Annotated in this window: 103 protein-coding genes and 1 tRNA gene (1 of these 104 cut by a window edge); 72 read left to right on the forward strand and 32 right to left on the reverse strand. The window is 71.1% G+C overall.

Annotated features, from left to right (window positions below):
• A partial coding sequence (locus tag ACYU7L_RS09630) for an HNH endonuclease (RefSeq protein WP_460795505.1) occupies positions 1-591 on the forward strand: 591 nt, incomplete at its 5' end.
• A 9-nt stretch (positions 592-600) separates the two neighbouring features.
• On the opposite strand, the gene ACYU7L_RS09635 is transcribed toward ACYU7L_RS09630, so the two are convergent.
• From ACYU7L_RS09635 to ACYU7L_RS09645, 3 genes are all read right to left on the reverse strand, one after another.
• Positions 601-1389 (reverse strand): hypothetical protein, encoded by a 789-nt coding sequence (locus ACYU7L_RS09635; protein ID WP_460795507.1) that lies wholly within the window; start codon positions 1387-1389, stop codon positions 601-603.
• Positions 1390-1456: 67 nt separating this feature from the next.
• Positions 1457-2533: a homoserine O-acetyltransferase MetX gene (gene metX, locus ACYU7L_RS09640; RefSeq protein WP_460795510.1), complete on the reverse strand. Its 1077-nt coding sequence runs from the start codon at positions 2531-2533 to the stop codon at positions 1457-1459.
• A gap of 1 nt (position 2534) precedes the next feature.
• Positions 2535-3821: an O-acetylhomoserine aminocarboxypropyltransferase/cysteine synthase family protein gene (locus ACYU7L_RS09645; RefSeq protein WP_460795513.1), complete on the reverse strand. Its 1287-nt coding sequence runs from the start codon at positions 3819-3821 to the stop codon at positions 2535-2537.
• A 112-nt stretch (positions 3822-3933) separates the two neighbouring features.
• Here ACYU7L_RS09645 and ACYU7L_RS09650 point away from each other — a divergent pair, with 112 nt between their 5' ends.
• Positions 3934-5145 (forward strand): site-specific DNA-methyltransferase, encoded by a 1212-nt coding sequence (locus ACYU7L_RS09650; protein ID WP_460795515.1) that lies wholly within the window; start codon positions 3934-3936, stop codon positions 5143-5145.
• On the opposite strand, the gene ACYU7L_RS09655 is transcribed toward ACYU7L_RS09650, so the two are convergent.
• A complete protein-coding gene (locus tag ACYU7L_RS09655; RefSeq protein WP_460795518.1) occupies positions 5142-6485 on the reverse strand; it encodes a WS/DGAT/MGAT family O-acyltransferase in 1344 nt (447 codons plus the stop codon). The genes ACYU7L_RS09650 and ACYU7L_RS09655 overlap by 4 nt on opposite strands.
• 150 nt (positions 6486-6635) lie before the next feature.
• Between ACYU7L_RS09655 and ACYU7L_RS09660 the strand changes: the two genes are divergently transcribed.
• The 9 genes from ACYU7L_RS09660 (at position 6636) to ACYU7L_RS09700 (ending at position 14327) form a co-directional block, all read left to right on the forward strand.
• Positions 6636-7292: an HNH endonuclease family protein gene (locus tag ACYU7L_RS09660; protein ID WP_460795520.1), complete on the forward strand. Its 657-nt coding sequence runs from the start codon at positions 6636-6638 to the stop codon at positions 7290-7292.
• Between the two features lie 129 nt (positions 7293-7421).
• Complete coding sequence (locus tag ACYU7L_RS09665) at positions 7422-7748, forward strand: hypothetical protein (RefSeq protein ID WP_460795522.1); 327 nt, start codon at positions 7422-7424, stop codon at positions 7746-7748.
• Positions 7749-7794: 46 nt separating this feature from the next.
• Positions 7795-8895, forward strand: a complete 1101-nt coding sequence (locus ACYU7L_RS09670) for an FUSC family protein (protein WP_460795524.1) — start codon at positions 7795-7797, stop codon at positions 8893-8895.
• 10 nt (positions 8896-8905) lie between these two features.
• Complete coding sequence (locus tag ACYU7L_RS09675; protein ID WP_460795527.1) at positions 8906-9964, forward strand: DNA polymerase IV; 1059 nt, start codon at positions 8906-8908, stop codon at positions 9962-9964.
• 161 nt (positions 9965-10125) lie between these two features.
• Positions 10126-11220, forward strand: a complete 1095-nt coding sequence (locus ACYU7L_RS09680) for an ABC transporter permease (protein ID WP_460795529.1) — start codon at positions 10126-10128, stop codon at positions 11218-11220.
• A complete protein-coding gene (locus ACYU7L_RS09685) occupies positions 11217-11915 on the forward strand; it encodes an ABC transporter ATP-binding protein (protein WP_460795531.1) in 699 nt (232 codons plus the stop codon). Before ACYU7L_RS09680 ends, ACYU7L_RS09685 begins: the two co-directional genes overlap by 4 nt.
• Positions 11916-11972: 57 nt before the next feature.
• Positions 11973-12578 (forward strand): TetR/AcrR family transcriptional regulator, encoded by a 606-nt coding sequence (locus ACYU7L_RS09690; protein ID WP_460795534.1) that lies wholly within the window; start codon positions 11973-11975, stop codon positions 12576-12578.
• A gap of 121 nt (positions 12579-12699) precedes the next feature.
• Positions 12700-13218 (forward strand): SigE family RNA polymerase sigma factor, encoded by a 519-nt coding sequence (locus ACYU7L_RS09695; protein WP_460795537.1) that lies wholly within the window; start codon positions 12700-12702, stop codon positions 13216-13218.
• The gene (locus ACYU7L_RS09700) at positions 13215-14327 is read left to right on the forward strand and encodes a hypothetical protein (protein ID WP_460795539.1); all 1113 of its coding nucleotides are present in this window, start codon (positions 13215-13217) and stop codon (positions 14325-14327) included. Before ACYU7L_RS09695 ends, ACYU7L_RS09700 begins: the two co-directional genes overlap by 4 nt.
• A 36-nt stretch (positions 14328-14363) precedes the next feature.
• Here the strand turns inward: ACYU7L_RS09700 and ACYU7L_RS09705 are convergent, their stop codons facing one another.
• Positions 14364-15491 (reverse strand): glutamate--cysteine ligase, encoded by a 1128-nt coding sequence (locus ACYU7L_RS09705; RefSeq protein WP_460795541.1) that lies wholly within the window; start codon positions 15489-15491, stop codon positions 14364-14366.
• A 71-nt stretch (positions 15492-15562) separates the two neighbouring features.
• Between ACYU7L_RS09705 and ACYU7L_RS09710 the strand changes: the two genes are divergently transcribed.
• Complete coding sequence (locus ACYU7L_RS09710; protein ID WP_460795543.1) at positions 15563-16909, forward strand: threonine/serine exporter family protein; 1347 nt, start codon at positions 15563-15565, stop codon at positions 16907-16909.
• Here ACYU7L_RS09710 and ACYU7L_RS09715 read toward each other — a convergent pair.
• Genes ACYU7L_RS09715 through ACYU7L_RS09725 form a run of 3 tightly spaced genes read right to left on the reverse strand, consistent with a single transcriptional unit; the run spans position 16906 to position 19777 of the window.
• A complete protein-coding gene (locus tag ACYU7L_RS09715) occupies positions 16906-17415 on the reverse strand; it encodes a DUF402 domain-containing protein (protein WP_460795545.1) in 510 nt (169 codons plus the stop codon). The two genes, ACYU7L_RS09710 and ACYU7L_RS09715, sit on opposite strands and share 4 nt — an antisense overlap.
• 29 nt (positions 17416-17444) lie before the next feature.
• Positions 17445-18281: an SDR family NAD(P)-dependent oxidoreductase gene (locus ACYU7L_RS09720; RefSeq protein ID WP_460795548.1), complete on the reverse strand. Its 837-nt coding sequence runs from the start codon at positions 18279-18281 to the stop codon at positions 17445-17447.
• Entirely contained in the window at positions 18278-19777 is a 1500-nt protein-coding gene (locus tag ACYU7L_RS09725; protein ID WP_460795551.1) for a flavin-containing monooxygenase, read from the reverse strand. The genes ACYU7L_RS09720 and ACYU7L_RS09725 overlap by 4 nt, the downstream gene beginning before the upstream one ends.
• 51 nt (positions 19778-19828) lie before the next feature.
• On the opposite strand from ACYU7L_RS09725, the gene ACYU7L_RS09730 reads away from it, so the two are divergent.
• Entirely contained in the window at positions 19829-20437 is a 609-nt protein-coding gene (locus ACYU7L_RS09730) for a TetR/AcrR family transcriptional regulator (protein ID WP_460795553.1), read from the forward strand.
• A gap of 225 nt (positions 20438-20662) precedes the next feature.
• Here the strand turns inward: ACYU7L_RS09730 and rocD are convergent, their stop codons facing one another.
• Together rocD and ACYU7L_RS09740 are read right to left on the reverse strand one after the other, a co-directional pair.
• A complete protein-coding gene (rocD, locus tag ACYU7L_RS09735; protein WP_460795555.1) occupies positions 20663-21913 on the reverse strand; it encodes an ornithine--oxo-acid transaminase in 1251 nt (416 codons plus the stop codon).
• Between the two features lie 49 nt (positions 21914-21962).
• The gene (locus ACYU7L_RS09740; protein ID WP_460795558.1) at positions 21963-23267 is read right to left on the reverse strand and encodes a hemolysin family protein; all 1305 of its coding nucleotides are present in this window, start codon (positions 23265-23267) and stop codon (positions 21963-21965) included.
• Positions 23268-23344: 77 nt separating this feature from the next.
• Between ACYU7L_RS09740 and hrpA the strand changes: the two genes are divergently transcribed.
• Positions 23345-27163, forward strand: a complete 3819-nt coding sequence (hrpA, locus tag ACYU7L_RS09745) for an ATP-dependent RNA helicase HrpA (protein ID WP_460795560.1) — start codon at positions 23345-23347, stop codon at positions 27161-27163.
• 66 nt (positions 27164-27229) lie between these two features.
• Here hrpA and ACYU7L_RS09750 read toward each other — a convergent pair whose 3' ends face one another.
• On the reverse strand, positions 27230-27691 hold the full coding sequence (locus ACYU7L_RS09750) for an Hsp20/alpha crystallin family protein (RefSeq protein ID WP_460795566.1): 462 nt from the start codon (positions 27689-27691) through the stop codon (positions 27230-27232).
• Between the two features lie 132 nt (positions 27692-27823).
• On the opposite strand from ACYU7L_RS09750, the gene ACYU7L_RS09755 reads away from it, so the two are divergent.
• The 5 genes from ACYU7L_RS09755 (at position 27824) to ACYU7L_RS09775 (ending at position 31762) form a co-directional block, all read left to right on the forward strand.
• Positions 27824-28102: a MerR family transcriptional regulator gene (locus ACYU7L_RS09755; RefSeq protein ID WP_460795569.1), complete on the forward strand. Its 279-nt coding sequence runs from the start codon at positions 27824-27826 to the stop codon at positions 28100-28102.
• A 9-nt stretch (positions 28103-28111) separates the two neighbouring features.
• The gene (locus ACYU7L_RS09760; protein ID WP_460795572.1) at positions 28112-28705 is read left to right on the forward strand and encodes a hypothetical protein; all 594 of its coding nucleotides are present in this window, start codon (positions 28112-28114) and stop codon (positions 28703-28705) included.
• Between the two features lie 219 nt (positions 28706-28924).
• Positions 28925-29383, forward strand: coding sequence for a type II toxin-antitoxin system PemK/MazF family toxin (locus ACYU7L_RS09765; protein WP_460795574.1), 459 nt, complete (start codon positions 28925-28927; stop codon positions 29381-29383).
• A gap of 38 nt (positions 29384-29421) precedes the next feature.
• Positions 29422-30267, forward strand: coding sequence for an aldo/keto reductase (locus tag ACYU7L_RS09770; RefSeq protein WP_460795576.1), 846 nt, complete (start codon positions 29422-29424; stop codon positions 30265-30267).
• A gap of 19 nt (positions 30268-30286) precedes the next feature.
• Positions 30287-31762: an ABC transporter substrate-binding protein gene (locus ACYU7L_RS09775; protein ID WP_460795578.1), complete on the forward strand. Its 1476-nt coding sequence runs from the start codon at positions 30287-30289 to the stop codon at positions 31760-31762.
• A 21-nt stretch (positions 31763-31783) separates the two neighbouring features.
• Here the strand turns inward: ACYU7L_RS09775 and ACYU7L_RS09780 are convergent, their stop codons facing one another.
• The 3 genes from ACYU7L_RS09780 to ACYU7L_RS09790 are packed head-to-tail and all read right to left on the reverse strand — an operon-like array spanning position 31784 to position 34148.
• Positions 31784-32146, reverse strand: a complete 363-nt coding sequence (locus ACYU7L_RS09780) for a DUF4440 domain-containing protein (RefSeq protein WP_460795581.1) — start codon at positions 32144-32146, stop codon at positions 31784-31786.
• Positions 32143-33492, reverse strand: a complete 1350-nt coding sequence (locus ACYU7L_RS09785; protein ID WP_460795583.1) for an HRDC domain-containing protein — start codon at positions 33490-33492, stop codon at positions 32143-32145. The genes ACYU7L_RS09780 and ACYU7L_RS09785 overlap by 4 nt, the downstream gene beginning before the upstream one ends.
• Before the next feature lie 5 nt (positions 33493-33497).
• The gene (locus ACYU7L_RS09790) at positions 33498-34148 is read right to left on the reverse strand and encodes a DUF3000 domain-containing protein (RefSeq protein WP_460795586.1); all 651 of its coding nucleotides are present in this window, start codon (positions 34146-34148) and stop codon (positions 33498-33500) included.
• Between the two features lie 70 nt (positions 34149-34218).
• Between ACYU7L_RS09790 and hemE the strand changes: the two genes are divergently transcribed.
• Positions 34219-35283, forward strand: coding sequence for a uroporphyrinogen decarboxylase (gene hemE, locus ACYU7L_RS09795; protein ID WP_460795590.1), 1065 nt, complete (start codon positions 34219-34221; stop codon positions 35281-35283).
• On the opposite strand, the gene ACYU7L_RS09800 is transcribed toward hemE, so the two are convergent.
• A complete protein-coding gene (locus ACYU7L_RS09800; RefSeq protein WP_460795593.1) occupies positions 35243-36220 on the reverse strand; it encodes a DUF4349 domain-containing protein in 978 nt (325 codons plus the stop codon). The genes hemE and ACYU7L_RS09800 overlap by 41 nt on opposite strands.
• Before the next feature lie 59 nt (positions 36221-36279).
• Here ACYU7L_RS09800 and ACYU7L_RS09805 point away from each other — a divergent pair, with 59 nt between their 5' ends.
• The 3 genes from ACYU7L_RS09805 to hemQ are packed head-to-tail and all read left to right on the forward strand — an operon-like array spanning position 36280 to position 38923.
• Complete coding sequence (locus ACYU7L_RS09805) at positions 36280-36795, forward strand: SRPBCC family protein (protein WP_460795596.1); 516 nt, start codon at positions 36280-36282, stop codon at positions 36793-36795.
• Positions 36792-38177 carry a protoporphyrinogen oxidase gene (gene hemG, locus ACYU7L_RS09810; RefSeq protein WP_460795598.1) on the forward strand — a complete coding sequence of 462 codons (1386 nt, stop codon included), beginning with the start codon at positions 36792-36794 and terminating at the stop codon, positions 38175-38177. Before ACYU7L_RS09805 ends, hemG begins: the two co-directional genes overlap by 4 nt.
• Positions 38178-38224: 47 nt before the next feature.
• On the forward strand, positions 38225-38923 hold the full coding sequence (hemQ, locus tag ACYU7L_RS09815) for a hydrogen peroxide-dependent heme synthase (RefSeq protein ID WP_460795602.1): 699 nt from the start codon (positions 38225-38227) through the stop codon (positions 38921-38923).
• A 118-nt stretch (positions 38924-39041) separates the two neighbouring features.
• Here the strand turns inward: hemQ and ACYU7L_RS09820 are convergent, their stop codons facing one another.
• On the reverse strand, positions 39042-40430 hold the full coding sequence (locus tag ACYU7L_RS09820; RefSeq protein WP_460795605.1) for an FAD-binding oxidoreductase: 1389 nt from the start codon (positions 40428-40430) through the stop codon (positions 39042-39044).
• Positions 40431-40596: 166 nt separating this feature from the next.
• Between ACYU7L_RS09820 and ACYU7L_RS09825 the strand changes: the two genes are divergently transcribed.
• Entirely contained in the window at positions 40597-41739 is a 1143-nt protein-coding gene (locus ACYU7L_RS09825; RefSeq protein WP_460795608.1) for a response regulator transcription factor, read from the forward strand.
• Here the strand turns inward: ACYU7L_RS09825 and msrB are convergent.
• A complete protein-coding gene (gene msrB, locus ACYU7L_RS09830; RefSeq protein WP_460795610.1) occupies positions 41717-42115 on the reverse strand; it encodes a peptide-methionine (R)-S-oxide reductase MsrB in 399 nt (132 codons plus the stop codon). The genes ACYU7L_RS09825 and msrB overlap by 23 nt on opposite strands.
• Positions 42116-42214: 99 nt before the next feature.
• Here msrB and ACYU7L_RS09835 point away from each other — a divergent pair, with 99 nt between their 5' ends.
• From ACYU7L_RS09835 to ACYU7L_RS09850, 4 genes are all read left to right on the forward strand, one after another.
• Positions 42215-43309: a ferredoxin reductase gene (locus ACYU7L_RS09835; protein ID WP_460795613.1), complete on the forward strand. Its 1095-nt coding sequence runs from the start codon at positions 42215-42217 to the stop codon at positions 43307-43309.
• A gap of 92 nt (positions 43310-43401) precedes the next feature.
• Positions 43402-44661 (forward strand): fatty acid desaturase family protein, encoded by a 1260-nt coding sequence (locus ACYU7L_RS09840; RefSeq protein ID WP_460795616.1) that lies wholly within the window; start codon positions 43402-43404, stop codon positions 44659-44661.
• A complete protein-coding gene (locus tag ACYU7L_RS09845; protein WP_460795618.1) occupies positions 44661-45107 on the forward strand; it encodes a hypothetical protein in 447 nt (148 codons plus the stop codon). The genes ACYU7L_RS09840 and ACYU7L_RS09845 overlap by 1 nt, the downstream gene beginning before the upstream one ends.
• A 20-nt stretch (positions 45108-45127) precedes the next feature.
• Positions 45128-46210 (forward strand): DNA polymerase domain-containing protein, encoded by a 1083-nt coding sequence (locus ACYU7L_RS09850; protein WP_460795620.1) that lies wholly within the window; start codon positions 45128-45130, stop codon positions 46208-46210.
• Between the two features lie 121 nt (positions 46211-46331).
• Here ACYU7L_RS09850 and ACYU7L_RS09855 read toward each other — a convergent pair whose 3' ends face one another.
• Together ACYU7L_RS09855 and ACYU7L_RS09860 are read right to left on the reverse strand one after the other, a co-directional pair.
• Complete coding sequence (locus ACYU7L_RS09855) at positions 46332-46880, reverse strand: hypothetical protein (protein ID WP_460795623.1); 549 nt, start codon at positions 46878-46880, stop codon at positions 46332-46334.
• Between the two features lie 24 nt (positions 46881-46904).
• Positions 46905-48050, reverse strand: a complete 1146-nt coding sequence (locus ACYU7L_RS09860) for an ATP-dependent DNA ligase (RefSeq protein ID WP_460795625.1) — start codon at positions 48048-48050, stop codon at positions 46905-46907.
• Positions 48051-48114: 64 nt separating this feature from the next.
• On the opposite strand from ACYU7L_RS09860, the gene ACYU7L_RS09865 reads away from it, so the two are divergent.
• The 5 genes from ACYU7L_RS09865 to pth all read left to right on the forward strand — a co-directional run bounded on the left by ACYU7L_RS09865 (position 48115) and on the right by pth (position 52286).
• Positions 48115-48193 (forward strand) — tRNA-Gln (locus ACYU7L_RS09865).
• Between the two features lies 1 nt (position 48194).
• Positions 48195-49634 carry a bifunctional UDP-N-acetylglucosamine diphosphorylase/glucosamine-1-phosphate N-acetyltransferase GlmU gene (gene glmU, locus ACYU7L_RS09870; RefSeq protein ID WP_460795629.1) on the forward strand — a complete coding sequence of 480 codons (1440 nt, stop codon included), beginning with the start codon at positions 48195-48197 and terminating at the stop codon, positions 49632-49634.
• Between the two features lie 135 nt (positions 49635-49769).
• Entirely contained in the window at positions 49770-50741 is a 972-nt protein-coding gene (locus tag ACYU7L_RS09875) for a ribose-phosphate diphosphokinase (protein WP_460795632.1), read from the forward strand.
• A gap of 266 nt (positions 50742-51007) precedes the next feature.
• The gene (locus tag ACYU7L_RS09880; protein ID WP_460795635.1) at positions 51008-51655 is read left to right on the forward strand and encodes a 50S ribosomal protein L25/general stress protein Ctc; all 648 of its coding nucleotides are present in this window, start codon (positions 51008-51010) and stop codon (positions 51653-51655) included.
• A 31-nt stretch (positions 51656-51686) separates the two neighbouring features.
• On the forward strand, positions 51687-52286 hold the full coding sequence (pth, locus tag ACYU7L_RS09885; RefSeq protein ID WP_460795637.1) for an aminoacyl-tRNA hydrolase: 600 nt from the start codon (positions 51687-51689) through the stop codon (positions 52284-52286).
• Between the two features lie 284 nt (positions 52287-52570).
• Here the strand turns inward: pth and ACYU7L_RS09890 are convergent, their stop codons facing one another.
• Positions 52571-53353 (reverse strand): TetR/AcrR family transcriptional regulator, encoded by a 783-nt coding sequence (locus ACYU7L_RS09890; RefSeq protein WP_460795639.1) that lies wholly within the window; start codon positions 53351-53353, stop codon positions 52571-52573.
• 394 nt (positions 53354-53747) lie between these two features.
• Here ACYU7L_RS09890 and ACYU7L_RS09895 point away from each other — a divergent pair, with 394 nt between their 5' ends.
• From ACYU7L_RS09895 to ACYU7L_RS09940, 10 genes are read left to right on the forward strand one after another with little or no spacing between them, the layout of a single operon-like run.
• Entirely contained in the window at positions 53748-54971 is a 1224-nt protein-coding gene (locus ACYU7L_RS09895) for a sugar transferase (RefSeq protein ID WP_460795641.1), read from the forward strand.
• Positions 54971-55453, forward strand: a complete 483-nt coding sequence (locus ACYU7L_RS09900; protein WP_460795643.1) for a UDP-N-acetylglucosamine--LPS N-acetylglucosamine transferase — start codon at positions 54971-54973, stop codon at positions 55451-55453. Before ACYU7L_RS09895 ends, ACYU7L_RS09900 begins: the two co-directional genes overlap by 1 nt.
• The gene (locus tag ACYU7L_RS09905) at positions 55450-56016 is read left to right on the forward strand and encodes a glycosyltransferase (protein ID WP_460795646.1); all 567 of its coding nucleotides are present in this window, start codon (positions 55450-55452) and stop codon (positions 56014-56016) included. The genes ACYU7L_RS09900 and ACYU7L_RS09905 overlap by 4 nt, the downstream gene beginning before the upstream one ends.
• A complete protein-coding gene (locus tag ACYU7L_RS09910) occupies positions 56013-56546 on the forward strand; it encodes an acyltransferase (RefSeq protein WP_460795649.1) in 534 nt (177 codons plus the stop codon). The genes ACYU7L_RS09905 and ACYU7L_RS09910 overlap by 4 nt, the downstream gene beginning before the upstream one ends.
• On the forward strand, positions 56546-57853 hold the full coding sequence (locus ACYU7L_RS09915; protein ID WP_460795651.1) for an O-antigen ligase family protein: 1308 nt from the start codon (positions 56546-56548) through the stop codon (positions 57851-57853). Before ACYU7L_RS09910 ends, ACYU7L_RS09915 begins: the two co-directional genes overlap by 1 nt.
• Complete coding sequence (locus ACYU7L_RS09920; RefSeq protein WP_460795655.1) at positions 57834-58985, forward strand: hypothetical protein; 1152 nt, start codon at positions 57834-57836, stop codon at positions 58983-58985. The genes ACYU7L_RS09915 and ACYU7L_RS09920 overlap by 20 nt, the downstream gene beginning before the upstream one ends.
• Positions 58982-59917 carry a glycosyltransferase family 2 protein gene (locus ACYU7L_RS09925; protein WP_460795658.1) on the forward strand — a complete coding sequence of 312 codons (936 nt, stop codon included), beginning with the start codon at positions 58982-58984 and terminating at the stop codon, positions 59915-59917. Before ACYU7L_RS09920 ends, ACYU7L_RS09925 begins: the two co-directional genes overlap by 4 nt.
• A complete protein-coding gene (locus ACYU7L_RS09930) occupies positions 59907-61469 on the forward strand; it encodes an MATE family efflux transporter (protein ID WP_460795660.1) in 1563 nt (520 codons plus the stop codon). Before ACYU7L_RS09925 ends, ACYU7L_RS09930 begins: the two co-directional genes overlap by 11 nt.
• On the forward strand, positions 61466-62431 hold the full coding sequence (locus ACYU7L_RS09935; protein ID WP_460795662.1) for a sulfotransferase: 966 nt from the start codon (positions 61466-61468) through the stop codon (positions 62429-62431). The genes ACYU7L_RS09930 and ACYU7L_RS09935 overlap by 4 nt, the downstream gene beginning before the upstream one ends.
• 47 nt (positions 62432-62478) lie before the next feature.
• On the forward strand, positions 62479-64092 hold the full coding sequence (locus ACYU7L_RS09940; protein ID WP_460795665.1) for a YncE family protein: 1614 nt from the start codon (positions 62479-62481) through the stop codon (positions 64090-64092).
• Here ACYU7L_RS09940 and ACYU7L_RS09945 read toward each other — a convergent pair.
• Positions 64047-65237 (reverse strand): phosphotransferase, encoded by a 1191-nt coding sequence (locus ACYU7L_RS09945; protein WP_460795667.1) that lies wholly within the window; start codon positions 65235-65237, stop codon positions 64047-64049. The two genes, ACYU7L_RS09940 and ACYU7L_RS09945, sit on opposite strands and share 46 nt — an antisense overlap.
• A gap of 97 nt (positions 65238-65334) precedes the next feature.
• Between ACYU7L_RS09945 and ACYU7L_RS09950 the strand changes: the two genes are divergently transcribed.
• From ACYU7L_RS09950 to ACYU7L_RS09970, 5 genes are all read left to right on the forward strand, one after another.
• Positions 65335-66108: a glycoside hydrolase family 16 protein gene (locus ACYU7L_RS09950; RefSeq protein ID WP_460795670.1), complete on the forward strand. Its 774-nt coding sequence runs from the start codon at positions 65335-65337 to the stop codon at positions 66106-66108.
• A 4-nt stretch (positions 66109-66112) separates the two neighbouring features.
• Complete coding sequence (locus ACYU7L_RS09955) at positions 66113-66904, forward strand: 3'(2'),5'-bisphosphate nucleotidase CysQ (RefSeq protein ID WP_460795673.1); 792 nt, start codon at positions 66113-66115, stop codon at positions 66902-66904.
• 56 nt (positions 66905-66960) lie between these two features.
• The gene (locus ACYU7L_RS09960; RefSeq protein WP_460795676.1) at positions 66961-67425 is read left to right on the forward strand and encodes a Zn-ribbon domain-containing OB-fold protein; all 465 of its coding nucleotides are present in this window, start codon (positions 66961-66963) and stop codon (positions 67423-67425) included.
• Entirely contained in the window at positions 67422-68612 is a 1191-nt protein-coding gene (locus ACYU7L_RS09965) for a lipid-transfer protein (protein ID WP_460795680.1), read from the forward strand. Before ACYU7L_RS09960 ends, ACYU7L_RS09965 begins: the two co-directional genes overlap by 4 nt.
• Before the next feature lie 162 nt (positions 68613-68774).
• Positions 68775-69455: a helix-turn-helix transcriptional regulator gene (locus ACYU7L_RS09970; RefSeq protein ID WP_460795683.1), complete on the forward strand. Its 681-nt coding sequence runs from the start codon at positions 68775-68777 to the stop codon at positions 69453-69455.
• A 15-nt stretch (positions 69456-69470) separates the two neighbouring features.
• On the opposite strand, the gene ACYU7L_RS09975 is transcribed toward ACYU7L_RS09970, so the two are convergent.
• Complete coding sequence (locus ACYU7L_RS09975; RefSeq protein ID WP_460795687.1) at positions 69471-70382, reverse strand: LCP family protein; 912 nt, start codon at positions 70380-70382, stop codon at positions 69471-69473.
• A gap of 224 nt (positions 70383-70606) precedes the next feature.
• On the opposite strand from ACYU7L_RS09975, the gene ACYU7L_RS09980 reads away from it, so the two are divergent.
• From ACYU7L_RS09980 to ACYU7L_RS09990, 3 genes are all read left to right on the forward strand, one after another.
• Complete coding sequence (locus ACYU7L_RS09980) at positions 70607-71110, forward strand: thiolase C-terminal domain-containing protein (RefSeq protein ID WP_460795691.1); 504 nt, start codon at positions 70607-70609, stop codon at positions 71108-71110.
• A 315-nt stretch (positions 71111-71425) separates the two neighbouring features.
• A complete protein-coding gene (locus ACYU7L_RS09985; protein ID WP_460795693.1) occupies positions 71426-72154 on the forward strand; it encodes a helix-turn-helix transcriptional regulator in 729 nt (242 codons plus the stop codon).
• Positions 72155-72223: 69 nt separating this feature from the next.
• Positions 72224-73183, forward strand: coding sequence for a glycosyltransferase family 2 protein (locus tag ACYU7L_RS09990; protein ID WP_460795696.1), 960 nt, complete (start codon positions 72224-72226; stop codon positions 73181-73183).
• On the opposite strand, the gene ACYU7L_RS09995 is transcribed toward ACYU7L_RS09990, so the two are convergent.
• Both ACYU7L_RS09995 and ACYU7L_RS10000 read right to left on the reverse strand, forming a co-directional pair.
• On the reverse strand, positions 73159-74109 hold the full coding sequence (locus ACYU7L_RS09995) for a glycosyltransferase (protein WP_460795698.1): 951 nt from the start codon (positions 74107-74109) through the stop codon (positions 73159-73161). The two genes, ACYU7L_RS09990 and ACYU7L_RS09995, sit on opposite strands and share 25 nt — an antisense overlap.
• Positions 74106-75317 (reverse strand): O-antigen ligase family protein, encoded by a 1212-nt coding sequence (locus ACYU7L_RS10000; protein ID WP_460795702.1) that lies wholly within the window; start codon positions 75315-75317, stop codon positions 74106-74108. Before ACYU7L_RS10000 ends, ACYU7L_RS09995 begins: the two co-directional genes overlap by 4 nt.
• 246 nt (positions 75318-75563) lie before the next feature.
• On the opposite strand from ACYU7L_RS10000, the gene ACYU7L_RS10005 reads away from it, so the two are divergent.
• The 9 genes from ACYU7L_RS10005 (at position 75564) to ACYU7L_RS10045 (ending at position 89313) form a co-directional block, all read left to right on the forward strand.
• Complete coding sequence (locus tag ACYU7L_RS10005) at positions 75564-77039, forward strand: Wzz/FepE/Etk N-terminal domain-containing protein (protein ID WP_460795704.1); 1476 nt, start codon at positions 75564-75566, stop codon at positions 77037-77039.
• Positions 77029-78579 carry a flippase gene (locus ACYU7L_RS10010; protein ID WP_460795707.1) on the forward strand — a complete coding sequence of 517 codons (1551 nt, stop codon included), beginning with the start codon at positions 77029-77031 and terminating at the stop codon, positions 78577-78579. Before ACYU7L_RS10005 ends, ACYU7L_RS10010 begins: the two co-directional genes overlap by 11 nt.
• A 52-nt stretch (positions 78580-78631) precedes the next feature.
• On the forward strand, positions 78632-79870 hold the full coding sequence (locus tag ACYU7L_RS10015) for a Gfo/Idh/MocA family protein (RefSeq protein ID WP_460795709.1): 1239 nt from the start codon (positions 78632-78634) through the stop codon (positions 79868-79870).
• Positions 79867-80784 (forward strand): hypothetical protein, encoded by a 918-nt coding sequence (locus ACYU7L_RS10020; RefSeq protein ID WP_460795713.1) that lies wholly within the window; start codon positions 79867-79869, stop codon positions 80782-80784. Before ACYU7L_RS10015 ends, ACYU7L_RS10020 begins: the two co-directional genes overlap by 4 nt.
• A 35-nt stretch (positions 80785-80819) precedes the next feature.
• On the forward strand, positions 80820-81968 hold the full coding sequence (locus ACYU7L_RS10025) for a hypothetical protein (protein ID WP_460795717.1): 1149 nt from the start codon (positions 80820-80822) through the stop codon (positions 81966-81968).
• A 36-nt stretch (positions 81969-82004) separates the two neighbouring features.
• Positions 82005-82865, forward strand: coding sequence for a sulfotransferase domain-containing protein (locus ACYU7L_RS10030; RefSeq protein WP_460795722.1), 861 nt, complete (start codon positions 82005-82007; stop codon positions 82863-82865).
• Positions 82862-84169: a hypothetical protein gene (locus ACYU7L_RS10035; RefSeq protein ID WP_460795724.1), complete on the forward strand. Its 1308-nt coding sequence runs from the start codon at positions 82862-82864 to the stop codon at positions 84167-84169. The genes ACYU7L_RS10030 and ACYU7L_RS10035 overlap by 4 nt, the downstream gene beginning before the upstream one ends.
• Positions 84166-85122, forward strand: a complete 957-nt coding sequence (locus ACYU7L_RS10040; RefSeq protein ID WP_460795727.1) for a sulfotransferase domain-containing protein — start codon at positions 84166-84168, stop codon at positions 85120-85122. Before ACYU7L_RS10035 ends, ACYU7L_RS10040 begins: the two co-directional genes overlap by 4 nt.
• A 132-nt stretch (positions 85123-85254) precedes the next feature.
• The gene (locus tag ACYU7L_RS10045) at positions 85255-89313 is read left to right on the forward strand and encodes a PKD domain-containing protein (RefSeq protein ID WP_460795730.1); all 4059 of its coding nucleotides are present in this window, start codon (positions 85255-85257) and stop codon (positions 89311-89313) included.
• Positions 89314-89322: 9 nt separating this feature from the next.
• Here the strand turns inward: ACYU7L_RS10045 and ACYU7L_RS10050 are convergent, their stop codons facing one another.
• Positions 89323-90177 (reverse strand): hypothetical protein, encoded by an 855-nt coding sequence (locus tag ACYU7L_RS10050; RefSeq protein ID WP_460795732.1) that lies wholly within the window; start codon positions 90175-90177, stop codon positions 89323-89325.
• A 203-nt stretch (positions 90178-90380) separates the two neighbouring features.
• On the opposite strand from ACYU7L_RS10050, the gene ACYU7L_RS10055 reads away from it, so the two are divergent.
• Positions 90381-93578, forward strand: coding sequence for a LamG-like jellyroll fold domain-containing protein (locus tag ACYU7L_RS10055; protein WP_460795735.1), 3198 nt, complete (start codon positions 90381-90383; stop codon positions 93576-93578).
• 63 nt (positions 93579-93641) lie between these two features.
• On the opposite strand, the gene ACYU7L_RS10060 is transcribed toward ACYU7L_RS10055, so the two are convergent.
• Positions 93642-95426 carry a hypothetical protein gene (locus ACYU7L_RS10060; protein ID WP_460795737.1) on the reverse strand — a complete coding sequence of 595 codons (1785 nt, stop codon included), beginning with the start codon at positions 95424-95426 and terminating at the stop codon, positions 93642-93644.
• 472 nt (positions 95427-95898) lie between these two features.
• Between ACYU7L_RS10060 and ACYU7L_RS10065 the strand changes: the two genes are divergently transcribed.
• Positions 95899-96324, forward strand: a complete 426-nt coding sequence (locus tag ACYU7L_RS10065; RefSeq protein ID WP_460795739.1) for a VOC family protein — start codon at positions 95899-95901, stop codon at positions 96322-96324.
• Between the two features lie 260 nt (positions 96325-96584).
• On the opposite strand, the gene ACYU7L_RS10070 is transcribed toward ACYU7L_RS10065, so the two are convergent.
• Positions 96585-97304 (reverse strand): hypothetical protein, encoded by a 720-nt coding sequence (locus ACYU7L_RS10070; protein WP_460795741.1) that lies wholly within the window; start codon positions 97302-97304, stop codon positions 96585-96587.
• Positions 97305-97636: 332 nt separating this feature from the next.
• Between ACYU7L_RS10070 and mfd the strand changes: the two genes are divergently transcribed.
• From mfd to ACYU7L_RS10085, 3 genes are read left to right on the forward strand one after another with little or no spacing between them, the layout of a single operon-like run.
• Positions 97637-101188 (forward strand): transcription-repair coupling factor, encoded by a 3552-nt coding sequence (gene mfd, locus ACYU7L_RS10075; protein ID WP_460795743.1) that lies wholly within the window; start codon positions 97637-97639, stop codon positions 101186-101188.
• 10 nt (positions 101189-101198) lie between these two features.
• A complete protein-coding gene (locus tag ACYU7L_RS10080; protein ID WP_460795745.1) occupies positions 101199-101882 on the forward strand; it encodes a hypothetical protein in 684 nt (227 codons plus the stop codon).
• 10 nt (positions 101883-101892) lie between these two features.
• On the forward strand, positions 101893-102498 hold the full coding sequence (locus tag ACYU7L_RS10085) for a nucleoside triphosphate pyrophosphohydrolase (RefSeq protein WP_460795747.1): 606 nt from the start codon (positions 101893-101895) through the stop codon (positions 102496-102498).
• A 21-nt stretch (positions 102499-102519) separates the two neighbouring features.
• Here ACYU7L_RS10085 and ACYU7L_RS10090 read toward each other — a convergent pair whose 3' ends face one another.
• From ACYU7L_RS10090 to ACYU7L_RS10110, 5 genes are all read right to left on the reverse strand, one after another.
• Complete coding sequence (locus tag ACYU7L_RS10090) at positions 102520-103374, reverse strand: class I SAM-dependent methyltransferase (protein ID WP_460795749.1); 855 nt, start codon at positions 103372-103374, stop codon at positions 102520-102522.
• Between the two features lie 113 nt (positions 103375-103487).
• Positions 103488-106109, reverse strand: a complete 2622-nt coding sequence (locus ACYU7L_RS10095; RefSeq protein ID WP_460795751.1) for an esterase-like activity of phytase family protein — start codon at positions 106107-106109, stop codon at positions 103488-103490.
• 136 nt (positions 106110-106245) lie between these two features.
• On the reverse strand, positions 106246-106905 hold the full coding sequence (locus ACYU7L_RS10100) for a methionine ABC transporter permease (RefSeq protein ID WP_460795753.1): 660 nt from the start codon (positions 106903-106905) through the stop codon (positions 106246-106248).
• A complete protein-coding gene (locus ACYU7L_RS10105) occupies positions 106905-107951 on the reverse strand; it encodes a methionine ABC transporter ATP-binding protein (RefSeq protein ID WP_460795756.1) in 1047 nt (348 codons plus the stop codon). The genes ACYU7L_RS10100 and ACYU7L_RS10105 overlap by 1 nt, the downstream gene beginning before the upstream one ends.
• 4 nt (positions 107952-107955) lie before the next feature.
• Entirely contained in the window at positions 107956-108930 is a 975-nt protein-coding gene (locus ACYU7L_RS10110; protein WP_460795758.1) for a MetQ/NlpA family ABC transporter substrate-binding protein, read from the reverse strand.
• A 348-nt stretch (positions 108931-109278) separates the two neighbouring features.
• Here ACYU7L_RS10110 and eno point away from each other — a divergent pair, with 348 nt between their 5' ends.
• The 7 genes from eno to ACYU7L_RS10145 all read left to right on the forward strand — a co-directional run.
• Positions 109279-110556, forward strand: a complete 1278-nt coding sequence (gene eno / locus ACYU7L_RS10115; protein WP_460795760.1) for a phosphopyruvate hydratase — start codon at positions 109279-109281, stop codon at positions 110554-110556.
• A 38-nt stretch (positions 110557-110594) separates the two neighbouring features.
• A complete protein-coding gene (locus tag ACYU7L_RS10120) occupies positions 110595-111185 on the forward strand; it encodes an FtsB family cell division protein (RefSeq protein ID WP_460795764.1) in 591 nt (196 codons plus the stop codon).
• Positions 111182-111742: a DUF501 domain-containing protein gene (locus ACYU7L_RS10125; protein ID WP_460795766.1), complete on the forward strand. Its 561-nt coding sequence runs from the start codon at positions 111182-111184 to the stop codon at positions 111740-111742. The genes ACYU7L_RS10120 and ACYU7L_RS10125 overlap by 4 nt, the downstream gene beginning before the upstream one ends.
• Positions 111739-112650, forward strand: a complete 912-nt coding sequence (locus tag ACYU7L_RS10130) for a Ppx/GppA phosphatase family protein (RefSeq protein WP_460795768.1) — start codon at positions 111739-111741, stop codon at positions 112648-112650. Before ACYU7L_RS10125 ends, ACYU7L_RS10130 begins: the two co-directional genes overlap by 4 nt.
• A gap of 70 nt (positions 112651-112720) precedes the next feature.
• On the forward strand, positions 112721-113116 hold the full coding sequence (locus ACYU7L_RS10135; protein ID WP_460795770.1) for a phage holin family protein: 396 nt from the start codon (positions 112721-112723) through the stop codon (positions 113114-113116).
• Positions 113113-113391 carry a DUF3618 domain-containing protein gene (locus ACYU7L_RS10140; RefSeq protein WP_460795773.1) on the forward strand — a complete coding sequence of 93 codons (279 nt, stop codon included), beginning with the start codon at positions 113113-113115 and terminating at the stop codon, positions 113389-113391. The genes ACYU7L_RS10135 and ACYU7L_RS10140 overlap by 4 nt, the downstream gene beginning before the upstream one ends.
• A 51-nt stretch (positions 113392-113442) precedes the next feature.
• Positions 113443-113464: the beginning of a hypothetical protein gene (locus ACYU7L_RS10145; protein ID WP_460795775.1), read on the forward strand. It continues 296 nt past the right edge of the window; only the first 22 of its 318 coding nucleotides appear in the window; it begins with the start codon at positions 113443-113445; its stop codon lies off the right edge, out of view.

Raw genomic sequence — 113464 nt, forward strand, 5'->3', positions numbered from 1 at the left:
GGGGCGCGGCGCATCGAGGTCCAGCTGGTGATGAGTGCCGAGATGCTGCTGGGCGCGGACCGACACACTCCGGCGCATCTGGTGGGCTATGGCCCGATCCCGGCCCGGGTCGTGGCCGACCTGCTGGCGGACCCCGAGGGCGAGGTCACGATCCGGCGGTTGTTCGCGAACCCGGCTGACAACGCGCTGGTCGCGATGGACTCGGCCGCCGAGCTGTTCTCCGGGCGGTTGCGGCGGATGGTGTTCGCCCGCGACGGCGAGACCTGCCGTACGCCCTATTGCGACGCGCCCGTGCGTCACGCCGACCACATCACCCCACGACATCAGGGCGGGGCGACGACTCTGGAGCAGGGGCAAGGGCTGTGCGCGGCGTGCAACTACGCCAAGGAGTCACCGGGCTGGCGACATCGCACGACCAGCCGACGACATCAACGCCACACCGTGGAGGTCACCACCCCCACCGGACACAGCCACATCTCCCAGGCACCACCGATCCCGGTGCCCGTGCCCGCAGCACCACCACCCAGCAGCACCCTCGAGCTCCACTTCGTCTCAGTGATCTACAAGCTCGACGTCGACCTCGGCGCCTAGCGGGTGCCCTCAGCGGCAGGGCACAGAGCCCAGCCGCGCCAGCCCCTCACGATCACCGGGACCGAAGCTGGTGACGCCGACGTTGTCGCGGTTCATCAGCTCGCGGGCGTCGCTGACGTGGTCGAGACCGACCAGGTGGCCGAACTCGTGGTCGACGATGGCCTGCGCCTCGGCGTACTGGCCCCCCGACTGGCTGAGCAGTCTGGCGAAGGCGTCGCGGTCCAGCGCGACCATGCCGGTGACGTAGCGCATCGTCCCCGGGGTGTCCCCCAGAGCGGTGCTGCCGCCCACGCCCACCACGTTGCCGGCCAGTTGCGGCACCTCCTCCTCGGTGGCCCAGCCGACGAGGACCGGGTCGGAGCGCGAGCTCGAGAGAACAGCCTCACGGTCCTCGAAGTTGCGGTCCTCGGTGGTCCCCTCCAACTCGAAGCGGAAGCCGGTCGCCGCCGAGATGTGGTCGATGGCGGTGGCGATCAGCGCACTGCCCCCGGGCGGGGCGCCTTCGGGGTTGACGACGACGCGGATCGGACGGCACGGGTCATAGCTGACCGGGTCGTCGCTCCCGCGTTGGGTGAGGCTGAACTTGTAGACGCCCTCGCCGGTCGGGACATCGGGCGCGGTGCCCAGCCGCTCACTCTCGAAGCCCGCCAGCGAGCGCACCGTCCGGGCGGCGTTGCTGGGGTGGACCATCAGGACGACGCCCACGAGCAGCAGCGAGATGACCAGGCTCCCGGCCGCCCCGGCCGACATTCCACCTCGGCCCGGCCCGGCGTGCCGCCCCCCGTCGTTGATGTCCACCCGACCATGGTGCGGCATCGGTCGTCGTGGCGCGAGCCTCAGCCTGCCCAGACTCAGCTGCCCGAACTCAGCTGCCCAGGAAGGCCGTGACCAGGTCCTGGTAGCCCGCTGCCTCCATCAGGAACGAGTCATGGCCCCACGAGGCGCTCAGCTCGTGCCGCTCGACCTCGACGCCGCCGGCGCGCAGCTCGTCGGCCAGCCGGACGGAGTGCTCGGTGCCAAAGCGCCAGTCGGAGTCGAAGGAGACCACCAGGAACCGTGTGCCTCCGGCCGCGACGCGAGCGGCGGCCTCAGGGTCCGCGAAGGGGTCGAAGTAGTCCATCACCCGCGTGAAGTAGAGGTAGGAAAGCGCGTCGAAGCGCTCGAGGAACACCGACCCCTGGTGATCGAGGTAGGACTCGATCGCGAAGTCCACGCCGAACCCGGCGTTGCCCAGGGCCTCGCCCTGGGGTCGCCGACCGAAACGGTCCTCGAGGCCCTGCTCCGACATGTAGGTCAGGTGCGCCATCATCCGCGCCACCGCCATGCCCAGACGCGGCCCCGCCCCCTCGTCGTACCGGCCCTGCGCGAAGTCGGGGTCGCCGGTGATCGCGGCGCGCGCGACCGCGGAGAAGCCGATGTTCATCGCGGTCAGCCGGCTGCTCGCGGCGACGACGACGGCGCGCTCGATCTCCTCGGGAGCGTCGATCGCCCACTGCAGCACCTGCATCCCGCCGAGCGAACCGCCGATCGCCGCGTGCAGGCGGCGTACGCCGAGGTGGGCGGCGAGCCGGCGGTGCACGGCGACCAGGTCGCCCATCGTGAGCTGGGGGAAGTCCAGGCCGTAGCGCTCCCCGGTGCTCGGGTCGATCGAGCGTGGCCCGGTGGTGCCGCTGCAGCCGCCGAGCAGGTTGGGGGAGATCACGAAGAACCGGTCGGTGTCGACGGGCCGGCCAGGACCGATCATCGTCGCCCACCAGTCGGCGGCGTGGGCGTCCCCGGTGAGGGCATGGCAGACGAAGACGGCGTTGGAGCCGTCGGCGTTCAATGTCCCGTAGGTCTCGAAGGCGACCTCGACCTCCGGCAGGGACGAGCCGTCGGCGAGCACCAACGGGTCCTCCTGCGTGAACAGGAGGACCCGCTGGCTGGCAGGGCGAACCGGCACTTCAGCTGCTCTTGGCCAGCGCCTGCTCGAGGTCGGCGATGATGTCGTCGACGTGCTCGATGCCGATGGAGAGGCGCACCATGTCTTCTGGGACGCCGGCCGCCACCAGCTCGTCGGGCGTGAGCTGGGAGTGGGTGGTGGTGGCGTTGTGGATCGCCAGCGACTTGGCGTCACCGATGTTGGCCAGGTGGCTGAAGAGGCCCAGGGACTCGACGAAGTTCTTGCCGCCGTCGCGTCCGGACTTCAGGCCGAAGCTGACCAGACCCCCGTAGCCGCGCCCGGTGAACGAGCGGTCGGCGACCTCCTTGTAGGGGCTGTCGTCGAGCCCCGGGTAGCTGACCCAGGAGACGGCGTCGTGGGCCTGGAGGTACTTCGCGACCGCCAGCGCGTTCTCGCTGTGACGCTCCATCCGCAGGTGCAGCGTCTCGAGGCCCTGCAGGAACAGCCAGGCGTTCATCGGCGTGGTCGCCGCGCCGGTGTTGCGCAGCAGCACCGTGCGGGCGCGGATGATGTAGGCCAGGTTGCCGACGGCCTCGGTCCAGACGACTCCGTGGTAGGCGTCGTCCGGCGCGGTGAGGCCGGGGAAGCGCTCGGCGTGGGCCGCCCAGTCGAAGTTGCCGGAGTCGACGATGATGCCGCCGATCGACGTGCCGTGGCCGCCGATGTACTTGGTCGCCGCGTGCACCGCGACGTCCGCGCCGAGGTCGAAGACCTTGCACAGGTACGGCGTGGGCGCGGTGTTGTCGACGATCAGGGGGAGGCCCTGGGCGTGCGCGGCATCGGCCCAGGCGCGGATGTCGACGACGTTGATCTTGGGGTTGCCGACGGTCTCGGCGAAGACCAGCTTGGTCTTCTCGTCGACGGCGGCGGCCAGCTCCTCGGGCTTCTCGGGGTCGACGAAGCGCACCTCGATGCCGAACTGCGGGAGCGTGTGGGCGAACAGCGCGTAGGTGCCGCCGTACAGCGTGGAGAGCGCGACGATGTTGTCGCCGGTGTAGGTCAGGTTCAGCACGGCGTACGTCGTGGCGGCCGAGCCGGAGGCCGTCGCCAGCGCGCCCACGCCGCCCTCGAGCTGGGTCATCCGCTCCTCGAACACCGACTGCGTCGGGTTCATGATGCGGGTGTAGATGTTGCCGGGCTCGGCCAGCGAGAACAGGTTCGCGGCGTGCTCGGTGTCGTTGAAGACGTAGGACGTGGTCTGGTAGATCGGCACGGCGCGGGCGTTGGTGGCGGGGTCCGCCTCCTCCTGGCCGGCGTGGACCGCGATGGTCTCCGGGCGATGGGTCACAAGAACTCCTTCGGTCTCGTCGAGGGTGCCCGTGAAGCGTGCTCCGTAATCCGAACGGCGAGACCGCGGTCTCACCACGTGGTCATCGCGTCGGGCGGCTAGGGTGCTGGGCGTGCGAGACAGCGCGGGGCGAGGAGTCTGGAACACGTTCATCGAGGGCGACAACCTCGACGTCCTGCCCAGGCTCGTGGCACACGTGCAGGAGCTGCCGGAGACGGCCTTCGACCTGGTCTACATCGACCCGCCCTACAACACCGGCAACGACTTCGCCTACCACGACGACTTCCGCGGCGAGCGCGCCGACGGGACCCGTCGTACGACGCGGCACGCGGCCTGGACGGCGATGATGCGCCCGCGCCTGGAGCTGGCCCGGGAGGTGATGGCGCCGTCGGGGGCGATCTTCGTGAGCATCGATGACAACGAGGTGGCCCACCTGCGGCTGCTCCTCGATGAGGTCTTCGGGGAGCACAACCTCGTCGCCCAGGTGGTGGTGAGCCTCAACCCCAAGGGCCGCCAGCTCGGACCCTTCTTCGCGACCAGCCACGAGTACCTCCTCGTCTATGCCCGCGACGTGCGGCTGTGCGCGCTCGACCCCACCTCCGCGGAGACGGTGGTGGCCGCGGACTTCCCGCTCACCGACACCGACGGCCGGCGCTATCGACGGCTGCCGCTGCGCAACACCAACAAGCGGTTCAACCCGGTCACCGCGCGGACGCTGCACTACCCGCTGTGGGGGGACCCCGCCACCGGCAAGGTCGCGACCGCGTCGTTCGCGGACGCCGTCGAGATCACGCCGGTCTTCGGCGACGGTACGCCGGCGGTCTGGCGCTGGTCGCGGCCCCGCGTCGACGAGCGGCCCGACGACCTCGTCTGCCGGGTGGTGAAGGGGCGCGGGGGAGAGCGGGTGGACATCTTCCAGAAGGACTGGCTGCACCCCGACCGCCGCAAGAAGCTGCCCACGATCTGGCTGCCTGACGAGATCGGCTCCACCGACAGCGCCGTCGCGGAGCTCAAGGAGATCGTGGGGCACGTCTTCGAGTCGCCCAAGCCGACCGGGCTGCTGCGGCGGGTGGTGGCCACGATGCCGCCCGACGCGCGGGTCCTGGACTTCTTCGCCGGCAGCGGTACGACGGGGCACGCCGTCGCCCTGCTCAACGCCGAGGACGGCGGCAGCCGGCACTGCACGAGCGTCAACTCCGCCGAGCCGACACGGGAGGGCTCCAACGCCCGCGCGGCCGGGTTCGCCACCGTCGCCCAGATCACCCGGGCCCGGCTGGCCGCCGTGGCCGAGCGGGTCGGGGGCGGGCTCGAGATCGGGAGCTAGACCCCCGTCGCCTTCTCGAGCGCGGCCAGCTCGTCGTCGAGGTGGCTGAGCAGCCGCTGCAGGCTGGGGACCGTGCGTCGGCAGCCGGTCAGCCCGAAGCCCATCTTCCCGTCGTACGACGTGCAGGTGATGTTGAGCGCCATGCCGTGGATCGGGATCGACAGCGGATAGACGCCGTCGAGCCGGGCGCCGTTGAGGTAGTGGGTCTCCTTCGGTCCGGGCACGTTGCTGATGATCAGGTTGAACGGCGGCCGCACCAGGCCCTGCATCCGCAGCATCGGCGTGAGGATCGAGGGCGCCACCCCCAGGGCGCTCATCGCGAGGATCTGCATCGGGGTCATCGACGACAGCGCCTGCTTGCCGGTCAGCATCGAGGAGTGGATCGCCTGCAGCCGGTCCGCGGGGTCGGGGAGGTCGCTGCCGAGCGAGACCATCACCGCGCCGACCGCGTTGCCACCCTCGGCGGACGCGCTCTGGGAGTCCTTGGCGTTGAGCCCGACGGGCACCATAGCCACCAGCGAGCTGTCGGGCAGTGCGCCCTGCTCGAGGAGGTAGCCGCGCAGGGCGCCGCTGCACATCGCCAGCACCACGTCGTTGATGGTGGTCCCGGTCGCTGAGCCGATCGCCTTCATCCGCTCGATCGGCCAGTCCTGCGCGGCGAAGCGGCGCGACCCGGTGATCGACTGGTTGAAGATCGTGCGCGGCGCATAGAGGGAGAGCGCGGAGGTCTCGTTGCGGATCCCGTGGTTGAGCGTGCGCAGCAGGGCGCCGGGGAGTCCTGCGGCCTCCGCGCTGATCGCCACTGCCGAGCGGAGGGCGTTGATCGGGACCTCGGCGAGCATGGCCTCGGGCGTGCGCCTGTCGACCTGCTTGCCGCGGGGGCGCGCGCCCCACGGCGGCGGAAGGTCCCGCTCATCGGGGTCGGTGGTCATCACGCTCTGCAGCAGCCGCATCGCTGCGACGCCGTCGACGCAGGCGTGGTGCATCTTCGTGTACATCGCGAAGCGACCGTCCTCGAGACCCTCGATCAGGTAGGCCTCCCACAGCGGACGCTCCATCGCCAGCCGGATGCCGTGCACGCGGGAGCAGAGCTCGAGCAGCTCACGGATCCGGCCCGGGGCGGGGAGCGCGGCGTGGCGCACGTGGTAGTCGATGTCGAACATCTCGTCCTGCGTCCACACCCACTGACCACCCGTCTTCAGCGAGCGGTGCGGTCGCTTGCTGAAGAGGGGGCTGATCTCGGCGACGTCGCGCATCTTCTCGTAGACGCCGGAGACGTAGTCGGGCCCCGCGCCCTCGGGCGTGGTGAACAGCTGCAGGCCCCCCACGTGCATGGGCATGCTGCGGTTCTCTGCGAACAGGAACCCCAACGAGGTCGGGTCGAGCGGTGTGGCCACAGAGTCTTCCCCCCAGTTGATCGAGGTCTGATACTGACGCGAGGTGACCGCGTTCACAAGGGTGCGGAGCCGTCGTCCTTCTCGGGAGACCCCATGCTGATCCGCTCCGTCCGTGTCCTGCTCCTCGTGTGCCTCGCGCTGGTGGGGGGCGTCCTGGTGGCCCCCACACCGGCCTTCGCCGCGTCGTACTCCGCGCCGCTGATGACCGCCATCGCCGATCTGCCGGGTGCCTCCGAGGTGCGCACCGGCTACTCGCGCGACCTCTTCCCGCACTGGATCGACGCCGACGGCGACGGGTGCAGCACCCGCAACGAGGTGCTGATCAGCGAGGCCGACGACCCGGTCACGCGGACGGGCACCTGCACGATCACGGGTGGTCGCTGGTTCTCCTACTACGACCGGGTCTCGTGGACGGCTCCCAGCGACGTCGACATCGACCACATGGTCCCGCTCGCCGAGGCCTGGGACTCCGGGGCCCGCGGCTGGACGACGGCGGTGCGCCGCTCCTTCGCCAACGACCTCGGCGACGGCCGCTCGCTCGTCGGGGTGACCGACAACGTCAACCAGGCCAAGGGGGACCAGGACCCGGCCACCTGGATGCCGACCTACGACAGGTGCCGCTACCTGCGCGAGTGGGTGGCGGTGAAGCACCGCTGGCGGCTCAGCGTCGACAGCGCCGAGCGCAGCGCGCTCACCGCCCACGCCTCGTCGTGCACGAACAGCACGATCACAGTGGCATTGGCCCGCTGAGCGTCCACAGGGTCTCGCCCGTGGGGTCCTCTCCACAGCCGGCGTCGGCCCGCCGCTGCGGGGCCCGGATTCTTCCTAGCGTGGCGCTGCGCCGGATCGACCGGTGCGATGACATGCAGGAGTTGAGCCATGAAGAGACTGATCGGGACCGGTACGGCGATCGTGGTGCTGGCGCTGGCGGGCGCCGGCGCCGCGCTGGCGGACGCCGGGGCGGGCTGGACGCCGCCTGACAAGACGATCGTCGAGATCACCGGCGACAAGGCGAACGGCTTCGAGATCCGGCACTACGACGGCACGGAGCTCTTCCCACCGACGGACTCGGAGGCGTTCGCCGAGTGCGGGGAGTACGACAAGCGCGTCCAGCGCGTGCGCTGCAGGACCGAGGTGCGCGTCTGGTACCGCGAGCTCGGCCGGATGAAGACCGCGCTCACCTGGGCCAAGATGTCGCAACAGTGACAGCGGGCCCGGTCGGGTGGGGGAGCCCTCTGGCAGGATCAGGACCATGGAACCGACCCCGCTCGACCGGGCGTGGAGCCGCGGTCGCACGTCCCTGCGGGCGCGCCTGAAACGGTGGCGCATCAAGTCATGGGCCATCGCGCAGTGCGCCGTCGCGGCCGGGGTCGCCTGGTTCATCGCCGCGGACCTGCTCAATCATCCGACGCCGTTCTTCGCGCCGGTGGCGGCGGTGCTCAGCCTCGGCACCTCCTACGGCCAGCGCCTGCGTCGCGTGGTCGAGGTGACGATCGGGGTGGCCGTGGGAGTCCTTGCGGGCGACCTCCTCGTCGCCCAGGTGGGAGCGGGGTGGTGGCAGCTCACGCTCATCGTCGCGCTCGCCATGTCGGCCGCCTTCCTGCTCGACGGCGGGCAGCTCTTCGTGACCCAGGCCGCGGTGCAGTCGATCGTGGTGACCACGCTGGTGCCGGACCCGGGGGCAGGGCTCATCCGTTGGACGGATGCGCTGATCGGCGGTGCGGTGGCGCTGGTCGCGGCGACCGTGGTGCCGGCGGCGCCCTTGCGGAGACCACGTGAGGAGGCGGCGGTGGTGGTGCGCAAGGTCGCCGACCTGCTGCGTGCCGCGGGCGAGGTCATGGTGAACGGCGAGGTCGAGCCCGCCCTCGAGCTGCTTGCGGACGCCCGGTCCACCGACTACCTCATCCGCGAGCTGCAGGCGGCGGCCGACGAGGGGCTCTCGGTGGTGGCGTCCTCGCCGTTCCGGGTGCGCCACAAGGGCGACTTGAGACGGATGGCCGACCTGGTCGAGCCACTGGACCGGGCCTTGCGCAGCACTCGGGTGCTCGTGCGCCGGACGGCGGTCGTGGCCTATCGGCGCCGGCCGGTGCCTCAGTCGTACGCCCTGCTGTGTGCCGAGCTCGCCGACGCGGCGGAGTCGGTGGCGGTCGAGCTCGATGCGAACCGGATGCCGGAGGCGGCTCAGGGCGAGCTGCTGCAGGTGGCGGCCGCGACCGGGCAGGTCGAGCGCACCGACGAGCTGATCGTGGAGGTGGTGCTCGCCCAGATCCGTTCGGTCATCGCCGACCTGCTGCTGCTGACCGGGATGACGCAGATCGAGTCCACCGAGGCGCTGCCGCCCCCGCGCAGGTGAGGAGGGCCCGATGAGTGCGTGGGTCCTGCACGTCGACCTCGACCAGTTCATCGCAGCGGTCGAGGTGCTGCGGCACCCCGAGCTCGACGGGCTTCCGCTCGTCGTCGGCGGCAACGGCGATCCGTCCGAGCGGGGCGTCGTGGCCACCGCGTCGTACGCCGCGCGCGAGTTCGGGGTCGGATCGGGGATGCCGCTGCGGGTGGCGGCGCGCAAGTGTCCGGAGGCGGTCTTCCTGCCGGTGGACAAGGATGCCTACGAGGTTGCCTCGGCCGAGGTGATGGCCACCCTGCGGGGCCTGGAGTGGGGCGGGGTCCCGGTGGTGCTGGAGGTGCTGGGCTGGGACGAGGCGTTCCTCGCCGCGGGGCCCGGCCACGGTGAGCTCGGGTCGCCCGAGGGGTTCGCCCTGCGGGTGCGCGAGGCGGTCCTGACAGCCACCCGGCTGCACTGCTCGGTCGGGATCGGCGACAACAAGCTGCGCGCCAAGATCGCCACCGACTTCGGGAAGCCGCGCGGAACCTGGCGGCTCACGCAGGAGAACTGGTTCCCGGTGATGGGGGAACGCGCCCCCGACGCGCTGTGGGGCATCGGCCGCAAGACGGCCGCCCGGCTGGCGACGCTCGGGATCACCACCGTGGCTCAGCTGGCGCAGGCCGATCCTGCGGAGCTTGCCGACCGGCTCGGCCCCACGATGGGGCCGTGGTACCGGCGGCTGGGGCGTGGCGTGGACACCAGTCCCGTCGACGCCACGCCGTACGTCGCGAAGGCGCACGGCCGCGAGCAGACCTTCCAACGTGACCTCGAGGACTGGGTCGTCGTCGAGCGGGAGGTGGCGGCGCTGGCGCGCAGGGTCGTCGCGGACATCGACCGGGAGGGGCGTCCGGCGGCACGGGTCGGGATCAAGGTGCGCTACCGCCCGTTCCTCACCGCGACCCGGAGCCTGACCCTGCCCACACCCAGCAACGACCCGGACACCCTGGCCGCGGCAGCGGTCTCGTTGCTCGAGCGGGTCGAGCACGACCGGCCGGTCCGCCTGCTCGGTGTCCGGCTGGAGATGGTCGACCCCGACTGACCCGGGACTGAGTTGTCGACACCGCGTCGCTATAGTTGTCGACGCACTGTCGCTAACTGACTGCAGCGCCGCCAGCCGGCGCCGTCGTCCCCGATGAAAGGTCACGTCCGGTGTTCCTCGCCCTACGAGAGATCGGCTTCGCACGAGGTCGATTCATCCTGATGGGCTCCGTGGTCGCGCTGATCGCGGTGCTGATGGTCCTGCTCAGCGGGCTGTCGTCCGGTCTGGTCAACGACGGCGTCTCGGGGCTGCAGAGAGTCCCGGCCACGTCGTTCGCCTTCCAGGAGGACGTCGCCAAGGACTCGGCGTTCTCGCGCAGCATCGTGACCACCCAGGCGGCGGACGAGTGGGCGGCGCAGCCCGGCGTCGAGGAGGCGACACCCTTCGGCAACACGCTCGTCAACGGGCGCACCGACCGCGACGTCGAGATCGACCTCGCGCTGTTCGGGATCGAGGTCGGCAGCTTCATGACCCCCGAGGTCGCCGAGGGCAGAGCGCTCGGTGAGGCCCCCCGTGAGGCCCCCCGTGAGGCACTGGGCGAGGTCGTCATCAGCGCCACCGCCGCCGAGGAGGGCGTGGAGATCGGTGACGTGGTGACGGTCGAGTCGACCGGCGCCACGCTCGAGGTCGTCGGTGTCCTCGGCGAGCAGCACACGTTCGGCCACGTCGACATCGGCTACGTGCCGCTGCGCACCTGGCAGGAGATCCGGGCCGGGGTGCGTGAGGGGGACGAGTTCTCGGACCGCATCTACGACGAGTTCACCGCGGTCGCCGTGCGCGGCGACGCCGACCTCGCAGCGGGGGACAAGGCGGCCGGCACGAGCTCGCTGACCGTCGAGGAGTCCTACGGCGCGTCTCCCGGCTACACGGCGGAGACGTCCACCCTGCAGCTCATCCAGGTCTTCCTCTACGCGATCTCGGCTCTCGTGGTGGGCGCCTTCTTCACCGTCCTCACCATCCAGCGCAAGCAGGAGATCTCGGTGATGCGCGCGATGGGCGCCAGCACGGGCTATCTGCTGCGCGACAGCCTGCTGCAGTCGGCGGTCCTGCTGGTCGTCTCGGCGGCCGTCGGGGTGGGTGTCGGAGTGGCTGCCGGAGCCGGCCTGTCCTCGACGCCGATGCCGTTCGCGCTGGAGTCCGGCCCCATCGCGACCGCGACCTTCGCGCTGCTGGTCCTCGGCATGACCGGAGCCGCCATCGCCGTCGTCCGGATCGTCCGCGTCGACCCCCTGACCGCCCTGGGAGCGAACCGATGAGCAACCCCACCACTGGCCACACCCTGGTGCTCGACGACGTCAGCCTCGTCTACGGCGACGGCGACGAGACCCTCACGGCCCTCGACCGGGTCACCCTGCGCGTCGAGCCCGGCGAGCTGGTCGCCGTCGTCGGTCCCTCGGGGGCCGGGAAGTCCAGCCTGCTGGCGGTCGCTGGAGCACTGGTCGCTCCCACCTCCGGGCGCGTGAGCATCGGGGGGACCGAGCTCGCGGGGCTCTCCCGTCGGCAGCTGACCACGGTGCGTCGCGAGCGGATCGGGTTCGTCTTCCAGACGAGCAACCTGGTCCCGGCGCTGCGGGCGATCGACCAGGTCCGGCTCCCGTTGACGTTCGGCAAGGTCGCCGACCCCTACGACCCTGCCGCGCTCCTCGACGAGGTCGGCATGGGGACCAAGGCCCGCCGTCGTCCCCACCAGCTCTCCGGAGGAGAGCGTCAGCGCGTCGGCATCGCCCGTGCCCTCGTCACCCGGCCGCAGCTGCTGCTCGTCGACGAGCCGACGGCCGCCCTCGACCGGCAGCGCAGCCAGGAGGTCGTCTCGCTGCTGGCCCGGGAGACGCGGGCGCTGGGCGTGGCGACGATCATGGTGACCCACGACCACGACATCCTGACCCACTGCGACCGGGTGTACGAGATGATCGACGGCACCCTCGCAGCGCGCTCGGCGCCGCCCGTATGACGCCGCCGTATGACGCAGCCGGGGTGAGCCAGCCCGTCCCCTGACCGAAGGAGCCCCGTGCCCCGCATCAGCGCACCCACCGTGGCCGAGCACCGGCAGCGGCAGCGGCGTGCGCTGCTCGACGGGGCACGGGCGATCCTCGGCGAGACCGGCGCTCCACCGACCCTCGCCGCCGTCGCCCAGCGGGCGGGCCTGGCTCGCTCCAGCGCCTACCACTACTTCGCGTCCTCCGAGGACCTGCTGGCCGCCGTCGTCGGCGACGTGTTCCCCGACTGGGCCAGTCAGGTCCGCGACCGGGTCGCCGCCGCCTCGACTCCGGGGGCTCGGATCTGGGCCTACGTCCACGCCAACCTCGAGCTCTTCGCCAGCTCCGAGCAGGCGGTGGCGAGCGCCCTGAGCAAGGTCGTCGACCCGGCTGTGCTCAAGGAGCCGATGGAGGCGTTCCACGCTGAGCTGCAGGGGCCGCTGCTCGAGGCGCTGGTGGAGCACGGGGAGGCCAGGCCGCAGCTGATGGCGCAGAGCATCGACACGCTGCTGCTCCAGGTCGCCCGGGCGCTCGAGCAGGGACCTGACGGTGTGCCGCTGACCAAGGGGGAGGCCCTGGACCACCTCCATCGTCTGCTGCGGGGATATCTCGACTCACCCACCGCAGGGACCGGCTGAAAGAGGTTTGGTCCGGGACCCAACCGGACAGGGCTCCGACGACATCAGTGAGGTAGGCCCTCAGCAGTCGAGCAGTCCCTCGAGCGGCCCCCCTTGAGCGGAGCCGAGAGTGAGGAGCCACGTGCGCGAGTCCGACGAAGCCGACTTCGCGGAGCTCTATGCCTCCGTGTGGCAACACCTGTTCCGCGTGTGCTTCGCGATCAGCGGTGACGCCGGCCGCGCAGAGGACGCCGTGCAGTCGGCCCTCGCCAAGGCGTACGCCTCCTGGCGACGCGTGAGTGCCGCCGATCATCCGGAGGCCTACGTCCGACGGATGGCCGTCAACGAGGTCCTCGGCGTCCAGCGCCGAGGGTGGTGGCGCTCGGAGCGCCCCGGGTCGGTGCCCGAGGTCGCCGGCCCGTCCGACTCCGGTGAGCAGGCGCTCGTGGACCGCGCCGAGCTCTGGGACGCCCTGATCGCCCTGGCGCCCCGCCAGCGAGCCGTGCTCGTGCTGCGCTACTACGAGGACCTCAGCGAGCAGCAGATCGCGGACGTCCTCGGCTGCAGCACCGGCACCGTGAAGTCTCAGGCATCCAACGCGCTCGCGACGCTGCGCCGTCGCTACGCCGCCAGCACGGTCACCGGAGGGGAGCGGTCATGAGACTCGAGGAGCAGTTGGCCGAGGCCATCGAGGAACGCCTGACGGGGCTCACCCCCGCAGTCCCCGCCCCCGCCGACGTGCGCCGGAGAGGACGGGCGCTGCGACGGCGCCGCCGCCTCGCGGCGTTGGCCGGGGTGGCGATGCTGGTCGGGGGGGCGAGCGTGGCGGTCGCGGAGCTCTTGGGGTCGGGGGCGGAGTCGGGGGTCGACACGCACCGCATCGACCCCGTGGGTCCGTTGGACTACGGCGACGGCCTGCGTGCGTACGCCAGTCCGGACGCGGACGGGGAGGTCTTCCTCGGCGGGAGGTCGTTCCCCAAGAAGGACATGGGGTTCTTGGACACCGACGCCAGCGCGACGCCGTACGGCATGGTCTTCTTCGACGGCACCGGGCGCGCCCACCTGCTCACGGAGAGTGGCGAGGACCGGTTCCTCGCGCCGGCGCCGGCCGAGCAGGTCGACGGCTTCCGTCCGTCCGTCCAAGCCGACGCGGCACTGCCGCTGGTGGCCTTCACCCAGCCCCACGCCGGGGGCGTGCGGGTGCACCTGCACGACCTCGAGACGCTGAGCAGCGTCGACACGATCGACGTCCCGTGCTCGGGCGAGGGCTGCGAGGGCGTCCGCGTGGACGGGCTCGACCGCGGGCTGGCGTTCGTGCGCACCCCCGACGGCACCTTCGTGTGGGATCGCACCGCCCGCGGGGCACGGCGGTGGACGCTGCTGGGGGCGGGGGAGCTCCGGGTGGCCTCGGCCCGCAACGGCCGGGTCCTGTGGTCCGGGGCTCGGCCCGTTCCGGCGGCCGGCAGCCCCGTGGCGACGTGGTCGTTCACCGAGGGCCCGGTCGACGCCGAGCTGTCACACGACGGGCGCTACGTCCTGTACTGGTCGACGGAGCTGACGCCGACCGAGGCAGGCGGTCGTCCGGTCCGGCTCCAGGCGGAGGGCATCTGGCTCACCTTCGACACCGATGGGTCGGTGCTCGTGGCGGGGATCGGCAGGGGCGGTCGCCACCCGATCCATGACTGCCTCGTCCCCTCAGGTGTCTGCGAGCGCATCGGCACGCTGACGGCGAGCAGCGGTGACCCGATGTTCATCGGCAACGACATGTGAGGGCGGCCCTCACCCAGGGACAGCCAACAAGCAGGATCAGAGGCTGGCGCGCAGCTCCCGGACGACGGAGTCCACGACCGCGACCAGGTCGCCGTCGTGCTCGGCGGCCACCGCCCGCTGACGCTGGTACGACGCGCCGCGGCGCGGGATCTCGGCGACCGCCCGCAGCTCGTCCTCGCACTCGAGCCGTCGGGCCACGGGGGTGAGGCGCTCGAGGAGGTCGTCGAGGTCGTCGGTGATCAGACGCTCGTGGGAGTCGGCGTCCAGGATGATGATCGCGTCGAGGCCGTAGCGCGCCGCGCGCCACTTGTTCTCCTGCACGTGCCACGGCGGCATCACCGGCAGGGTCTCGCCGGCGGCCAGGCGGGTGTCCAGGTCGACGACCAGGCAGTGCATCAGGGCGACCAGGGAGCCGAGCTCGCCGATGTCGGCGACGCCGTCGCACACCCGGTTCTCGAGGGTCCCCAGATGAGGAGCCGGACGCACGTCCCACCGGATCTCGGACAGGTCGTCGATGACGCCGGTTGTCAGCTGGTCCTGCGCGAAGGCCTCGAACTCGGCCCAGTGCTGGAACTGGAACGGCAGCCCGGCCGTGGGCAGCTGCTGGAACATCAGCGCCCGGTTGGACGCGTAGCCGGTGTCGGTCCCCGACCACACCGGAGACGACGCGGAGAGCGCCTGCAGGTGGGGGTAGTAGTTGAGCAGCGACGACAGCACCGGCATCACCCGGTCCTGCTCGGGCATGCCGACGTGCACGTGGACACCCCAGATCAGCATCTGGCGTCCCCACCACTGGGTGCGGTTGATGAGCTCCTCGTAGCGGTGGCCCTCGGTGAGCTGCTGGCCCGACCAGGTGCCGAAGGGGTGGGTGCCCGCGCCGAAGAGGTCGACGCCGAGCTCGTCGGCGACCGGGAGGACGGCCGAGAGGGAGCGACGCAGGTCGGCCATCGCGTCCGAGACGGTGTCGCAGATCCCCGTCACGATCTCGATGGTGTTGCGCAGCAGCTCCTTGTGAAGCCGGTCGGGGTCGTCGAGCCGGGGCCGCGCCGCTTCGAGGAGGCCGGCGGCGGAGTTGCTCAGGTCGCGGGTCTGCTTGTCGACGAGCGCGAACTCCCACTCCACACCGAGGGTCGGCCGGGGTGAGCCATGGAATTCGATCCGCACACCACCAGCCAAGCACACCCGGGAAGAGGAGCGTTTTGAGGGCCGTCGCCGATCCCTGCCACGATGCGTGCATGCCGGAGCCGCGCGTACTGAACCTGACGCTCGATTTCTGCCTGCGCGTGGGCGAATTGCTGCTCTCCTCAGGCGCGGGGGCCGCGGACGTGACTGCCACGATGCAGTCGCTGGCCCGCCATCTGGGCGTGCGTCACCCCGACCTCGACGTGACGTTCACCTCGCTCTCGATGTCCTATCAGCCCAACCCCGAAGAGCCGCCGCTGGTGCTGATCCGGCAGGTCAAGCAGCGAGACATCGACTATGAGGACCTCACCCTGGTCGACCACCTGGTGCGCGACGTGCTCACCGACAAGCTCGACCTCGTCGAGGCGCGCTCGCAGCTCGCCCGGATCTTCAGCTCCGGCCACAGCACCCCGCGGATCGCGATCACCCTCGGTTGGGGCCTGATGTGCGCCGGTGTGGCGATCATGCTCGGCGGAAACCTGCTGGTCGTCGGCAGTGCGTTCATCGCCGCGGCGGTCATCGACCGGCTCCAGCAGGAGCTGGCGCGGCGTCGGCTGCCGTACTTCTACCAGCAGATCGCCGGTGGCTTCGTGGCCACGGTGCTGGCGGCGCTGGCGGCGGCGACCCCCCTGGACGTGGATCCCTCGCTGGTCGTGACCGCCAACATCATCATGCTGCTGGCGGGCATCGGCTTCATGGGCGCCCTGCAGGACGCGCTGACGGGGTTCTACGTCACCGCGGGCGCTCGGATCACCGAGGCCCTGCTGGCGACCGCAGGCATCATCGCGGGAGTCAGCGGTGGTCTCACGCTGGCCGGCCTCGCCGGTGTGCAGGTCGCCCGGCTCGAGGCCCAGACGCTGACCTGGGAGACCATCGCGATGGTGGCCTTCGGAAGCGCGCTGTGCGCGTCGGCGTTCGCCTTCTCCTCCTATGCGCCCCGCCGCTCGCTGATCCCGATCGCGGTGATCGCCGGGCTGGCGGCCCTGATCGCGCAGGCGCTCGCGATGCAGGGCCTCGGCCGGGCCTGGGGCACGGCCACCGCGGCGTTCTTCATCGGCCTGGTGGCCTACGCCGCGGCGGGCCGGGTCCGCGTGCCGCCGCTGGTGGTGGTGGTGTCGGCGATCGTGCCGATGCTGCCCGGCCTGTCGATCTACCGCGGTCTCTCGCTGCTCACCGAGGGCGGCTTCCAGACCTCGGCCGGCCTCCTCGCCATGGTCACCGCCGCGTCCGTGGCGATCTCGCTGGCCTCCGGCGTGATCCTGGGGGAGTACGTCGCGCAGCCGCTCAAGCGGGAGGCCAGGCGCCTGGAGAGCCGTCTGGCCGGTCCCCGCCTCGTCGGGCCGCTGCGGGTGCGCGCCGTCCGCAAGGGGAGGCGCTCGAGCAAGGACGACGCGGACTAGAGCCCGGCGAGCCGGGTCAGCCAGACGCCCGCACTCCCGTCGTACGGCGCGGTGCGGCCGTCGAGAGCGGTCCGGACCCGCTCGCAGCTGGCCGACGCGGACGCCACGAGCTCCTCGGAGTAGCCCAGCGAGGTGCGGTGCTCGGCGAACTCGTCCTCGTCCTCGACCCACACGCGGCCGGTGACGCCGCGCACGACGTCGAGGTCGAGGTCGACGGCCCCGACGACCCCGCCGTCCCAGAACGGCGGCGTGGAGATGTCGACATAGACGTCGACCACCCCGCCGGGGGCGTGGAACGTCGAGACGGCCCAGTGCGACTCGTTGAGCAGGACGACCTGGTCGACCGGGGCGACGTACTCCGCCCCGGGACGGGACATGTGCGTGCCCGCGCGCACGCCCACCCAGTCGCCGTGCTCGTCGCCGCCGAGGAAGACGGCCTGATAGACCCAGTGCGGCGCATCGCGCCACTTGGTCATGACGATGTCGACCGGAGTGCCTGGTTGCATGTCCGAGATGTTGCCCCTCAGGGCCGAGATCACACCACCTTCGCCGGCAGCACCCTCTTGCTGACCCGCGCGACGACGTCCTGGTAGCGCGAGCCGAGCACCCGGCCCAGCTGGTGCAGCGCGTGCGCGTCGGCGCCGACCAGCACCCGGGCCTTGTCGGCGAGGACGCCGGCGACGATGATCTCGGCCGCCCGCTCCGGGGTCATCTTGGCCAGCTTCTCGTCGAAGAGCCTGGCGGTGGCGGTCTTGTCCTCGGTGCTGCTCACGCGGGCGTTGCGGGCGATCGCGGTCTTGATGCCCCCAGGGTGGACGGCGGTCACGCCGACCCGGTGCCCGGCGATCAGCATCTCCTGGCGCAGCGCCTCGGTGAAGCCGCGCACGGCGTACTTCGTGGCGTTGTAGGCGCTCTGCCCGGGCATCGAGACCAGGCCGAACAGCGACGAGAGGTTGACGACGTGCCCGTCGCCGGAGGCGATCAGGTGGGGGAGGAACTCCTTGGTCCCGTGCACCACGCCCCAGAAGTTGATGTCGACGATCCACGCCATGTCGTCGTAGTCGAGGTCGGCGACGTCGCCGGCCAGTGCGACGCCGGCGTTGTTGACGATCACGTTGACCCGGCCGAAGTGCTCGGCCACCTCGCCGGCGTACGACGCGAAGGCGGCGCGGTCGGACACATCGAGCCGGGCGCTGTGCACCTCGGGGGCGTGCTCGGCCTCGAGCAGCTCGACGGTGCGGGCCAGCCCGGGCTCGTCGACGTCGGAGACCGCGACCCGGGCGCCGCGCCGGGCCACGTCGAGCGCGAGCGCCCGGCCGATGCCGGAGCCGGCGCCGGTGATCACGACGACCTTGCCATCGAGTGTCTTCATGCGGAGTGGGCCTCTCTGTGGGTGACGACCGCGGCTTCCACGTCGTACGCCTCGACGTCGAAGCGGGTCAGCTGGCGGCGGAAGGTGAAGGTGGACTTGGGCCACAGGGTGACGTTGCGCCCGTGGTCGTCGAGATACCAGCTGGCGCAGCCGCCGGCGCTCCACACGGTGCGCTTCATCCGCTGCTGCAGGTTGTCGTTCCAGCGCTGCTGGGCGCGGGCCAGTGGCTCGACGGTGGCGAAGCGGTGGAGCCGCTTGGTCCGGATCGCGTCGCAGATGTAGGCGATCTGCGACTCGATCATGAAGACCATGCTCGAGTGACCCAGCCCGGTGTTGGGGCCCACGACGAGGAACAGGTTGGGGAAGCCGCGCACGGTGGTGCCCTTGTAGGCCGACATCCCGTGCTCGGCCCAGACCTGGGCCAGCGTGCGACCGTCGCGTCCGGTGATCGCCTCGGCGATCGGCAGGTCGGTGGCATGGAAGCCGGTGGCGACGATGAGCACGTCGATCTCGCGCTCGGCGCCGTCGCGCCCGATGATCGAGGTCGGCGTGATCTTGGCGATCCCGTCGGTGACCAGCTCGGTGTTGGGGGCGTCGAGCGCGGGATACCAGGTGTTGGAGATCAGGATCCGCTTGCAGCCGATCTCGTAGTCCGGTGTCACCTTGCGGCGCAGGTCGGGGTCCTTGACGCCCCGGGCGATGTTGCCGAGAGCCAGCTTCTTGGCCGGCAGGGCGATCTTGGGGTTGAGCGTGAACGCCGGCACGTAGAGCTCGCGGCCCCAGTAGATCGCGGTGCGGTAGAGCCGCTGCACGGCCGGCGCGTGCTGGAAGAGGAGGCGCTCGAGGCGGGTGTAGCGCCGGTCGTTGCGCGGGATCACCCACGGGGCGGTGCGCTGGTAGACGTCGAGCTGTGCGGCGACCTTCTGCACCTCCGGCACGATCTGGATCGCCGAGGCCCCGGTGCCGATCACCGCCACCCGCTTGCCGGTCAGGTCCACGTCGTGGTTCCAGTCGGCCGAGTGGAAGACCTCCCCGGCGAAGGACTCGATGCCCTCGATGTCGGGCAGCTTGGGCTCGGACAGGCCCCCGGCCGCGCTGATCACGTGGGTGGCGCTCCACTCGCCGGCGCTGGTGCGGACCCGCCAGCGCTGCGTGCCCTCGTCGTACCTGACGGACTCGACGGCGGTGTCGAACCGGAAGCGGTCCAGGACGCCCGAACGGTCAGCGACTCGACGGATGTAGGCCTGGATCTCCGGCTGGGGCGAGAACGACATCGACCAGTCGGGGTTGGGGGCGAAGGAGAAGGAGTAGAGCTGGCTGGGGACGTCGCAGGCGGCGCCGGGATAGGTGTTCGCGCGCCAGGTGCCGCCGACGTCGCTGCCCTTCTCGATGACGACGAAGTCGTCCTCGCCCTGCTCGGCCAGCTTGATCGCCGTGCCCAGGCCGCCGAAGCCGGCGCCGATGACGAGGTGCTCAACGTGGTGGGGGTCGGTCATGGGGCGCCACGCTACTGGCGCTATTGAATAAGCGTCAATAGAATGGTGGTCGTGACCCCGCGCACACCGACACCGCCCACACGAACCCGTCTCTCCAAAGAGGACCGCCGCACCCAGCTGCTCGACCTGGGGGTGCGGCTGTTGGCCACCCGCTCCCTGGACGAGATCTCCATCGACGCGCTCGCGGAGGAGGCCGGGATCTCGCGCGGGCTGCTCTACCACTACTTCGGCAACAAGCACGACTTCCACCGAGCGGTCGTACGACGCGCGGCCGACGACCTGATCGCCACGACGGCACCCCCGGCGCAGGGGGATCCCCTGGAGCGGCTGCTGACGTCGGTCGCCGCCTACGTCGACTACGTCGAGGCCAACTACGAGGGCTACCTGTCGCTGGTGAAGGGCGCCGCGAGCGGCGACGAGGCGCTGCGCGAGATCTACGAGGAGGCGCGGGCGGCGCTGACCGACCGGATCTTCCGGGAGGACGCCGAGGGCGAGATCCTCCCCGACACCCCGGCGGCGCGGCTGATGGTGCGCGGCTGGTCGGCGATGACCGAGGAGCTGGTGCTCGCCTGGGTGGTCGACCAGCACGGCATCTCGCGGGAGGAGCTGCTGGGCGCTCTGGCGGCATCACTGCCGGCCTTGGTCGAGGTCCTGCACTGAGTCGAGGTCCTGCACTGACAAGGAAAAGGGAACCGCCCGCTCCTCGACGCACGGGGGACGTGGAGGAGCGGGCGGCCCTGGCTGGACCCTCGAAGGGCTCAGAGATGGTTCCGCACGAGCGGGAAAACGGGCGGGGTCTCGGAAGGTCGGGGGTCCATCCGGTCGAACGTTCGTGGATGCTCCCCGGTTCCCGTCGAGTTAAACGCCCAAATACCGAAAATTTTCTCAGCCGCCGCTGACCACGGCCTCGAGCTGGTCGAGACCCCACATCAGGTCGGCCTCGTCGATCACCAGCGGGGGAGCGAGACGGATGGTCGAGCCGTGCGTGTCCTTGGCCAGGACGCCGCGCGCCATCAGCGCCTCGCAGACGGCACGACCCGTGCCGACGGAGGGGTCGATGTCGACGCCGGCCCACAGGCCTCGGGTCCGCACGCCCACGACGCCGTGACCCCGCATCGACTCCAGGCGCTCGTGGACCAGAGTGCCGAGCCGGGCGGCGCGGTCCTGGAACTCGCCGGTGGCGAGGAGCTCGACCACCGAGCGGCCGACGGCGCAGGCCAGGGCGTTGCCGCCGAAGGTGCTGCCGTGCTGGCCCGGGTGCAGGACCCCGAGAACGTCGCGGTCGGCGACCACTGCCGAGACCGGCACGATGCCGCCCCCGAGCGCCTTGCCGAGGAGGTACATGTCAGGCACGACGCCCTCGTGGTCGCAGGCGAACGTGCGCCCGGTGCGACCGAGGCCGGACTGGATCTCGTCGGCGGCCAGGAGCACGTTCTCGCGGGTGCAGGCCGCGCGGACACCGCGCAGGTAGCCCTCCGGGGGGAGGATCACGCCGCCCTCGCCCTGGATCGGCTCGATCAGCACCGCGACGGTCTCGGGGGTGATGGCCGCCTCCAGCGCGGCCAGGTCGCCGTAGGGCACCGTGACGAAGCCGGGTGCGAACGGGCCGAAGCCGCCTCGCGCGTCGGGGTCGTCGGAGAAGCCGACGATGGTCGTCGTGCGGCCGTGGAAGTTGCCGGAGGCGACGATGATCTCCGCGCGGTCGGCGGCGACGCCCCTGACGTCGTAGCCCCACTTGCGGGCGACCTTGATGGCCGTCTCGACGGCTTCGGCGCCGGTGTTCATCGGGAGGACCATGTCCTTGCCGGCGAGGTCGCCGAGCGCGGCGCAGAAGGAGCCGAACTGGTCGTGGATGAAGGCGCGGCTGGTCAGCGTCAGGCGGTCGAGCTGCTCGTGCGCGGCGCGCAGCAGCGTGGGGTGTCCGTGGCCGAAGTTGAGCGCCGAGTAGCCGGCCAGCAGGTCCAGGAAGCGGTTGCCGTCGACGTCGGTCATCCAGGCGCCCTCGGCGTGCGCCACCACCACCGGGAGAGGGTGGTAGTTGTGCGCCGTGCGCGCCTCGGCCTGCTCCACCAGGGCCGGTCCCCGCGGCGCGGATGCCTCGTGTGCGGGAACGGTGTCGCTCACGGATGCCGTCATGGGTGTCGCCTCCTCGATGGTCGGGCGTCGGCTCAGGATTGTCCGACAATCACTCTCCCGGCAGGGTAACGCGGGAACGGTGCGGGTCCCCAAACCGCACCTCGATCCGGCTCACGTGGTGGCGCTCGACGCTCTCCACCACGAGCGTGGTGCCGTCGACCTCGACGCGGTCCCCGGGCTCTGCGAGCCTCCCCAGCCGGGCGACGACGAATCCCGAGGCCGTCTCGTAGGGGCCCTCCGGGAGGGCGAGCCCCGTCTGCTCCGCGAACTCCTCGAGCGTCAGCGTCGCGTCGACCACGGCGACCCCGTCGCGCAGCACCCGGGTGTCGGGTGCCGGTGCGTCGTACTCGTCGCGGATGTCGCCCACCAGCTCCTCGACGAGGTCCTCGAGGGTGACGATGCCGTCGGTCCCGCCGTACTCGTCGACGACGATCGCGATGTGCACCTCCTCGGCGCGCAGGCGACTCAGGGACGGGAGGACCCGATTGGTCCCGGGCAGTCGGACGATCGCGCGCGCCAGGTCGCCCACGGTGGCCTCCGGTGAGGCGTCCAGCAGGTCGCGGACGTGGAGGAACCCGCGGACGTCGTCGAAGTCCTCGCCGGTGACCGGGTAGCGCGAGTAGGGGCTCTCCCGGATGACCTCGATCGCCTCGGCCACACGGGCGTCCGCGGCGAGGAACGTGACGTCGCGGCGGGGGCGCATCACCTCCACGAGGCTGCGCTCACCTGCCTCGAAGACGTCCCCGAGGATGCGCCGCTCGTCGGCGGTGAGGTCCTCGTGGGAGCTGACCAGCTGGCGCAGCTCCTCCTGCGACATCCGCTCGGACCCGGCGTCCGGGTCACCTCCCAGGACGCGCACGACGGCGTCGGTCGAGACGGACAGGGCCCAGATCACCGGGCGCATCACGGTCGCCAGCCGGTCGACGGGTGGGCCGACCAGCAGCGCCATGCCCGCGGAGCGCTGCAGCGCCAGGCGCTTGGGGACCAGCTCGCCGAGCACGAGGGAGAGGTACGCGATCGCGAGCGTCAGCCCGACCAGCGCCACCGTGGGGGCGATCCCTTCGGGGACCCCGAGGGCCTCCAGCGTGGGCTCGAAGTCGGGGGCCAGCCGTGAGGCGCCGTACGCCGCGGAGAGGAAGCCCATGACCGTGACGCCGACCTGCACGGTGGCGAGGAAGCGATTGGGATCCCGGGCGACCCGCGCCACCCGTGCGCCGCGGGGGCCTTGGCCCTCGAGGTGGCGGATCTGGCCCTCGCGCAGGGAGATGAGGGCGATCTCGGTCCCGGCGAAGACGCCGCCCAGCAGCACGAAGCCGATCACCAGAAGGATGTTGAGCCAGGTGTCCTGGTCCATGCCTCCAACCTAGCCGGGGACCCTCGGCGCCGGCCTGGTTCGCCCCCTGACCGGGGCCCGGGCACAATTGCCGCGTTGTGCACATTCACTTTCCGCCCGAGCTCCCGGTCACCCAGCGCCGCGAGGACATCGCCGCGGCCATCCGTGACCACCAGGTCGTCATCGTCGCGGGCGAGACCGGCTCGGGGAAGACGACGCAGCTGCCCAAGATCTGCCTCGAGCTGGGCCGCGGGGACCGGGCCGCCGGCGGCAAGCTGATCGGCCACACCCAGCCGCGCCGGATCGCGGCGCGGTCGGTGGCGGAGCGGATCGCCAGCGAGCTCGGGACCGAGCTGGGCGACCTGGTCGGCTACCAGGTCCGGTTCACCGACCGGACCTCGCGCAGCAGCCGGGTCAAGCTGATGACCGACGGCATCCTGCTCGCCGAGCTGCAGCGCGACCGGATGCTCACGAAGTACGACACGATCATCATCGACGAGGCCCACGAGCGCAGCCTCAACATCGACTTCCTGCTCGGCTACCTCAAGCGGCTGCTGCCCAAGCGGCCCGACCTGAAGCTGATCATCACCTCGGCGACGATCGACCCCGAGCGCTTCGCCCAGCACTTCTGCGACCGTCGGGGCCGGCCCGCCCCGATCATCGAGGTATCGGGACGCACCTACCCCGTCGAGGTCCGCTACCGGCCGCTGATCGAGCTGCCCGAGGAGGACGAGGAGGGCGAGGCGGTCGTCCGCGACCAGACCGACGCCATCGTCGACGCGGTCAAGGAGCTCTCCGCCGAGGGGCCGGGCGACATCCTCGTCTTCCTGCCCGGCGAGCGGGAGATCCGCGACACCGCCGACGTGCTCAACGAGCTGACCGCCAAGTCCTCGGGCTCTCGAGGACAGGGCCTCGAGGTCGTGCCGCTCTACTCCCGACTCTCGGCCGCCGAGCAGCACCGGGTCTTCTCCCCGCACACGGCCGGGCGGCGCGTCGTACTCGCCACCAACGTCGCGGAGACCTCGCTGACCGTGCCGGGCATCCGGTACGTCGTGGACTCCGGCGTCGCGCGGATCAGCCGCTACTCCGCGCGCACCAAGGTCCAGCGGCTGCCGATCGAGCCGATCAGCCAGGCCTCGGCCAACCAGCGCTCCGGGCGCTGCGGACGGGTCGAGGCGGGCATCGCGATCCGCCTCTATGCCGAGGAGGACTTCGAGGGCCGGCCCGAGTTCACCGACCCCGAGATCCTGCGCACCAACCTCGCCAGCGTCATCCTGCAGATGGCCTCCCTCGGCCTCGGCGAGGTCGCCCGCTTCCCCTTCGTCGAGCCCCCCGACCGGCGCAACATCACCGCCGGCACCCAGCTGCTCGAGGAGCTGGGCGCGGTAGCGCCGATCGGGCAGGGGGCTGTCGGTGCAGCGGCCTCGGCCCCGGGCGTCCGGCTGACCCGCATCGGCAAGCGCCTCGCGCGGCTGCCCATCGACCCCCGCCTCGGCCGGATGATCCTCGAGGCCGAGCGGCTCGGCTGCGTGCGCGAGGTGCTGGTGATCGCCGCGGCGCTGTCCCTGCAGGACCCCCGTGAGCGGCCGGCCGAGCTCAAGGCCCAGGCCGACCAGCAGCACGCCCGGTTCAAGGCCGAGGACAGCGACTTCCTGACCTGGCTCAACCTGTGGCGCTACGTCAAGCAGCAGCAGCGCGAGCTCTCCTCCAGCGCGTTCCGGCGGATGTGCCGCAAGGAGTTCCTCAACTACCTGCGCGTGCGGGAGTGGCAGGACTTCGAGTCCCAGCTGCGCCAGGTCTGCAAGGAGATGGACATCGACATCGGCCACCCGGCCGACGTCCCCGACGCCGACGGCATCCACCAGGCGCTGCTGTCGGGGCTGCTCTCGCACATCGGGCTGCTCGAGGAGCGCGACACCAAGAAGAGCGCGGGCGAGCGCCGGCCGATGCGCGAGTACCTCGGCGCCCGCGGCGCCCGGTTCGCGATCTTCCCCGGCAGCGGCCTTGCCCGGAAGAGCCCGCAGTTCCTGATGGCCGGCGAGCTCGTCGAGACCAGCCGGCTGTGGGCGCGGCAGAACGCCGCGATCAAGCCCGAGTGGGCCGAGGCGCTCGGCAAGGACCTCGTCAAGCGCACCTACTCCGAGCCGCACTGGTCCAAGAAGCGCGCGGCGGTGATGGCTCAGGAGCGTGTGACGCTGTACGGCGTGCCGCTGGTCGCCGACCGGCCCGTCAACTACGGCCGGATCGACCGCGAGCTCAGCCGTGAGATCTTCATCCGCCACGCCCTGGTCTACGGGGATTGGAGCACGCGGCACCGCTTCTATGCCGAGAACCTGCGTCTGCTGGAGGAGGCGGCCGAGCTCGAGCACCGGGCCCGGCGCCGCGACATCGTCGTCGACGAGCACACGCTCTTCGACTTCTACGACGCCCGCGTCGGCCAGGACGTGGTCAGCGGCGCGCACTTCGACCAGTGGTGGAAGCGTGAGCGCCAGAAGCACCCCGACCTGCTCACCTTCGACCCGGAGATGCTCACCCACGACACGGCCGAGGAGATCCGGGCGACCGACTACCCGGAGTACTGGCACGCGGAGGGGCTGACCTTCCCGATCAGCTATCACTTCGAGCCGGGGGCGAAGGACGACGGCCTCACCATCGACGTCCCGGTCGCGACGCTCAACCAGGTGAGCGCCGCCGACTTCTCCTGGGTGGTGCCGGGGGTGCGCGAGGAGCTGGTCACGAGCCTGATCCGCAGCCTGCCCAAGCCGCTGCGGGTCAACTTCGTGCCCGCGCCCAACCACGCCCGCGACTTCCTGGCGAAGGTCCCGGCGGGGGAGGAGCCGCTGCTCGACTCCCTGGAGCGGCACTTCCGCTCCACCACCGGTGTCGTCGTGCCGCGCGAGGCGTGGGACTGGACGAAGGTCCCCGACCATCTCAAGCCGATCTTCCGCGTCGTCGACGACGCGGGGAAGGTCGTCGGCCGGGGCAAGGACCTCGAGGCGCTCAAGGCGCCGCTGCGGCCGACCTTCGATCGGGCGATGAAGGAGGTGGCCTCCGACTCGGGGATCTCGGTCTCGGGGCAGACCGGCTGGACCTTCGGCACCATCGAGTCGTCGTTCACCCAGAAGCGTGCGGGCCACGAGGTCCGCGGCTTCCCGGCGCTGGTCGACGAGGGCGACACCGTCGGGCTCGTGGTCATCGGCTCCGCCGAGGAGCAGGAGGCGCGCCACCGGCTCGGGGTGCGCCGCCTGCTCACGCTCGAGACCCGCTCGCCGGTCAAGGCCGTGCTCGACTCGCTCACCAACGCCGAGAAGCTGGCGCTGGCCGGCTCGCCGTACCCCACGGTGGCGGAGCTGCTCGAGGACTGCCGCAGCGCCGTCCTGGGGGCCGCGGTCGACGCACGTCCCGCGGTGCGCGACCAGGCGTCGTACGACGTGCTGCGGGCCGCCGCCGGTCAGGACCAGGAGGCGCACCTGCGCGCGGTCCTGCACGACGTGATCCGGGTGCTCGACGCGTGGCGGCGCGCCGACCGGTCGTTGAGCGGACGGGCGGACATCTACCAGCTGCCGGCGCTCTCGGACATGCAGGCGCAGCTGGCGCGGCTCGTCCACCGCGGCTTCGTGGGCGAGGCGGGTGGGTCACAGCTGCGCCACTACCCGCGCTACCTCCAGGCGCTGGAGCACCGCCGCGAGCGGCTCGACGGGCAGGTCTCCCGGGACCGGCAGCTGATGGACCAAATCGGGGAGCTGCAGGAGGCCTACCTGCACCGCCTCGCCGCCCTGCCCGAGGGGCGTCCGCCGGACGCCACGCTGCGCGGCGTGCGCTGGCTGCTCGAGGAGTACCGCGTCTCGCTGTGGGCCCAGCACCTCGGCACCGCAGTGCCGGTCAGCGACGCGAGGATCCGCAAGGCCCTGGGCTGAGCTCGAGACCGCATGACAGGGCCGCCCGGCCCACGTGCGTGACGGGGCGGGGCGGCCGTGAGGGGATCAGGACTCGACGGAACCCTGGATCGCCTCGTGCTTGTCGGACTCGCTGAGCTCGGACTCCTGGCCGGCCGGCGTGATCTGGATCTTGCGCGGCTTGGCCCGCTCGGCCACCGGAACCAACAGCCTGAGCACCCCGGCGTCGTAGGAGGCCTCGATCCGCTCCAGGTCGAGGTTGTCTCCCAAGACGAGCTGGCGGCTGAACGCCCCACGCGGGCGCTCGTTCGCGAGCATCTCCCAGTCGCCGTTGCGCCCCACGCGCTCGGCGCGGACGGTGAGCACGTTGCGCTCGACGTCGAGGTCGATGCTCTCGGGGGCCACCCCGGGCAGGTCGAACTCGATGACGAAGCGCTCGCCCTCGCGCCAGGCGTCCATCGGCATGACCGCCGGACGGTTGGTGGTGCCCAGCATCTGCTGGGCGAGTCGGTCGAGGTCTCGGAACGGATCGGCAGTGCGGAGCAACATGGCATCCTCCTTCTCTTCAGATCGCCGTGGATCTGTATCGGGTGTTACACCTTTTCTTATAGTCCCGAACTAGGCTGAGTTCAAGTCCCCCACCCAGTCCCCCTACCCAGTTGCCAGCCGAGGAGCCGTCAGATGCCCGAGGAGACCCGCGGAGTCTTCGCCATCTCCGTCGCGGCCGGCATGGTCTCGATGCAGATCCAGAACCTGCGCGTCTACGAGCGCCGTGGCCTCCTCGAGCCGGCGCGCACGGCCGGCGGCACCCGTCTCTACAGCCGCGCCGACATCGAGCGTCTGCACCGCATCCGCGACCTCCTCGCCGAAGGCCTCAACCTGGCCGGCATCGCGCGGGTGCTGGTGCTGGAGGAGGAGGTGCGCGGCCTGCGGGCGCGACTGGATGCGGACGGGGATTAGGCTGACCGGATGAACGAGCGCCGCCACCACAAGCCGATGGTGCCGGGTGCGGACTTCATCGAGGCCGTCACGGGGGGCGAGGACCCGGCCGCGCTGCGCGAGGCCGCGGAGCAGGCCGCGATCCTGCTGGTCCGCGGGGCCCGCCGCCAGGGCGACCTCGAGACCGCCGAGCGCGTGCTCCGGCTGGCTGAGGACGAGGGCCTGGAGACCCTGGCCGAGCTGTGGTCGGGGGCCTCCGCGGACTCGCTGGCGGGCAGCCTGTGGCGGCTGTACCTGCTGCGCAGCTGGGTGCACGCCGAGCCCGTGGGCGTCGCCCGGGAGTTCGAGGCCGGCCGGGTCCGGGCCCAGGTCGCGCGTGTGGTCGCCGGGGTCGCGGACCCGCCGAGCCCCGAGGGGCTCAAGCAGATGGTCGACGAGGTGCTGCGCGGCATCGCCACCGGCGACTTCGCCGACGTGCTGTTCCGGGCGGCGGCGTTCGCACGCGTCGTCGCCACCGGGCGGGCCGCGCTGGGGGCACCGCCGGTCTCGGCCGGCCGGATGCTGACGCTCGCCGAGCAGCTCGACGCGGCGGGCCACCTGGAGCTGGAGCACCGCCTCGCCTAGAGATGAGGTCCGAGTTCCGACGTCCGGTGGGGACGGAACACTTGGATGTGCCACCTGGCGACGTAGACTCTCCCTCGGTACGTCGGGCCGCGGCAGCCCCGGGTCCCAAAATAAGCCGCTACGAGCGGCCACGCGCCGTGAGGCGCTCCCGGTCCGGCGTACCACCACCTCTTCCGCGGGCTCTCCTGAGCGCTTTCGCGCGCCGCCTAGGCTCGCGACATGAGCTTTCTGAGTCGTGCCCTCTCCCAGGTCCTCGGGTCGCGCCCACCTGCGGCCGCCACCGCCACGGCCAACACCACCGGCGCCACCTATGCCCCCGAGGCCGACGGACACCCCGATCCCGGCGAGGTCGTCTGGGCCTGGGTGGCCTATGAGGACGACGCCGCGCAGGGCAAGGACCGTCCGGTGCTGATTGTCGCCGAGGACGGCGACGCGTGGCTGGGGCTCTACCTCACCAGCAAGGACCACGACCGCGACGCGGCGGACGAGGCCCGGTGGGGCAGGCACTGGATGGACGTCGGGACGGGCGGGTGGGACCGCCAGGGCCGGCCGAGCGAGGTGCGTCTCGACCGGCTGCTGCGCTTCGAGCGCGCCGACGTCCGCCGGGAGGGCGCCGCCCTCGGGCGCGCCACCTTCGACGCCGTCGTCGCCGAGGCGCGACGCTTCCACGCGCTGTGAGCGCCGAGTTGGCGACCCGGTCGATCGGGGACCGTCAGGTGAGCGCACTGGGCCTGGGGGCGATGCCGCTCTCGCGTCCCGGGCGCGACGGCTCGCTGCCCGACCGGGCCCGGGCGATCGCCACCGTGCACGCCGCCCTCGACGCGGGCGTCACGCTGATCGACACCGCCGACTGCTACGGACCCGACGGTCATCCGACCGATCAGGGTCTGGGGCACAACGAGGAGCTCGTCGCCGAGGCGCTGCGCGGCCGCACCGAGGACGTCTTGGTCGCGACCAAGGCCGGCATCCGGCGCGACGGTGCGGACTGGCCGGTCGACGGTCGGCCGGAGTGGATCCGCTCGGCGGTCGAGGGCTCGCTGCGGCGTCTGGCGACCGACAGCCTGGGGCTCTACCAGCACCATCGGCCCGATCCGCGGGTGCCCTATGCGGAGAGCATCGGCGCCTTCAAGGAGCTCCACGACGCCGGTCTGGTGCAGCGGGTCGGGCTCTCCAACGCCGACCCCGCCCAGATCCGGGAGGCGCAGGCGATCCTTGGGCCCGCCCTGGTGAGCGTGCAGAACCAGTTCAGCCCCGCCTTCCGCTCCAGCCTTCCGGAGCTCGAGCTCTGTGCCGAGCTGGGTCTGGCCTTCCTGCCGTGGAGTCCGCTCGGCGGCATGCAGGCCGCGGCCGAGCTCGGCTCGTCGTACGCCGGCTTCGGCGAGGTCGCCGCGCGACACGGCGTCAGCCCGCAGCAGGTCTGCCTGGCCTGGATGCTGGGTCTCGGCGACCACGTGGTGCCGATCCCCGGTGCGAGCCGCCCCGCATCGGTGACCGACTCGTTGCGTGCGCTTGGTCTCACCCTGGGCCCCGAGGACGTCGCGCTGCTCGATGACGCCGGGTGAGTCGATATCGTGTCGGTTCGTGGCCGCCGAGGACGGGGCCCAGGACATGAGGGGAGCACGCGTGACGTCGCGCCGTGAGGAGGGCCCGGGTGCGGGTCGGGGTCTGGCCGAGGGCAGGAGGCCCGTCAGGCGTGCGCTGTTCGCCGGTCTGGCGCTGACGCTGGCGGCCACCACCGCCGCGTGCACCCAGGAGGACGACGAGCCGGGCGCGGCCCCGAGCCCGTCGGCGAGCGCGGAGCCGACCCGCCTGACCTTCGGCGTCTATGGCCCCGACGAGGAGCTCACCGCCTTCACCGACGTGGTCGAGGCCTACAACTCCCTGGCCGACAACAGCACCGTCTCGCTGCGCACCTGGAGCGACCACGAGACCGCGGTGAGCGCGATGCGGAGCGAGGCGCAGGTCCCTGACGTGTTCTTCGCGACCCGCGACGACCTGGCGTGGCTGCGCGAGGAGGAGCTGAGCCAGCCCGTCGACGAGCTGCTCGACGAGCGCGGCGTGGACTTCGGCGACGTCTACTCCCGAGACGCCCTGCAGGCCTTCAGCGGCGACAACCGGCTGCAGTGCATGCCCTACGGCATCTCGCCGATGGTGATCTTCTACAACCGCGACCTCGTCGACTTCGACGTGATGCGCGAGCGCGGCCTCGACGCTCCCAGCTCGAACGCCTCCTGGTCCCTGGAGGAGTTCACCGCCGCCGCCGAGATGGCGACCCGCCCCCGACGGGGCACCCGTGGGCTGCACATCGAGCCCACCGTCACCGGGCTCGCGCCGTTCATCGTCTCGGGGAGCGGCAACGTCTTCAACGACGCGACCGACCCCACCTCGCTGGCCTTCTCCGACGAGTCGACCCAGGGGGCCCTGGAGCAGACCCTGCAGCTGCTGCGGACCCCCTACCTCACCCTGACCGACGCCCAGCTGAGCAAGGCGGACCCGGTGGAGTGGTTCAAGCGCGGACGGGTCGGGATGATCGCGGGCTATCGCTCGCTCGTCCCGGAGCTGCGCACGGTGCCCGGCCTGAACTTCGACGTGATGCCGATGCCGACCCTCGACGAGGAGGCCACCCTGGGCGACATCACCGCCCTGTGCATGTCCGCCGACGCCGCCGACTCCGGCGAGGCGGCCGACTTCATGACCTATGCGCTCTCCTCGATCGCGGTCGAGCGCGTGGTCCGGGCGGGATACCTGGTGCCTGCCAACCTCGAGGTCGCCGAGTCCGACGTCTTCCTGCAGCCGGGGCGGATGCCGGAGGGCTCCGCGGTGTTCAACCGTCGGGTCCGCGACATCACCATGCTGCCGGTCATCGACGACTGGGAGGCGCTGGAGGAGGCCGTCGCCGCGGACCTGCGCCAACTGGTCACGGTGCCCGTGCTCGAGCTGGGTGACCTGACCACGCAGATCGACGAGGCCTCGCAGCGGGTCCTCGACCCCGACTGGACCGAGGACGACGCGACCGGCGACGAGTCTGGCGACGAGTCTGGGGACCCCGAGGAGTAGGCGGTCAGCCCCGTGGAGCAGTCAGCGGGGCGTCTGCTGGTGGAAGACCAGCTTCCACCCGTCGTCGCGACGCACGTAGTGGCTGCTGATGAGCGCGGAGTACTCCGGTTCCCCCTCGCGCTGGGCCAGCACACCGTAGGCGACGATCCCGGTGTCGGGCGTCGGCTGGAAGACCCAGAGGTCCTGCATCTCGTAGGAGGCCCACGGCTGCCCCGACAGGGACGCGATGATCGCCTCCCTGTCGTCGAGCACGAGCCCACCGGGCAGCAGCATCACCACGGTGTGGTCCAGCACGCCGGCATAGAACTGGGCTGCCTCGCCCGAGGTGGCCGAGAGGGAGCGCCAGCCCTCCTCCTCGAGGTCGACCAGCTCGCTGCTGCTCATCCGTCCGCCTCGTCGGCGACTGCTTCGTCGGCCACGGGCTCGTCCACCGCCTCGGGATCCCCGGCGCCGGCGTCCGCGGCCAGGATCGACTCCACGAGCGGCGGCGTCACCAGCTCGATCTGCCACTGGCGTGCGCCGTACCCGGCGAGCTGCTCGGCGATGCCTGCCGCGAGCGGCTCGTCGTCGCGAGCCGGGGGCGGGCTCCACAGGACCCGGCGCAGGTGGTCGGGCGTGAGCAGGTTCTCGACGGGGAGCTCGAGTCCGCTGGCGAGCCCGGTCAGCATCTCGCGCGCGAGCTGCAGGCGGCGTGCCGCGACCGGGTCCTTCTCGGCCCAGGCGCGCGGCAGCGGGGGACCGTCGCTGCGCTGGGTGCGGCTCGGGAGGTCCGCCTCGAGCATCTCCTGCACCTCGCGCAGCGCCTCGACCCAGCGGGTGGAGTAGCGCTCGGCCCCACGGCCGTGGAAGCCGCGCGTGCCGAGGAGGGCGGCGCGGTCGCCCGGCAGCGCCTGCGCGGCGGCGATGATGGCCGCGTCGGGGATGATCCGGCCCGGGGTCACGTCGCGCTGCTCGGCGATCCGGTCGCGGGTCTCCCACAGGGCGCGTACGGCGCCGAGGGCGCGTCGGCCGCGCAGCTTGTGGGTGCCGGAGACCCGGCGCCACGGCTCGACGCGGACCGTCGGCTGGTGGCCGAGCAGGTGGTGGAACTCCTGTCGCGCCCACTCGGTCTTGCCGGCCTCCTCGAGCTGCTCGATCATCGCCTCGCGCAGCTCGAGCAGCACCTCGACGTCGAGGGCGGCGTACTCCAGCCACGGCTCCGGCAGCGGCCTGGTCGACCAGTCGACGGCCGAGTGCTCCTTGCGCATCCGGCGGCCGATGATCGTCTCGACGAGCGTGGCCAGGCCCACCCGGGGGTAGCCCAGCAGTCGGCCGGCAAGCTCGGTGTCGAAGAGAGTCGCCGGGCGCAGGCCGACCTCGGCCAGGCAGGCGAGGTCCTGGGTGGCCGCGTGCAGGATCCACTCGGTGTCGCCCAGCGCCTCCTGGAGGGGAGCGAGGTCGTCGAAGGCGATCGGGTCCACCAGAGCGGTGCCGGCGCCCTCGCGGCGCAGCTGGATCAGGTAGGCACGGGCGGAGTAGCGGTAGCCCGAGGCCCGCTCGGCGTCGATGGCGACCGGGCCGGTGCCGGCGGCGAAGTCCGCGCAGACGCGGGCCAGTCCCTCGGCGGTGTCGACCACCTCGGTCAGGCCGTCGCGCAGCTCGAGCAGAGGGGCGGGCTCCGGGGGCGTCTGCGCAGTGCCCTCGGGTGTCTCTGTGGTCTCGGGTGTCTCTGGGTTCTCGTGGTCAGGCATCGTCTTCAGTGTGCCGGACCGCGCTGTCCGCGTCTGCTCGGCATCACCGTCACGCCCTCGGGCACCGGTGGGAGGCCGGCGGCGGTGCACAGCAGCTCGCCCCACGCCTCGACGTGCGGCGCGATGTCCCAGCTCTCGCCAGGGATGTCGAGCCCCTGCCCATCGGTGACGGGAAGCGGGGTCCAGGAGGCGCGGATCTCGAGCTGGGCCGTGCCGTCCTCGTCGCCCATCCCGCCGAAGCTCTCGGTCGCGACCAGCGTGACCGTCCCGGAGGGGGCGGTGTACGTCGCCCCGTGCGCCTCGAGGGCCTCCACCAGCCACGACCATCCCACGGCGGCGAGCATCGGGTCGGTGATCATCTCGGGGTCGATCTCGGCGCGGACGTAGGCGACGCAGCGGAAGGTGCCGGCCCACGCGTCGTTGCCGGCAGGGTCGTGGAGGAGGATGATCCGCCCGGTCCCGATGTCGGTGTCGTCGACGGTGACGTCGGCCGAGAGTGCGGCGGCGAACGGCGCGATGCGCTGGGGCGCCGGCATCTCCTCGCAGAAGACCTCCGGGCGCAGGCGGGCAGCGCGCATCGCCTCCACCGCGTCCCGGAACTCGGGGGGTGTGATGCCCGCACCCGTTCCCGGGTACGTCTCCTGACGCACGACCATGCGTCCACACTAGGCCCGTTCGACCCTTGTCGATGTGCCAACACGCCGTCTGACCTGCGAGGATCAACCCGTGACGAGCGACTCCCTTCCCGGTCTCCCCGCCCTGCCCGACCACCTCGCGGACAGCGCCTTCCTGCGCGCGGCGCGCGGCGAGCCGGTCTCGCACACGCCGGTCTGGTTCATGCGCCAGGCCGGACGCTCGCTGCCGGAGTACCGCAAGCTGCGCGAGGGCGTCGGGATGCTCGAGTCCTGCATGGACCCGGCGCTCGTCACCGAGATCACCCTGCAGCCGGTGCGCCGCTACGGCGTGGACGCGGCGATCTTCTTCTCTGACATCGTGCTGCCGCTCAAGGCGGTCGGGGTCGACCTCGACATCGTGGCCGGCGTGGGCCCGGTCGTGGCCAAGCCCGTCGCGACGCTCGCCGACGTGGAGGCGATCCCCGACCTCAGCGCCGAGCACGTGCCCTTCATCACCGAGGCCGTGCGCTCCCTGGTCTCCGAGCTGGGCTCGACGCCGCTGATCGGCTTCGCCGGCGCGCCGTTCACCGTCGCGTCGTACCTCGTGGAGGGCGGGCCCTCCAAGGAGCACGCGAAGACCAAGGCGATGATGTTCGGCGCCCCCGAGGTGTGGGACGCGCTGATGCGCAAGATCGCCGCGATGGCGGCGACCTACCTCGAGGTGCAGGTGGCCGCCGGTGCCTCGGCCGTCCAGCTCTTCGACTCGTGGGCCGGTGCGCTCACGCCCGCCGACTACGCCACCCAGGTCATGCCGCACTCGGCGCGGGTGCTGGCCCACGCCGGCACCCTGGGTGTGCCGCGGATCCACTTCGGGGTGGGCACGACCAACCTGCTGACCCTGATGGGCGAGGCTGGGGCCGACGTCGTCGGCGTCGACTGGCGCACTCCGCTCGCGGACGCGATCCCGCTCGTCGGTGACCGCGGGGTGCAGGGCAACCTCGACCCGACGCTGGTCTTCGCGCCCGCCGACGTGATGACGGCGCGCGCCGCCGAGGTGATCGAGGCCGGACGAGCGGCCAAGGGGCACATCTTCAACCTGGGCCACGGGGTCATCCCGTCGACCGACCCCGACCAGCTCACTCGGCTGACGCAGTTCGTGCAGTCCTACCAGCTCTGATCCGGCGCACCGCGACCCACAGCGGAACCCCGAGCAGCAGCGCGACGGCGGCGAACGGGAGGACCGCGCCGAGGACGGTGGCGGCCACGACGGTCACCCGGGTCAGGCCGTCCCAGCCCGACGCGAGGCCCGACAGGAAGCCGTCGTCGTCCTCGTCGGCCCTCGGCTTCGCGTCCGCGGTGCGCTCGATGTGCACCTTGATCGTCGCCAGGGACGTCTGGTCCTCCAGCCACGCCTGCTGCCCGGTGAGCGAGTCGAGGTCGGCCTGACGCCGGGTGAGCTGGGCCTCGATGGCCATGATGTCGCGGATGCTCTCGGCCCGGGCGAGCAGCGTCTCGACCCGCTCGAGGCTGGCCCGCTGGGCCCGGATGCGGACCTCGTTGTCGATCACCTCGGTGGTGACGTCCTGACTCTTGCGGCTCGACTCCGACCAGGGGGCGAGGTCGGCGAGCTCGCCCAACGCGGCGTCGAAGTCCCCGCTCGGGATCCGCAGCACCAGGCGGGAGTTCTTCGCCTCGCCCTCGCTGTCCGAGCGGGTCTGGGAGTCGGCGAGGGTCCCGTCGTACTCGTCGACGAGCTTCTCCACCTCGAAGACCGCGTCGGCGACGTCGTCGGTGCGCAGCGAGACCACGCCGGTGGAGATGACCGCGGGGGCGCGGACGTCGGAGCCGCCGGCTCCGGCCTTCTCCCCGGCCGGCCCGTCCGCGCCCGCACTGTCCCGGGTGACCGCGGAGTCGAGGTCGGCGCCGTCCTCGAACGAGGTCAGCCCGCCCCGTCCGGCCGAAGCGCCTGCGGCCACCGACGAGTCGCTGTCGTCGGCACCGTCGCTGCCGGAGCAGCCCGCGACGCCCAGGGAGAGTGCGGTGACGAGCGCGCCGACGGCCAGGGCGTGGAGCGGACGAGGGCGGGAGACGGGGCGACCCGTTGCGTGGCTCATGAGCATCTGACGCGGTGCCTGCTGCGCGGGTTCCCGCGCCTGCTTCGTAGGATCGGGGGATGGCATCGGACAGCGCTGACCACACCTCCGAGCGACGCGTCTGCGTGACCCGGGACCTCGCGGCCTCCGCCGGCGAGGTGTTCGACCTGATCAGCGACCCTCAGGGCCATGTCCGCATCGACGGCTCGGGGATGCTGGTGGCCACGTCGCGGGCCGACCGGCTCAGCAGGGTCGGCGACAGCTTCTCGATGGACATGGACCGCGAGCCGCTCGGCGATCTGCCGATGGGGCGCTACACGGTCGTCAACACCGTCACCCGGATCGTCGCCGACCGACTGCTCGAGTGGAGCGTCGGGGCCGAGGGACGCACCCCGATCGGCCACGTCTACGGCTATGAGATCGAGCCCCTCCCGGACGGCGGTGCTCGCGTCACGTCGTACTGCGACTGGACCGACCTGCACCCCAAGCTTCGCGACCGGCTGTCCTTCCCCGTCGTCCCCGCCTCGATGCTCGAGGCGTCGATGGACAACCTGCAGGAGCTGCTCGAAGGACCGTCTGAGACATTGGGGGAGTGAGCACAACACGGCAGGTCGTAGTCGTCGGAGGGGGCCTCGCGGGGCTCTGCGCAGCCCGGGCCCTGGCAGCCGCGGGGCACGAGGTCCGCGTCCTCGAGGGGGCCAGTGAGGTCGGCGGCAAGATCCGTCGTACGGCGGTCGGCGGCGTGGTCGTCGACGTCGGGGCCGAGGCGATGCTCAACCGCCGTCCCGAGGCGGTCGACCTGGCCCGCGAGCTCGGGCTGCCGATCGAGCACCCGACCGGCGCCTCCTCCCAGGTGTGGACCCACGGCGCGCTGCGCCCGATGCCGCGCTCGCTGATGGGCGTGCCGCTGGACCTGCCGCAGCTCGAGGCGTCCGGCGTGATGTCGGAGGCCGGGATCGCGCGGGTCCGCGAGGAGCCGACCGTGCCTCCCACGGTGCTGGCCGACGACGAGGACGTCTCGGTCGGCTCGCTGGTGGGCTCACGCTTCGGCGAGGAGGTCGTCGACCAGCTGGTCGAGCCGCTCCTGGGCGGGGTCTACGCCGGTGACGCACGGGCCCTCTCGGCGCGCGCGACGGTGCCGATGCTGGTGGCGATGCTGCGCCGCGGCTCCCTGCTCGAGGCGGCCGCGGCCATGCCCGCCCCCTCGGGCACCCCGGTCTTCGCCGGGCTCCGCGGGGGGATGGGGCAACTCACCGAGACGCTCGCCGCCTCCGGGGACTTCGCGGTCGAGGTCGACGCGCCGGTGCGCGAGCTGCGTCGCACGGACGCGGGGTTCGAGCTCGTCGTCGGGCCGACGACGGCCCCGCGCACGATCGCCGCGAGCGACGTCGTCCTCGCCACGCCCGCGGCCCCGACGGCCAGGCTGCTGGGCGACCTGGCGCCCGCGGCGGCTGCCGAGCTGGCCGCGATCGACTACGCCTCCATGGCGGTCGTCACCTTCGCCTTCCGGGCCGCCGACCTGCCCGAGCTGCCGGGCTCCGGGTTCCTGGTGCCGCCGGCCGACGGGCGCCGGATCAAGGCGTCCACGTTCTCCGGCAACAAGTGGGACTGGGTCCGTGAGGCCGGCCGGGGCGCCGGACCGGCGGGCGAGGACCTGGTGATGCTGCGCACCTCCATCGGCCGCCACCGCGAGGAGGCGAGCCTGCAGGTGCCCGACGAGGAGCTGGTGCGGGTCTCGCTCGAGGACCTGGCCGAGGCGGCCGGCATCCGCGCGACGCCGTTCGCGACCCACGTCCAGCGCTGGGGCGGCGGGCTTCCCCAGTACGCCGTGGGCCACCTGGACCGCGTCGCCCGGATCCGCGCGGACATCGCCCGCGAGGTCGGTCCCCACCTGGTCGTGTGCGGAGCGGCGTACGACGGGGTGGGCATCGCGGCGGTCGTGGACTCCGCGCAGCGGGCGGCGGCCGCCCTGGGGTGAGCCGACCCCCGCTACGGAGCGCTCGGGGCCAGCGGCACAATGGATCCATGACGTCCAACGCAGCCCGGGTTCGCGAGATCAACGACTCCATCCGCTACACGATGTGGTCGGTCTTCAAGCTCGATCGGGTGCTCGGCGACGCGGACCGCGTGGCCGAGGCCACCGAGGTCGAGCAGCTCTTCAAGGCGCTCGACGCCGAGGGCGTCGTCGTGCGCGGCGTCTACGACGTGAGCGGCCTGCGCGCCGACGCCGACCTGATGGTGTGGATCCACGCGGAGACCTCCGAGGAGCTGCAGGACGCCTACAACCGGTTGCGTCGTACGGCGTTCGGGAGTCGGCTCGCGCCGGTCTGGTCGCAGATGGCACTGCACCGCCCCGCCGAGTTCAACAAGTCGCACGTCCCCGCGTTCCTCTCCGACGAGGAGCCGAAGAAGCACGTGTGCGTCTACCCGTTCGTGCGCTCCTACGAGTGGTACCTCCTCGACGACGCCGACCGCCGCCGGATGCTCGCCGACCACGGCAAGATGGCGCGCGACTACGCCGACGTGCGTGCCAACACCGTGTCCAGCTTCGCGCTCGGGGACTACGAGTGGATGCTCGCCTTCGAGGCCGACGAGCTCTACCGGATCGTGGACCTGATGCGTCACCTGCGCGGGTCCGAGGCCCGCCGCCACGTGCGCGAGGAGGTGCCGTTCTACACCGGTGCCCGCGCCGAGGTCGCGGAGCTCCTCAACCGCCTCCCCTGACCCCCAGTCGGCGCAGTTCCACTGCCGAGTCGGCGCAGTTCCACTGCCGAGTCGGCGCAGTTTCACTGCCGAGTCGGCGCAGTTTCACTGCCGAGTCGGCGCAATTTCACCGCGGCACTCAGCCGGCGACCGGGTGATTGGCCACGAACAGGCCCTGCGGGTCGGACCCGGCGCGGATCCAGGCCAGGCGCGCCCAGACGTCGGGGTCGAAGGCGTCGCGTGCCCGGCCGGTCGCCTCGGTGAAGTTGAGCGCCACCTCGGGCGTGCACCACGCTGACATCGCCGCGACCAGCCGCTCGGCGTCGGCCAGGCCGGCGGCGGCGATCTCGGGCGTCGGCGCGACCGCGATGCCCTGGAGCAGGTACGGCGATGCGATGCGGGACAGCGCCCCGCCCCCGGGAGCCGGGCGGGCCACCGCGCCCCCGAGGTGGCGCACCTCCGCGAAGAGCAGCGACGAGGCGGACCCGTCGCCGACCTCGGCCAGCAGGGCGGCGACGGCGTCGTCCCCGAAGGAGCCCAGCATCGCGTGGGCGCCGACCGCGGGGGTCGGCCCGGGCGGGTCCATGTGGATCTGGGTGACCGCCGGCGTCGGCACCCGCGCGAAGGTGTCCAGCTCCGGGTCCAGCGCCCGCAGCGGCGCCAGTAGCTCGGCGGCCCGCTCGTCGTCCTCGAGCACCGCGCCGTCGATCACCACCAGCTGGCGCCCGCTGAGGAACGGCGGCAGCTCGGGCAGCGGCGGGAGGCTCATCACCCGCAGCGAGGTCGTGACCGACTCCGGCAGCCCCCGGGTCCACCGGGCCCACGCCCGCACCACCTCCGGTGCCCGGTCACGAGGCCACAGCAGCATGCCGGCCTGCACGTCGGCGAGCTCGAGCAGGCGCAGCTCCAGGGCGACGACGACGCCGAAGCTGCCGCCGCCGCCGCGCACCGCCCAGAAGAGGTCGCTGTGGTGCTCGGCGTCCGCGCGGACGAGCGTGCCATCGGCGGTGACCACCTCGACGGCGCTGACCCAGCTGCAGGCCAGACCATGCTGGCGGGCATAGAACGAGAGCCCGCCGCCGAGGGTGTAGCCGGCCACCGCCACGTCGGGGGCGCTGCCGTGCAGCACGCCCAGCCCGTGCGGCGCGACGGCTGCGACGACGTCGCGCCACAGCGTTCCGCCGAGGATCCGGGCGACACGTGCCTGGGGATCCACGCTCACCCCGATCAGCTCGGAGAGGCGGAGCAGGACGACGTCGTCGAGGCCGCCGTCGGCCAGCGGGCGGGCGGCGTGGCCGGTGCTCTGAGGGGCGACCCGCAGACCCGCGGAGGCGGCGGCACGCACCACGTCCACGACGTCGTCGGCGTGACGGGGGATCGCGACCGCTGCCGGTCGCTGGTCGACGGCGACGTTCCACGGCGCCCGCTGTGCGTCGTACGACGGGTCGCCGGGGAGGTGGACGGCACCCCCGCACAGGCCGCGCAGGGACTGCGCGGCGGTGGTCGCGAGGGTCGACTCGATGCTCATGTGTGCTTCCTTGGGGGATCGGGGGTCGGACAGCCACCGTGCCGTCGGTCCCCGGGGCCCCGCCATCCCTTTTCGCCGGGTGGTTCTCCTCCGGTCTCGAGGGTGGTCCAGACCCCCCACAAATGTGGGATGTCGCCGCGCCGCGCGTCGCCGCACACTCGGGTACATGCCCGGAGGTCTGCTCGGCGAGCGTGTGCGCCGTGACGTCGACGTGGTCGCGCGCGCCGGGCTGCCCCTGGAGTCGTTCCTGGCGGAGGGAGTCGAGTCGGTGTCGCGGGCGGTGGCCTGGGCGGGTGCCTGCCTGGCCACCCACGACCCCGGAACAGGACTCCTCACCAGCGCCCGGAAGTACGGCGCGCTGCTGGGGCAGGACACCCACGACCATGAGTTCGGGCTGATCGAGTACGGCACCGTCGAGCCGACCACGTTCACCGAGCTGGCCGCCGCGCCGATGCCTGCTGCCGGGGTCCACCACCTGACGCGCGGGGAGGTGCAGCGCTCGGGGCGGATGAGCCGCTTCATGATCCCGCACTTCGGGTTCAGCGACGAGCTGCGCCTGGTCTTCCGGGAGGGCCGCCACACGTGGGGTGCGATGGCACTCTTCCGCGGCCCCGACGACGCCCCCTTCGCCGAGGCCGAGGTCGCGTTCCTGGCCTCGCTGGCACAGTCCTTCGCGCGCGGGGTGCGGGCCGGGATGCTCTCCCGGCTGGCGGACGTCACGGGGTCGGCGCCGGTCAGCGGCCCCGCGGTGCTGGTGGTCGGCGGGGACGACGCGATCGTGCAGACCAGCCTGGACCTGGAGGAGCGGCTCGACACGCTCTTCCCCGGGAGGAGGCGGGCCGACGTGGTCGCGCTCATCGGGTCCCTGGTCGGCGCCGCCCGCGGCTATGCCCGGGGGCTGGTCCCGCAGCCGCCGCGGGCACGGGTGCGGGCGGCCAACGGCATGTGGCTGGTGCTGCACGCCTCGCCGCTCAGCGCTGCGGGTGAGCGTGTCGGCGACGTGGTCGTGACCATCGAGGAGGCGCGCCCCCCGGAGATCGTCTCGTTGGTGGTGGCCGCCTTCGACCTCACGCCGCGCGAGCGCGACGTCACCCAGCTGGTGCTGCAGGGGGTGGACACCAAGCAGATCGCGGCGTCGCTGCATGTCTCGACCTACACCGTCCAGGACCACCTCAAGTCGGTGTTCGACAAGGCCGACGTGCGCAGCCGGCGCGAGCTCATCTCCCGGGTCTACTTCGAGCAGTACGTCCCGCGGATGGGTGCCGAGCTGGGCCCGGCGGGCTGGTTCAGTCCTTGGGCTCCAGCGTGAGCGCCACCGAGTTGATGCAGTAGCGGTCGCCCGTCGGGGTGCCGTAGCCGTCGGGGAAGACGTGGCCGAGGTGCGAGCCGCAGCTGGCGCAGCGCACCTCGGTGCGCTTCATGCCGAGCGAGGTGTCCTCGATGTACTCGATGGTGTCGCTCATCGGCTGGTAGAACGACGGCCAACCGCAGCCGGAGTGGAACTTGGTGTCCGAGCGGAACAGCTCCGCGCTGCACGCCTTGCAGCGGTAGACGCCGGTCGTCTCGGTGTCGTTGTACTCACCGGTCCCGGGACGCTCCGTGCCGGCCTGGCGGAGCACGGCGTACTCCTCGGGCGAGAGCTCCGCACGCCACTGCTCGTCGGTCTTCTGCACCTGGTAGTTCATGGCTCAACCGTACTCGCGGCTCCGAACCGCCTGCAGAGGCGAGCCCCGAAGAGTGAACACTGTCTTGACCCGTTGGGTCTACAGATGTTCACTGACCCAATGTCACTCTCGACGCCGCGTGTGCGGCCGGTGCGCTGGGAGCGGGTCCGCTCGGTGGGCTCGCGGCTGACCACGCCGCTGCACCCCGACGACTACCTGTCGATGGTCAACCCGCTGTGGTCCGCGCGCGAGCTGCGCGGCCGGGTCGAGGAGGTCATCCCCGAGACCGAGGACGCCGCCACGCTGGTGATCCGTCCCGGCTGGGGCTGGCGCTACGACCACCGGCCCGGGCAGTACGTCGGGATCGGCGTGCAGGTCGACGGCCGGTTCCAGTGGCGCTCGTACTCCGTGAGCTCGGCCCCCACCCGCAGCGGTAGGACCATCGCGATCACCGTCCGGGCGATGCCCGAGGGACTGCTCTCCAGCCACCTGGTCGGTGGGCTCGAGCCGGGGACCATCGTCCGGCTGGCGCTCCCGGAGGGCGACTTCGTGCTGCCCGACCCGCCGCCGGCCAGGATGCTCTTCCTCGTCGGCGGCAGTGGGGTGACCCCGGTGATGGCGATGCTGCGCACCCTGGACCGGCGCGGCACGATGCCCGACGTCGTCATGCACTACTCCTCCCCGACGCCGGACCGGATGATCTTCCGCGACGAGCTCGACGCGCTGACCGAGAAGCACGACGGCCTGACGCTGCACCCGCTGCACACCGACATCGACGGCATGCTCGACCTCCGGGCCGACCTCGACCGGATCTGCCCCGACTGGCGCGAGCGGGAGACCTGGGCCTGCGGGCCCGGCCCGATGCTCGACGCCGCCGAGGAGCACTGGGAGTCCGCGGGGCTCGCCGACCGGCTGCACCTGGAGCGGTTCTCGCTCAAGCTCGGCGGCGACGGGGGAGAGGGCGGCACGGTGACCTTCCGCAACTCCAACAAGACCGCCGAGGTCGACGGTGCCACCACGATCCTCGAGGCCGGTGAGCAGGCCGGTGTCGGCATGCCCTACGGCTGTCGGATGGGGATCTGCCACACCTGCACGCTCACGCTCGTCTCCGGGACCGTGAAGGACCTGCGCAACGGCGACGAGTTCAACCAGCCGAACGAGCCGGTGCAGACGTGTGTCACGTCTGCGGTCGGCGACTGCACGCTCGACATCTGATCTCGACGTCGGGCGCTGGATCTCGACGTCGGGCGCTGAGCGCCCTGCTCGATCAACGGCTACTGCTCGATCAACGAAGGAAGGGGATTTCCGTGGCTATTGCGGACGTCAAGGAGTACACGCACCTCAGCGAGGACGAGGTCGAGCAGATCGGCCGCGAGCTCGACGCGATCCGCGCCGAGATCGAGGAGTCGCGCGGCGCCGCGGACGCGGCGTACATCAACCGGATGATCCGGATCCAGCGAGGCCTCGCCGCGGGGGGACGGGTCGCGCTGATCGCGAGCGCCTGGTCGAGGTCCGCCGGCGTGCCACGGGTGCGCAAGCCGGCGTGGGTCGCCGGCACCGCGATGCTCGGGCTGGCCAAGATCCTCGAGAACATGGAGATCGGCCACAACGTCATGCACGGCCAGTGGGACTGGATGAACGACCCGGAGATCCACTCCAGCAACTGGGAGTGGGACACCGCGCAGCCGGCCGAGCAGTGGAAGCACTCGCACAACTACATCCACCACCAGTTCACCAACGTGCTCGGCTACGACAACGACATCGGCTACGGCATCCTGCGGATGGCGCGCGAGCAGAAGTGGCACCCCTACTACCTGGGCCAGCCGGTCTACAACGCGCTGCTGGCGACGCTGTTCCAGTGGGGCGTCGCCCTGCACGACCTCGACCTGGAGCGGATCCGCAAGGGCGAGAAGGACCCCAAGGAGATGAAGCGGCAGCTGCTCCAGATCGGGCGCAAGATCCGCCGCCAGATCGCCAAGGACTATGTCGTGTACCCGGCGTTGGCCGGCCCGGACTTCCGCGCCACGCTGACCGCCAACGCGACCGCCAACCTCGCGCGCAACCTGTGGTCCTACATGATCATCTTCTGCGGGCACTTCCCCGACGGGGCGCTGCACTTCACCGAGGAGGAGATCGAGGACGAGACCCGCGCGGAGTGGTACCTGCGCCAGATCCTCGGCGCCGCGAACTTCCAGGGCGGTCCGCTGCTGCACATCCTCTCGGGCAACCTCGGCTTCCAGATCGAGCACCACCTCTTCCCGGACCTGCCGAGCAACCGCTACGCGCAGATCTCCGAGCGGGTCCGCGCCCTGTGCGACAAGTACGACATCCCTTACACGACCGGGCCGCTGCACCGGCAGTACGGCCAGGCGCTGCGCACGATCATGAAGCTGTCCCTGCCCAACCACATGACCAGCAGCGACGACCCGGCCCCGCCGGAGCGCGGCGACACCTCCGACGAGGGGGCCCGCGACCGGCGCCGCCGCTCCGACGCCGAGCGGCCGCCGCGCCGCAGCGAGCTCGGCGGCTGGTCGCGCCGTGCCTCGCAGTGGGGAGCCGACGACTGATGGACCCCGCGCCGCGCTCGTTCTCCGAGCTCCCGACCGACCCCGACCTCGGCGTGCCGGTGCCGTTCGCCTGCGGCACCGGCGAAGCCGGGGCGCCTCCCTCGGCCCGAGAGCTCGACCGGCGCCGGGTGACCCAGTGCGCGCTGAGCCGGGTCTGCGGGATCTGCGGCGCCGGACTCGGACGCCCGGTGGCGTTCCTCGGCTCCGAGGACGAGGCCGCCCGCAACGAGTTCCACTTCCCGCCCACCCACCTGACCTGCGCGCAGGCCCTGCTCACGTCGTACGACGCGGTGGGCGTGGCCGTGCTGGGCCAGTTGATCCGCCTCGACCGCTGGGTGCTCGTGACGACGGGTGGGTTCGAGTTCGTCCGGGCCGGGCGCGACCAGGTGGACAGGCGACCGGTCTTCTCGCCCAACTCGGTGCTCGAGGAGAGGCGCGTGGGGTAGGGCCCGGCTAGCCTTTCGCCATGGCGAAGCCCCCTGCAGCCGAGGTCGACGCCGGCGGGCGCGCCGTGCGTGTCTCCAGTCCGGACCGAGTGATCTACGAGGCGACCGAGCGCACGCCGGAGATCACCAAGCTGATGGTGGCGGAGTACTTCGCCGCCGTCGGCGACGGACTGATGCGTGCCCTGCGCGACCGACCGACCGCGCTCGAGCGGTGGCCGTCGGGTGTGCGCGAGGGCTTCCGGTTGGCCACGGGGCCGCAGGACAAGGACGCCGAGGCGTTCTACCAGAAGCGGATCGCCAAGGGCGCGCCCGACTACGTCGAGTCGGTGGAGATCGCATTCCCGTCGGGGCGCAAGGCGGCCGAGATCTGCCCGACCGAGATCGCGGTCCCCGTCTGGTGCGCCCACATGGGCACGTTGACCTTCCACCCCTGGCCGGTGCGGCGCGCCGACGTCGACCACCCCGACGAGCTGCGCATCGACCTCGACCCCCAGCCCGGTACGACGTTCGCCGACGCCGTGCGGGTCGCCGGACAGGCGCGGGTGCTCCTCGAGGAGCTCGGCATCGAGGGCTTCGCCAAGACCTCCGGCAACCGCGGCGTGCACATCTTCGTGCGGATCGAGCCGCGCTGGGACTTCGTCGACGTCCGGCACGCGGCGATCGGGTTCGGCCGCGAGCTGGAGCGGCGCGACCCCGGCGTCACCACCGCGTGGTGGAAGGAGGAGCGCGGCGAGCGGATCTTCGTCGACTACAACCAGAACAGCCGCGACCGGACCATCGCGTCCGCCTACTCGCTGCGCCCGCTGCCCGGGGCGCCGGTCTCCACACCGGTGACCTGGGAGGAGCTCGCCGAGCTCGAGGACCCGCGCGTCTTCAACCTGACGACGGTGCCGGATCGGCTCGCGGCCCACGGCGACCCCTGGGCGACGATCGACGATCGCGCGTTCTCGCTCGAGCCGTTGCTGGGGCTGTGGGAGGAGCAGGGCGCCGTCGAGCTGAACTATCCGCCCGACTATCCCAAGATGCCCGGTGAGCCGCCCCGGGTGCAGCCCAGCAAGAAGGTCGCCGCGCACTGGGACGAGGCGGGGCAGCGCATCGAGTGAGCCGGCGGCTGGTGGGGGCTGCAGGTTTCCCCGGTCGACCGGGGAAACCTGATGTTGTCGGCCGAAACTTCGCCCGACATGTTCAGCGATCCCCGGTCGACCGGGGAATCCGACAGCAGGCTCAGACGCCGGTGACGCCCTCGCCTCCGCCGGCCTGCTCGTCGAAGCTCTCGTGCTCCAGCAGGTGCAGCACCGGGACACCGAGGTGGCGCCGGGCCCGGGAGGTCCAGTCGACGTGGAAGAACTCCGCCACGACGTGGGGGCGGGTGAGGATGATCGCCTCGCGGCCGTCCACCGCCTTGACCTTGGCCGCCAGCGCGTCGACCGGCGATTCCGTGGCGACGTCGCCGACGGCGTCGGCCCCGACCGCGCGCAGTGCCGCCAGCGTGGTGGCCAGGTCGGCCTGCGAGGTCTCCAGGCACTCGCGACGCACCTCGTCGAGGTCGACGTCGGACAGGACCAGGCCGGGGGTGCCGAGCATGTCGCCGGCACCGAGGGTGCCCATCGAGGCCTCGACCCGGCCGGCGGCGTCCTCCACGGGCATCAGCACGTGATAGCGGACCGGCTGGTCCAAGGACTCGTGCAGCGTGATCACCTGGGCCGCATCGGCGGCCGAGAGCGCCTGCTCCACAAGCAGCACCACGTCGTAGGTCGCGGTCGTTTCGGCCATCGCGGGGTGCCTCCAGAGATCGGGTCAGCTGACGTCGAGGATCCTACTCAGGTCATAGCCCACGGGTTCGTCCAACTGGGCATAGCCGCACGACTCGGGGTCGCGGTCGGGCCGCCATCTCTTGAACTGTGCGGTGTGCCTGAGCCGACGGCCCTCCATGTGGTCGTAGCCGACCTCCAGCACCAGTGCCGGCGTCAGTGGCACGAACGACAGGTCCTTGCCCGCGCTCCACCGCGACTGCGTCCCGGGCACCCGGTCGGGGTTTGCGATCGCCCCGCCGGTCGCCCCGCCCGCCGCCATCCACTCGCCCCAGGGGTGCTCCTCCACGGGGCAGACGAACGGCGCCAGCTCCTCGATGAGCTCGGCGCGTCGCTTGGCGGTGAACGAGGCGGCGACCCCGATGTGCTGCAGGGCCCCCTCCTCGTACAGCCCGAGCAGCAGGGACCCCAGCAGCGGTTGCTCGGGGGTGGAGGTCTTGTGCAGGCGGTACCCCGCCACGACGACGTCGGCGGTGCGCTCGTGCTTGATCTTGAGCATCGTGCGCGCGTTCGGCTGGTACGGCGCGCCGAGGGGCTTGGCGACCACTCCGTCGAGCCCGGCCCCCTCGAACTGGGTGAACCACTCCTCGGCGAGCGCCGGGTCCGTGGTGATCCGGGTCAGGTGGCAGGGGCCCGTCCCGTCGAGACCGCTCAGCGCCTGCTCCAGGGCGGCACGGCGCTCGGCGAACGGCCGGTCGACGTAAGACGTGTCGCCCAGCGCGAGCAGGTCGAAGGCGACGAAGCTGGCCGGGGTCCGCTCCGCGAGCGTCGCGATCCGCGAGGCGGCCGGGTGGATCCGCTCCTGGAGCACCTCGAACTGCAGCCGGTTGCCGCCCGGTGCGGCCGCGTCCTCCTGGGCCACGAACAGCTCGCCGTCGACCACGCACCGCTCCGGCAGCTGGGTGAGCACGGCGGCCACGACCTCGGGGAAGTAGCGGGTGAGCGGCTTGGTGTTGCGTGAGGCGAGCTCGACCTCGTCGCCGTCACGGAACACGATGCAGCGGAAGCCGTCCCACTTGGGCTCGAACGCCAGCCCCGGGACGTCGCCGACGCCGTGGCGGGCCGGGTCGGGGATCCCCTTGACGGACTTGGCGAGCATGGGTTGGACGGGCGGCATCACAGGCAGGTCCACGCAGCCGACAGTAGCGGCGAGGCGCGACGACAGTAAGGTGTGTGCCTGTCCCCGAGGGGATCGATCCCCGGTTGGTCTGCCGGCAGGGCCCGCCTGACTTTGAATCAGGATTAGCGACGTAGGTTCGACTCCTACCCGGGGAGCGTGGATAACCTCACCGTCATCGTCCTTGCCGCCGGCGGCGGCACCCGGATGAAGTCCAAGACCATGAAGGTGCTGCACCCGGTCTCCGGGCGCAGCATGATCGGTCACGTGCTCGCGGCCGTGGCCGGAGTCGAGCCCGACCGCGTCGTGGCGGTCGTCGGCCACCAGCGCGAGCAGGTGGGCGAGCACATCCGCCAGCTCCTCCCCGATGCGGTCCTCGCGGTGCAGGAGACCCAGGAGGGCACCGGGCACGCGGTCCGGGCGGCGATGTCGGCGCTGGACGGGACGGTCACCGGCACCGTGATCGTGACCGCCGGCGACACCCCGATGCTCACCGGCGAGAGCCTGCGCGCCTTCGCCGCCGACCACGAGGCGGCGCAGCGCGCCGTCAGCATCCTGTCCGGCGTCGTGCCCGACCCCTTCGGCTACGGGCGGGTCGTGCGCAACGCGGAGGGCGACGTCGAGGCCATCGTCGAGGAGAAGGACGCCACCCCCGAGCAGCGCGACATCCGTGAGATCAACTCCGGCATCCTCGCCTTCGACGCAAGCTTCCTGCTCGAGGCGCTGGAGGCGATCGGAAACGACAACGTCAAGGGTGAGTACTACCTCACCGACGCGGTCCAGATCGCCCGCGACGCCGGGCTCAACGTCGGTGCCTGGCAGATCGACGACGTCCGTCAGACCGAGGGCGCCAACGACCGCGCACAGCTGGCCGCGCTCGGCCGGGAGATGAACCGCCGCATCGTCACCCGCTGGATGCTCGACGGCGTCAGCGTGATGGACCCCGACACCACCTGGATCGACGCCGACGTCGTGCTCGCCGAGGACGTCACGATCCTGCCGGGCACCCAGCTGCTCGGGGCGACCGTGGTGGGGGAGGACGCGGTCGTCGGCCCGGACACCACGCTCAAGGACTGCGAGGTCGGCGCCGGCGCGCGCGTCGTACGCACGCACGGCGAGCTCGCGGTGGTGGGCCCCGGCGCGAACGTCGGGCCCTTCTCCTACCTGCGCCCCGGTACGACGCTGGGCCGCGGCGGCAAGATCGGAGCCTTCGTGGAGACCAAGAACGCCGCGATCGGCGACGAGGCCAAGGTCCCGCACCTGTCCTACGTCGGCGACGCCGAGATCGGCGAGGGCACCAACATCGGGGCCGGCACGATCTTCGCCAACTACGACGGCGTCGCCAAGCACCGCACGGTCGTCGGGCGCCACGCCAAGACCGGGTCCAACAACACGTTCGTCGCGCCCGCGACGATCGGCGACGGGGCGGGCACAGGCGCCGGGACGGTGGTCCGCGGCGACGTCCCCGCGGGGGCCCTGGGCGTGTCGTCCGGCCCGCTGCGCATCGTCACCGGGTGGACCCGGCGTCGGCGGCCCGGTACGGCGCAGGCCGAGGCGGCCGCGGCAGCCGAGGATGGGAACACAGCAGACGGAGTGTGACCAACGTCGTCCCAGATGGCGGGTGCACGGTTTGGGAGGGGTGCCCACCGTGGGGGAGGATGCCCGAGGGTTTCGGCCAGGGTTTTCGGCCAGGGTTTCTGTGATGTACCTAGGGAGCGGCATAGCGTGAGCGGAATGAAGCTGAGCACCGAGAAGAACCTGATGCTCTTCAGCGGCCGGGCCCACCCCGACCTCGCGGAGGAGGTCGCCGAGCTGATCGGCACGGGTCTGGTGCCGTCCTCGATGTACGGCTTCGCCAACTCCGAGCTCTACGTGCGCTACGAGGAGTCCGTGCGCGGCTCCGACGCGTTCGTCCTGCAGAGCCACACCGCTCCGGTCAACGAGTGGATCATGGAGCACCTGATCATGGTGGACGCGCTCAAGCGCGCCTCCGCCAAGCGGATCACGGTCGTGCTCCCGTTCTACGGCTATGCCCGCCAGGACAAGAAGCACCGCGGCCGCGAGCCGATCTCGGCCCGCCTGATCGCCGACCTCTTCAAGACCGCCGGCGCCGACCGGCTGATCACCGTGGACCTGCACGCCGACCAGATCCAGGGCTTCTTCGACGGCCCGGTCGACCACCTGATGGCGCTGCCGATCCTCGCCGACTACGTGCGGGAGAAGTACGGCCGCGAGCAGCTCGCCGTCGTCTCGCCCGACGCCGGCCGGATCAAGGTGGCTGAGCGCTGGTCGGCCCGCCTCGGGGGAGCCCCGCTGGCCTTCATCCACAAGACCCGACGCACCGACCGCCCCAACGAGACCGTCGCCAACCGGGTGGTGGGCGAGGTCAAGGGCCGGATGTGCGTGCTGGTCGACGACATGATCGACACCGGTGGCACGATCGTGAAGGCCGCCGAGGCCCTGATGGCCGAGGGCGCCGCCGGCGTGATCATCGCCGCCACCCACGCGATCCTCTCCGACCCGGCTGTCGACCGCCTGAAGAACAGCTCGGCCGTCGAGGTCATCGTGACCAACACGCTGCCGATCGCCGAGGACCGGCACTTCGACAAGCTCACGGTCCTCTCCATCGCGCCGCTCCTGGCGCGGGCGATCCGTGAGGTCTTCGAGGACGGCTCGGTCACCTCGATGTTCGAAGGGCACGCCTGAGCGTCCCCGGGAGACCCCGGGTGTCCTCGGGTGGGCCCGGGTGGGCGCGATTCGCACCTGAGGCAGCCGCGGGCTAGACTTCTGCGGTTGCCTCGGCGAGGGAGTGCGTCCATCCGGACGCCGACTCCGTGATCGACAGGGCTGGCCACAACCTTCACCGGTGCGCCGCGCTGACTCGATCGCGCGGCGTTTTTCGCGCTCCGGCCCGGCAGCCGACGACCCATTGCACACATCCCCGCACCACCCACGCACGAGGAGTCCTGAGCATGTCTGCCGAGAAGATCAAGGCCGAAGCCCGCACCGAGTTCGGCAAGGGAGCGGCGCGCCGCATCCGTCGTGACGACAAGGTGCCCGCGGTCATCTACGGTCACGGCAACGAGCCGGTCCACGTGACCCTGCACGGCCACACCATGATGCTGGCCCTGAAGAAGGGTGGCGCCAACGCGCTCGTCGAGCTCGACCTCGACGGCGAGCTCCACCTGGCGCTGGCCAAGGAGGTCCAGCGCGACCCGATCAAGGGCTTCCTCGAGCACATCGACTTCGTCGCGGTGACCCGCGGCGAGAAGGTCACCGTCGACGTCCCCGTCCACGTGACCGGTGACGCGGCTCGCGAGACCCTGGTCGTGACCGAGAACTCCACGGTCCAGATCGAGGCCGAGGCCACGCACATCCCCGACGCCATCGAGCTGTCCATCGAGGGCGCCGCGGCCGGCACGCAGTTCTCCGCCGCCGACCTGGTGCTGCCCAAGGGCTCGATCCTGGTCACCGACGGCGAGACGCTGATCGTCAACGTCACCCAGGCCCAGACCACCGAGCAGGTCGAGGCTGAGCTGGAGGAGGCCGAGGCAGAGGCCGGCATCGAGAAGGACGAGAAGGACGACGAGACGCCCGCCGAGGGCTCCGACTCCGAGTGATCTCGACGCCAGGGCCGGGGAGAACCAGACCATGAGCGAGTCCACGCCAGACGTGTGGCTCGTGGTCGGTCTGGGGAACCCCGGCCCTGGCTATGCCGGCAACCGGCACAACATCGGCTATCTGGTGGCCGACGAGCTGGCCGCTCGGATGCGCGCGCCCTTCCGTGCTCACAAGTCCGGGCGGGCCGAGGTCGTGGAGGGGCGTGTCGGCGCGCCCGGGACCCCGGGACCCCGGGTGGTCCTTGCCCGACCCCGCTCCTACATGAACGAGGTGGGTGGCCCGGTCTCCACCCTCGCGAAGTTCTACAAGGTCGCCCCCGACCACATCATCGCGATCCACGACGAGCTGGACATCGCCTTCGGCACTCTCCGCACCAAGCTCGGGGGCGGCGACAACGGCCACAACGGGCTCAAGTCCATGCGCGGCTCGCTCGGCACCGGCGACTTCTACCGCATCCGGGCGGGCATCGGTCGGCCCCCGGGGCGCCAGGACGTGGCCGACTTCGTGCTGTCGGACTACTCCAAGGTGGAGCGCAAAGAGCTCCCCTTCCAGATCGGGGACGCCGCGGATGCGGTCGAGTGCCTGATCACCGAGGGCCTCGAGCGCACTCAGCAGCAGTACAACTCCTGACGGCCCCCGTGGCTCCCGCACCTGCTCGAGGTGGCCGAGGAGACGCGCGAGCACCTCCGATCGGCCGCGTGGCACGAGCGGTACCGTGCTGCACCTGCCGTTGTCGTGGTGGGCTCGCGACGTCGACCGGGAATGGCTGCTGTCGCTCGCCGACGATGGCGTGGGGTACGGCCTGCGCCATGCGCGCCCCGGCTTCTCCGCCGTCGTCCAGGCCGCCCTGGGATTCCCTCGTGGGCCGCGGCCCCGAGCGTGAGCCGGTCGGGGAGGGGCCGGTCGGGGAGAGGTCAGTCGGGAGTGGGGCGGAGGAACCCGGCTGCCTCGAGCACGGTCTCCAGGTGTGCCACGTAGCACTCGTCGAGGTTGGTGAAGAACCACCCCAGCTGCCCGGTGATCTCGAGTGAGACGTAGCCGTGCAGGGCGGTCCAGACCATCAGCAACAACCCGACCGGGCCGCTGTCCAACGGCTCCACGGCGTCCGCCACCAGGGCCTGCCGAACCTGCTGCAGGGCCTCGCTCAGCTGCAGCTGGCCGTCGAAGCGTGCCCGGGACGGGTCCAGCTCGCCCGACCGGGCGGCATCGAAGAAGGTCTGCAGGGGAGCGGCGTAGAACTCGTGCAGGGCAGCGGCCATGTCGACCTCGCTGCCCGAGAGCAGGAAGGCCTGGTCGGTGGTGAAGATCAGGTTGAACTCGGCCCGGTTCTCGAGTGCCCACTCCCGGTAGGCGATGCCCATGGCGCGGCAGCGGTCCCAGGTGGAGTCGGTCGTCACGCTGTCGCGGGCAGCCCGCAGCGCCAGGGCTGCGGAGGCGTAGGCGTCGGCGGCGACGGCGGCCACCAGCGCCTGCTGGGAGCTGAAGTAGCGATAGATCGCGGAGGGGGCCAGACCCACCTCGCGGGCGACGGCACGCAAGGAGAGCTGTCCGGCGCTCTGCAGCGTCAGCTGCTCACGGGCGGACGCTTTGATCTCCTCGGTCGTCAGCCTGCGGACCTGCTCGCGTCGGGACAGACGCGGCTCCTCGGGTTCCCCGGAGGGGGCCTGGGGTGACGAGGTGACACTTCCCGCCGACACGTGATTCCTCTCGCGAGATGGGTCCCCCTGGGCGTTCCTGCGCTGTCACACCCTACTGGGATCCGCAGTTCAAACGTGCCTCGCCCGTCCGAATCAATGGGACATGAAGCACATTTCGCGAGGCGTGACCTCCTGGGGATGGGTTCGTTGACAACACTGTTCGCATAAGTGGACGGTGTTCTCGTTGTCCTCTCGGGACTCACTGCGCCGTCCATCCCGCCCCACTCGCAGCGAAGGGACACCGATGTCACACGGCACACTCAACTTGGTCCCCGAGGTCGGCGCTGATCCGATCGGTCGGTCCAGGACCTCGGGTGGCCCCCAGCGCTGCACCCCGAGACGAGCCGGCCACTCCCTCCTCCTCCTGGAGACCGGCGCGCTGATTCTGGCCCTCGTGGGACTCGTGCTGAGTGGCCTCCCCGCTGTGCTCGTCGCCTCGACCGGCCTTGCCTGGGTCCTGGTGCGCGCCGCGCGGGCCGGAGGCGATGCGAGCCCGTGGGCCACCGCTCCGCGCTCGATGCTCGAGAGCGTCGTGCTCCTGAGCGCTGGCTCGGCGGCGGCAGCCGCCTGGTCGGTGCTGGCCATCGAGGAGCTGCGTCAGGTGCTGGTGACGACGATGGTCCTCGCCGCCGCAGGCCTCGCGGCGGGTTGGCTGGCTGCTCGGCGACGGGGCGCTGTGCGTGCGATGGTGGTCGGGGACGCGGCAGCCGCTCGACGAGCAGCACAGGGCTGGCGCTCTCCGTCCGTCACCGTCACCGCGATCACCGACGCGGGTGATCCGGACGCCATCGTGGATCTCCTGGACGCGCGGGCGAACGACCCGGTCGACGTCGTGATCCTCGCCCCGGGCTGCGGCCTCGCGGGCCCGGAGCTCCGCCGGCTCGGCTGGGCTCTGGAGGAGATGGGGGTGCCGCTTCTCCTCCTCGACGTCCTGGGGCCGACCGCCCGACACCGGCTCCGCCTGGTCGGGATCGGTGGGCGCCACCTGCTCGAGGTCTGCCCCACCCGCCCGCGGCTGCTGGTCCGCCTCGCCAAGTGCCTGCTCGACCGGGCTGCCGGTCTGGCACTGCTGCTGCTGGTGAGCCCGCTGCTGGTCCTGCTGGCCGTCGCCGTCCGGCTCGACAGCCCGGGGCCGGCGTTCTTCCGCCAGACCCGGATCGGTCGCTACGGGCGCCCCTTCACGATGTTCAAGCTGCGGACCATGCACATCGGGGCCGAGCAGGTCCGCAGCCGACTGCTGGACGCCAACGAGGCGGACGCCGTCGTGTTCAAGATCCGCCGAGACCCGCGGGTCACCCGCCTCGGGAGGCTGCTGCGCCGCTCGTCACTGGACGAGGTGCCGCAGCTGCTCAACGTGGTGCGCGGCGAGATGTCCCTGGTGGGACCGCGACCCGCGCTGCCCCACGAGGTCGCCGAGTACGACGAGGTGGCCCGACGTCGGCTCGTCGTCCTGCCCGGGATCACCGGCCTGTGGCAGGTGTCCGGTCGCTCCGACCTCGACTGGGAGGAGTCCGTCGCCCTGGACGTCCACTACGCCGACAACCTGACGTTCTCCGGCGACCTGGCGATCTTCCTGCGCACCGTGCGCGCGGTCCTGCTCGCCAAAGGAGCCTACTGATGGTCCTTCTCGTCGAGCCGATGACGACCTCCGGCCCCGTCCTCCTGGTGAGCACCCAGGGCGGGCACCTGGCGCAGCTGCTCTCGCTGCGTCCCTGGTGGTCGCGTCGCGAGCGGCTGTGGGTGTGTCCCGACACCCCGGACGTCCGCGACCGGCTGTCCGAGGAGCGCCTGCTGTTCTCCTACGCGCCGACGACGCGCCATCTGCCCAACCTGCTGCGCAACCTGCTGCTCGCCGTACGTGTGGTGCGTCGAGAGCGCCCCGCAATGGTGGTCAGCGCCGGAGCGGGCGTGGCCGTGCCGTTCTTCGTGGTGGCCTGGCTGCTGCGGATCCCGACCGTGTTCATCGAGGTCTACGATCGCGTCGACTCGGCGACCCTCACCGGACGGCTCTGCGGTCCCTTCACCACCCGCCGGATCGTGCAGTGGGACAGCCAGCTCGACGTGTATCCCGACGCCAGCCTGGTCGGACCGCTGCTGTGAGCGCCCTCGTCGTGGTCCTGCTGGGGACCGACCACCATCGATTCGACCGTCTGGTGGAGTGGGCCGACACCGCCGCCGGACGGCTCGCCGCGGACGCCCACGTCGTCATCCAGCACGGTGCCAGCCGATCCCCCCGCACCGCGGAGGGGCATGGCTTCCTGCGCCACTCCGAGATCCAGCACCTCCTCGGCGCCGCGCGTGCCGTCGTGTGTCACGGCGGTCCCGGCACGATCATGGATGCGCAGACCCACGGTCACGTCCCGCTGTGCGTGCCCCGCGACCCCGCACTGGGGGAGCACGTGGACGACCACCAGCTCCGGTTCGCGACGACCGTCGCGCGCGCCGGCGTCGTCCGCCTGGCCGGTGACGAGGCCGGCTTCCACAGTGTCCTCGACGGCCTCCTGAGCACCGGCCCCGTCCACGGCCGCCAGGAGGTCGTCGAGGCTTCACCTCTCCTGCTCTCGCGCGTCCGGTTGGCGCAGGAGCTGGATCAGCTCGACGGCGCGCGCCCGCTGCGTCGATCCTCGCTGCGCAGGACCTGGAAGTCCCGGGTGACGCGATGAGCATCGTCCGTGGGCTGCGCCTCGACCTCGCCATGGCCTGGCGCCACCTCGTCCTCGACCTGGTGGCCGGCTCGGGCCTGGTGCCCCGCCCGGTGCGCTGGGCGCTCTACCGTGCGCTCGGGCTCGATGTCCGGACCCCCAACATCTTCAGCGGGACCCGGATCACCGGGCGCGACCTGCACATCGGCCGCGGCACGTTCCTCAACCACGCGTGCTACCTCGACGTCGCCCAGGGCCGCATCGAGATCGGCGAGCGGTGCCACCTCGGGCCCGAGGTGATGGTGCTGACCGCCACGCACGACCTGACCGACGGCTCGGCGTCGACCCGGTCGACCTACCGCACCACCACCATCGGCGACCGGGTCTGGCTCGGGGCGCGGGTCACGGTGCTGCCCGGCGCGCGGATCGGCGACGGCTGCGTGGTCGCCGCGGGCGCCGTGGTCACCGGGACCTGCCCGCCCGGGGGCGTCTACGCCGGCGTCCCGGCGCGCCGGGTGCGTGAGACCGGAGCGGTCCCGGTGAGCGCCTGATGAGCGCCCCGATGTTCCCGCGTGAGCGGGTGGTCGACCGAGCTGCGCTGCCGGTGGCACTGCTCCTCGTGGGCTATCCGCTGTGGTGGGCGCTCGGCGTGCAGTTCCCCGCGTGGCCGGTGCTGGCCGCGCCGGTCGCGGTCTGGCTCTATCGCAACCGTCGAGGTCTCGCCCTGCCGCCGGGCTACGGCGTGCTGGTGCTCTTCCTCGGGTGGGTGCTGGTCTCCGCGTTGATGCTCACCACCGTGCGCTACGCGGCGGCCTACACGCTTCGGCTGCTGCTCTACCTGGCCGTCGCGGTCTTCGCGCTCTTCGTCTGGAACGCGCTGCGGCGGGGCTTGGAGCCGTGGCGGGTGACCGGCTGGCTGACCGTGCTGTGGGCGAGCGCCGTGCTGCTCGCGGTGCCGGGCGTGCTGGTCGCCAACTTCGAGTTCACCAGCCCGCTGCAGGCGCTGCTCAGCCGAGTGGGGGCCAGCGACCCGTTCGTGGTGGCCCTGACGCACCCGGAGTTCTCCGAGTGGGACCGGCTCTACGGCGTGCCGCGTCCCAGCCCGCTCTTCGCCTACACCAACGACTGGGGAGCCGCCGTGGGCATCCTGACCCCCGTCGCCGTCCATTCCTGGCTGACCGCCCCCAGCCGCCGGTCGCGCCTGGTGATCGGGGCCCTGCTCGCCCTCTCGCTGGTGCCGGTCCTGGTGTCGCTGAACCGGGGCTGCTGGATCAGCATCGGGGTCGCAGTGGCCTACGTCCTCCTCCGCCGCGCCGCGGTCGGACGCTGGCACGTGCTCGTCGGCGTGGCGGGGTGCGGGCTGGTGGCAGCAGCGCTGTACACCTTCGTCCCCGAGGTCAACCGCGTCGTCACGGCGCGCTTCACCCACACCAACACAAGCACGCGGGAGACGCTCTACGACGCGGCTCTGGGGCTCGCCGTCCGGTCGCCGTTCTTCGGCTACGGAGCTCCACAGTCCTCGCAGGGCCTCGCCGACAGCAACGACGTCTCGATCGGCACGCACGGCCAGCTCTGGACGATCCTCGTCTCGCAGGGGTTCGTCGGAGCAGCACTGTTCGTGGCCGCGATGCTGACCATCTGGTGGCATGCCCGTCCCGCGTCGGGTCGCTCCCACGACGTCTGGCTGCACGCCACCGGTCTGGTCCTGCTGGTCCAGATCGCGTTCTACGAGGTGCTGCCCGTGCCTCTCGCCGTCGCCCTCTTCTCGCTTGCCGTCTCCGGCTTCCACCGCACGCGCGATCCGCATGCGCTGGCCCTCACCAGGAAGGAGGACGCGCATGAGCGTCCTGCACCTTGATTCCCGACCCGACTGGACCCCACCCCCGGCGACCGAGCGCCTCGTGCCGATGACCAGCATCGTGCCGTCGATGACCTCGCGGTGGTATCTCCTCGTGGTCGGACTCCTCTGGGGAGTCGCCGCCGGCCTGGCTCTCGGCACGCTGGTCCCCACGACGTACAGCGCCACAGCCGCGGTCCGCTTGGGCAGCGGCCTGGTCCCGGTGGGCCAGATGTCGGCGCCCACCAGCTGGGCCGATGACCAGGTCGGCCTGGCGACCACCCGCAGCACGCTCACCGCGATCGCCGAGGAGCTCGGCGAGGAGGGGCCCGACGTCGTGGCGCAGCGACTCACCGTCACCGCGCGCGAGAACACCTCCTTCGTGGACTTCGGCTACTCCGCCGACTCCGCCGCTCTGGCCGAGGCCGGCGCCGACACCGCCGCCCGGATCTACCTCGAGGTCGCCGAGCGTGATGCACGGGCGAACTGGCAGGCCCAGATCGACGTGGTGCAGAAGCTCATCCTCACCGCGCCGGAGTGGGAGGTCCCCGAGCTGCGGCGTCAGCGACAGGCCCTGAACCGGACGGTCGTCGACCCGGGCGAGGTCGCCGAGGGCGCCGCCGGCCAGGCTGAGCAGGGAGGCGTGAACCGGGCGGCGTTCCCCGTGGCCGGCGGCCTCGGGGGGCTGCTCCTGGCGGCCGCCCTGGCCTACCTTCTCGAGGCCCGCAGCCCCCGCGTGCGTCCTGGCCTCCCGCTCCCGGCCGGTCTGCGCGACCTGGGACGCCTGGACAGCTCCGGGGCGGGGATGATGGCCACGGTCGGCCTCCTGGAGAGCTTCCCGCTCCCCGAGGGTCGGAACAGGCACCGGCTCGGCGCCGCCATGCTCTTTCGCCACAACGAGGAGCTGCTCCAGCAGATCCGCGGGGCGATGGCCGGCGCCTCCTCCGGCAGTGAGATCCAGGTCGTGCCGTTCGACTGCCGGCTGACCGACGGTCTGCAGACCGCGCGGAGCTGCGACGGCGCGCTGCTGGTGGCGGCCACCGGGCGCACCACCCTCGCCCAGGTCGAGGAGGCGGGCGCCCGTCTCGAGCTGCTGGGGGTGCCCTGTCTGGGCGTCGTGACCGTCCCGCGCCGGGCTGCGACCCGCCGATGAGCGGGCAGCAGACCGGCCTCCCCCCGGTCTCGGTCATCGTCGCGAGCCGCGACCGGCTCCCCCTGCTGCGGCGGGCGCTGGACGCGATCTGGACCCAGGACTACGCCGGGCCCGTCCAGGTGATCGTCGTCTTCGACGGAGGAGTGCCCACGGACGCCGAGCTGCCTGCTCCTCGGGTCCCCTCCCGCCAGTGCCTCGAGATCGTGGAGAACCACCGCTCGCCCGGCGTGGCGGGGGCCCGCAACAGCGCCCTCGCCCTGACCACGGCTGATCTGGTCGCGACCTGCGACGACGACGACGTCTGGCTGCCCGGTCGGCTGCAGGTCCAGGTCGCAGAGCTGGGCCGCCACCCCGAGTCGGTCGCCGTGGGGGGCAGCGTGCGCATCGTCCGTGGCGAGGGCAGCGTCGTCCGACGCGCCCCGCGGCACGAGGTTCTCCTCAACGACCTGCTCGATGACCGGGTGATGGAGCTGCACCCCTCCGCCATGCTCTACCGGCGCGAGACACTCGACCGGATCGGCGGCTGGGACGAGACGATCCCGGGCGGCTATGCCGAGGACTACGACCTCCTGCTGCGCCTGGCCCGGCACGGCACGCTGCGCCTGGTCGAGGAGGTGGTCGCCGACATCCACTGGAACGGCGGGTCGTTCTTCTTCAGCCGGTGGCAGACGATCGCGGATGCCCTCGCGGTGGTCCTCGAGCGCTATCCGGAGTTTGCCACCTCTCCTCGGGGGCGGGCCCGCATCCACGGTCAGATCGCCTTCGCCCACGCCGCCATGGGACAGCGTCGCGAGTCGACACGCTGGCTGCGTCGCGGTTGGGCCGACCGACCGCGGGAGCCGCGGCTGGCGCTCACCGCTCTGGTGCTGAGCGGGCTCGTGAGCGCGGGATGGCTCCAGGAGACGCTCCATGCTCGCGGCCGTGGCATCTAGCGCTCCGCGGCTCGCCGATCGGGCCGTGCCGGACGACGGGTGGCAGGGAGCCCCGGGGGAGCGGCGTCAGCTCGCTCGCGGCGGTGCCATCACGCTCGTGGGCGCGATGTATGCCGCCGTCGCCGGGTTCGCGCTCACGCTCGCGGTCGGCCGGCTCTTCGGCGCACACCTCTCCGGCCTCTTCTTCGGTGCCGTCGCGGTCTTCATGATCCTCAACGGCGCTGCCCTGCTGGGCAGCGACACGGGGATGCTGCGGAGCCTGGCAGCCAATCGGGCCGTGCACGCCCACCGCGACGCCTGGGAGTCGGTGCGGGCCGGGCTGTGGCCGGTGCTCGGCTGGAGCCTGCTGCTCGCAGGCGGCCTGACCTGGGCCAGTGCAGACCTGGCACGCGCCTTCGCCCCCGATGACGTGGAGCTGGCCACCGGCTTCCTCCGGGTGCTGGCCGCCACCCTCGTGCTGTCCGCGGTCGGCCAGGCCTGCCTCAACGGCACCCGCTCCTTCGGAAGCCTGCGCCCCTTCGTGCTGCTCTACCAGGTGTGGCTGCCCACGAGTCGGTTGCTGCTGGTGGTCGCCCTGTGGGGTGCGGGCGACGACGGCACCCTGCTGCTGTGGAGCTGGGCTCTCCCGCTGCTCACGATGGACGTGGTCGCACTCGCCTACGTGCTCCTGGCCGCCCGTCGCGGACTGCGGCTGCCGGGTGCTCCCGCCCGACCCCGGCGCGAGGTGTGGGCGGAGGTGTGGCGCTTCAACCTGCCCCGCGGACTGGCCTCGATGTTCGAGATCGGCATCGTCTGGATCGACGTGATCATCGTGGGGCTGATGCTCGGTCCGGCCGCGGCCGGTGCCTATGCCGCCGCGAGCCGGTTCATCACCTCCGGCACGATGGCGATGGAGGCGCTGCGCGTCGGGACCGCGCCGACGCTCGCCGCGTCGTACTCGCGTGGTGAGCTGGACCGCGTGCAGGGCGTCTATGCGCTCTCCTCGGTCTGGCTGGTGCTGCTGTCCTGGCCGATGTTCCTGGCCCTCGCCTCCTTCGCGCCGCTCGCGATGGGTCTGGTCGGTGAGGACTTCCTCGTGGCAGCGACCGCCATGAGCGTGATGGCGCTGGGGATACTGGGCTACCTCGCGCTCGGCAACATCAACTCGGTGCTGCTGATGGCGGGACTGAGCCGAGTGACCGCCGGCAACACCGCCGTCTCGCTGACGCTCAACATCGTGCTCAACCTGGTGCTGATCCCGGTGCTCGGCCTGACCGGCGCCGCCATCGCGTGGGCGAGCGCGCTGACCGTCGACTCGGTGCTCTGCGTGGTGCGCGGGCGGCGGGCGATCGGGGTGGTCCCGCCGTGGCGCGGCGTGCTGCTCGCCGGTGCCGCCGCAACCGCAGCGTTCGGCGTGCCCGGGCTCGTGGTCCGCATCGTGGCCGAGCCCAGCTGGGGGTGGTTCCTGGCCTACGCCGTGGTCTCGATGACGGTCTACGTGACGCTGCTGCGTCGCTGGCGCGTGGCCCTCCAGCTCGACGACCTGCAGGACCTGATGAGGAGAAGACGATGACCCGGTCCCTGGCGTCTGCCCCGACGGGGCGCCGGCCGCTCACCCGGGGGGAGCCGGTGCGCGGCACCACCGACGGGCGCGCGGTGCAGATCGCCAAGGCAGCCACGCCCGCCCTCGCGAAGACGGTGGCGGAGGCGGGAGTACGCCGGCTCACGACGGCGACAGCCGGACTCCGCGAGGGTCCCGGCCTGCTCGTCGTGGGCACCAAGCGGGGTGGAACGACCTTCGTCTGGTCCACGCTGCTCGGACATCCCCAGGTGATGGCGATGGTGCCGGCCGCCAAGCACCTCAAGAGCAGCCACTACTTCTACCAGCACTTCGACCGAGGGCCGGAGTGGTATCTCGGGCACTTCCCCACGCGTCTGGCCCGCAGCCGGCACGCGGCCCGGCACGGCGGGGCACTCTCCCTGGAGGCGAGCCCCTTCTATCTCTTCGACCCTCGGGTCGCCGAGCGCGCGGCGGCCCAGCTCCCGCAGGCCAAGGTCGTGGTGCTGCTGCGTGACCCGGTCGAGCGGGCCTTCTCGCACTACCTCGAACGCTGTCGCGCCGGAGTCGAGACGCTCAGCTTCCGCGACGCGCTGCGGGCCGAGGAGGGCCGGCTGGCAGGGGAGGAGCAGCGGATGGCCGACGAGCCGCACTACTACAGCCGGCCCTGGGACTGGTACTCCTACCGGACCCGCGGCGAGTACGCCGGACAGGTGAGCCGCTGGTTCGACGCCCTCGGGCGCGACCGCGTCCTGGTGCTGCGCAGCGAGGACCTCTACGCCGACGCCGACGCCACGCTGCTCCGGATCCAGGAGTTCTCGGGACTGACGCCGACCCCTCTCACCGGCCGCAAGCGCAACGCGGTCCGCGAGCGCGAGCAGATCGATGCCGTCAGCGCCTATGCGCTGCAGGCCCACTACGCCACCCACAACGAGGAGCTCGCCGAGCTGCTCGACACTCCCGTGTGGTGGTCATGACCAGCCCGATCACCAGTCCCGTCCGTCCTCCCGCAAGGAAGTGCGCCATGCCACCGTCCCGCCCCCTTCCTCCACGCCTGTCCAGGCCCCTGGCTGCTCTCTTCGCCCTGGTCGTGGGCCTGGCCCTGCTGGCCGCGCCACCGGCGGCGGCCTACGACCCCGAGCACACGATCTTCCGTGGCAGCGCCACCAGCATGGGCCAGACCAACGGCCCCGTCTGGGCCCTCGAGATGGCCGGCGGGAGGATCTACGCGGGTGGGGGCTTCACCTCGACCCGCCCGACCGGGGCCGCCGAGGGCACGAGCGAGACCGGCCAGGCCCACCTGGCCGCCTTCGACGCGGCCACGGGGGCGCCCCTCTCGTCGTTCGCGCCGCAGCTGACCAACGACTACACCAACGGGCCCGCGACGGTGCACGCCATGGCGCTGTCCCCGGACGGCAAGACGCTCTACGTGGGCGGTGACTTCAACCGCATCAACGGCCAGAAGGCCGAGCACGTCGCGAAGTTCGACGCGGCGACGGGGGCCTTCCTGGGGCAGGTGGGCTGGAACGGCGTCGACGGCACGGTCCGTGCGCTGGCGGTCTCCCCGGACGGCAACACGCTCTATGTGGGAGGCAACTTCGCCCGCGCCAACTGGACGACGCGACGTGACGCTGCCGCCTTCGACCTGCGCGACAACAGCGTGACGGCGTGGGAGCCCAAGATCAGCGACAACGTCGTCAACGAGGCGCTGCGCGTCACCGCGCTCGCGGTGGCCGGTGGCGGCAACCGGGTCTTCATGACGGGCACCTTCCGCAAGGTCAACGGTGTGGCGGCCCAGGGCTTCATCGCCGTCAGCTCCACCACCGGCGCGAACGTCCCCAACTGGCGCGCCGACTACCTCCTCGCCTCGACCAACTGGGGCACCACGCTCGAGGTGGTCGGCAGCACGGTCTACCTCGGGGCCCGTGACGACCAGGCCGGCAGCCTCGACCGCAAGGAGGGGGTCTACTCCCTCGAGGCGAGCACCGGAGCCGTCAACTGGTATGCCCGGTGCTACGGCGACACGTTCGGGCTGCAGGCCGTCGGCAACGACCTCTACGTCGCCTCCCACGCCCACGACTGCGCCGGGGCAGGGGGGATGCCCGAGACGGCTCCCCGCACCTATCTCGCGATCCATGCCATCAACCGCACCACCGGGATCATGAAGCCCTACTTCGTGCAGACGTCGGGCACCGGTGGCTCGCCGAACACGATGCTGCTCTCGCGGGCGCTGGCCACCGACGGCACCCACCTCGTGATGGGCGGCGGCTTCTCCCGGGTCAACGGCACCGCGCAGGCCAACCTGGCGCGCTTCGCCACGGGCAGCGCGGCCCCGGAGCGGGCCGCGTGGCCCTCGGCGAAGAGCTGCTCGGGGTGCCGCTACGTCGACGTGTCGGTGCTCGAGGGCGCCGACCGCGACGACGTCGACCTGCGCTACGAGGTCTTCCGCGGCTGGGGGCTCACCGACCCGATCGCGGTCGTCGACAGCGAGTCCGCGCCGTACGCCACGGAGACGTTCACGGTCCGCGACACCGGCGTCAGCGCCGGTCAGGAGGTGTTCTACCGGGTGCGGGTGAGCGACCCGGCCGGCAATCAGGTGGTCTCGGTGCGCTCGGCCTCGGTGGTCGTCGGGCGCTGAGCCAGCAGGGCCCGGGCGTGGCCGGCCGAGGCGTCGTTGCCGGCCGCCGCCTGGCCGGCCCGGCGCACCAGCATGTCGAGCAGGAACAGCTCCGCCAGCAGCGGTGCATCCGGCTCCTGGGACCGGGCCAGAGCGGCGGCGGCGCGGAGTCTGCCGGCCGCTCGATCGGCGGGGAAGCCCCGCACGCTCGTCTCGTAGGTGTAGCGCCAGTTCCAGCGGTCGAGACCGAGAGGAGCCATCCGATGGCCGAACTCCCAGTCCCACAGCGCCAGGGTCGCGGCGCCGGTCCAGGCCATGTTCCACGGCGACCAGTCGCCGTGGCGTACGCCGTGGGGCAGCGCGTTCGCGGCCCAGCGCTCTGTCGCCGCCTCGACCTCGGTGCGCACCGCGGCCCACTCCGCGGGCAGCCGCTCGGCGTCGCGGGCCAGGTCGGCCAGCCAAGGGGACTCGTCGAGGGGCAGCGTGTTGCGGGGACGCGCGGCGGTCATCGCCTCGAGCCAGGGGTGGGTGCGCGCGGCGTGGCGTGGGCTGACCCGCCGTACGTCGTCGGGGAGCGGGTCGACGCCGAGCACCAGCGACGCCCCCCACTCGAGCAGGAAGAGCGGTCGTGGCACCAGCAGCCCGGGCACGGCCCGGGCCGCGAAGTCGGCCAGGAACGCGTGCTCTCGCAGCAGCGCTGCGCGGTCGTCGGCGTCGGCGACGACCTTGACGAAGGCGCGGGCCTCACCGGTGCTGTCGGTGACGTTGAGGGTGACCCGCGAGCCCGGTCGGATGCCTGTCGAGAGCACCAGCGCCTCGTCGACCCCCAGGGCCTCGGCCACGGTCTCCAGCAGGGTGCGCCCGTGCGTCGGGGGCTCCGCGTGGAGCAGGTTTCGCCCCGCCCGCTGGGGTGGCAGGCCGACCCTCACGCCCGCAGCCAGGCCGAGCCGCAGGATCCGTCGGGTGTCCGTGCGCAGGTGGTTGTAGCGGCGCAGCAGGCGAGCGCGGGCCACCGCCGGGGTGTCGAGGGGCAGCAGGAACCTCGGGTCGTCGACGTGGGGGACCGCGACGTACCGCTCCGCGCCCGGCGGGACCACCCCGTCGGTCCGCCTTAGGCGGGTGCCCCCCTCACCGTCGGGCCAGACCAAGGCGGACAGCCGATCCACCGCCCACCCCCTCGACCCCTAGGACTCCACCGTGCACTCTGTCACCTCATTGCGTCCTCCGAGACGACAACGCCGTCTAGGGCGCCGCGTCACGCCTGTGCTCCTCGTGATCGTCCTCTCCCTGTCGTGGGGAGTGGGGCAGGTGGCGGGATCGACGCCCGCCGAGGCTCCGGGGCCGCTGACCCGCGGGCCCGTGTGGTGGCAGCTGGTCGCCTCCGAGGAGTTCTGGTGGCTCGACCCCGATCGGTGGTCGGTCTACGAAGGAGTCCCGGGCTGCTGCCCCGCCACGGTGTGGGACCCCGATCGGGTGCAGGTGGGCGGGGGCGTGCTCACCTTGGAGAACCATACCGACGAGCAGGGACGCTGGCTCAGCGGCGGGGTCGGCGCGTGGAGCTGGGAGGACGCCAACCTCGAGCACGGACGCTGGGACGCCAGGATCCGCTTCGACCCCGGGGCGGGCGTGTCCGGCACCGCGCTGCTCTATCCCGGCGTCGGCTGGCCGCCCGAGATCAACTACTGGGAGATCTTCGAGACCTGGGGGACCCGCCAGCAGATGGCGGTGACCACCCACCACGGCACCGAGGACGACCACCAGATGCAGCAGACGATCGTGTCGGGCGACTTCACCCGCTGGCACGTGGCGAGCGTCCGGTGGACACCCACCGAGATCACCTATGTGCTCGACGGCCGGGTGATCCATGTCGAGGAGGACCTGAGCCGGGTGCCGAAGGGCCCGATGTGGCCGGGGTTCCAGACGCACGTGCACACCGACGTGGCGGGCCGGGACCCGGTGCTGCCGCCGGGGGCCTCGAGCGTGCGGATGCAGGTCGACTGGCTGCGCGTCTACCAGCCGCTGCCCACGTTAGGGTGAGTGCGTGACTTTCGCTCCCGGTACGCCGCCCGCTGAGGCCGCGACGAACGACCACGTCCTCGCCACCTGGCTCGCAACCGTCGCCGGTGACCTGCTCCTCGAGGTGCGCGGCCAGGGGCTGGAGGGCAAGGAGCTCAAGGACGCCGGTGACCGGGCCGCCCATGAGCTGCTGATGCAGCTGCTGGCCGAGCACCGCCCGGACGACAGCGTGCTGTCGGAGGAGGGCAAGGACGACAAGGCGCGGCTGGCTGCGGACCGGGTCTGGATCGTCGACCCGCTCGACGGCACCCGCGAGTTCTCCGAGGTCCCGCGCGACGACTGGGCCGTGCACGTGGCGCTGTGGCAGCGCTCCGCCGACGGTGGCGAGCTCATCGCCGGAGCCGTGGCCCAGCCGGTGCTCGGCGAGACGTTCAACACCGGCCAGGCTCCCGTCGTACCTCCGCGCACGTCGCAGCGGCCCCGGATCGCGGTCTCGCGGACCCGGCCGCCGGCCTTCGTGCAGGCGCTCGCGACCGAGCTGGACGCCGAGCTGGTCCCGATGGGCTCGGCCGGGGTGAAGATGATGACGGTCGTGCGCGATGTCGCCGACGCCTACGTGCACGCCGGTGGACAGTACGAGTGGGACTCCGCCGCTCCCGTCGCCGTGGCCCGCGCGGCAGGGCTGTTCACCTCCCGCGTCGACGGCTCCCCGCTGGTCTACAACCAGGACGACGTCTCGCTGCCCGACCTGATCGTGTGCCGCCCCGAGCTGTCCGAGGCGATCTTGGCGTTCATCGCCGCGCACGGCACGGACTGATCCACCGAGCGGGATCGCGGGGGCCCCGACGCGTCCGTCCCGGCATACTCCGGGGCATGACTGCGACCCCTGCGATCGAGGGCTGGTTCACCACAGGTGAGCGACCCGCGCTGCTCGGCACCCGGTGCCGCGACTGCGGCACCGTCTACTTCCCCCGCGAGCAGGTCTTCTGCCGCAATCCTGGCTGTGCGGGCGAAGAGTTCGACGACTACGAGTTCGCGCGCACCGGCACCGTGTGGTCCTACACCGACGCGCAGTACCAGCCGCCGCCGCCCTACATCCCCGCGCACGATCCCTACCAGCCGTTCGGGATCGCAGCGGTCGCGCTGCCCGAGGGCATCGTCGTGCTCGGCCAGCTCGCGCAGGGCTACGGCGTCGACGACGTGCAGGTGGGCTCTCCGGTCGAGCTGGTCGTCGAGACGCTGTACGTCGACGAGTCGGGGGAGCGCACCATCTGGCGCTGGAAGCCGGTGGCGACGGATCGGACAAGCACGGGCCAGACGGAAGAAGGTGCGGCATGAGCAGCGACGTCGCCGTGATGGGTGTGGGCATGCACCCGTGGGGCAAGTGGGGCCGCTCGTTCGTGACGTACGGCGTGCACGCGGCGCGGGCGGCGCTGGCTGACGCCGGGGTGGACTGGAAGGACGTCGAGCTGGTCGTGGGCGGCGAGACCGTCCGCAACGGCTACGGCGGCTATGTGGCCGGGGCGACGTTCGCCCAGGCGCTGGGCTGGAACGGCGCGCGCGTCGCCACGTCGTACGCCGCGTGCGCGACGGGTGCGCAGGCGCTGGACACGGCTCGCTCCCGGATCCTGGCCGGTCAGTGCGAGGTGGCGCTGGTCGTCGGCGCCGACACCACGCCGAAGGGCTTCCTCGCGCCCAACGCGGGGGAGCGGTGGGACGATCCGGACTGGCTGCGCTTCCGGCTGGTCGGGATGACCAACCCGGCCTACTTCGCGCTCAACGCTCGCCGCCGGATCGACCTCTACGGCGCCACGACGGCGGACTTCGCGGCGGTCAAGGTCAAGAACGCCCGCCACGGGCTGGCCAACCCCAACGCGCGCTACCGCAAGGAGGTGTCGGTCGAGGACGTGCTGGCCTCGGCGGTCGTCTCGGACCCGCTGCACCTGCTCGACATCTGCGCGACCTCCGACGGGGGAGCGGCGGTGGTGCTCACCTCGATGGACTACGCGCGACGTCACGGACTGGCGGACCCGGTGCGGATCCGCGCGATCTCCACGGTCACGCCGACGTTCCCGCAGACGATCATGGACATGCCGAACTTCTCCACCGACTCGGCCGCCACCGTGCCGGCGGCGGCGCGGACGTTCAAGGAGTCGATCGCGGACGCTGCCTACGAGGAGGCCGGGCTCGGCCCCGAGGACGTCTCGGTCGCGGAGGTCTACGACCTCTCCACCGCGCTGGAGCTCGACTGGATCGAGGACATCGGCCTGTGTCCGCGGGGTGAGGCCGAGCAGCTGCTGCGCGCCGGCGACACCACGATCGGCGGCCGGATCCCGGTGAACCCCTCGGGCGGACTGGCCTGCTTCGGCGAGGCGGTCCCCGCCCAGGCCCTGGCCCAGGTCTGCGAGCTCACCTGGCAGCTGCGCGGTCAGGCCGAGGGGCGACAGGTCGAGGGTGCCCGGGTGGGCATCACCGCCAACCAGGGGCTCTTCGGGCATGGGTCGTCGGTGATCGTCTCCACCTGAGGGGCGACGGACGCAGGTCCTGTGGACTCCCCAATTCTGGGTCTACGGGGGGCCTCCTGCGCCGCGGCACGTCACGCCGCGGCAGTCTGTCCTCCGCGGCCGCCCGCCCCGCACAGGCGCTGGCCGTCGACTCCACAGCGGTCCGTGACGATGGTGAGGACGATGGTCGATCGTGACGCGGTCGCTCCCCGGGTGCTGATCCTCGCGCGGTTGTCGCTCATCGGTGAGACGGTTGGCGCCGCACTGGCCGGCCACGGGATCTCGGTGGTGCGGGTCCTCGGTGGTGGGGTCACGACCCACACGCTCGCGCGGGAATGGCGTCGGGCCCGGCCCGACATCGTGGTGATCCTGAGTGACCTGGAGTCACCCGAGGCCGTGGAGCGGGTCTGCTCCTGGCTGGGCGCCGTCCCGGGACCGAGCATCGTGCTCACCTCGACGGCTCCTGGGGCCGAGTGGGGGGCGGCTCTCGAGGCGTCCGCGCGCGAGGTGCTTCCGGAGTCGACCGTCCTGGCCGAGCTCTCGTCGGTGCTGGGTGTCGTCCTGGCGGGACGCTCGCTGATGGACGACACCACCCGGGCGGAGCTGGTGAGGGCCTGGCGGATGACCCGCGGGGAGCATGACCGGCTGCTCGCCCGGATGGGGTCGCTCACCCCGCGCGAGCGCACGGTCCTGCGCCTCCTCTACGCCGGTGACTCCGTGCCGTCGATCGCGGAGCTCTTCGGCGTCTCCGAGCAGACGGTGCGCAGCCAGGTGCACTCGATCCTCGTCAAGCTCGGCGTCCACTCACAAGTGGCCGCGATCGCGATGTACGACGCACTGCGCCACGGCCGGTCCCCGTCCTGAGCCGCAGCAGCCAGATCAGTCGGGCAGGCGGTCTGCGCTCTCTCGGATGCCCGCGTCGTCGCGCACCGCAGCCCAGAGCTGGCGTCCCGCCGTCTCGTCGAGTCGCTTGATCCCCCCGTCCGAGCCGTGGTGGACCACAGGAGCGGACAGGTAGTCCACGTCGTCGCCCTCGAGCTCGCGCAGTGACATGGCCAGGTCGACCATGTCCGTGCTGGACCAGTCCTCGTCGACGCTCAGGTGCCCGGTGATCGCCTCCCTCTGCTCGCGCAGGCCCAGTACGTCGCGACTCGAGGCCGAGGTCAGGACGCGAGAGACAAGCTGCTCGATGAGAGCCTGTTGACGGATCGGATCGTGCAGATCGCTCGGCTCGTCGAGCGTCACTCCGGCCACGTCGACGACGTCCTCCAGACCAGTCCAGTCCAGGACCGCGAGGTGGTTCATTCGGACGTCGGTGAGCTCCTCCACCGTCTGGATCGCCGTCGACGGTGTCGCTCCGGAGACGGCGTCCTCGACGGTGGTGACGCCGCGGCGGACCGGAGCCTCGATGAGTGCGTCGTGCGGGATGGAGATCACTGAGACCCTCGAGCGGTCCCCCTCGATGTGCAGGACCATCACGCTGTCGGCGCTCTGTCGCGGGAGCCACTCCAGGCTGTCCTCTGCGTCGGTGGTCGCCACGCCCGCGCTGCCGATGAACAGGATGTTGATCGCCTTGGCAGCCGGGCCGGCGCTCGGCTGCACCGGTCGGTCCTCGAGCCCCTCAAAGACGCCTCCGATACGCTCGACCCGGTTGTTCAGCTGATGGTGTAGGTAGAAAGCTCCCGCAGTCGCGGCCAACGCGGCCAGCGCTCCCACCACGAAGAGCGACGTCAGCAGGAGGCGGACCGCGCGATGACGGGTTCCGATGAGGGACAGGTTGAACCAGTTCATGGAGCGGCACCTCCGAGACCGAGGGAGTGCAGGCCCGTGGCCAGGCGACAGCAGGACTCGACCATCGGGAGTCGGCCCCTCCCTCTCGGCACTGGAGAGAGGAGTTTCCCAATATGGTGACCCGGGCACGGAGCCCGACCGCGCTGAAGCGCGTCCGCCGAAGAATGCGGGTCTGAACCTCGAGCGTGGACCCGAGACGTTGTCGACCCATCCAGGAGCCAGTCATGACTGTCACCCTGCCGTCGCGTCGCATGCTTTCCGTGGGTCTCGTCGCCCTGGTGACGGTGCTCGCGGTCCTGGCGATACTCACCGCACGGAGCCTGGCCTCGGACGACGGAGTCGACGTGAGAGCCAGCGGGCCGGCCGGCGACCGCGCCGCCCTCAGGGCTGGTGGCCCGGAAGTCGGGGCCGAAGTCGGGGCCGCCCCCTCCCCGGCATCGCTGGAGCTTGACTGGATCGAGGACATCGGCCTGTGTCCGCGGGGTGAGGCCGAGCAGCTGCTGCGCGCCGGCGACACCACGATCGGCGGCCGGATCCCGGTGAACCCGTCGGACGGGCTGGCCTGCTTCGGCGAGGCGGTCCCCGCCCAGGCCCTGGCCCAGGTCTGCGAGCTCACCTGGCAGCTGCGCGGTCAGGCCGAGGGGCGACAGGTCGAGGGTGCTCGAGTGGGCATCACCGCCAACCAGGGGCTCTTCGGGCATGGGTCGTCGGTGATCGTCTCCACCTGAGCCGAGTCGGGCGCTAGTGACCGCGACCCCGAAGGGTGGCCCTCATCAGCCGTCGGATCGCCCACCCGGCACCCGCGGGCCTCGGACATAGGCCCGCCACTGTGCGCGGATTGGCACGACCTGGCCACGGCCCAGGGGCGAAGCGTAGTGATCTCTCCTCTACTCACCTCCAGGTGTACGTCGTGAGGATGCGCGCCGAAGCCTCCGGCTGCGCCGCGGGGACCGGCTGAAAGGACGGGTGTCGCCCATCCCCAACATCGGGTGTGATCCACGCCGTCTTCGGTGCACCGAGCCCTGGCTCGTCACTGTGGGGCAATGACGCTCGACCTTCTGATGCCGGGAGGGGAGTCAGCATTGGTGCGCGAGGACGCTGCGGTGGGTGGAGCCACGGCCTTGGTCGTCGTGAGCGCCGAGCATCCGCTGGTGGCCGAATCGCTCCGAGTGGCGCTGGCCGCTCGGGGCTTTCTGGTGCAGACCTTGGACTGGCCGAAGCAGTCGGAGATCGTTCCCGTGATCCGGCCGCGTCCGGGCGGCGTGGGAATCGCGCTGGCCGAGCTGGCCGTCGAGTCCGAGGTCGACGACGTCGCCAGGCTCGTGGATCACGTCGCGGTGCGATGGCTGCTGCTCGCCCACAAGGGCCCGAACCCGCTCTGGGGTGCGGCACTCGAGCGGGGCGTCGACGCGGTCTACCCCAGCACCACCACGCTCGACGACCTCCACGACCTCCTCGAGCGCGCGGCCCACGGTGAGCAACTGCTGGACGAGGACCGTGTCGAGGCCCTTCGAGCGACATGGCGCGGCGTGCTCGAGATGGACGCCCTGCGGTCCCGTGTGCGGTCGCTGTCCGAGCGTGAGACACAAGTGATCGAGCTCCTCTACGCCGGTGTCGGCGTCGCGGAAATCGCCATCGTGCTCGACGTCTCGCTGTCCACTGTGCGGTCCCACGTTGCGGCGGTGCTGCGCAAGTTGGGCGTCGTCTCGCAGGTCCAGGCCGCGGTCACGTACGGCGAGTACCTCGACCGGTCCGGACTTGGCAGCTCCTAGCACGGCGTCGATCGGGGATCCCCCAATTTCAGGCAACTGGCTGCCCTTCGTGCCGGTGATCGCCCGGCGATGTCGCACGTTGGTCACCACTCCGAGCGGAAGGTCAGCAACGTGTCGAAATGCGCACCCGTCACTGTCGTAGTCCCGACGCACAACCGGCCCGAGCTGATGCGCCGGGCCGTTGGGAGCGTGGTCGATCAGGACTATGCGGGCGAGATCGAGATCATCGTCGTCTTCGACGCGTGCGAGCCGTTCGTGCCCGATGTCCCATCCAGGGAGCGACGCACCCTGCGCGTCATCGCCAATCAGCGTTCGCGCGGTCTCGCGGGGGCGCGGAACACGGGCATCCTGGAGGCCGGTCACGACTTCGTGGCCTTCCTTGACGACGATGACTACTGGCTACCGGGCAAGCTCAAGGCGCAGATGCCACTGTTCGCCGTTCCGGAGCAGCCGGTGCTGGTGGGCACCGCTGCGACGTTCGACGACGGAAGACACCAACATGACCGCCCCGTTCCCTGCGGCTTGGTGACCCATGATGCGCTGCTCCGCGACCGGATGGCGGGGCTGCATTCGAGTACGTTTGTGCTGCGCCGAGACGCTCTGCTCGGCGATCTCGGTCTCGTCGACGAGAACCTTCCCGGCAGCTACGGCGAGGACTACGACCTGCTGCTGCGCAGCTCGGCAATCGCGCCGATCCTGGTTGCCAACTCACCACTGGTGTCGGTGACCTGGTCCAAGGACTCGTACTTCTTCGGCCGTTGGGGCGCCTACGCCGATGGTCTCGAGTACCTCTATGTCGAGCACCCCGGCTTCCAGCGCGACCGCAGGGCGCATGGTCGGATCGCGAGCCAGATCGCCTTCGCCCGCGCGGCGCACGGTGATCGGGCGCTCGCGCGCAGCTGGGTCCGCCGCGCCGTGCGGCGTGACCCCACACAGGTGAAGGCGTGGCTCGCCTTGGCCATCTCGTTGCGGCTGCTGTCCGCGACGCGGGTCGTGTCGGTGGTTCAGCGGATGGGCCGCGGCATCTGAACGTGCTTACGACGATCCCCCGCTAGCGCGGCGGCCCGCACGATGTGGTCGACGCTCAGGTCGTCGGCCTCGACCGACACCGCGAGTCCCCGAGCGGCGATCGTGGCCGCGAACTCGAGCTGGTGGTCGTCGACCATCTCGCCTGCGCTCGCTCGACGGGGCAAGATCACCGGAACCCTCCCCTGTTGGAGCACGGAAAGCACCGATCCCACGCCGGCGTGGGTGATCACCACGTCGGCAGCGCCGAAGGCGGCGTGCAACTCCGTGGCCGGTAGCCACTGCGTGAGCTGCGTGCCTTCGTCGTCACGCGCGACGGTCGTCCCGGTCTGCCAGCAGACATCCAGTCCTTCGAGGACCCGGCGGCAGGCGCTCACTGCCCGGTCGAACGGCCAGAGCTCGGTGCCGAGGGAGACGACCGCCGTGCGGAGGTCACCGGCCACGACGGGGTCGGGACGCGGAGTAGCCTCGAAAGCGTCGAAGACGTTGGGGACCGGCGTCCACGCCTTGTCGCCCCATCCCGTGCCTTGTACGAAGAGGCGAGCGCTCGTGAGGCGCTGTGCGAACCTGCCGGTCGACGACGGTCCGAGCACTCGTGTCGCGCTATCGATGAACCACGTGTCACAACCCCGCATACGGGCGGCGAGTAGGTGCGGCGTCGAGAAGAGCGCCCCGGTGCTGACGAGCCGGTCGGGCTTGAGGCGATGGTGCAGCCGCAGGACGGAAGGAAGGCTGAGTGCGGCCTTCGCCATCTGTCCGGAGCCCACTCGCGGCATCCAGACTACCTCGCGATCTGAGAGGAGCGACTCGGTCTGCGCCGTGCGTCCGGTGACCCACACCGCGTTGGTCGTGTCGACGCCGAGCAGGTCGGCCATGATGATCAGCTCGTCGAGGTGCCCCCCGGGTGAGGCGACCATCATGGTCCTCATCGAGCGCCTTCGAACTCGTCGCTGCGGGCGGCGAGGAGCGGTGGATCGGCGGGTCCTGGGTCCTCCCTGCGGAGCGCGAGCGCCGCAGCGGTCATCATGATCGGCAGGCCGTAGGGGACCACCCCGTAGAAGCCGAGCTCCACCAGCGACACCAGGCACAGCGTCGAGGTGGCCAGTCCCAGGGGATCGCGCCGGTTCCGCGACCGGACCCAGGCGACGAGGAAGAACCCCATGAAGGCAGCGATGGCGACCGGGCCGTTGGAAACCAGGACCATCCAGAACTGGCCCTGCGTCCCCACGGGCGGCGCATCCGGGTCCTGGCTCGTCGGCGGTACGCCGTAACCGAAGATCGGTGAGTCCGGCACCAGCGCGAGCGACTGTTGGTAGAGCGAGGCTCGGGTGGAGGTGCCGGGTCCCTCGAGGCGCGTCTCGAGTCGTGCGCCGGCCAGGTGCTGGAAGGCGAGCCCCCCGGCCACGGCCAGGACCAGGATCGCCGCGACGGCTGGCAAATTGCCGCGCAGAGCCATGCGCAGCGCGACCCACGCCGCAGCGACTCCAAGACCGATGAGCATGCCGCGGTTCATCGTGAAGGAGGCCGGGACAACCGAGATCGCGACTACCGCGCTCAGCACCCAGAAGACCAACCGATCGCGTGCGTTGTCGCTGCGGCGCAGGGTCATCATGTAGGCGATGACGATCGGCAGCAGCAACGAGTACACGTTGCCCCAGTTGTTGGCATAGAGAAAGGGTGCGCTCGGTCGCCCCGCGACCCCCAAATAGGAATCCGGGTTGTACTGCGCGAAACGTCGCACGACCATGTGGTTAATGAAGTCATTAGTGGCCAGGCCGGGTGCCACCTGGCGCAGCAGGTAGAAAGCCGGGGTCTTGACGACCGTGCCGAGCAGCACGGTGCCCAGCAACCCGCCGCCCACGACGGCGAGCCAATGGACGGTGAGGATGCCAGCGATCGTCCGAGCGGCATCGCGCCGTGGAAAGTTGTAGACGTAGAGGAAGACGACTGTGGATCCGAGGTAGATGCCGGCCCGGTAGAGGAAGGCCACCATGTGGTTCGGGGTGTCGACCATGACGATCGAGCAGAGCATCCACACCAAGAACAGCAGCCACAGCCCGAAGCCACGGGGGACGCGGGCCTGCCCGAACTGGGCTAGGTACGCCGCCATCACGACCGCCAGCGGCATCAGGATCATGTCGATCAGGCCCGCCGCCCACCAGACGGGGGTGAGTCCGAAGATCGCGACCAGCGGCCAGCGGGGCAGCAGCGGTGGCGGCGACGACGGCATGGTCATGCGGGAGAGGATCGTCCTCGCGGTGGGACCGCGTCGGAGAGCACGGACGAGGATCCTCCGTTTGGGGTATTTGGACCGGGATCCTGAGTCTCGCCGGGATCGACCGAGAACGCTGGACCCTCCGCAGAGATCGTGGGGGTAGAAGCCGTGTCGGAGTCTCTAGAGAACAGCCAGCTCGAGCTCGGCCGGTACTGGGCCATCGTCAGGGGTCGTTGGTTGGTCGTGGCCGGGTTCACCATCGCCGGCGCGGTGCTGGCCGGGGCCTACGCCGTGACCACGCCGACGTCGTACACAGCGACTGCGGTGGTGAACCTGAACGTCATCGCGGACGAGCCGTTCAACATGCAGCGATCGGCCTCTGCCCTCATCGACCCCGCCACCGAGATACAACTGGCGAAATCCTCGGCCGTCCTCACCGACGCGGCCGGGGACCTGGGCAACGGCACCACGATCGCCGACGTGCGCCGCTCTACAGAGGTGACCGTCCTTCCGGAGGCGACAGTCGCACGGATCACCTACACCGCATCGACGCTCGACGAGTCGCTCGCCGGCGCCGACGCGGTGGGCCGGGCGTTCGTCGACTCCCGGACGGCCGCAGCGGAGGACAAGGTCGGCCGGATCAACGAACAGCTCTCCGAGAGGCAGACGCAGGTCAGCACCGAGCTCAGCGTCGTCCTCAAGGCGATCGCCACCGCCTCCTCGGCCAACCAGCGGGCGGCCGCACTCAGCAGGCGCACGGTCCTGGAGACTCAGCTGACCAGTCTGCTCGAGCAGTTGAACGCGATCGCGAGCATCGACACCTCGGGTGGCTACGTGATCACCGAGGCCCAGGACAACGCCGTGGCCGTCCAGCCGCATACCCGGCTGCTCGTCCAGGTCGGCCTCGCGGCCGGTTTGGTGCTGGGCATCATCGCGGCTTTCGTCGTCAATGCCCTCGACCGTCGCCTGACGACGCCCACCGATCTCGGCAAGGCGCGCGGTGGACTGCTTCTGGCCCGTCTGTCCGATCGCGCCTGTGCGGTACCGGCACCGGCCACCGACCTCGACGCGTATCGAGGCGCGACCGAACGCTTGCTCGCCCTGCGCGGCTCCGGTTCCCGAGCGACGACGGTCGTCGACCTGACCTCGCACGAGCACCCGACAGTCGCTGCCAACCTGGCGCTGGGGCTCGTGGCCGCCGGGGGCGGACCGGTGCGGCTGGTCCTTAGCGAGGGGGACGAGGAGCTCGCAGCTGCACTGGTCGCCGACCAAGGCGGCCGCTCGGTCCAGAGCCCGATGCCGTCCGTCGGGAATGTCGCGGTGCGTCTGGGGAAGGCGCCCGCCCGCGGGAGCGCCGAGGAGCAGTTGGAGCATGTGGTTGTGGCGCTCGGAGCGAAGGCTCCGCGTTCCACAGTCTTGGCAGCAGGGCGGCGTACGGGCGCCGTGGTGATCGTCGTGGAGACCCGCCGCACCAGGCTGGGTGCGATCCGCTCGCTCGAGGAGGAGCTGAGGAGCGTCGGCGCGGAGGTAGTGGGCTCCGTGATGGTTCCGCGTGCGCACCTGAGGCCCCGTCGCTTCCCCTGGCGCCACCGGCGACGTCATGCCGCGGAGAAGCATGTCTCCCTCGCGGCTGATGGCATCTGAAACCGCCTTCGCCCCCCCGCCCGCCGCGTCGACGAGCGAGCTGGGGCGGGCGGCCCGTGGCGGGGCGATCACCTTCGCGGGGGCGGCGACCTCGGCCCTAGCCGGGTTCGCCTTCAACCTGCTGCTGGCCCGCCTCATCGGGCCGCAAGGCACCGGAGTCGTCCTTCAGACCCTCGCGGTGTTCACGATCGCGCTGGCGGCTACCAGGTTCGGGCTCGATACCACAGCCGTGTGGCTACTGCCCCGGCTCGTGCGCCATGAACCTGACCGGGTCAGGCCGGCGCTGGTGGTGACTTGCGGGCTGTCCGTCGTGATCCCCACGGTAGCCGTCACGATCTGGATGGCTATCTGGGTGCTCAGGTTTCGCGCCCAGGGGTCGGAGTTGCTCGACTCAGTCACTCTGGCACTGGTCTTCCTGCCGGTCGCGAGCCTGATGGCTGTGGCACTCGCGGCCACTCGAGCCTTCGGGGGGGTTCTCGCATTCAACGGGATCGGCAACGTGCTGGTTCCTGCCTTGCGCCCCGCCACTCTGGTGCTGGTGTGCCTGCTCGGCGGTGGAGCGGTGGCCGTCTCCGGGACGTGGGCTGCTTGTTGCCTGATCGGCGCCGCGCTCGCACTGGTGATCCTGGGGCGGATGATCCGGCGCCGCCGATACCCCTCACTCCCTGGATCGTGGCGGCCGGACCGCGCACTGGTGGGCCGGATAGTGGGCTATTCCGGTCCGCGCACGGTCATGGCGGCAATGGAGCAGACGATCATCTGGATCGACGTCCTACTGATCGGTGCGCTGCTCGGCGCGAGCGCCGCGGGCGTGTACGGCGCGGCTGCGAGGTTCGTCGCCGCCGGGGTGGTGGCCATGACCGCTCTGCGCATTGTCGTGGCGCCCCGATTCAGCGCTCTGCTCGGCGAGAACCGGCGCGAGGAGGTGGCCGAGCTCTATACCGCGACCGCCCGCTGGGTGCTGCTTCTGGGTGCGCCGATCTACCTGTTGCTCGCGATCTTCTCGCCCACCGTCCTGAGCTGGCTCGGTCCAGGATTCTCCGATGCCGCGTCCTCGATGGTGATCCTCAGCCTGGGCTCGATCGTGGTGCTCGCCGGCGGCAACGTGCAGTCATTGCTGCTGATGAGTGGGCACAGCGGGTGGGGCGCCTTCAACAAGGTGGTCGTCGTCTGCTTCAACGTGACCGGCAACCTGGTGCTGATCCCGAGGGTCGGCATCGAGGGGGCGGCAGTGATCTGGGCGATGTCGATGGCGCTGGACACCGTCCTTGCGGCCTGGCAGGTGCGCCGGGGCATCGGCATCTCGCCGGCACTGGGGGCCATCGCGGGGACGATGCTTGCTGTTGTCGGGTGCGTGGCAGTCCCTGCCCTCGGTGTCGTGCTGCTCGCCGGACAGGGCGTTACCCAACTGGTCGTCTCGAGCCTGCTGGTCGTGGCGGTCCTCGGCGGCTATTGCTTTCTCGACCGCCGCCGCCTGCGCCTCGACGAGCTGGTCGGCGTCGGTCGTCGGCGTGCCCGGGCGTCCATCAATAATGGGTAATCCGGTCCGATCTCGCCGCGGACCAGCGGTCCCTGCGGCTGAGATATCCGCCATGACGACGTTCCTCGACCGACCGGAGACCGCGACCGATGATGCCCGTGCGTCGACGAGACTGCTGCGGGTCGCCGTGGTGGGCGTCGGCAAGATGGGCCTCTCCCACCTTTCGCTCCTGCGCGCGCACCCCCAGGTCATGGTCGAGGTCGTGTGCGACGCCAACGGCTACGTGCTCGACGTCCTCGGCGCCCACACCGGCGTCCATCTCGCCAAGGACTACGTCGCGATGCTGGACGCGGTCGACATCGATGCGGTCGTCATCGCCACGCCGACGAAAGCCCACTTCCCGATGGTGCGTGCGGCACTTGAGCGTGGACTCCACGTCTTCTGCGAGAAGCCGCTGACGCTTTCGGCGCTCGAGTCCGCCGAGCTCGCGCGACTCGCGGATGAGCGGGGGCTGATCGGCCAGGTCGGCTACCACAACCGCTTCGTCGCGGCGTTCGCTGAGGCGGCCCGACTCGTGGAGCTGGATGCGATCGGCCCGATCCATCACGTGCTTGCCGAGGCCTACGGTCCGGTCGTCCTCCAGCCGCGCGGCAGCACCTGGCGCTCGCGCCGGTCCGAGGGGGGCGGCTGTCTCTACGACTACGCTGCACACCCGCTCGACCTGATGACCTGGATCCTCGGTGAGCCGACCGCGGTGCGCGGCACGACGCTTGGTCACGTCTACTCCACCGACACCGAGGACGAGGTCTACTCGACGCTCGAGTACGCCGGCGCGAGCGCGCAGCTGTCCGTGAATTGGTCGGACGAGTCCTACCGCAAGATGACGACCCGCCTGACCCTGTGGGGAAGCCAAGGCCGGATCACCGTCGACCGCCAGGAGTGTCAGGTCTACCTGCGCGACTCGGCAGTTCCGCCTGAGGGCTACCGGCCGGGGTGGAACGTGAAGTACACGACTGAGCTCACGCCGCCCGTCTGGTTCTACCTACGGGGCGAGGAGTACAGCGCCGAACTCGACTACTTCGTGCGCAGCGCGCTCCAGGACCTCAGACCTGGGGAGCCGCAAGGGATGAACTCGTTCGCCTCCGCGGCCGCGACCGATCGGGTGATCGAGATGCTGCTCGCTGACGGGAGTGGGGCCATGGCGGGCGCCGCGACCACGTCGGCCCCCGCACGCCGCACTCGACGTACGACGCGCGCAGACCAGGCGCGCGATCTTGCGATGACAGCGCTCGGCGGCCTTCGCCGCAGCGCCGGGAAGGCTCGACGAACCCTGGGGGACAAGCGCCGATGACCATGTTCACACATGCTCCGGAAGTGATGGACCGGCTCCTGTTCGGGGACAACCAGTTCTTCGGGGTCAACCACATGTCCGAGGAGAAGGCACGCGCCCAGGCGATGCGCTTCCAGGACCTCGAGGCGGTCATGAGCGTGCTCGACGCAGCCTACGACGAGGGCATCCGGACCTTCATGTGCACGACCCACGAGCGGGTCGCCGAGATCGTGGAGATCGTGCGCGACCAGCCAGAGCGCTACGCCGGCTTCACCTTCTACCCGTGCATGCCGTACGCACACAAGTACGCCAACGCCGTAACCGACTACGGGATGCTCGGTGCGCTCAGCAAGTTCCTACCCGACGACGGGCTCGTCTCAACAGCGCTGAAGGGGGGCCGGGCGGTAGCGCGCAAGGACGTCGAGAGCATGATCACGATGCTGATCGACGCCGAGATGAGCATGTTCCGCGGCGTTCGCACGCCCGTGATCTTTCTCCAGAACGTCGTCGTCGACCTGCTCCTCGGGCTCGGCTTCGACGAGGCGTTCGCGATCTTCGCCCAGCACGTGCGCAAGAGGTACGGCGCCGAGCCGGGCTACATCACGATGAACCTGGTGCGCCTGCTTGAGGTGCTCGAGCGGGTCGGCATCGAGAGTCCCATCGTCTGCAGCAACATGAACAAGCTCGAGTTCCGGATGTCCGGGGGCGCGGCGGGTTACCGCGCCGCCCTGGAGGAGCGGGAGTTCCGGGCGATTGCGATGTCGGTGTTCGCCTCCGGTGCCCTGTCGCCGCGCGAGGCCTTCGAGTGGGTGGCCGGGTTCCCGGCGATCGAGTCCGTCGTCTTTGGCGCCTCGACGCCGTCGCACATCCGCACCACCCGCGAGATCGCCGACGAGGTCTGGACTCGCGGCCCCGCCCCAGGAGTGCTGCGATGATGGCAGGCTCCGGGCGGCGATCCACCCGCGCTTGCATGACCGTCGTCACCGCGCTGATCTCGGCGGTCTCGAGCGTCTTGCAGGCACCGGCCGGCGAGCCCTCTGCACGAATAGCGTCCTCCGTTGCAGCTCCGTGGGCCTGGGGCGTCGACGGCCCCGTGTATGCCACCGCGGTGGCTGGTGACATGCTCGTCGTGGGCGGCGACTTCTCGCACGTGGTCGGGCGCGGCGCCGCGATACCGCGCCACAACCTGGCGGCCTTCTCGCTACGCACCGGGCGCCCCTTCGCCGGCTGGCGCGCCGACACCGACGGCAAGGTCCTCGCGCTCGAGGCATCGGCGAAGTCCGTCTGGGTCGGCGGTGCCTTCACCGCGATCGGCAGCAGCCTTCGGGCCCACACAGCGAAGGTCTCGCTGGCCGACGGCAGCGTGGACCCTTCGTTCGTGCTCGACACCAACGGGACTGTGCGTGCGCTCGCCCGTAGCGGGAGACGGCTCTACGCGGGCGGCGACTTCCTCGTCGCTCAGGGGATGGCGCGGCTCCGCGTGGTGGCCTCCGACGCGCGGACGGGCGCCGTCGACGACACCTTCACCGCCGCGGCCGGAGGGACCGTGCGTGCACTCGGGCTGCACCGCCGCCGGCTCTACATCGGGGGCAGGTTCTCGACGCTCGACGGGGCGGCCCGTCCGGGGATCGGCAGCGTGAACGCGGTGACGGGAGGGCTGGCCGGCCCCGTCCTGCGCTTCCCGGGCGTCCCGGCGGGGACTCCGGGTGTGGTCAACGCTATTGACGTCACTGACGACGGCCGCCGGGTGGTCGCCGGGATCGGTGGCTCGCCGTCCGACGGCGTCGGCAACCAGGCTGTCGCGTGGCGGACGGCATCCGGTCGACCGGCGTGGCGCGTGCGCCTTGGGGGTGATGGCCAGGCGGTGCGGATCTCGCAGGGCACCGCCTACGTGGGCTTCCACGGCTCCTACAGGCGTGACGACTCGGTGCACCTGCTGGCCGTGAACAGCCGCACGGGACGGGTGTCACGGCGCTTCCGGCCTGCCTTCACCGGGTCCTGGGGCGTACTGGCGCTCGCTGTATCACGCCGCTGGCTGGTCGCCGGGGGCCAGTTCACGACCGTGGACCTGAAGCAACGGGAGGGGATCGTCATCTTCCCGTTCCGGAAGAGGGGATGAGGGGACATGTCACAGCTACCGGCGCTCAAGGAGCGCATGCCTCGACCAGCGATGGACCTCGCCAACTGGACGACCCGGCAGTGGGGGGTCGCCACCTCGGCGCGGCGCGGCCGGCCCGACTTCCTGGTGATCGGGACCAAGCGCGGGGGAACCACGTCGCTGTTCAACTACCTCCTCATGCATCCGGGAGTTCTCGGCCTTTACCCGCAGGTCCGCGGGCGAAAGAGCACCGACTACTTCTTCCGCAACCTGCACCTAGGTGAGGCGTGGTACCGCTCGCACTTCCACACCGACGGCAGACTCGAGAGGGGGGCGCGCCACCTGGGCTATCGCCCCCAGAGCGGCGAGGCGTCGCCTTTCTACATGTGGGATGAGCGGATCCCGGAGCGGGTACACACGGTCGCCCCGTCGGTGAAGGCGATCGCGCTCGTGCGGGACCCCGTCGAGCGGGCGTGGTCGCATTACCAGGAGCGGGTCCAGAACGGAGTCGAGCCGCTCTCGTTCGTCGAGGCCTTGGACGTCGAGGAGAGGCGCACGAGGCATGAGCTCGAGCGGATGCGCAACGACCCGGACTACCACAGCGATGCGTGGGACTGGTACGCCTACCGGCAGCGCGGCGTCTATCTGCCCCAGTTGCTGGGCTGGATGCGGGTCTTCCCCCGTGAGCAGCTCCTGGTGCTGCGCAGCGAGGACATGTACTCCGACGTGCAGTCGGCGTTCGAGACCACGTGTGAATTCCTGGGACTGCCGGCGACGCAACTGCCCATGCGCAAGACGTTCAACGCGAGTGCCCGGGCACCGATGCCCGACTCGGTGCGGACGGAGCTGTCCGAGTTCTACCGGCCCCACAACGAGCGGCTCGAGGCCTTCCTCGGCCGGCCACTGGAGTGGTCGTGAGGACGAGGCAGGCGCCGACAGGGGGCCTCGGTCACCCTCTGGACCATGTCGTCGAGCAGTTGTGGGCACCGGCCTTCTCGCGGTCGACCGCGCTGCGCGCCGTCGTCGACCCAGAGCCCGACCGGGAGTGGCGCACCGTGGAGTCCTACTGGCTGGTGCCTAAGGAGTCCTCGGCGCAGTTCCTGGTCCCGCGGCGGCCGTGTGCGGCTGCGAGTCGGAGCCTGACCAACTACCGCCGATTACGGAGCCATTCGACCAACGTCGCACGGTTCGCACTGGGGGCGGCGGCTCGGCTCGGACTCCCGCTGTCCGCATCTGTCGTCGAGGTGCAGGCCCGTCACGATGCACCGCCGGGCACTGCAGAGCTGCTGCCTCTCGCCCAGCTCAGCCGTGCACTCGGCACCCAGGTGTTCGCGGCCACCGGGATCCGCACCAGCGACAACCGCAAGACGATGTTGCACCTGGTCAATGCACGCGGTGACCCGGTCGGTTACGCAAAAGTGGGCTGGGACGGGATGACCGACAGGCTGGTCGCCAACGAGGGTGGAGTGCTGGCCGAGATCGGCGGTGCCGAGGGACCTGCGCGGCCGCCTCAGCTGCTCGCCCGGCTCGACTACCTCGGTCATCCGATCACCGTCACCGGCCCGCTCCCGCTGGACGTGAGGGGCTCCCTGACCGACGTCGTCGCGCCGACTGCGCAAGAGATGTTCGCCTTGACGCCGGTCGTGCGGCGCGCTCCGGTCGCGCAGACAGCCCAGTGGCGGGCCGTGCGCAAGCGGCTTGTTGCGTCGCGCAGTGCGGCGCACGTCCGCGCGGTCGCCGATCACGCACTGGCGTTGGGTGGGGCGGTGGAGCGCTACGACGTGCTGCTGCCCGTGACCACCCGGTGGCACGGCGACCTCTCCCCATGGAACCGGGCGCGAGGTGCCGAAGGACAGCTGTGGATCTGGGACTGGGAGAACGCCGAGCCCGATGCTGTGGCCGGCCTCGACGCGGTCCACTGGGCGTTCTCGGTTCAGCGTCTGGGCACGCGCGACGTCAATCGGATGTCGTTGCACGACGCCCTGGCGGATGCCGACCATCACCTCACGGCCATCGGGCTCGACGTGCCCGATCGTGCGGTCGTCGCCGCAGCGTACGCCGTCACCATGGTCGAGCGTGCCTGCACCATCGCGCGGCACTCCGGGTCCTGGGAGACCGCATTCATCGGTCCTGCTGGGCTCCTGCACCTGCTTCGGCAGGCCGAACGGCTCTGCCCGAGCACCGTCGTAGACCCCTCGCCACGACTCACGGAGGCATCATGAGCAATCTTGACCAGCACATCGGGCGGCACCGGTCGATCACGGCGGAGCAGGGGATGCCCAGCTTTGCGGTGATCGGCGCCCAGAAGTCGGCCTCGACGTTCCTGCAGGACCAGATGAGCCTGCATCCCTCCATCGAGATACCCGAGGGTGAGGTGCGCTGCTTCGAGGACCCGTTCTTCACGGCGGGAGACGTCGCCCGCCTCCCCGGGCTCTTCCAGCGCCCGGCGGAGCAGACCGTCCGCGGCATCAAGCGTCCTGACTACCTCGGACGCCCCGAAATCCCGGCACGACTCCACGAGGCGCTTCCGGGCCTGCGGCTCCTCGTGGTGCTCCGTGACCCGGTCGCGCGGGCGGTGTCGAGCTACTACCACTTTGTGCGTCATGGGTTCGTGCCTCTGCGTCCGATCGACGAGGCGATGTCCGCGCTGATGGCCGGCACCTGGGATCACGACCACCCGCGGGCGCAGGAGGTCCTGACGTTCGGCCGCTACGGTGAGCACCTCGAGCGCTATCTCGGGATCTTCCCGGCCGAGCAGATCGCGGTGTTCGACCAGGGGCACCTCATCGGCCAGCCTCAGCAGGCGCTCCGCTTGGCGTTCGCGTTCGTCGGCGTCACACCGGACTGGCCGCTCCCGGAGCGTTCGGTCCGGGTGTCCAACCGTGGCGTCTACTCTGCGACCCGACTTCGGATGCTGCGCACCAAGAACCGCACCCGCTTCACTTACAGCGAGTCACGGGACCGTCGCTATCCGCGCCGGATGACCCCATGGGGGTGGGCCTACAACGCCTCCATCGTCGGCCTCGACCGGCTCGTGCTGAGCCATCTTGACCCGGGTACCCCCCCCGAGCTCTCCGCTCAGACGCGGCGGATGCTCGACGACTACTACGCTCCCGACCTAGACCTGCTGCGTGACCTGCTCGGTACCTGGGGGCTGCGGCCGCCCTGGCTCTGAGACTGGTTTGGCTCCGGGGTTTTCACCGACTCTGGTGATGCTTCCGGCGCCTGCCCGCCGATACGTTCCGAAGGTCGACGACGCAACTCGGACGGCGCCGCACCTACATCCCGCACTCTCTAGGGGTTGGTCATGCTCGCAACGCGTCGCCTTGTCGCGGTCCTTGTCCTGCTGCTCGCCACGCTCGCGCTGCCCGCCCTCGCCGGACAGTCCTTGGCCTTCCCTGCGGAGGCGGCCCGCCTGGGAGCCGCGGCCGACACGGCCGCCGGGTCCTGCTGGGAGATCAAGCAAGCTCAACCCACATCAGCCAGCGGCGCCTACTGGCTGCTCACCCCCGCCATGGCGGAGCCCCAGCAGTTCTACTGCGACATGACCACCGACGGCGGTGGCTGGGTGCTGGTGGGGCAGGGGCGCGAAGGTTGGACGATCGACTATGACGGCAAGAGTGACAGCGCGGCGCTTCTCGCCCCAGGGTCCTTGCCGCTCACCACCACGGTCCAACTGCCCAGCGACACGGTGCGGGCGCTGCTGAACGGCGGCCGCGTGGATGCGCTCGCGGACGGCGTACGGATGCGTCGGGCCACCAACGCTGCCGGGTCCTCGTGGCAGGAGGTGCGGGTGAAGTACTCCAAGTGGCCGCAGTGGACATGGACCTTCGGCGCCGAGAACCCCGTCGCCAGCTGGTCCTTCGACTCCACCAAGGGCACCGGGGGCACCTCCGCGAGCTTCGGGACGGGGAGCGGCCTCACCGTCGAGAACAACACGGCCGTGAAGGCCAACACCTACAAGCGGGGCTTCGCCTACGGCACATCGGTCGTCGGGTCGAACGCCGACACGACTTACCTGTGGTCAGCCACCAATGCCGGGAGCGCCCTGCCCGTCACCCAGGTCTACGTGCGCCCGAAGGTGCTCTCCGATGACGGCGCCTTCACCCCCATCGCCGACGGCGGTCTCGAGGGGTGGGCACAGCAGCGCCTGCCCAAGTCACAGGCGCTGGCCTCTCCCTGGGGGGTCTCCGGACTGGCGGCGAGCAGCAGCACCGAGGGCAACGTCGAGGTGCAGGCGTTCACCCAGTCCGGCTCGACCATGTACGTCGGTGGCAACTTCAAGTTCGTCCAGCAGGACGCTGCAGGCACGGGCCAGGTGAGCCAGCCGTTCCTCGCCGCCTTCGACGTCGCGACCGGGGAGTGGGTCCCGAGCTTCCGGCCGGTCCTCAACCAGCAGGTTCACGACCTCGCCACCCTGCCGAACGGAGATGTAGTCGCTGGAGGCGAGTTCACCCAGGTCAACGGCCAGGCGGTGACCGGGATCGTCGCTCTCGACCCGACGAGCGGGGCCGTCAACACCTCCTGGAACGTGACTCTCCAGAACCGGCTCACCAACGACACCTTCCGCGTGAACTCGCTCGACGTGGCGGGCGACTACCTCTACGTTGCCGGAGCCCTCACCCACTTCGCCGGCGGCAGCAGGCCGAACGCCTTCATCTACTCCCGCGGCATGGCGCGGGTGACGACGGCCAACGGCACGCCCGACGCCAACTGGAAGCCGACCCTCAACGGCACCGTGACTGACGTCTCGGTCTCGCCGGACGCCGGTACCGCCTACGCCAGCGGCTTCTTCACCACCTCCAACGGCGTCGCATCGTTCAAGGCGGCCGCCATCTCGACGTCGGCGGGTGCCGCGGCGCGGCCGTGGAGCCCGACCTGGAGCAACGCGAAAAACAACTACCAGCGCACGATCGACGCTGTCGGCAACAAGGTCTGGGTGGGTGGATCCGAGCACTCGTTGTTCCAGTTCGATCCATCGACCCTGGCGCGCACGATGGGCGATATCGCGAAGCCGCATGGAGACATTCAGACGATAGGCCATATGGACAACGCGGTCTTCGCCGGTTGCCACTGTGACGACTGGTCCTATCGCGGCGCCTACACGTGGTCTTCCCTCGGGACGGGGTGGACGGGCGCCGACGCGCTGCGTTGGCTGGGTGCGTGGGATGCCACGACGGGTGAACGGCTTCCATCGTTCACCCCCAACCTGGAGATGCGCCAAGGCACGGGCATCTGGGCGATCCAGCCCGACAGCACTGGAGTCCTCTGGGCAGGGGGTGACGTGGTCGCTGCCGCCACCTCCTCGCAGGCGGCGGCGTTCGCGGGTGGTTTCGTGCGGTTCGCCCCGAACGACTCGACCGCACCCACCCGTCCTGAGAACCTCCAGGTGACCGGCTCGACGTCCCTGACCGCCACCCTGTCGTGGTCCGGGTCCAGCGACTCGGGCGGGGGAGTGCGCTACGTCGTGCTCCGCGACGACCGGCCCATCGCCGTCACGAACGGCAACCTGACCTCGATCACGGTGCCGCTCGGCGGGTCCAACCGGTTCTTCGTCCGAGCCGTGGACCGAGCTGGCAACTACTCGGCAACCACTCCGGTGCTCGCGGTGTCGGGGGCGCATCTGCCGCCCACCGCGTCGTTCACGACGGCTTCGTTCTACTCGACGGTGCAGGTCGACGGGTCCGGGTCTACAGCGACAGACGCAGACATCGTCGACCACCTGTGGGACTTCGGCGACGGCTCGGGTGCCCGCGGAGCACATGCCGAGCACACCTACGCCACGGCGGGGACCTACATCGTCAAGCTCACGGTGACCGACTCGACCGGTGCCACCGGATCGATGTCGCAGACGGTCACCGTGACCAACGCGGCCAACCCGTCGCCGAGCGACCCCTACGGTCGTCTGGTCTACTCACTCTCGCCGTCGGTCTACTACCGGCTCGGCGAGGCCAGCGGCACCAACGCCAAGGACTCCGGTCCGGAGGGCCGCGACGGCAGCTATGTCGGCAACGTGACCCGCGGAGTCGCCGGCGCGCTCGCCGGCACCCAGGACACCGGGGTCAGCACCGGCAGCAGCCAGGGATTCGTCACTTCGCCGAAGCTGACGGCCCCACCCTCGACGTTCTCCCTCGCGATCTGGTTCAGGACCACCTCGACGTCCGGTGGACGACTGATCGGCTACAGCAGCTCGAGCACGGGGACGTCGAGCAACTACGACCGCCACCTGTTCCTGCGCAACGACGGCACCGTCGTGTTCGGCGCCTACTCAGGAGTGGAGAACCGGGTGACGAGCAGTACGCCCGTCAACGACGGGCAGTGGCACTCGGCAGTGGCGACGCTGTCGCCCGTCGACGGCATGAGGCTCTACGTCGACGGCGTCCTCGCCGGCACGAACGCCAACACGACGGCCGAGAACTTCGTCGGCTACTGGCGCGTCGGCGGCGACAACGTGTGGTCGGGCGCGAGCACGGGGAACCTCGCCGGATCGCTCGACGAGGGCTCGGTGTTCCCGACGGCGCTGAGTGGCTCCCAGGTGTCCGAGCTGCACGCCGCACGCTCGGCGGTCGACACGCCGTCGGGGGACAACCAGGCACCCACGGCGGCCTTCACATCGAGCGTTTCGAGCCTGGCGGTGCAGTTCGACGCCTCGGGCTCCACTGACAGTGACGGCACCCTGCGGACTTGGGCCTGGGACTTCGGCGATGGCACCACCGGCGCCGGACAGCTGGTCAGCCACTCCTACGCGCTGGCCGCGACCTACACCGTGCGGCTGACCGTGACCGATGACGGCGGCGCGACCTCGAGCGTCACTCACGACGTCACCACGTCCACCCCCCCGGTGGACAGCACGGTGGTGCCGAGCAAGTCGGCGTGGAGCTGGCGATACGAAGCAGCAGCGCCACCGGCCGACTGGGCAACACGTGACTTCGACGCCTCCTCGTGGAACACCGGACTCGGGGCCTTGGGCTTCGGGCCGACTGGGCTGGGCACGAACATCGACGTGTTCGCCACCACAGCGGACAGGCCGTTGGCAGCGTACTTCCGCCGGGACTTCCAGGTGGCCGATCACACGAAGGTCACCCGGTTGGTGCTGACTACCGTGGCGGACGACGGGGTCGTGGTCTACGTCAACGGCACCGAGGTCGGCCGCTCCAACATGCCGACCGGCGTCGTCACCAATAGAACCTACGCGTCCTCGGCCCGCAGAACGTCGGTCGCCACGAGCGCGCCGTACGTGGTCGAGGTTCCGTCGGGGCTACTCGTGGATGGCCGGAACGTGATCGCAGCGGAGACCCACCTCAACTACCGGGGGACTGCCGACGCGAGCTTCGACCTATCGGCGGAAATGAGGTCGGTGCCGTAGGCGTCGGTGCTAGGGCCGCTCGATCTCGAGGAACGGGCGTGACACGGCACCATTCAGCTGGTCGGTGGCCGATTGGACGATCTCGCCCATCGAGGAAACCTTCCCGCCGATCGAGAGCGGCACCCGAGAGTCGGCCGGGGTGAGGTCGCCGGTTGCGCCGAGGCCCACCCGGGTGCTCCTCGCATCGGGATCCGCAAGCGGCCAGGAGGTCACGCTGACCTCCGCCCCGTCGCGGTGGCACTCCATGTGGTACCAGACGCCCGGGACCACGGCGGCGACCGAGCGAACCGTGACCAGACCGTCGGAGCCTTGGACGACGCAGGCCGGGCGGCCGAGGTCGAGCTCAGCCTTGTAGAGAGTCTCCTCGCTGAAGAGGCCCCGCTGGACGAGGTTGTCGCCGTTGTCCTCTGGCCGTCCCTCGGAGCGCGCGTCAACGACGAAGTCAGTCCCCCAGGTGAAGGAAGCGACGCCCGGATTCAGCGCGTCCCTGTCGCCGGCGTTGGTCACCACGATCACCGCGCGCGGGTAGGGGCCGCTGGGTCGGTAAGGAGAGAAGCCGATGGCGGCGTCGTCGTCCGGACTCTCGACGGTGCGGAGACGGCCGCCCTCATGTGCCGCGATGCGGACATCGACGTCAGCATCTCCGGACTGGATGGGGCTGGCTGCTGGGCCTGCGATGAGCACGGTCACTCCCGAGCTGGGCGCGGCGGTCGGGGAGGGGGACACCGGCGTCGAGGAGCTGGGTGCTTCCTCGGCGTCGCTGAGGTCGCAACCCGTCGCCACGACGCAGAGGCCCACGCAGGCGAGGGCAGCCAGGGCTCTCAGGCTGACGGTCTCGCTATGCGTGTCATCTCTCCTGAGCATGACACGACCCTAGTGCCCGACTCGTCGGCGTGTCCCGCGAGTCGCACCGGATATACCGCTTGTAAGGCATGCCTGGTCTCTGTGGACGTGCAAGCGTCGAGCCCATCCACTCGCGGGTGCCGGGAGCCGGTATCGCGACCGACAGGTTGGAGAGAGCGATGCGACGAGCTGTCTGGCGCAGTCGTGCCTTGGGTGCTGCCGCCGTGACCTTGCTGGCGGGCGTGCTGGCGGTGGTCACGGGGCCGAATCCGCCCGCTGCGGCTGCCGCCAACGACCAGACGCTGAGCGGCACCACCTCGTCAATGTGGCAGACGAATCAGCCCGTCGACGCGATCGCCGCGGCCAACGGCGTCGTGTACGCCGGTGGGCGGTTCACCCAGGTCCGTCCACCGGGTGCGGCCAACGGGGCTGCAAGCTCAGTGTCACGCACCTACCTAGCGGCGTTCAACGCGAGCACCGGTGCCCTGATCACCACTTTCAACTTCGCGCTCAACGGGCGTGTCTACGACCTCGAAGTCTCCCCCGACAACCAGACCCTGTATGTCTCCGGGGCCTTCAGCACGGTCAACGGCAGCGCGCGCGGCAGGGTCGCTGCGATCAACCTTGCGAACAACACTCTCAACGCCTTCAACCCGAACGCCAATCGATTGGTCACCGCCTTGGCCGCGACCAGCTCGCGCGTCTACCTCTCCGGTGACTTCACCACGGTACGCGGCGCCGCGCGCGACAAGATCGCCTCGGTCTATGCGCCGACGGCGTCGGATGGGGCATCGGGCGCCCTCGACACAGGGTTTGAAGCGTCACTGGTCGCGCCCGAGCCCTCGCTGTTCACTGAGAACCCGAGCGCGCGGGCCCTCACCATGGTGGTGACGTCCGATCGCAGCCGGCTGCTCATCGGCGGAGGGTTCGACGAGGTCAACGGCACGATGACCGGCGGAGTCGCCTCCCTGAATCCTGCGACGGGTGCTGTTCAGGACTGGGCGGCGAACAGTGCGCAGTCCATCAACCTCAACTGCTCCGGCCGGACGCGCGCGATCGTCGTTGACGGAAGCAACGCCTACGTCACCGCTGAAGGAGATCCTCCGGGCTGCTACGAGGGGACGTATGCCGCGAACCTCACCACCGGTCAGCTGATCTGGAACTCGTCGTGCCTGGGAGCCAGCCAGGGCATCGTGGTGATGAAGGGAGTCCTGTACAAGGGATCGCATCAGCACGACTGCGCCTTCACACCGGGTGACGCCCGGGGCGGCTTCGTCGGCGGGCTCAGCCGCAGCTCCTTTGTCCACTACTACCTCGTCGCGCAGAGCACCAGCGACGGGTCGTTCGCCCACTGGACGCCGGCGACCAACGCGTCCGGCACCGGCGGTGTCGGTCCGCACGTGATGGCGACCGACGGCAACCAGATCTTCGTCGGGGGAGACTTCACGAGGATCAATGGCGCCGCTCAGCAGGGCCTGGCGCGCTTCTCTCCCGGAGGCTCTGGCGCGACACCGGAGGTTCCAGGACGCTCCTACAACGCTGACCCCTTCTCCGGCGCCACCCCGACACTTGCGATCAACGGCGCGATCACCGTGCAGCCGACCGCGGCCAACACGCTGACCATCGAGGTGCCGACGGTCGAGGACGTCGATAGCGGCACCCTCACGTACCGCGTCTACCGCAACAACGGTGCCATGCCGGTCTTCACCCAGACGGCCGAGTCCTTTCCGTGGAGCCGACCGGTGCTGCGCTTCGACGACGTGGGTCTGACCCCCGGAAGCACGCACTCCTACCGTGTCACCGCTAGTGACGGTGTGAACACAAGTGCCCGCTCGACCGCCGTGTCCGGCACCGTGAGTTCGTCGGCGCCGCCTCCATATGCCGTCCGGATGAGCGGTCTCGATCCGCGCGCGTGGTGGCGGCTCGACGACGCTGGCACGACCGCGGTGGACAGTTCGGGCCACGGAGTCACCGGTACCCGGATCGGCGGTGTCGGCGTGGACCCGAGCGGTGCCGTGACAGGCAGCACCGCCGCGCGACTGGACGGCTCCACCGGCTACCTCACGTCCGACGGTCAGATCTCAGCGCCCAACGCGTTCTCCCAGTCCGCCTGGTTCAAGACGACCTCGATACGTGGCGGGAACATCCTGTCCCAGTCCGACACCCGGACCGGGCCCGGCGGCATCCACGACCGGATCATCACGATGGACAACAACGGTGCCTTGGTCTTCGCCGTCAAGGGCGTCGGCCGCGGTGGACCGTTCGGATCGCCGAGCATCAGTCTGCGCAACCAGGGCCCGATCTGGAACGACGGCAGGTGGCACCACGTCGTCGGCACCTACGACGGCAACGGGCTGCTGACCCTCTACGTCGACGGCCAGCGCCAGATGTCGGTAACAGGCAGCGTGGACAACCCGGACCTGCGCCCGGTGGGCCTGCCGACCTCCTACCTGCGCGCGGGCTACGCCGACCACACCAACATCCAGCTCGTCTTCGGCATCAACTTCTACCGTCAGAAGTGGCCGGCCAGCGACTTCTTCGACGGCAGCCTTGACGAGCCGGCGGCGTGGGACCGGGCGCTGACACCGGCCGAGGTCCAGGGGCTCTTCGCAAGCGGTCTGGGGGAGCGGCCCGCCAATGCCGAGCCGCAGGCGTCCTTCAGCGTGACGGCCAACGGGGGTGCCGGGGTATCGGTCGACGCGTCGGGCTCGAGCGATGATGGGTCCATCGTCGCCTACTCTTGGAACTGGGGCGACGGCACGCCCAGCGGTTCGGGGGTCAGCGCCTCACACGTGTACGCGACCTCGGGGACCAAGACGATCACGCTCACGGTCACCGACGACGAAGGCGCCACGGCCCAAGCGACCCGCGACGTCACGGTGACGGCAGGTCAGAGCGAGACGAGCACGGTCATCGCGAGCGGCTCCTTCTGGAGTTGGAAGTACGACGGCAGCGCGCCCGGGTCTGGTTGGAACGGACTGAGCGGCAACACCTCTCAGTGGAGCGTCGGCAATGCCATCCTGGGATTCCCTGCCTCGGGTGTGACGACCAACGTCGACACCTTCGCCACCACGTCCGCTCGGCCGCTCGCGGCGTACTTCGTCAAGCGGTTCGCTGTGAGTGACGCCAACAAGGTGGTCGGTCTCGCCCTCGATGGCCTGGCGAACGACGGGGTGGTGGTCTATGTGAACGGCGTGGAGGTGACGCGCAAGAACATGCCGTCCGGGACGATCACGGCGACCACGTATGCGTCCTCGGCACGGAACGCGACGACCGCGGCCGGTGACCCGTTCGTCGTCCAGGTGCCGACCAACCTGCTCGTCACGGGGCAGAACGTGGTGGCCGCCGAGACACACCTGAACTACAGGGCCACCCGCGACATGGGCTTCGATATGCGGGCGGACCTGACCACGAGTCCGTGAGACCGAGCAGAAGGTCGCGGTCCGGCGCTCTGCCCGGACCGCGACCCTTTGCCGACTGGGTGGCTACTGCGTCAGAGCCGAGCGGAAGGCCGCCAGGGTTCGCGGCTGGCTGCCGTCGTCGATGATGAAGTTGTTCGCCGTGTCGTTGCCGTCGATCCGGTTGAAGTACACCGCGAAGGACGCTCCCTGCTGACGCAGGAGCGCGCTCGCCGCGGTGACGAACGTGGCGTTGGAGGCGTCGCCGAGCGAGGCGTCGGTGCCCCACTCCGTGAGGCCCCAAGGCTTGAGCGAACCGTCGGCGTTCCGCATCCAGGGCTGAGCCTTCAGGGCCGCGATCTTCGGCCCGAACAACTTCTCGGGGGTGTCGCTGGGGGAGTTGTGCTTCCAGCGGTATGGGTCGAAGGTCGCCATCTGGATCAGCGACGGCTCGAGCAGGCGCGCGTAGGCGTCCTCACCGGCACCGGAGCCGCCGTACCAGTAGGTCCGCACCACGGCGGGTGCGGCGGTTCGCACCTGACCCATCACCTTGTTCCACGCTGCGGCGGACTGCTCCGTGGTCGGCTTCTGGCTGGCGCCGTACCCCGTGTAGGCGTACTTGTCCTGGTTGATCTTGATCTGCGGCTCGTGCTCGTCGGCGAAGTAGACACGCGTCCCGTTGTCGGCCGCGGCGGCGTAGTCGCTCAGCGTCTTGAGACCGGAGACGAACCCGCGGAAGTACTCCTGCACCGTCGGTCCCCAGGCGGCGATCTCGGCTCGGGTGAAGGGGCCGTTCTTATAGCCGAGTGTGATGACCGGGCTGATGCCACGGTCGATCTGCGCCTGGTGGCGGCTGATGTTCGGCGTCGTCACCTGGTCGGCGTTCAGGTACGTCGTCTCGACGGCCGGGTAGGCGCCGAACGAGGTCTTGAAGGACTCATAGGAGAAGGAGCCCTTGTACAGGCCGATGGTCATCGGCCCCGAGGCGATCGGTTGCGTCGGGCTGGCCGTCGGCTCGGGGACGGGGGTCGTCGGCGTGGAGGTCGGCGTGGACGTGGACGGACCCTGGGTGGGGGTGCCGGTGGGACCCGCAGTCGGCGTGGCCGTGCTGGGGGCCGAGGTGCTCGGAGCGGGGGGCCGAGGGGTGCGCGACCAGGACTCCGGCGCGATCGGGGATCGGTAGATCGCGCGGTCACGCGCACTGCTGATCAGCAGCGAGCCGCCAAAGCGATCCAGGCTCACACCGGTCGCCGTCGTGGTCGGGAGTGCTTGGCTCGTCGGGGCGACCCCCGGGGCGGAGTAGAAGTAGCTGGTTTCAGCGTCGACGAGGACCAGGCCACGGCCTCGCGTGTCGAACGCGCCGCCGGTGATCCCGGCCGGGATCGCCCCGACCCGCGTGAGGACGTTTACCCGACGGCTGCTCACCGTCCGGGGGGCGACGTAGAGCGCACCCTGGTTGGTGCCCTGGGTGGCGACGAAGAGCCGGCCGGTGCTGGGCTGGACAAGCAGCGACTGCGCCGCCGCCGTGCCGGGCACCCGAAGCCGGTACTTGCGGGCCTTTACCCTGGTCCGCGTCAGGTTGGAAGGCTCGGAGACCCGATGCACGGTGAGGATTGCGGCGCCGTTGCGGACCTGGCCGGCACCGGCGAGCCACAGGGTGTGCTGTGGTCCCGCCGCGACGTTCTGCCAGGTCTGGCCGGCCGCGCCAGCGACGGCAAGTCGCGCGACGGTGGAGCCGTCGGCGCCCACCCCGCGGATCGACGGCTCGTCCGCAGACCCGCCGACTGTCCACAGCACGTCACGCTGGTAGGTGCTGCGGGAAACCCCGGACAGCTGCGAGAAGCGGTCGTCGCGCAGCAGGGGGGCGGCCACGGCTGCATCGGATGAGCCGCCGAGAGACACGGCACCCACCCCAAGGGCGATGACGGAGACGAGTGCCGCCGCGAGCGCCGCGTGAAGGCGGTGCTGGAGCGCGGGGCGTTCGTCCAGGGTTCGAGTGGTCGGATCGAGTGCCGCGGCCGGGCGGGCGGGCGTGAGCCCGAGCCGTCCGACCGGGTTCTGGGAAGTCACAAGCGATCTGGTCCTGCGCATGCTAACGAAGAGTCCTTCCGGAGGGGGGAAACAGCGAGCGGTCCCCCGCGCTCACCGGTCACGGAAACTATCGGCGGGGCAATCGCGGAACCAAAGTGGCGGGCCCGATTCGGCCCGATCCGGACGCGTATAGTCGATTTTTCCCCAATTTTGATGAGCCTCTCGGTTGGCTCGAGGTGCTAGTGCATCGACCCCTGCCGGGGAGCGACCGAACGACCTCGACACACGCCGCCGCGTTCGTCACAGTGGCGCCATGCCCTCCTACATCTCGCACATCAGCGTCGACTGCGCCAACGCCTACGAGCTCTCCGAATGGTGGAAGCCCGTCCTGGGATACGTCGATGTCGAGAGCGACCCCAACCTGCCCAGCCACAACGAGTGCATGATCCGTGACGCGGAGACCGGACACTCTCTTCTGTTCATCGAGGTGCCCGAGCCCAAGACGGTGAAGAACCGACTGCACCTGGACCTGCGGCCCAGCGTCGGCACCCGCGACGAGGAGGTCGGCCGGCTGCTGGCGCTCGGCGCGAGCGAGGTGGCGGACCTGCGGGGGAAGTACGGTCCGGGATCTGGGTGGGTGGTGCTCGCGGACCCGGAGGGCAACGAGTTCTGCATCCTCCGCTCACCCTCGGAGCTCGCCGCGCACGATGCGGCTGCGGACGCCGAGCCGGACTCCTGAGAGCCGTCGCTCAACAAGGGCTGCCGCCGGACCGATGCTCCCCCATACGAGCCCGGGAGTCCGGGACGGCCGCGATGCGGGGAGCTGAGCGAAATGTGGGACGTGAACGAAAACAACGGTGGACATCTGTCCCGTGACCTGCCATGCGTCGGCTGTGGCCACGCCGGCCACACCTATCTGCCGTGCTCCGACAGTTGCGGGTGCGCGCCGCCGCCGATGCCGGGGGCCGAGATCATGCGCCTGGTCGGCTGACGACGTGACTATGACAGGGGCACACGCAGGACGGGGCTCCTCTCACCTTCGCTGCCGCGCAGCAGAGCCCGCGAGCCGCGGCCGAACTCGATGGACTCCCCTTGGGGGGTCTCTGGCAGCGCCAGCCTTCGGGTGGTCCTCCCCGAGGGCCAGCGCCTGAGGAAGGCCGTTCGGTAGTCGGTCATCACGACGCGCCGCCCGCGCCGGTCGAAGGCCGCCGCGGTGATGGACGCCGGCGCCGAGCCGACCCGTTGCAGCACGTTGGACCTGTCCCGGAGCAGCCGGCGGGGGGCCCGGTAGACCCCCGCGCCGTCCCTCTGCTTGGACACCACGAAGAGCCGCCCGGTGCGCGGGTGGACCATCAGCGCCTCGGCGTCGCGCGGACCATCCGGGTAAACCAGAGGGAACCGCGCCCATCGCACGGCGCGCGGACGCAGCCGCCGGGTCTCGCTGATGCGGTAGACCCAGACCCTCGCGCGGTCACGGTCATTGTCGCCGATGTCCCCGATCCAGAGCGTGTGCCCGGGGCCGGTCGACACGTCCTCCCAGTCCACGGCCCGCGCCCCCTCCAACCGCAGCACCGCACGGGTCCGGCCCGACTCCGCCACGGCGAAGAGCGCCGGCACCCCGTCGTTGTCGTTGTGGGTGAAGAGCAGCGAGCGACCGAAGGTACTGCGCGCCAGCCCACTCGACTCCGTGATTCGAGAGTCCTCCAGGTAGCGAGCCACCGCCGCCGATCCCCCTGCTGCAGAGCCGGCAGCGGCCCCTGAACCGGCTGAGGACTCGCCAGACAGCGCGAGCGGGCCTAGCGTCGCAGTGGCCAACGTGGTGACCAGCGCGGTCGCCCGGGTCGCCGTCAGGCGCGCTGTGCGGAGTCGTGTGCTCACCATGGCGACCCAAGGTAGAGAGTGGACGGTCCCTGGGGAAGAGCGGCGGCGGGGAATACCGAACGCAGATGATGGGGCGGCCGAGGGCGTCGGACCCCGTCCTACACTGGCGATCCACCCCCTGTCACACCCGGTCAGGGGGCGCTCGTGATGTGCACTCCCTGGGAGCTCTCGTGACCCTTGCCGGTCTGGCCACCGCAGTCCTCGCCGATCCGACGCTCGCCACGGCGCTCGAAGGCGCTCAGGGGGGAGCGGTGACCTCGCTCGACCTGACGGGTCCGGCCTCGCTGCGTCCGTTCGTGGTGAAGGGACTGGTGGAGGCCGGTCGCACGGTCCTCGCGGTCACCGCCACGACCCGGGAGGCCGAGGAGCTCGTCGAGTCGCTGGGCTGCCTGGTCGATCCGCGCGAGGTCGCCTACTACCCGAGCTGGGAGACGCTGCCCCACGAGCGGCTCAGCCCGCGCAGCGACACCGTCGGGCGCCGCCTGGCGGTGCTGCGGCGCCTGGTGCATCCCGGCGACGACCCGTCCAACGGCCCGCTCAAGGTGGTCGTCGCGCCCGTGCGCAGCGTGCTCCAGCCGCAGGTCAAGGGGCTCGGTGAGCTGGAGCCGGTCGAGCTGACCCCGGGGATGACGGCCCCGCTCGAGGACGTCGTGCGACGTCTCGCGGACGCCGCCTACTCGCGCGTCGACCTGGTCGAGAAGCGCGGCGAGTTCGCCGTGCGCGGCGGCATCGTCGACGTCTTCCCGCCGACCGAGGAGCACCCGCTGCGCGTGGAGTTCTGGGGCGACGACGTCGAGGAGATCCGCACCTTCTCCGTCGCCGACCAGCGCACGCTCGACAAGGCCGAGCGGCTCTGGGCGCCGCCGTGCCGCGAGCTGCTGCTCACCGACGAGGTACGCCGCCGCGCGGCGGAGCTGGGCCGCGCGCACCCGCAGCTGATCGAGCTCACCGACAAGATCGCCGCCGGCATCGCCGCCGAGGGGATGGAGTCGCTGGCGCCGGTGCTCGTCGACGACATGGAGCTGCTCGTCGACCTGCTGCCCGCCGACGCCCACGTCCTCGTGCTCGACCCCGAGCGGGCGCGCAGCCGGGCCCACGACCTGGTCGCGACCAGCGAGGAGTTCCTCGGCGCCAGCTGGGCGGCCGCCGCGAGCGGGGGGACGGCCCCGATCGACCTCGGCGCCGCGTCGTACCACTCGCTCTCGGACGTGCGCGAGCACACCCTCGACCGCCGTACCCCGTGGTGGACGATGAGCCCCTTCGGCCTCGACACCGACGTCGCGGACGCCGTCCCGGACGTCGACGTGATCGTCGGCGCGGTCGAGAGCCGAGCACTGCCGGCCCAGCCGGCCGACGCCTACCGCGGCGACGTCGAGCACGTCGTGCGCGACCTGCAGCGCTGGCTCCAGGAGGGCTACCGCACGGTGGTCGTGCACCCGGGCCACGGCCCGGCCGAGCGGACCGTGCAGATCCTCGGCGAGCACGACATCCCGGCGCGGCTCGTGGAGCGCCTCGACGAGGTGCCCGACGCCGACGTCGTCACGGTGACCTGCGCGGCGCTGGCCAGCGGCTTCGTCGACGAGACCAACAAGATCGCCGTGGTCACCGGCGAGGACATCTCCGGCCAGAAGGCCTCCACGCGCGACATGCGCAAGATGCCCGCGCGGCGCAAGAAGCAGATCGACCCGCTCGAGCTCAAGGCCGGCGACTACGTCGTGCACGAGCAGCACGGCGTGGGCCGGTTCGTGGAGATGAAGCAGCGCGAGGTGGGCGGCGCGACCCGCGAGTACCTCGTCCTCGAGTACGGCGCGTCGAAGCGCGGCGCCGCCCCCGACCGGCTCTACGTGCCGGCGGATGCCCTCGACCAGGTGACCCGCTACGTCGGCGGCGAGCAGCCCAGCCTCGACCGGCTCGGCGGCGCCGACTGGTCCAAGCGCAAGAGCCGCGCCCGCAAGGCCGTCCGGGAGATCGCCGCCGAGCTGATCAAGCTCTACGCGGCGCGGCAGGCCACCCGGGGCCACGCGTTCGGCCCGGACACCCCGTGGCAGCGCGAGCTCGAGGACGCGTTCCCCTTCAACGAGACCCCCGACCAGCTGAGCACGGTCGACGAGGTCAAGGCCGACATGATGCGCCAGGTCCCGATGGACCGGCTGGTCTGCGGCGACGTCGGCTACGGCAAGACCGAGATCGCGGTGCGCGCGGCGTTCAAGGCGGTGCAGGACAGCAAGCAGGTCGTGGTGCTGGTGCCGACGACGCTGCTGGTCAACCAGCACCTCTCGACGTTCACCGAGCGGATGAGCGGCTTCCCGGTCACGATCAAGGCGCTCTCGCGCTTCCAGACCGACAAAGAGGCGCGCGAGGTCCTCGCCGGCCTGGCAGACGGCACCATCGACATCGCGATCGGCACCCACCGGCTGCTCGGCAACGACGTGCGGGTCAAGGACCTCGGACTGATCATCGTCGACGAGGAGCAGCGCTTCGGCGTCGAGCACAAGGAGCAGATGAAGCGCCTGCGCACCTCCGTCGACGTGCTCGCGATGTCGGCGACGCCGATCCCGCGCACGCTCGAGATGGCGATCACCGGCATCCGCGAGATGTCGACGATCGCGACACCGCCGGAGGAGCGGCACCCGGTGCTCACCTACGTGGGCGCCTACGAGGACCGCCAGGTCGTCGCCGCCGTACGGCGCGAGCTGCTGCGCGAGGGCCAGGTCTTCTACATCCACAACCGGGTGAACTCGATCGACAAGGCCGCCGCCCACATCCGCGAGCTCGTGCCCGAGGCGCGGGTCGCCACCGCCCACGGGCAGATGAGCGAGACGCAGCTCGAGCAGGTGATGGTCGACTTCTGGGAGAAGCGCTTCGACGTGCTCGTCTGCACCACGATCGTGGAGTCCGGGATCGACGTGTCCAACGCCAACACCATGCTCATCGAGCGCGCCGACACCCTCGGCCTCTCCCAGCTGCACCAGCTGCGCGGCCGCGTGGGGCGCTCGCGCGAGCGCGCCTACGCCTACTTCCTCTACCCCTCGGAGAAGCCGCTCACCGAGACCGCCCACGAGCGGCTGGCCACGCTGGCCCAGCACTCCGACCTCGGTGGCGGCATGGCGATCGCGATGAAGGACCTCGAGATCCGCGGGGCCGGCAACCTGCTCGGTGGCGAGCAGTCCGGTCACATCGCCGACGTCGGCTTCGACCTCTACGTCCGCCTGGTGGGGGAGGCCGTCGACGACTTCAAGGGCTCCAAGAGCGAGGAGCTCGGCGAGGTCCGCATCGAGCTGCCCATCGACGCCCATCTGCCGCACGGCTACATCGCCTCGGAGCGGCTGCGCCTGGAGATGTACAAGCGGCTCGCGGAGGTCCGCTCCGACGAGGACGTCGACGTGCTGAACGCCGAGATGGTCGACCGCTACGGCGAGCCGCCGCAGGAGGTCTCGTCGCTGCTGCTCGTCGCACGGTTCCGCGCCCGGGCCCGCAAGGCCGGGATCAGCGAGGTCACGATCGCGGGGAAGAACGTCCGCTTCGCCCCCGTCGAGCTGCCCGACTCGCGCGTCGTACGCCTGCAGCGGCTGCACCCCAAGAGCATCGTCAAGGCCCCGCTCAAGACGATCCTGGTGCCCCGCCCGCAGACCGCCGTGGTAGGGGGGAGGCCGATCGCCGGCGTGGCTTTGCTTGAATGGGCGCGGCAGGTCATCGATTCGGTGATCGACCCCCAGAGCTGAGGAGCCCCACGTGACCATCCGCCTGCGTCCCATCGCCGGTCTCGCCGTCGCCGCCACCGTCCTGCTTTCCGGCTGCGGCACCTCGCCCGGCTCGGCGGTGAACGTCGAGGGCACGACCGTGTCGATGGGCACGCTCGACGAGCGGACGGCCGACGCGTGCGAGGCGCTGGAGACCCAGCTGCCCGAGGGACAGTTCCTCTCGCTCGCCTCGGTCCGCTCGACGGTGGCCCAGCAGGCGCTGGTGCGCGAGGTCGTCACCCAGATCGGCGACGAGTACGGCGTGCAGGCGTCCTCGGCCTACGACGACGTCGAGGCGCAGATCCGCGAGGAGAGCCCGGACGTCTCCGAGGACCTGATGGACACCTGGGTCTCGGTCAACGCGGGCAACGCCTACTACCAGGACGTGCTCGGCCAGGTGGGCGAGCAGGCGCTCGAGGACGAGGGCGAGGAGGTCTCCCCGGAGGCTGCGGCGCAGCGGGGCCAGGAGATCTTCACGGAGTGGCTGGCCGACCACGACATCCAGGTCGACCCGCGCTTCGGCTTCGACGTCACCGACGAGGGCCTGACCGAGGCCGACTACGACACGAGCGTCTCCGTCGCGGTGAGCGGCACGGCGAAGGCCGCCCTCGCCGACCTCGCCGGCGAGGGCGAGAGCTACGCGGCGTCGCTGCCGCAGTCGCAGCGCTGCGGCTGAGCCTGTGCCTGTGCCGGGGCCGCTGGACGAGTTCCACGAGGTGATGCGCCGGCTGCGCAGCGAGTGCAGCTGGAAGGCCGCGCAGACCCACCGCTCGCTGGCGCGCTACCTCCTCGAGGAGACCCACGAGGTCATCGAGGCCCTCGACACCGGCGACGCCGAGCACCTGCGCGAGGAGCTCGGCGACCTGCTGCTGCAGGTCTACTTCCACGCGGCCATCGCCGAGGAGGCCGGCGACTTCACCCTCGACGACGTGGCGCGGGACATCATCGCCAAGATGCGCCGCCGCAACCCGCACGTCTTCGCCCCCGAGGGTGGCGAGCTGGCCGCCGGCGGCGACCCGGCCGCGGTGAACGACGCCTGGCAGGCCATCAAGGCGACCGAGAAGCCGCGCCACTCCGTCCTCGACGGCATCGCGCCCACCCTTCCCGCGCTGCTGCTCGCGGACAAGGTGCTGGAGCGCCTGGAGCGCGCGGGGAAGGAGCCGGTGGCCGGCCCCGCCACCGACCTCGGCGACCGCCTGCTCGCCCTGGTCGCCGAGGCGCGTGCCGACGGCATCGACCCCGAGCAGGCCCTGCGCGACGCCGTACGCCGCACCCTCCCGCCGCCCGACTGATGCCGCCTGGTTCGCGCGCACTCAGTCCGGCGCGTGCGCGATCGTGTAGCGGATGTCGACGTCGAGGCACAGCCGGCCGTCGGCGTCGCGGGTCTCGTCAAGGATCTCCGCCACGCCGGCCAGCATCTCGGCATGCCGCTCGGCCGGGGCCTCCCGCCAGTGGCCGCGCATGGCGGTGCTGAGCGACCAGCGGTGCCACTGCTCGATGTCCGCGAACGGGATCGCATAGGTGACCGCCGACGTCCGCACCCCACGTGCTCCGGCCGACGAGAAGAGCCGTTCCACGCCCTTGTCGTGGGCGAACAGCGACGGCATCGACGTGGGCGCGGGCACTCCCGGGGGCCGCTCGGCGTAGGAGTCGAGCAGGTCGGTGATCTGCTGCCACCTCGGTGACCACGGCTCGAACGTCGCCGCACCGACCCGGCCCCCGGGCGCTAGCAGGCGCACCCACCGCCGGACCGCGGCAGCGGGATCGGGCAGGAAGAAGAGCACCATCGACGAGCCGATCACGTCGTACGACGAGGAGGGGTACGACGGGTCCCGGGCGTCGCCGTGAGCCACGCTCACGTGGTCGTCGCCCCGTCGTGCGGCCGCGGCGGCGGTCAGCTCGACCATCGCCGTCGAGATGTCGCAGGCGTCGACGCGCCCGCTCGGTCCGACGCCGTCCGCCAGCGGGAAGGTCAGGGCGCCGCGACCGCAGCCGAGGTCGAGGGCCCGCTCGCCCGGTCGCGGGCCGAGCTCCAAGCACAGCCCGCTGGCGATCGTGGTGAAGAAGGGCACGCCCGACTGGTCATAGCTCTCGGCGAGGGAGTCGAACAGCGCCGCCACCGGTGCGGTCGGGTCCTCGGGCTGGTCACCTGCGGGGGACGCGTCCATGGTCCCATCATGGTGGCGGGCCGTCGGCCCTGTGAACCGTCCAGCCGAAATGATGCGACCCGATGGCTCATGATCACGGCGGATCACAGCCATCGGGTCGCATCATAGGGGGGTCAGCGGCGCTTGCCGGTGACCTTCACGACCACGACCCGAGAGGTCGAGGGCAGGGCCGTCGCGGAGCCGGCGTAGGCCACCCGCAGACGGTGCTTGCCCGCGCGCAGGCCGCGCACCCGCAGCACGGCGCGGCCGTCGTGCAGCCGGGCCCGGGCGAGGGTGCGCCCGCGCTCGGTGACGACCACGCGCCCGGTGGCGAACCCGGGGCGGACGTCGACAGTGAGCCTGACCGGACGCCCGCGGCGGATCTGGCGCGACGCTGCCTTGACGGCCACCGACGTCCCGATCGAGTCGCGGAAGACGCGCGAGAGGCGGCCGAGCTCGATCAGCTGGGTCTCGCCCGTGGCGTCGTCGAGCCCGTCGTTGTCGGTGACCACGAAGACCCGGCCGTCCTGGGTGACGCCGAGGCCCTCCAGCTTCTCCTGGGTCCAGCCGGCGAGGTCGCGCAGCGCCGGCACGACGTCGACGGCGAGGCGCTTGTCGAGCATCCGGACCTGGCCCGACGATCCCGACGCGCCCGCCGGCACGTCGACGGTGTAGACCCGCTTGACCCGGACGGCCGGCCCGTTGAGCTTGTCGCGCTCGATGACCGCGAGCGTGTCCTGGTCGACGGCCGTGATCTCGGAGAGTCCGATCCAGTCGCCGGCGACGTCGGTCGTCTCGAGGGGGTAGCCGAACCACGTCCACGCTCCGGTCGTCACGTCGTAGCGGCCGATCCGCGCGAAGTCCTCGCCGGCCAGCGGCCGCTGGAGTGCGACGTACACCTGCTCGCGCGCGCCGCTGCCGAGCGCCGTCACACCCTCGAGGCCCTGCTTCCCGAGGCGTGAGGTGACGTCCTGCGGCAGCGCCACGGTCTGTACGACGAGCCCGGCGGCGTCGGTGCGCACGAGCGCGTTGCCGGGGCCGCTCGCGCCCTCCACGGCGAGCCAGAACCCGCCCGCGCGGCGGGCGTGCAGGCCCTCGATGTCGAGCGCGGGCCTGGCGCCGGTGGCGTCGGTGACCTCGATGACGCCGTCGATCGTGGCCGGTGCCGTGCTCACGTCGAGGGTGTGGATGCGCGCCGTCGCGTAGGCCGCGTCGCTGGCGGCGTAGAGGTGCGAGGGGTCGCCGGGCCTGGTCGAGAGCGCGCCGAGCGCGCCCCAGCCGATCGGGGTGCCGGCGGAGTCGACGGCAGGGGTGTCGGCCGAGACGATGGACGGGAAGGCCGGCCGGCCCTCGTCGTAGCGGTAGACGCCGACGGTGGCGCGGACCCCGGCCGAGGCGTCGTCCTCCTCGGAGGAGACCACGAACAGATCGCGCGAGGGGATCGGGAGCAGCCCCTCGGGCCCGTTGGTGGTGGCCAGTGCCTGCTCGAGGACGGGCTCCCGCGGGTCGCTCATGTCATAGACGGCGACGAAGTTGCTGCGCTCGGAGCCGACGAAGGCCCGCGGCCTGCCGCCGATCTCGGCGAACGCCAGGCCCTCGGGCTCGGCGCCCTTCTTGGCGGCGCGGCCGTCGTTGTGCAGGCCCAGGCGGGTCGCGAGCTGCTCGAAGGTGTTGCCGGCGTCCCACACCACCGCGCCGGTGGTGGCGTCGAAGACCGTCCAGCCCCGGGTCCCGCCCTTCCAGTCGCCCTCGTTGGCGGTGGCGACCAGGCCGTCGCCGACCCACTCCACGGAGTCCGGCTCGCGGGGCGCGGTGATCGTGCCGACCGGGTCGAAGAGGCCGTTCTTGGTGGTGTCGATGCCGCTCACGGTGGCGGAGCCGGCGCTGAAGACCTTCTCGACGGCACCGGTGGGGACGTCGATCACGACCAGGCCGTTGTTCTCCTGCAGGCTCAGCACGAGCTGGTTGCCGGCGTTGATGTCGACGTACTCCGGCTCGGGGTCCTGGGGCGTGTCGAGCCCGGCGTCGACGAACGACGCCAGCGGCGCGCCGTCGGGCTGGACCAGGTCGACGCGGCGGGTGCCCCAGGCTGCGGGCGCTCCCGCGAGGTCGACGAGCTGGACGAACCCGGCGGGCAGCTGCGGCAGGTCGCCCTCGTCGCCGCCCTCCGGGGTCGCCTCCTCGTCGCGCTCGTTCTCCATCGCGATCGCCGCGTAGGAGAGGTCGGGGCTGATCGCGATCGAGTCGGGCTGGCCGCCGAGGTCGATCGAGCGGACCCGGGTGCGGTCGCTGACCCGGATCACGTCGAGGCGGCCCGACGGTGCGGCGTACGAGCTGCTGGTGTTGACGACGACCAGCACGAAGTCACCGACGACGGCCACCGACGTCGGCTCGTCCTCGGCGTCGCCGAGCTCGCTCAGGTCGAGGGTGCCGGCGCCGAGGGGGGCGGCCGGGTCGGAGATGTCCACGAATCCGATCCGCCGGCCGGCCGCGTCGGTGTGCACCAGGGTGCGGCCGTCCGGGGTCACCGCGGAGATCTCCGCGAGGGTCTCGGCCTGGGGATCGACGCCGGCCGGCGCGTTCTGGAAGACCGGGTAGGTCGCCACGCGGTGGAAGGCGGAGGCAGGGTCTCGAGACGGCTGGTTTCGAGCCTCCGCCACCGAGGCCGGAGCGCTGGCGGCGAGGGGGCTCGCCGCCAGCGCGGAGAGGGGGAGGACGGCTGCGGCGGCGAGGGCCACGCCACGGCGTAGGAGCATCGGTGGTGCCTTTCGATCACGGGGGCCCGAGAGGGTCCCGCGCACCGTGGAGGCACCTGACGGCCGGCAGGTGGACGACGGGTGAACCGACGCTGCACCGGTGGGCGAACACTCCCTCCCCGACGAGCCGGCTCGATCAGCGGCGCATGACTCGCCGCGCCATCCTGTTCCCGGTGAACTGGGCGGTCTGCACCAGCGCGATGATGATGAGCACCGCCGCCCAGGTCACCACCGGCTCGAACTGGCGGTAGCCGTAGGTCAGCGCGAAGGTCCCCAGCCCGCCGCCGCCGACGACCCCGGCGACCGCCGTCATGTCGACGATGGCGACCAGCGCGAAGGTGTAGCCGAGGATCAGCGGCCCGAGCGCCTCCGGCAGCAGGACGGCGAACGTCGTGCGCAGCCGGCTCGCCCCCATCGCCCGCGAGGCCTCCAGCACGCCGGGGTGGACCGAGACGAGGTTCTGCTCGACGATCCGGCTGATGCCGAACGAGGCCGCCAGGGTCAGCGCGAAGATCATCGCCGAGTTGCCGATCCCCGTCCCGACCACCAGTCGCGCGGCCGGCTGGACGGCCGCGATGAAGATGATGAAGGGGATCGGGCGGAAGAAGTTGACCAGCACGTTCACCACGACGTTGACGCCGCGGTGGGGCGCGATGCCGCCCGGGCGGGTCGTGTAGAGCAGCAGCCCCAGGGCGAGGCCGCCGAGGCCGCCGAGGACCACCGTGATCCCGACGATGTAGAGGGTCTCGAGGGTCGCGGTCCACAGCAGCGAGTCGAGCTCGAGCAGGCGGTCCATCACCGCACCTCCTTCTCGTGCCGGGTCAGCTCGACCCGGGTGCCCACGTGTGCCACCGCGTCGGCGACGGCCGCGGGGTCGCCGGTGAGGGCGAACGTCAGGTGCCCGAAGGTGCGGCCCCGGACGTCCTCGACCCCGCCGTGGATGAGCTCGAAGTCGACGCGACGCGCGATGAACGCCTCGAAGACCTCGGCAGGGGAGACCTGCTCGTCGCGGAACGACAGCGTGATGATCTCGCCGGGGTGCCGGTCGCGCAGCCGGGTCAGCGCGGGGGCGTCGGGCCCCTTCTCGACCAGCGTGCTGACGAAGCGGCGGGTGGCGGGGTGCTGGGGGTCGGAGAACACGTCGTAGGTGTCTCCGGACTCCACGATCCGGCCCGCCTCCATCACCGCGACGCGGTGGGCGATCGAGCGGACCACCTCCATCTCGTGGGTGATCACCACGATCGTGATGCCGAGCTCCTCGTTGACGCGGCGCAGCAGCGCCAGCACCTCGGAGGTGGTCTGCGGGTCGAGGGCGCTGGTCGCCTCGTCGGCGAGCAGGATCCGCGGGTCCGTGGCCAGGGCGCGGGCGATGCCGACGCGCTGCTTCTGCCCGCCGGAGAGCTGCTCGATGTGGGAGTGCGCCTTGTCGGCGAGCCCCACGAAGTGCAGCAGCTCGGAGATCCGCTCGCGGTGCTGCTCCTTCGGGACCCCGGCGACCTGCAGCGGGTAGGCGATGTTGCCCCACACCGTGCGCGAGGCGAAGAGGTTGAACTGCTGGAAGATCATGCCGATCTCACGGCGTACGGCGCGCAGCTCGCGCTCGGACATCGCGCTGACCTCGCGGCCGGCGACCGTGACGGTCCCGTCGGTGGGCCGGTCGAGGGCGTTGACCAGGCGCAGCAGGGTCGACTTGCCGGCACCGGAGTAGCCGACGACGCCGAGGATCTCGCCCTCGGCCACGTCGAGATCGACGTGGTCGAGGGCGAGGACGGGCGAGCCCTGCCGCGAGCGCGCCGGGAACACGCGGCTCACGTCGCGCAGCCGGATCAGAGGCTCGCTCACGCGGTCAGCCCTTCTGGTCGCGGGTGTCGGACTCGACCTTCTTCAGCGACTCCACGAGGTCCGCGACCGGCGTCTCGAGCAGCACGGCGGTGTCGCCGGAGGCCTGCTGCACGCCCTCCTGGACGGCGGCGGTGTCCTGGTAGATCTCCACGAGCTTGCGGTACGTCGCGTCGTCCGCGTCGGCGGCCCGGGCGGCGAAGACGTTGACGTAGGGCACCGCGTTGGGGTCGCTGGGGTCGTCCTGCGCGATTGCGTCGGCGAACTTCAGACCCGCCTTCTCCACGAAGTCGTTGTTCACGATGGCCGCGGCCACGTCGTCCAGCGCAGGAGCGGTGAGGGCGGCGTCGAGCGCCTTGACCTCGACGCGCGAGCTGTCGGACACGTCGGCGAGGTCGGAGAAGATCGTGCCGCCCGACGTCAGCTCGATCAGCCCGGCGGACTGCAGCACGAGCAGGGCGCGGGCCTGGTTGCTCGGGTCGTTGGGGACCACGACGGTCGCGCCGTCGGGGATGTCCTCGACCGCGTCGTGCTCCTTGGAGTAGAGCCCCAGGGGGTAGATCGCGGTGGCGCCCACGGGCTGCAGGTCGTCGTCGTTCGCGACGTTGTAGTCGGCGAGGTAGACGATGTGCTGGAACTGGTTGAGGTCGATCTCGGCCTCGCTCAGCGCCGGGTTGGGCTGGGTGTACTCGGAGAAGTTCACGAGCTCGACCTCGATGCCCTCGTCGGCGGCGGCGTCGACGTAGGTGTCCCAGTAGGGCTCGCTGGCGTCGACGACGCCGATGCGGACGGCCTGCTCGTCCTCGTCGTCACCGCCGGTGAGGGCGACGACCAGGCCGACCACGACGGCGAGAGCCACCAGTGCGGCCAGCAGGAGGGGCCAGAGCTTGCGCTTGGGTGCCTCGACGAGGCCGGCTCCGGGGGTGGCCCCGGGGGTGGCTCCGGAGCTGCTCGAGGGGGGAGTCGATGGGGTGTGCGACACGGGAGTTCCTGTTCAGTCTCGTCGGGGGTGGGCTTGTGGCCGTCCCTCAGGGGTGTTCGGAGGTGCAACCGAGTGGAGCAGCAGGGATTCCCGGCAGCCGTCCGGTTTCACGATCCAAGACGGCCGTCTCACGGCCGCAGGCGTGGCCCGCGACGGCGACGTGCGGGAACTCACAGCGTCGCCACAACGTCACCACGGGGCCGTCCGGCCGGGTACTCGGGTCATTGGGCCCGGTCGACAGGGTCGGGCGGGCCTCCCCGGATCAGGGGTGGTCGCCGATACGCTGACCCCAGGACCCACCGGTCCGCACGACCTCCACCATCCGTTTCCGAACAGCAGGAGTTGCACGTGGCTTCCATCGCAGCAGTCGGCGCCCGAGAGATCCTCGACTCGCGCGGCAATCCCACCGTCGAGGTCGAGGTCCTCCTCGACGATGGCGTCTTCGCCCGGGCCATGGTGCCCAGCGGCGCCTCGACCGGCGCGTTCGAAGCGGTGGAGCTGCGCGACGGTGGCGACCGCTACCTCGGCAAGGGGGTCGAGAAGGCCGTCAACGGCGTGCTCGACACGATCGCACCCGCCGTCATCGACCTCGCGGCCGACGACCAGCGCCTCATCGACCAGGTGATGCTCGATCTCGACGGCACCCCCAACAAGGCCACGCTGGGCGCCAACGCGATCCTCGGCGTCTCGCTGGCCGTGGCGCGCGCCGCGGCCGACTCCGCCGGCCTGCCGCTCTACCGCTACGTCGGTGGCCCCAACGCCCACCTGCTCCCGGTCCCGATGATGAACATCCTCAACGGCGGGTCGCACGCGGACTCCAACGTGGACATCCAGGAGTTCATGATCGCCCCGATCGGCGCGCCCACCTTCCGTGAGGCCGTCCGGATGGGCGCCGAGGTCTACCACGCCCTCAAGTCGGTGCTGAAGAAGAAGGGCCTGGCCACCGGGCTCGGCGACGAGGGCGGCTTCGCGCCCAACCTCGACTCCAACCGCGCCGCGCTCGACCTGATCGCCGAGGCCGTCGAGGCCGCCGGACTCAAGCTCGGCACCGACATCGCCCTCGCGATGGACGTCGCGGCGTCGGAGTTCTACAAGGACGGGGCCTACCACTTCGAGGGCGGGACCAAGACGTCCGCCGAGATGACGGCCTACTACGCCGAGCTCGTCGGGTCGTACCCGATCGTCTCCATCGAGGACCCGCTGGACGAGGACGACTGGGAGGGCTGGAAGGAGATGACCGACCAGCTCGGCGACAAGATCCAGATCGTCGGCGACGACCTGTTCGTCACCAACGTCGAGCGTCTGCAGCGCGGCATCAGCGGCGGCCAGGCCAACTCCCTGCTGGTCAAGGTCAACCAGATCGGCTCGCTCACCGAGACCCTCGACTCCGTCGACCTCGCGCACCGCAACGGCTACCGCTGCATGATGAGCCACCGCTCGGGCGAGACCGAGGACACCACGATCGCCGACCTCGCGGTCGCGACCAACTGCGGCCAGATCAAGACCGGCGCCCCGGCACGCTCGGAGCGGGTCGCGAAGTACAACCAGCTGATGCGCATCGAGGAGGAGCTCGGCGACGCCGCGCGCTACGCCGGCGCGAGCGCCTTCCCGCGCTTCCAGGCCTGAGCAGAGCAGACACTGCAGGAGTGGGGGACGGCCGGACGGTGAGTGCACGGGACAACGCACGGTCCGCCCGCGGCAGTGGCCGCGGCGGCCCCGGCGGCAGTCGACGACCGGGCGAGCGGGGCACCCCGCGCGCCCGGTCGGTCGCGCCCGCGCCACCGAGCGGCCGGCCCGCGCGACGCCGCCCGAGGCTCACCGGTCGGGCGGCGGTCCTGGTGCTGGTGCTCGCGGTGCTCGCGGTCTCCTACGCGTCCTCGCTGCGGGCCTACCTCGAGCAGCGCACCCACCTGTCCACCCTGCGGAGCCAGATCGCCGAGCGGGAGGCCGACATCTCAGCGCTCGAGCGCGAGAAACGGCGGTGGGACGACCCGGCGTACGTCGAGGCGCAGGCGCGTGAGCGGCTCGGCTATCTGATGCCCGGCGAGACCGGCTTCCAGGTGCTCGACGAGAACGGCGAGCCGCTGGGCGCCCAGGCGGCGCTGCACGACCCGCAGGACGTCGTCCCCACCGAGCCCACCGCCTGGTGGACCACCGCCTGGGGCTCGATGGAGCTGGCCGGCCGGCCGCCGCGAGCCGACGACGGCCCCGCCGACGAGATCGGCCCACCCCCCACCGAGAAGGGCGACGAGTGAGCGACCACCAGGCCGCCGAGTCCCAGGCAGCACCCATCGCCGAGCAGGACGTCGCGGCGATCGCCGAGCAGCTGGGCCGTGAGCCGCGCGGCATCCACGAGATCGGGCACCGCTGTCCGTGCGGCAACCCCGACGTGGTCACGACGGAACCGCGGCTGCCCAACGGCACGCCGTTCCCCACGACCTTCTACCTCACCTGCCCGCGCGCGGCCTCGCGCATCGGGACGCTCGAGGGCACCGGCGTGATGAAGCGGATGCAGGAGCGGCTCGGGGAGGACCCCGAGCTGGCCGCGGCCTACGCCGCCGCCCACGAGCGCTATCTCGAGGCGCGCTACGCCATCGGCGAGGTGCCCGAGATCCACGGCATCTCCGCCGGTGGGATGCCCGACCGGGTCAAGTGCCTGCACGTGCTGGCCGGCCAGTCGCTCGCGCAGGGCCGCGGCGTGAACCCGCTGGGCGACGAGGTCCTCGACCTGCTCGGCGCCTGGTGGGAGAGCGGGCCGTGCGTGGGCGCGTCGGGGGCCGACGCGGGCGACACGGGCGACGCAGCCCCGTGATCGCTGCCATCGACTGCGGCACCAACACCATCAAGCTGCTGATCGGGGACCTGCCCGACGTCGCCGTCCGCGAGAACCGGATGGTGCGCCTCGGCGAGGGCGTCGACCGCACCGGCCGGCTCTCCGACGCCGCGCTGGAGCGGGCGTTCGCGGCCCTCGACGAGTACGCCGCGCTGATCGCCCGGCACCCGGTGGAGCGGATCCGCTTCTGCGCCACCTCCGCGACCCGCGACGCCTCGAACGCCGAGGTGTTCACCGCAGGCGTGCGGCAGCGGCTCGGGATCGAGCCGGAGGTCGTCGCCGGGTCCGAGGAGGCGGCGCTCGCCTTCGACGGCGCGGTGCGCAACCTGCGTACGCCGGCCGCCGCCCCGGTGCTGGTCGTGGACATCGGCGGCGGCTCGACGGAGCTGATCCTGGGCTGCCCGTCCGGCCCCGAGGGCGGGGAGGGCCCGGCTGCGGCGTACTCGATGGACATCGGGTCGGTCCGCCTGCACGAGCGCCACCTCCACACCGACCCGCCCACGGCCGACGAGGTGGCCGCGTGCATCGCCGACATCGACGCCGCGCTGGACGCCTGCCCGGTCGACCCGGCCGCGGCCGCGAGCGTGGTGGGAGTCGCGGGGACCGTCCTCACGCTGGCCGCGGGAGTCCTGGACCTGCCGGCGTTCGACTCGACGGTCGTCGACCAGTCCGTGCTCGGTCACGACGAGGTGCACGCTCTCGTCGAGCGCCTGCTGGGGATGACGGTGGCGCAGCGCCGCGATCTCCCCTACATGCACCCCGGCCGCGCCGACGTCATCGGCGCGGGCGCGCTCATCCTCGACCGGGTGCTGCGGCGCACGACGCTGGAGACGGTGACGGTCTCCGAGGCCGACATCCTGGACGGGATCGGCTGGTCGATCAGCTGAGGGGCGCCTCTGTCGGCGCCCCTGTTCGTCACCCCGGTTTGTCGCCTCGGGCCGGGGGTACCGACGGCACATGAGCCACCAACAGTCGGACGAACCGATCGGTGCGCTGGTGCATCGGCTCTCGGAGCAGATCCCCCAGCTCATCCGCAGTGAGCTGCGCCTCGCGCAGGCGGAGATGACGCAGAAGGGCAAGAAGGCCGGCCTCGGCATCGGCATGTTCAGCGCCGCCGGCCTGCTCGCCTTCTTCGGCCTGGCCACGCTGATCACCACCGCGATCCTCGCCCTGGCCCTCGTGCTGCCCGCCTGGGCTGCCGCGCTCATCGTGACCGGCGTGCTCTTCGTGGTGGCCGGTGTGGTGGCGATGGTCGGCAAGAAGGAGGTCGCCCAGGCGACGCCGGCTGCGCCCGAGACCACCATCCACAGTGTCAAGGCCGATGTCGACGCGCTGAAGGGCGGACACGCATGAGCGGCAAGCACGAAGGTGAGCCCGTCGAGCCGGGAAGCCCCGAGGCCATCGAGGCCGACATCGCCCGACAGCGCGAGCAGCTGGCCGACACCGTCGACGCCCTGCAGCGCCAGCTCGACTTCAAGACCCGTGCTCAGGACAAGCTCGCCGAGCTGCGGCGTCAGGCCACCGACGCCGACGGCAAGCCCAAGCCGGCTGTGTCCGCCGGCGTCGCGGGCGCCGTCGTACTGCTCGTGGGGCTGATCGTCCTCAAGCGGCGTCGCAGCCGCGACTGAGCACCACCCCCCGACCACCTCCTCCAGCCCCTCAAGGGAAAGGAACCCCCCATGTTCAAGAAGCTCCCCCTCC

This window comes from Nocardioides pacificus, assembly GCF_054775955.1.

Excerpts from the sequence above, each read along its gene's own strand:
- ACYU7L_RS09655 (WP_460795518.1), bottom strand. The coding sequence starts at position 6,485 with ATGCCCATGCACGTGGGGGGCCTGCAGCTGTTCACCACGCCCGAGGGC.
- ACYU7L_RS09660 (WP_460795520.1), top strand. The coding sequence starts at position 6,636 with ATGCTGATCCGCTCCGTCCGTGTCCTGCTCCTCGTGTGCCTCGCGCTG.
- ACYU7L_RS09665 (WP_460795522.1), top strand. The coding sequence starts at position 7,422 with ATGAAGAGACTGATCGGGACCGGTACGGCGATCGTGGTGCTGGCGCTG.
- ACYU7L_RS09670 (WP_460795524.1), top strand. The coding sequence starts at position 7,795 with ATGGAACCGACCCCGCTCGACCGGGCGTGGAGCCGCGGTCGCACGTCC.
- ACYU7L_RS09675 (WP_460795527.1), top strand. The coding sequence starts at position 8,906 with ATGAGTGCGTGGGTCCTGCACGTCGACCTCGACCAGTTCATCGCAGCG.
- ACYU7L_RS09680 (WP_460795529.1), top strand. The coding sequence starts at position 10,126 with ATGGGCTCCGTGGTCGCGCTGATCGCGGTGCTGATGGTCCTGCTCAGC.
- ACYU7L_RS09685 (WP_460795531.1), top strand. The coding sequence starts at position 11,217 with ATGAGCAACCCCACCACTGGCCACACCCTGGTGCTCGACGACGTCAGC.
- ACYU7L_RS09700 (WP_460795539.1), top strand. The coding sequence starts at position 13,215 with ATGAGACTCGAGGAGCAGTTGGCCGAGGCCATCGAGGAACGCCTGACG.
- ACYU7L_RS09710 (WP_460795543.1), top strand. The coding sequence starts at position 15,563 with ATGCCGGAGCCGCGCGTACTGAACCTGACGCTCGATTTCTGCCTGCGC.
- ACYU7L_RS09715 (WP_460795545.1), bottom strand. The coding sequence starts at position 17,415 with ATGCAACCAGGCACTCCGGTCGACATCGTCATGACCAAGTGGCGCGAT.
- ACYU7L_RS09720 (WP_460795548.1), bottom strand. The coding sequence starts at position 18,281 with ATGAAGACACTCGATGGCAAGGTCGTCGTGATCACCGGCGCCGGCTCC.
- ACYU7L_RS09725 (WP_460795551.1), bottom strand. The coding sequence starts at position 19,777 with ATGACCGACCCCCACCACGTTGAGCACCTCGTCATCGGCGCCGGCTTC.
- rocD (WP_460795555.1), bottom strand. The coding sequence starts at position 21,913 with ATGACGGCATCCGTGAGCGACACCGTTCCCGCACACGAGGCATCCGCG.
- ACYU7L_RS09740 (WP_460795558.1), bottom strand. The coding sequence starts at position 23,267 with ATGGACCAGGACACCTGGCTCAACATCCTTCTGGTGATCGGCTTCGTG.
- ACYU7L_RS09750 (WP_460795566.1), bottom strand. The coding sequence starts at position 27,691 with ATGTTGCTCCGCACTGCCGATCCGTTCCGAGACCTCGACCGACTCGCC.
- ACYU7L_RS09755 (WP_460795569.1), top strand. The coding sequence starts at position 27,824 with ATGCCCGAGGAGACCCGCGGAGTCTTCGCCATCTCCGTCGCGGCCGGC.
- ACYU7L_RS09760 (WP_460795572.1), top strand. The coding sequence starts at position 28,112 with ATGAACGAGCGCCGCCACCACAAGCCGATGGTGCCGGGTGCGGACTTC.
- ACYU7L_RS09765 (WP_460795574.1), top strand. The coding sequence starts at position 28,925 with ATGAGCTTTCTGAGTCGTGCCCTCTCCCAGGTCCTCGGGTCGCGCCCA.
- ACYU7L_RS09780 (WP_460795581.1), bottom strand. The coding sequence starts at position 32,146 with ATGAGCAGCAGCGAGCTGGTCGACCTCGAGGAGGAGGGCTGGCGCTCC.
- ACYU7L_RS09785 (WP_460795583.1), bottom strand. The coding sequence starts at position 33,492 with ATGCCTGACCACGAGAACCCAGAGACACCCGAGACCACAGAGACACCC.
- ACYU7L_RS09790 (WP_460795586.1), bottom strand. The coding sequence starts at position 34,148 with ATGGTCGTGCGTCAGGAGACGTACCCGGGAACGGGTGCGGGCATCACA.
- ACYU7L_RS09800 (WP_460795593.1), bottom strand. The coding sequence starts at position 36,220 with ATGAGCCACGCAACGGGTCGCCCCGTCTCCCGCCCTCGTCCGCTCCAC.
- ACYU7L_RS09805 (WP_460795596.1), top strand. The coding sequence starts at position 36,280 with ATGGCATCGGACAGCGCTGACCACACCTCCGAGCGACGCGTCTGCGTG.
- hemQ (WP_460795602.1), top strand. The coding sequence starts at position 38,225 with ATGACGTCCAACGCAGCCCGGGTTCGCGAGATCAACGACTCCATCCGC.
- ACYU7L_RS09820 (WP_460795605.1), bottom strand. The coding sequence starts at position 40,430 with ATGAGCATCGAGTCGACCCTCGCGACCACCGCCGCGCAGTCCCTGCGC.
- ACYU7L_RS09825 (WP_460795608.1), top strand. The coding sequence starts at position 40,597 with ATGCCCGGAGGTCTGCTCGGCGAGCGTGTGCGCCGTGACGTCGACGTG.
- msrB (WP_460795610.1), bottom strand. The coding sequence starts at position 42,115 with ATGAACTACCAGGTGCAGAAGACCGACGAGCAGTGGCGTGCGGAGCTC.
- ACYU7L_RS09835 (WP_460795613.1), top strand. The coding sequence starts at position 42,215 with ATGTCACTCTCGACGCCGCGTGTGCGGCCGGTGCGCTGGGAGCGGGTC.
- ACYU7L_RS09845 (WP_460795618.1), top strand. The coding sequence starts at position 44,661 with ATGGACCCCGCGCCGCGCTCGTTCTCCGAGCTCCCGACCGACCCCGAC.
- ACYU7L_RS09850 (WP_460795620.1), top strand. The coding sequence starts at position 45,128 with ATGGCGAAGCCCCCTGCAGCCGAGGTCGACGCCGGCGGGCGCGCCGTG.
- ACYU7L_RS09855 (WP_460795623.1), bottom strand. The coding sequence starts at position 46,880 with ATGGCCGAAACGACCGCGACCTACGACGTGGTGCTGCTTGTGGAGCAG.
- ACYU7L_RS09875 (WP_460795632.1), top strand. The coding sequence starts at position 49,770 with ATGAAGCTGAGCACCGAGAAGAACCTGATGCTCTTCAGCGGCCGGGCC.
- ACYU7L_RS09880 (WP_460795635.1), top strand. The coding sequence starts at position 51,008 with ATGTCTGCCGAGAAGATCAAGGCCGAAGCCCGCACCGAGTTCGGCAAG.
- pth (WP_460795637.1), top strand. The coding sequence starts at position 51,687 with ATGAGCGAGTCCACGCCAGACGTGTGGCTCGTGGTCGGTCTGGGGAAC.
- ACYU7L_RS09900 (WP_460795643.1), top strand. The coding sequence starts at position 54,971 with ATGGTCCTTCTCGTCGAGCCGATGACGACCTCCGGCCCCGTCCTCCTG.
- ACYU7L_RS09910 (WP_460795649.1), top strand. The coding sequence starts at position 56,013 with ATGAGCATCGTCCGTGGGCTGCGCCTCGACCTCGCCATGGCCTGGCGC.
- ACYU7L_RS09915 (WP_460795651.1), top strand. The coding sequence starts at position 56,546 with ATGAGCGCCCCGATGTTCCCGCGTGAGCGGGTGGTCGACCGAGCTGCG.
- ACYU7L_RS09920 (WP_460795655.1), top strand. The coding sequence starts at position 57,834 with ATGAGCGTCCTGCACCTTGATTCCCGACCCGACTGGACCCCACCCCCG.
- ACYU7L_RS09925 (WP_460795658.1), top strand. The coding sequence starts at position 58,982 with ATGAGCGGGCAGCAGACCGGCCTCCCCCCGGTCTCGGTCATCGTCGCG.
- ACYU7L_RS09935 (WP_460795662.1), top strand. The coding sequence starts at position 61,466 with ATGACCCGGTCCCTGGCGTCTGCCCCGACGGGGCGCCGGCCGCTCACC.
- ACYU7L_RS09940 (WP_460795665.1), top strand. The coding sequence starts at position 62,479 with ATGCCACCGTCCCGCCCCCTTCCTCCACGCCTGTCCAGGCCCCTGGCT.
- ACYU7L_RS09960 (WP_460795676.1), top strand. The coding sequence starts at position 66,961 with ATGACTGCGACCCCTGCGATCGAGGGCTGGTTCACCACAGGTGAGCGA.
- ACYU7L_RS09965 (WP_460795680.1), top strand. The coding sequence starts at position 67,422 with ATGAGCAGCGACGTCGCCGTGATGGGTGTGGGCATGCACCCGTGGGGC.
- ACYU7L_RS09970 (WP_460795683.1), top strand. The coding sequence starts at position 68,775 with ATGGTCGATCGTGACGCGGTCGCTCCCCGGGTGCTGATCCTCGCGCGG.
- ACYU7L_RS09975 (WP_460795687.1), bottom strand. The coding sequence starts at position 70,382 with ATGAACTGGTTCAACCTGTCCCTCATCGGAACCCGTCATCGCGCGGTC.
- ACYU7L_RS09980 (WP_460795691.1), top strand. The coding sequence starts at position 70,607 with ATGACTGTCACCCTGCCGTCGCGTCGCATGCTTTCCGTGGGTCTCGTC.
- ACYU7L_RS09985 (WP_460795693.1), top strand. The coding sequence starts at position 71,426 with ATGACGCTCGACCTTCTGATGCCGGGAGGGGAGTCAGCATTGGTGCGC.
- ACYU7L_RS09990 (WP_460795696.1), top strand. The coding sequence starts at position 72,224 with ATGTCGCACGTTGGTCACCACTCCGAGCGGAAGGTCAGCAACGTGTCG.
- ACYU7L_RS09995 (WP_460795698.1), bottom strand. The coding sequence starts at position 74,109 with ATGAGGACCATGATGGTCGCCTCACCCGGGGGGCACCTCGACGAGCTG.
- ACYU7L_RS10000 (WP_460795702.1), bottom strand. The coding sequence starts at position 75,317 with ATGATCCTGATGCCGCTGGCGGTCGTGATGGCGGCGTACCTAGCCCAG.
- ACYU7L_RS10010 (WP_460795707.1), top strand. The coding sequence starts at position 77,029 with ATGGCATCTGAAACCGCCTTCGCCCCCCCGCCCGCCGCGTCGACGAGC.
- ACYU7L_RS10015 (WP_460795709.1), top strand. The coding sequence starts at position 78,632 with ATGACGACGTTCCTCGACCGACCGGAGACCGCGACCGATGATGCCCGT.
- ACYU7L_RS10020 (WP_460795713.1), top strand. The coding sequence starts at position 79,867 with ATGACCATGTTCACACATGCTCCGGAAGTGATGGACCGGCTCCTGTTC.
- ACYU7L_RS10025 (WP_460795717.1), top strand. The coding sequence starts at position 80,820 with ATGACCGTCGTCACCGCGCTGATCTCGGCGGTCTCGAGCGTCTTGCAG.
- ACYU7L_RS10030 (WP_460795722.1), top strand. The coding sequence starts at position 82,005 with ATGCCTCGACCAGCGATGGACCTCGCCAACTGGACGACCCGGCAGTGG.
- ACYU7L_RS10040 (WP_460795727.1), top strand. The coding sequence starts at position 84,166 with ATGAGCAATCTTGACCAGCACATCGGGCGGCACCGGTCGATCACGGCG.
- ACYU7L_RS10045 (WP_460795730.1), top strand. The coding sequence starts at position 85,255 with ATGCTCGCAACGCGTCGCCTTGTCGCGGTCCTTGTCCTGCTGCTCGCC.
- ACYU7L_RS10050 (WP_460795732.1), bottom strand. The coding sequence starts at position 90,177 with ATGCTCAGGAGAGATGACACGCATAGCGAGACCGTCAGCCTGAGAGCC.
- ACYU7L_RS10065 (WP_460795739.1), top strand. The coding sequence starts at position 95,899 with ATGCCCTCCTACATCTCGCACATCAGCGTCGACTGCGCCAACGCCTAC.
- ACYU7L_RS10090 (WP_460795749.1), bottom strand. The coding sequence starts at position 103,374 with ATGGACGCGTCCCCCGCAGGTGACCAGCCCGAGGACCCGACCGCACCG.
- ACYU7L_RS10095 (WP_460795751.1), bottom strand. The coding sequence starts at position 106,109 with ATGCTCCTACGCCGTGGCGTGGCCCTCGCCGCCGCAGCCGTCCTCCCC.
- ACYU7L_RS10100 (WP_460795753.1), bottom strand. The coding sequence starts at position 106,905 with ATGGACCGCCTGCTCGAGCTCGACTCGCTGCTGTGGACCGCGACCCTC.
- ACYU7L_RS10135 (WP_460795770.1), top strand. The coding sequence starts at position 112,721 with ATGAGCCACCAACAGTCGGACGAACCGATCGGTGCGCTGGTGCATCGG.
- ACYU7L_RS10140 (WP_460795773.1), top strand. The coding sequence starts at position 113,113 with ATGAGCGGCAAGCACGAAGGTGAGCCCGTCGAGCCGGGAAGCCCCGAG.